Annotated in this window: 79 protein-coding genes and 2 pseudogenes (1 of these 81 cut by a window edge); 38 read left to right on the top strand and 43 right to left on the bottom strand. The window is 62.5% G+C overall.

Features of this window, described 5'->3' with window-relative positions; translation table 11 throughout:
• Together YUA_RS0123535 and YUA_RS0123530 are read right to left on the bottom strand one after the other, a co-directional pair.
• On the bottom strand, nt 1-424 hold a 424-nt coding region (locus YUA_RS0123535), incomplete at its 3' end, for a 2-dehydropantoate 2-reductase N-terminal domain-containing protein (RefSeq protein WP_027532913.1).
• A gap of 169 nt (nt 425-593) precedes the next feature.
• A complete protein-coding gene (locus tag YUA_RS0123530; RefSeq protein WP_027532912.1) occupies nt 594-1604 on the bottom strand; it encodes an NAD-dependent epimerase in 1011 nt (336 codons plus the stop codon).
• A gap of 306 nt (nt 1605-1910) precedes the next feature.
• Here YUA_RS0123530 and YUA_RS0123525 point away from each other — a divergent pair, with 306 nt between their 5' ends.
• The 8 genes from YUA_RS0123525 (at nt 1911) to YUA_RS0123490 (ending at nt 12519) form a co-directional block, all read left to right on the top strand.
• Nucleotides 1911-3026 (top strand): glycosyltransferase family 1 protein, encoded by a 1116-nt coding sequence (locus YUA_RS0123525; protein ID WP_035971695.1) that lies wholly within the window; start codon nt 1911-1913, stop codon nt 3024-3026.
• A gap of 67 nt (nt 3027-3093) precedes the next feature.
• Entirely contained in the window at nt 3094-4248 is a 1155-nt protein-coding gene (locus YUA_RS0123520; RefSeq protein ID WP_027532910.1) for a glycosyltransferase, read from the top strand.
• Between the two features lie 469 nt (nt 4249-4717).
• The gene (locus YUA_RS0123515; protein ID WP_035971693.1) at nt 4718-5947 is read left to right on the top strand and encodes a polysaccharide biosynthesis/export family protein; all 1230 of its coding nucleotides are present in this window, start codon (nt 4718-4720) and stop codon (nt 5945-5947) included.
• A gap of 238 nt (nt 5948-6185) precedes the next feature.
• Nucleotides 6186-7373 (top strand): glycosyltransferase family 4 protein, encoded by a 1188-nt coding sequence (locus tag YUA_RS0123510; protein WP_245285237.1) that lies wholly within the window; start codon nt 6186-6188, stop codon nt 7371-7373.
• A gap of 51 nt (nt 7374-7424) precedes the next feature.
• Entirely contained in the window at nt 7425-8624 is a 1200-nt protein-coding gene (locus YUA_RS0123505; RefSeq protein ID WP_027532907.1) for a glycosyltransferase family 4 protein, read from the top strand.
• Nucleotides 8625-8693: 69 nt separating this feature from the next.
• Nucleotides 8694-10103, top strand: a complete 1410-nt coding sequence (locus YUA_RS0123500; protein ID WP_027532906.1) for a hypothetical protein — start codon at nt 8694-8696, stop codon at nt 10101-10103.
• Between the two features lie 182 nt (nt 10104-10285).
• Nucleotides 10286-11728, top strand: a complete 1443-nt coding sequence (locus tag YUA_RS0123495) for an oligosaccharide flippase family protein (protein WP_035971691.1) — start codon at nt 10286-10288, stop codon at nt 11726-11728.
• A 44-nt stretch (nt 11729-11772) separates the two neighbouring features.
• On the top strand, nt 11773-12519 hold the full coding sequence (locus tag YUA_RS0123490) for a hypothetical protein (RefSeq protein ID WP_027532904.1): 747 nt from the start codon (nt 11773-11775) through the stop codon (nt 12517-12519).
• A gap of 35 nt (nt 12520-12554) precedes the next feature.
• On the opposite strand, the gene YUA_RS0123485 is transcribed toward YUA_RS0123490, so the two are convergent.
• Nucleotides 12555-13655, bottom strand: a complete 1101-nt coding sequence (locus YUA_RS0123485) for a glycosyl hydrolase 53 family protein (RefSeq protein ID WP_245285236.1) — start codon at nt 13653-13655, stop codon at nt 12555-12557.
• A 245-nt stretch (nt 13656-13900) separates the two neighbouring features.
• Here YUA_RS0123485 and YUA_RS0123480 point away from each other — a divergent pair, with 245 nt between their 5' ends.
• The 4 genes from YUA_RS0123480 (at nt 13901) to YUA_RS44785 (ending at nt 22656) form a co-directional block, all read left to right on the top strand.
• Entirely contained in the window at nt 13901-15013 is a 1113-nt protein-coding gene (locus YUA_RS0123480; protein ID WP_027532902.1) for a glycosyltransferase, read from the top strand.
• 271 nt (nt 15014-15284) lie between these two features.
• On the top strand, nt 15285-19895 hold the full coding sequence (locus tag YUA_RS0123475; RefSeq protein WP_027532901.1) for a hypothetical protein: 4611 nt from the start codon (nt 15285-15287) through the stop codon (nt 19893-19895).
• Between the two features lie 187 nt (nt 19896-20082).
• Nucleotides 20083-21183 (top strand): acyltransferase, encoded by a 1101-nt coding sequence (locus YUA_RS0123465; protein WP_027532900.1) that lies wholly within the window; start codon nt 20083-20085, stop codon nt 21181-21183.
• Between the two features lie 126 nt (nt 21184-21309).
• Nucleotides 21310-22656, top strand: a complete 1347-nt coding sequence (locus tag YUA_RS44785) for an acyltransferase (RefSeq protein WP_156947199.1) — start codon at nt 21310-21312, stop codon at nt 22654-22656.
• A gap of 5 nt (nt 22657-22661) precedes the next feature.
• Here YUA_RS44785 and YUA_RS0123455 read toward each other — a convergent pair whose 3' ends face one another.
• The 4 genes from YUA_RS0123455 to YUA_RS0123440 are packed head-to-tail and all read right to left on the bottom strand — an operon-like array spanning nt 22662 to nt 27437.
• A complete protein-coding gene (locus YUA_RS0123455) occupies nt 22662-23756 on the bottom strand; it encodes an acyltransferase (RefSeq protein ID WP_027532899.1) in 1095 nt (364 codons plus the stop codon).
• A complete protein-coding gene (locus YUA_RS0123450; RefSeq protein ID WP_245285235.1) occupies nt 23753-24865 on the bottom strand; it encodes an acyltransferase in 1113 nt (370 codons plus the stop codon). Before YUA_RS0123450 ends, YUA_RS0123455 begins: the two co-directional genes overlap by 4 nt.
• An 18-nt stretch (nt 24866-24883) precedes the next feature.
• Nucleotides 24884-26209 (bottom strand): hypothetical protein, encoded by a 1326-nt coding sequence (locus YUA_RS0123445; protein WP_051383341.1) that lies wholly within the window; start codon nt 26207-26209, stop codon nt 24884-24886.
• A 13-nt stretch (nt 26210-26222) separates the two neighbouring features.
• Nucleotides 26223-27437 (bottom strand): acyltransferase, encoded by a 1215-nt coding sequence (locus tag YUA_RS0123440; protein ID WP_245285234.1) that lies wholly within the window; start codon nt 27435-27437, stop codon nt 26223-26225.
• 401 nt (nt 27438-27838) lie between these two features.
• Between YUA_RS0123440 and YUA_RS51165 the strand changes: the two genes are divergently transcribed.
• The 4 genes from YUA_RS51165 to YUA_RS44780 all read left to right on the top strand — a co-directional run bounded on the left by YUA_RS51165 (nt 27839) and on the right by YUA_RS44780 (nt 31821).
• The gene (locus YUA_RS51165; RefSeq protein WP_027532895.1) at nt 27839-28204 is read left to right on the top strand and encodes a hypothetical protein; all 366 of its coding nucleotides are present in this window, start codon (nt 27839-27841) and stop codon (nt 28202-28204) included.
• Between the two features lie 316 nt (nt 28205-28520).
• Complete coding sequence (locus YUA_RS0123430; RefSeq protein WP_156947198.1) at nt 28521-29141, top strand: hypothetical protein; 621 nt, start codon at nt 28521-28523, stop codon at nt 29139-29141.
• Nucleotides 29142-29168: 27 nt separating this feature from the next.
• Entirely contained in the window at nt 29169-31415 is a 2247-nt protein-coding gene (locus YUA_RS0123425) for a polysaccharide biosynthesis tyrosine autokinase (RefSeq protein WP_027532893.1), read from the top strand.
• A gap of 46 nt (nt 31416-31461) precedes the next feature.
• A complete protein-coding gene (locus YUA_RS44780) occupies nt 31462-31821 on the top strand; it encodes a hypothetical protein (protein WP_027532892.1) in 360 nt (119 codons plus the stop codon).
• A 217-nt stretch (nt 31822-32038) separates the two neighbouring features.
• Here the strand turns inward: YUA_RS44780 and YUA_RS0123410 are convergent, their stop codons facing one another.
• Entirely contained in the window at nt 32039-33463 is a 1425-nt protein-coding gene (locus tag YUA_RS0123410) for an undecaprenyl-phosphate glucose phosphotransferase (RefSeq protein WP_027532891.1), read from the bottom strand.
• Nucleotides 33464-33802: 339 nt separating this feature from the next.
• Between YUA_RS0123410 and YUA_RS0123405 the strand changes: the two genes are divergently transcribed.
• Together YUA_RS0123405 and YUA_RS0123400 are read left to right on the top strand one after the other, a co-directional pair.
• A complete protein-coding gene (locus YUA_RS0123405) occupies nt 33803-34081 on the top strand; it encodes a hypothetical protein (protein ID WP_027532890.1) in 279 nt (92 codons plus the stop codon).
• Nucleotides 34082-34251: 170 nt separating this feature from the next.
• The gene (locus YUA_RS0123400; protein WP_027532889.1) at nt 34252-34986 is read left to right on the top strand and encodes a metallophosphoesterase family protein; all 735 of its coding nucleotides are present in this window, start codon (nt 34252-34254) and stop codon (nt 34984-34986) included.
• Nucleotides 34987-35013: 27 nt separating this feature from the next.
• On the opposite strand, the gene YUA_RS0123395 is transcribed toward YUA_RS0123400, so the two are convergent.
• The 3 genes from YUA_RS0123395 to rfbC all read right to left on the bottom strand — a co-directional run bounded on the left by YUA_RS0123395 (nt 35014) and on the right by rfbC (nt 36999).
• Nucleotides 35014-35436 carry a hypothetical protein gene (locus tag YUA_RS0123395; RefSeq protein ID WP_027532888.1) on the bottom strand — a complete coding sequence of 141 codons (423 nt, stop codon included), beginning with the start codon at nt 35434-35436 and terminating at the stop codon, nt 35014-35016.
• A gap of 110 nt (nt 35437-35546) precedes the next feature.
• Complete coding sequence (gene rfbD / locus YUA_RS0123390) at nt 35547-36443, bottom strand: dTDP-4-dehydrorhamnose reductase (RefSeq protein ID WP_027532887.1); 897 nt, start codon at nt 36441-36443, stop codon at nt 35547-35549.
• A gap of 1 nt (nt 36444) precedes the next feature.
• Nucleotides 36445-36999, bottom strand: a complete 555-nt coding sequence (rfbC, locus tag YUA_RS0123385; protein WP_027532886.1) for a dTDP-4-dehydrorhamnose 3,5-epimerase — start codon at nt 36997-36999, stop codon at nt 36445-36447.
• Nucleotides 37000-37083: 84 nt separating this feature from the next.
• Here rfbC and rfbA point away from each other — a divergent pair, with 84 nt between their 5' ends.
• The 3 genes from rfbA (at nt 37084) to YUA_RS0123370 (ending at nt 39338) form a co-directional block, all read left to right on the top strand.
• A complete protein-coding gene (rfbA, locus tag YUA_RS0123380) occupies nt 37084-37965 on the top strand; it encodes a glucose-1-phosphate thymidylyltransferase RfbA (RefSeq protein ID WP_027532885.1) in 882 nt (293 codons plus the stop codon).
• 12 nt (nt 37966-37977) lie between these two features.
• On the top strand, nt 37978-39042 hold the full coding sequence (gene rfbB, locus YUA_RS0123375; protein ID WP_027532884.1) for a dTDP-glucose 4,6-dehydratase: 1065 nt from the start codon (nt 37978-37980) through the stop codon (nt 39040-39042).
• Nucleotides 39043-39131: 89 nt separating this feature from the next.
• Nucleotides 39132-39338 (top strand): hypothetical protein, encoded by a 207-nt coding sequence (locus YUA_RS0123370; RefSeq protein ID WP_035971684.1) that lies wholly within the window; start codon nt 39132-39134, stop codon nt 39336-39338.
• Nucleotides 39339-39356: 18 nt separating this feature from the next.
• Here YUA_RS0123370 and YUA_RS0123365 read toward each other — a convergent pair whose 3' ends face one another.
• Nucleotides 39357-39626, bottom strand: a complete 270-nt coding sequence (locus YUA_RS0123365; RefSeq protein ID WP_027532882.1) for a hypothetical protein — start codon at nt 39624-39626, stop codon at nt 39357-39359.
• Between the two features lie 560 nt (nt 39627-40186).
• A complete protein-coding gene (locus YUA_RS51160) occupies nt 40187-40342 on the bottom strand; it encodes a hypothetical protein (RefSeq protein ID WP_198029493.1) in 156 nt (51 codons plus the stop codon).
• Nucleotides 40343-40928: 586 nt separating this feature from the next.
• Between YUA_RS51160 and YUA_RS51155 the strand changes: the two genes are divergently transcribed.
• From YUA_RS51155 to YUA_RS0123335, 4 genes are all read left to right on the top strand, one after another.
• Nucleotides 40929-41102, top strand: a complete 174-nt coding sequence (locus tag YUA_RS51155; protein ID WP_187437049.1) for a hypothetical protein — start codon at nt 40929-40931, stop codon at nt 41100-41102.
• A 216-nt stretch (nt 41103-41318) separates the two neighbouring features.
• Entirely contained in the window at nt 41319-41570 is a 252-nt protein-coding gene (locus YUA_RS0123350; protein WP_027532881.1) for a hypothetical protein, read from the top strand.
• Between the two features lie 16 nt (nt 41571-41586).
• The gene (locus YUA_RS0123345) at nt 41587-41817 is read left to right on the top strand and encodes a hypothetical protein (RefSeq protein ID WP_027532880.1); all 231 of its coding nucleotides are present in this window, start codon (nt 41587-41589) and stop codon (nt 41815-41817) included.
• A gap of 286 nt (nt 41818-42103) precedes the next feature.
• Nucleotides 42104-42469, top strand: coding sequence for a VanZ family protein (locus YUA_RS0123335; RefSeq protein WP_027532878.1), 366 nt, complete (start codon nt 42104-42106; stop codon nt 42467-42469).
• Nucleotides 42470-42523: 54 nt separating this feature from the next.
• Here YUA_RS0123335 and YUA_RS48560 read toward each other — a convergent pair.
• The 13 genes and pseudogenes from YUA_RS48560 to YUA_RS0123270 form a co-directional block, all read right to left on the bottom strand.
• Nucleotides 42524-42637, bottom strand: a pseudogene (locus tag YUA_RS48560) (CHRD domain-containing protein); the annotation flags it as partial.
• Between the two features lie 57 nt (nt 42638-42694).
• Nucleotides 42695-42979 carry a hypothetical protein gene (locus YUA_RS0123325; RefSeq protein ID WP_027532877.1) on the bottom strand — a complete coding sequence of 95 codons (285 nt, stop codon included), beginning with the start codon at nt 42977-42979 and terminating at the stop codon, nt 42695-42697.
• A 126-nt stretch (nt 42980-43105) separates the two neighbouring features.
• Nucleotides 43106-43552, bottom strand: coding sequence for a hypothetical protein (locus YUA_RS0123320; protein ID WP_027532876.1), 447 nt, complete (start codon nt 43550-43552; stop codon nt 43106-43108).
• Between the two features lie 150 nt (nt 43553-43702).
• Nucleotides 43703-45427 carry a hypothetical protein gene (locus tag YUA_RS0123315; RefSeq protein ID WP_027532875.1) on the bottom strand — a complete coding sequence of 575 codons (1725 nt, stop codon included), beginning with the start codon at nt 45425-45427 and terminating at the stop codon, nt 43703-43705.
• Between the two features lie 5 nt (nt 45428-45432).
• Nucleotides 45433-46524, bottom strand: a complete 1092-nt coding sequence (locus YUA_RS0123310; protein ID WP_027532874.1) for a chemotaxis response regulator protein-glutamate methylesterase — start codon at nt 46522-46524, stop codon at nt 45433-45435.
• A 17-nt stretch (nt 46525-46541) separates the two neighbouring features.
• Nucleotides 46542-47396, bottom strand: a complete 855-nt coding sequence (locus YUA_RS0123305) for a protein-glutamate O-methyltransferase CheR (protein ID WP_027532873.1) — start codon at nt 47394-47396, stop codon at nt 46542-46544.
• Nucleotides 47397-47528: 132 nt separating this feature from the next.
• Nucleotides 47529-49334 carry a methyl-accepting chemotaxis protein gene (locus tag YUA_RS0123300; protein ID WP_027532872.1) on the bottom strand — a complete coding sequence of 602 codons (1806 nt, stop codon included), beginning with the start codon at nt 49332-49334 and terminating at the stop codon, nt 47529-47531.
• Nucleotides 49335-49392: 58 nt separating this feature from the next.
• Entirely contained in the window at nt 49393-49863 is a 471-nt protein-coding gene (locus YUA_RS0123295; protein WP_027532871.1) for a chemotaxis protein CheW, read from the bottom strand.
• 31 nt (nt 49864-49894) lie between these two features.
• Entirely contained in the window at nt 49895-51592 is a 1698-nt protein-coding gene (locus tag YUA_RS0123290; protein WP_027532870.1) for a methyl-accepting chemotaxis protein, read from the bottom strand.
• Between the two features lie 37 nt (nt 51593-51629).
• A complete protein-coding gene (locus YUA_RS0123285) occupies nt 51630-52091 on the bottom strand; it encodes a chemotaxis protein CheW (RefSeq protein WP_198029492.1) in 462 nt (153 codons plus the stop codon).
• The gene (locus tag YUA_RS0123280) at nt 52091-54178 is read right to left on the bottom strand and encodes a chemotaxis protein CheA (protein ID WP_027532868.1); all 2088 of its coding nucleotides are present in this window, start codon (nt 54176-54178) and stop codon (nt 52091-52093) included. Before YUA_RS0123280 ends, YUA_RS0123285 begins: the two co-directional genes overlap by 1 nt.
• Nucleotides 54175-54540: a response regulator gene (locus YUA_RS0123275; protein ID WP_027532867.1), complete on the bottom strand. Its 366-nt coding sequence runs from the start codon at nt 54538-54540 to the stop codon at nt 54175-54177. Before YUA_RS0123275 ends, YUA_RS0123280 begins: the two co-directional genes overlap by 4 nt.
• Complete coding sequence (locus tag YUA_RS0123270) at nt 54540-54863, bottom strand: STAS domain-containing protein (protein ID WP_027532866.1); 324 nt, start codon at nt 54861-54863, stop codon at nt 54540-54542. The genes YUA_RS0123275 and YUA_RS0123270 overlap by 1 nt, the downstream gene beginning before the upstream one ends.
• Before the next feature lie 286 nt (nt 54864-55149).
• On the opposite strand from YUA_RS0123270, the gene YUA_RS0123265 reads away from it, so the two are divergent.
• From YUA_RS0123265 to YUA_RS0123255, 3 genes are all read left to right on the top strand, one after another.
• Nucleotides 55150-56289: an HD domain-containing phosphohydrolase gene (locus tag YUA_RS0123265; RefSeq protein ID WP_027532865.1), complete on the top strand. Its 1140-nt coding sequence runs from the start codon at nt 55150-55152 to the stop codon at nt 56287-56289.
• A gap of 183 nt (nt 56290-56472) precedes the next feature.
• Nucleotides 56473-57141, top strand: coding sequence for a hypothetical protein (locus YUA_RS0123260; protein ID WP_027532864.1), 669 nt, complete (start codon nt 56473-56475; stop codon nt 57139-57141).
• Between the two features lie 19 nt (nt 57142-57160).
• Complete coding sequence (locus YUA_RS0123255) at nt 57161-59311, top strand: adenylate/guanylate cyclase domain-containing protein (RefSeq protein WP_027532863.1); 2151 nt, start codon at nt 57161-57163, stop codon at nt 59309-59311.
• 6 nt (nt 59312-59317) lie between these two features.
• On the opposite strand, the gene pobA is transcribed toward YUA_RS0123255, so the two are convergent.
• A complete protein-coding gene (gene pobA / locus YUA_RS0123250) occupies nt 59318-60490 on the bottom strand; it encodes a 4-hydroxybenzoate 3-monooxygenase (RefSeq protein WP_027532862.1) in 1173 nt (390 codons plus the stop codon).
• Between the two features lie 50 nt (nt 60491-60540).
• On the opposite strand from pobA, the gene YUA_RS0123245 reads away from it, so the two are divergent.
• Complete coding sequence (locus tag YUA_RS0123245; protein WP_027532861.1) at nt 60541-61446, top strand: helix-turn-helix domain-containing protein; 906 nt, start codon at nt 60541-60543, stop codon at nt 61444-61446.
• Between the two features lie 20 nt (nt 61447-61466).
• On the opposite strand, the gene YUA_RS0123240 is transcribed toward YUA_RS0123245, so the two are convergent.
• On the bottom strand, nt 61467-61856 hold the full coding sequence (locus YUA_RS0123240; RefSeq protein ID WP_035971681.1) for an SPW repeat protein: 390 nt from the start codon (nt 61854-61856) through the stop codon (nt 61467-61469).
• Between the two features lie 473 nt (nt 61857-62329).
• Here YUA_RS0123240 and YUA_RS0123235 point away from each other — a divergent pair, with 473 nt between their 5' ends.
• The gene (locus tag YUA_RS0123235) at nt 62330-62941 is read left to right on the top strand and encodes an NYN domain-containing protein (RefSeq protein ID WP_027532859.1); all 612 of its coding nucleotides are present in this window, start codon (nt 62330-62332) and stop codon (nt 62939-62941) included.
• A 23-nt stretch (nt 62942-62964) separates the two neighbouring features.
• Here YUA_RS0123235 and pcaG read toward each other — a convergent pair whose 3' ends face one another.
• Nucleotides 62965-63591: a protocatechuate 3,4-dioxygenase subunit alpha gene (gene pcaG / locus YUA_RS0123230; protein ID WP_027532858.1), complete on the bottom strand. Its 627-nt coding sequence runs from the start codon at nt 63589-63591 to the stop codon at nt 62965-62967.
• A gap of 4 nt (nt 63592-63595) precedes the next feature.
• The gene (gene pcaH, locus YUA_RS0123225; RefSeq protein WP_027532857.1) at nt 63596-64378 is read right to left on the bottom strand and encodes a protocatechuate 3,4-dioxygenase subunit beta; all 783 of its coding nucleotides are present in this window, start codon (nt 64376-64378) and stop codon (nt 63596-63598) included.
• Between the two features lie 106 nt (nt 64379-64484).
• Here pcaH and YUA_RS0123220 point away from each other — a divergent pair, with 106 nt between their 5' ends.
• From YUA_RS0123220 to YUA_RS0123210, 3 genes are all read left to right on the top strand, one after another.
• Entirely contained in the window at nt 64485-65405 is a 921-nt protein-coding gene (locus tag YUA_RS0123220; protein WP_027532856.1) for a LysR family transcriptional regulator, read from the top strand.
• A 79-nt stretch (nt 65406-65484) separates the two neighbouring features.
• Nucleotides 65485-66789, top strand: coding sequence for a nicotinate phosphoribosyltransferase (gene pncB / locus YUA_RS0123215; RefSeq protein ID WP_027532855.1), 1305 nt, complete (start codon nt 65485-65487; stop codon nt 66787-66789).
• Nucleotides 66790-67032: 243 nt separating this feature from the next.
• Nucleotides 67033-68337, top strand: a complete 1305-nt coding sequence (locus tag YUA_RS0123210; protein ID WP_035971679.1) for a GGDEF domain-containing protein — start codon at nt 67033-67035, stop codon at nt 68335-68337.
• 15 nt (nt 68338-68352) lie between these two features.
• Here the strand turns inward: YUA_RS0123210 and YUA_RS0123205 are convergent, their stop codons facing one another.
• Nucleotides 68353-68973 (bottom strand): TetR/AcrR family transcriptional regulator, encoded by a 621-nt coding sequence (locus YUA_RS0123205; protein ID WP_027532853.1) that lies wholly within the window; start codon nt 68971-68973, stop codon nt 68353-68355.
• A gap of 677 nt (nt 68974-69650) precedes the next feature.
• On the opposite strand from YUA_RS0123205, the gene YUA_RS0123195 reads away from it, so the two are divergent.
• On the top strand, nt 69651-73055 hold the full coding sequence (locus YUA_RS0123195) for an acyl-[ACP]--phospholipid O-acyltransferase (protein WP_027532851.1): 3405 nt from the start codon (nt 69651-69653) through the stop codon (nt 73053-73055).
• A 10-nt stretch (nt 73056-73065) separates the two neighbouring features.
• Nucleotides 73066-73740 carry an alpha/beta fold hydrolase gene (locus YUA_RS0123190; protein WP_027532850.1) on the top strand — a complete coding sequence of 225 codons (675 nt, stop codon included), beginning with the start codon at nt 73066-73068 and terminating at the stop codon, nt 73738-73740.
• On the opposite strand, the gene YUA_RS0123185 is transcribed toward YUA_RS0123190, so the two are convergent.
• From YUA_RS0123185 to tcuA, 4 genes are all read right to left on the bottom strand, one after another.
• Nucleotides 73733-74299, bottom strand: coding sequence for a disulfide bond formation protein B (locus YUA_RS0123185; RefSeq protein WP_035971676.1), 567 nt, complete (start codon nt 74297-74299; stop codon nt 73733-73735). The genes YUA_RS0123190 and YUA_RS0123185 overlap by 8 nt on opposite strands.
• A gap of 10 nt (nt 74300-74309) precedes the next feature.
• On the bottom strand, nt 74310-74468 hold the full coding sequence (locus YUA_RS51150) for a DUF5993 family protein (RefSeq protein ID WP_027532848.1): 159 nt from the start codon (nt 74466-74468) through the stop codon (nt 74310-74312).
• Nucleotides 74469-74536: 68 nt separating this feature from the next.
• Nucleotides 74537-75643: a tricarballylate utilization 4Fe-4S protein TcuB gene (gene tcuB / locus YUA_RS0123175; protein ID WP_027532847.1), complete on the bottom strand. Its 1107-nt coding sequence runs from the start codon at nt 75641-75643 to the stop codon at nt 74537-74539.
• Nucleotides 75630-77021 carry an FAD-dependent tricarballylate dehydrogenase TcuA gene (gene tcuA, locus YUA_RS0123170; protein WP_027532846.1) on the bottom strand — a complete coding sequence of 464 codons (1392 nt, stop codon included), beginning with the start codon at nt 77019-77021 and terminating at the stop codon, nt 75630-75632. The genes tcuB and tcuA overlap by 14 nt, the downstream gene beginning before the upstream one ends.
• A gap of 155 nt (nt 77022-77176) precedes the next feature.
• Between tcuA and YUA_RS0123165 the strand changes: the two genes are divergently transcribed.
• The gene (locus tag YUA_RS0123165; protein WP_027532845.1) at nt 77177-77860 is read left to right on the top strand and encodes a GntR family transcriptional regulator; all 684 of its coding nucleotides are present in this window, start codon (nt 77177-77179) and stop codon (nt 77858-77860) included.
• 11 nt (nt 77861-77871) lie between these two features.
• On the opposite strand, the pseudogene ybaK reads toward YUA_RS0123165, so the two are convergent.
• From ybaK to mobB, 8 genes and pseudogenes are all read right to left on the bottom strand, one after another.
• Nucleotides 77872-78346: pseudogene (gene ybaK, locus YUA_RS44775) on the bottom strand (Cys-tRNA(Pro) deacylase).
• 220 nt (nt 78347-78566) lie between these two features.
• Nucleotides 78567-81332 carry a formate dehydrogenase subunit alpha gene (fdhF, locus tag YUA_RS0123155; protein ID WP_027532844.1) on the bottom strand — a complete coding sequence of 922 codons (2766 nt, stop codon included), beginning with the start codon at nt 81330-81332 and terminating at the stop codon, nt 78567-78569.
• Nucleotides 81329-83038, bottom strand: coding sequence for an NADH-ubiquinone oxidoreductase-F iron-sulfur binding region domain-containing protein (locus YUA_RS0123150; protein WP_027532843.1), 1710 nt, complete (start codon nt 83036-83038; stop codon nt 81329-81331). Before YUA_RS0123150 ends, fdhF begins: the two co-directional genes overlap by 4 nt.
• Before the next feature lie 166 nt (nt 83039-83204).
• A complete protein-coding gene (locus YUA_RS0123145) occupies nt 83205-83483 on the bottom strand; it encodes a hypothetical protein (protein ID WP_027532842.1) in 279 nt (92 codons plus the stop codon).
• 93 nt (nt 83484-83576) lie between these two features.
• Nucleotides 83577-85232, bottom strand: coding sequence for an OFA family MFS transporter (locus YUA_RS0123140; protein ID WP_027532841.1), 1656 nt, complete (start codon nt 85230-85232; stop codon nt 83577-83579).
• Between the two features lie 318 nt (nt 85233-85550).
• On the bottom strand, nt 85551-85814 hold the full coding sequence (locus YUA_RS0123135) for a sulfurtransferase TusA family protein (RefSeq protein ID WP_027532840.1): 264 nt from the start codon (nt 85812-85814) through the stop codon (nt 85551-85553).
• A gap of 45 nt (nt 85815-85859) precedes the next feature.
• Complete coding sequence (gene glp / locus YUA_RS0123130) at nt 85860-87116, bottom strand: gephyrin-like molybdotransferase Glp (RefSeq protein ID WP_027532839.1); 1257 nt, start codon at nt 87114-87116, stop codon at nt 85860-85862.
• 9 nt (nt 87117-87125) lie between these two features.
• The gene (gene mobB / locus YUA_RS0123125) at nt 87126-87653 is read right to left on the bottom strand and encodes a molybdopterin-guanine dinucleotide biosynthesis protein B (RefSeq protein ID WP_027532838.1); all 528 of its coding nucleotides are present in this window, start codon (nt 87651-87653) and stop codon (nt 87126-87128) included.
• Nucleotides 87654-87866: 213 nt separating this feature from the next.
• Between mobB and fdhD the strand changes: the two genes are divergently transcribed.
• Nucleotides 87867-88757, top strand: coding sequence for a formate dehydrogenase accessory sulfurtransferase FdhD (gene fdhD, locus YUA_RS0123120; RefSeq protein ID WP_027532837.1), 891 nt, complete (start codon nt 87867-87869; stop codon nt 88755-88757).
• A protein-coding gene (mobA, locus tag YUA_RS44770; RefSeq protein WP_051383339.1) for a molybdenum cofactor guanylyltransferase MobA crosses the window boundary here: on the top strand, nt 88744-89023 show its start. Its footprint extends 395 nt past the window's final position; the window shows 280 of its 675 coding nt (coding positions 1-280); its start codon is at nt 88744-88746; the stop codon falls past the right edge of the window. Before fdhD ends, mobA begins: the two co-directional genes overlap by 14 nt.

The raw sequence follows: 89023 nt of genomic DNA, 5'->3' as shown, positions 1-89023 counted from the left end.
CCTTGGGGTTGGCCTCGCGGATGATGCGCTCGACCTCGTCACCGGTGCCGACCGGCACGGTCGACTTGGTCACCACGACGGTGAAGCCGGACAGCGACTGCGCGATCTCTTTCGCGGCAGCGTAGACGTAGGAGAGATCGGCATGGCCGTCGCCGCGACGCGACGGCGTGCCGACCGCGATGAACACCGCGTCGGCATCCGCGACCGGCTTCGACAGGTCGGTGGTGAAGTCGAGCCGCTTGGCCTTCACATTGGTTGCGACCAGCTCGTCGAGGCCCGGCTCGTAGATCGGAATCTCGCCGCGATGAAGCGCCGCGATTTTCTTCTCGTCCTTGTCGACGCAGGTGACGTCGTGACCGAAATCCGCAAAGCAGGCTCCGGACACCAGTCCCACATAACCCGTGCCGATCATCGCGATGCGCATGAAAAACTCTTTCCGTTGATGACGGATGCTCCACTGAACACCCTAGACCATTTCTCTATCCGGCCGCACGCCCAACATTAGGGCAGGCCGGCTTCGCGAGCCGAACAAACCTTAACCGTCGCCACCCCGAGTAGTTTTCATATTTTTGTTTTGCCGTTCGCTTCGGCGATCACACGCCGTGGTACTTTCGATACCATTCGACGAAACGAGCGAGGCCTTCCGAGATTGGCGTCGACGGCGCGAAACCGACATCGCGCTGGAGCGCGGAAATGTCGGCGCGCGTCTCCAGGACGTCGCCGGCCTGCATCGGCAGCAGCTTGCGGATCGCAGGCTTGCCGATGATTTTCTCGAGCGTCTCGACGAACTCGAGCAGCTTGACCGACCTGTTGTTGCCGATGTTGTAGACGCGATACGGCGCATAGCTCGACGAATTTTCCGGCTGCTCGGCGTTCCACGCGGGATTCGGAGCTGCGGGTCGATCGAGGGTGCGGATCACGCCCTCGACGATGTCGTCGACATAAGTGAAGTCGCGCCACATGTCGCCATTGTTGAAAATCTTGATCGGCTCATTCGCGAAGATCGCGCGCGTGAACAGATAGGCGGCCATGTCGGGCCGGCCCCACGGACCGTAGACCGTAAAGAAGCGAAGGCCGGTCACCGGCAGCTTGTGAACATGCGCAAAGGTGTGTGCCATCAGTTCGTTGGCCTTCTTGCTCGCGGCATAAAGGCTGACCGGATGGTTCACCGATTGCTCGGTCGAATACGGCAAGGTGCGATTGGCGCCATAGACCGAGCTCGACGAGGCGTAGACGAGATGCGCCAGACCATGGCGCCGGCCGGCCTCGAGCACGGTGACAAAGCCGTCACAATTGGCACGGATGCTGGTGATGGGATCGTCGATCGAGGCGCGGACGCCGGGCTGCGCCGCGAGGTGAACGACCCGATCGGGCGAGACCTCGTCGAACACGCGCATCACCGCGGCGAAGTCTGCGAGATCAATCTCGTAGAATTTGAAACCTGGACTGCGCTCGAGCGTTGCAAGGCGCGCCCGCTTCAGAGCCGGATCGTAATACGGAGTGAACGAATCGATGCCAACGACCTGCTCGCCACGTGCCAACAGCCGCTGACAAACGTGCATTCCGATAAAGCCGGCAGCGCCGGTCACGATCACTGGGCGCATACTTGTCATCTCGTTCATTCCGCGAAGCAATGCCAGACCGGGACATCAGACGCAAGATTTGGACGATGACGACGATCATCAAACCAATCGGGTCCAACTACATCGACACAAAAGCACATCGAAATGTGTAGGAAACATGATGGCGTCATGCATCCTCGCATGCTATCCGCCCTGCAAGGATGCTCGGATAGCAGCGCGACATGTGCTACACGCGATAGACCGTGCACTGTGAATCATACATTCAGCGCGAATGCTCAGTCTTCAGGCATCGTTCGCGCAAGAGACGCGCAAAGAAAAAGATCGGCCTTGAAATTCTCCATCAACGGCAGGTTCCTGTCACAGTCGCTCACGGGCGTGCAACGCTATGCGGCCGAAATGGTCAAGGCGATGGATTGTTTGCTCGCGAGCAAATCGGCTCCTCCACAACTGTTGGACGCAGACTGGCAAATCCTGACGCCGCCGAATGCGCAAATGCTCGCCGGTCTCCGCCGCATTCAGGTCAAACAGGTCGGAACGTTGCAGGGGCACGCGTGGGACCAGATTGATTTGGCGAGAGCGGCCGCTGGCACGCGCCTCGTCAGCCTCGCCAATTCCGGCCCGGTGCTCCACCGCAACCATCTGGTCGTACTTCATGACGCACAGGTTTTCAGGCGGCCGGACTTCTTCAGCTGGCGCTACCTCGCCCTGCATCGAACGCTCGGCCATCTGCTGGCACGCAGAGCAACGATCGCAACAGTTTCTACGTTTTCTCGTAACGAACTTGCCGAGGTGCTGTCGCTGGACCCCGCCTCGATCCCTGTCGTTCCGAACAGCGCGGAGCATTTCGCCTCGGTCGACCCGGATTTCTCGATCATCGAGACGTTGCGCCTTGTGCCGTACCAGTTCTTTCTCTTCGTCGGTTCGATGACGAAGAACAAGAATGTCGAGACCGCCATCCGTGCGGCCGAGCAGCTCGGCCGCGCGGATTTTCCGCTGGTCGTGGTCGGGGGCGACAACAGCAAGGTCTTTGGAGGCGGCACGACCGAAACGAGAGCCGGGATCGTCATCGCTGGCCGCCTGAAGGACGAAGAGATCGCGGCGATGTTCGCCCGCGCTGCAGCGTTCGTTTTCCCAAGCCTCTACGAGGGCTTCGGCATCCCCCCTTTGGAAGCGATGTATTTCGCCTGTCCGGTCATTGCGAGTTCCGCTCCTGCGATTCGCGAGACCTGCGCTGACGCCGCCGCCTATTTCGATCCGCTCGATGCGGACGAGCTGTTGGCCCGGTTGCGCGAAAGAATCGATCTCGGCAGAATTTCGCCAGCGGAACAAGAACGGCAGCGACAACGACTGGCAACTTATTCGTGGGCCAGATCGGCCGCAATCATGCTCGAATTCCTTGGCACACTGGTTTCTCAAACCGCAGGCGGTGACCCGATACGATGATGCGGCCCAAATATTGCTGCCTGGAGGCGCGACAAATGGTTTCTGCAAGACGAGGAAGGATCGACCGTTGTCCAGCGGCCTGAAAGTTCTGCATATCGCCGAAACGGTCAGAGGCGGCATTGCGACCTATCTCAACGAGCTCCATCCTCATCAAAGTGCGAGCTTTGGGCCGGGAAACGTTCACTACGTCATTCCGTCCGACCATCGCAGCGACCTGGTGAACATCGCGGACGACGCCGTCACCACGTTTCCGCGCGAGGGCCGCAACGCGGCCGGCCTGTTTCATATGCTGTCTGCGACAATGCGTGCTGTCCGGCAGCTTCGGCCGGACATCATTCATCTTCACTCGTCGTTCGCCGGGCTCGTGGTGCGGCCGGTACTGTGGCTCGCCAACCGACGTTCGCGCATAGTCTATTGCCCGCACGGATGGGCGTTCGGCCGCGAAACGGGCCGCCTCAGCCGCGACGTCACCAAGTTCACCGAGCTCGTGCTGTCGAAACTCACCCATCGCATCGTGTGCATCTCGGAAAGCGAGCGGACGGATGCCATGCGGGTCGGAATCGCGGCTGAGCGCCTAGTCCTTGTGCATAACGGGATTTCCAAGCAACGTCCCGCGCTCGATACGTGCGCAGCGCCATGGCGGTCGGAGAAAATCAAAGTCCTCTTCATCGGACGCCTGGACCGTCAGAAGGGATATGATCTCCTCATCAAAGCTGCCCGCGCGCTCGGAGACACGCTTGATGTGCGCCTGATCGGTGCGTCAGTCATCAGCAAGTTCCACGGAAGCGACTTGCCGGCCAACGTCTCGATGCTCGGCTGGATGGACCGCAACCAGATCGAGGCAGAACTGGACCAGGCTGACATGGTCGCGATTCCGTCGCGCTGGGAGGCGTTTGGCCTGGTCGCGATCGAGGCGATGCGGGCAGCCAAGCCGATCATCGCATTCCGCATCGGCGCGTTGCCGGAAATCGTCGAAGATGGCGCGACAGGCGTCCTCTGCAACGAGGTCTCGCCCGAAAAGCTGGTCGAGGGATTTCAGCGCGCAAGCCAGCTCGATCTGCCTGCGGTCGGCCGCGCCGGATACGAGCGCTTCACCCGCCTCTACAACATCGAGCAGACCCACCGCAATCTGACTCAGGTGTATGCCGACGTCCTGCACACGCGCGCGAACGAAGCCGGGCAGCAGACCAAGCTACAGTCCGATTTCTCGAACAATCTGTGATCGCAAAGACCGGCCGATCAGGCGACGGCACCGGCAAAGATTCCGGGTCCCGACTCGGGGCGCCGACCGAAATGGAACTCCGCCGCCGACGTATCGATGCAGATCTCGCGGACCGCGCGAGAACACAACGCAGAGGCACTTCAGATCGAAGTCAAATCTCAAGCTTTGAGCAGCCGCAGCCTCGCAGCGAGGCGATCGATGTTCAGGCTCCGTCGTCGCTGTGCTCGCGAGGTCGCGCTTTGGCCTTAATCGTGACACCGATCCGACGCTCGCGTGTCAGCTTTGCGAGCTGCATAAAAAAGAGGATGTTCCGCGCAACATTTGGACAGCCATTCAGACGTTTCTGCGGATTCTCAAGTTGCAAGAAGGTCACAGCCCTGGGTGCTTTACTATAAACACGAAGACGCGGCAGTGACTCAGTCGCTGGACAGTTGCTACGGTAATTCAGACTTTAGGTGTGTGTGAGGGAATGACATTGGCCAAGACCGAACAAGCTCAATTGAATTTCGGGATTGGCCGGATTCTGACTGCCGCTGCGATCAGCATTTCCCTGGCGGGCTGCGCGGGCTTCATTCCGTTGGACGCTCCCGATGCCGTCTCCACGCAAACACATGCCGCGCTGATCACCGAACCGAGCGCGCCGCTGGCCTATGCCCTGATGCCAGTCAATCCGTCGGTGCTGCAGGCGACCAACGCGTTGACGGACAGCGCCGGACTGATCTTCTCCCACCTTCCCGGCGGGAACTTTCGCGACATCACGATCGGCGTCGGCGACATCGTCACCGTCACCGTCTACGAGGCCCAGGCCGGCGGCCTGTTCATTCCGCGCGAAGCGAGCGTGAGACCGGGCAACTTCGTCGAGATTCCGCGCCAGCAGGTCGACCAGTCCGGCAACATCAATATCCCCTACGCCGGATCGATCAAGGTCTCCGGGCTGACGCCGCGCGCCGTTTCGAACATCATCCGCGAACGCCTCAAGGACCGCGCCATCGATCCGCAGGCGGTCGTGAGCGTCGCAGAACAGCGCGGCAACCAGATCAGCGTGCTCGGCGAAGTCAATTCGCCGCTGCGCTTCCCGGTCGACCCGGGCGGCATCCGCCTGATGAGCGCGATCGCGCGCGCCGGTGGTCCCAAATACCCGTCCTACGAGAGCACGATCACGATCAAGCGCGACGGACGCACCTATAGCGAGTCGATGTCGTCGGTGGTGCATCATCCCAGTGAGGACGTGCTGCTCGCGCCGGGCGACGTCGTCTTCCTCACCCGCATTCCGCGCGTGTACATGGCGTTCGGCTCGACGCCGTCGCCGGGATCGATCGGCGGCACCAACAACCGCCGCTTCACCTTCGAGAACGACAACATGTCTTTGGCCGAGGCACTGGCCAAGGCCGGCGGCCTCGACGGAACGCGGGCGGATTCCAAGTCCATTTACGTCTATCGTTTCGAACCAAAGCCGCTGCTCGAGCAGGTCGGTGTCGACGTGTCGCAATTCCCGACCAAGGCCATCCCGGCCGTCTACAAGTTCGACATGAGCAAGCCGGACGGCTGGTTCCAGGCCGACACGTTCCGGATGCGCGATCACGACGTGATCTCGGTTGCGGAATCGCCGTCGACCGAATTCGTCAAGCTCATGAACCCGCTCGACGCAGCCTCGACGAACGCGTCGAACATCTCCACCGTCGTGGTCAACTCCAAGTAAGAGCCGCCGCGCTCGATACTCTCGCCTGCCCGGATGGATCTCGCTGTTGGCGAAGGTTCGGGCAGGATGTCATGGCCCACTTCTTGAATGTTGCATGACAATTTCGGCCTCGTTCCCGACGTGAATCGTTCACGCCGTTTTGGGCCCGAATGCGATTGCAGATCCCGCTATTGCGTGGCAAGCGAGGTGCACTCCCGTCATCGATCAACGTACGAGGCGATCGTTGAAGATACTTATCGTGAACACACTCTATCCACCCGACATCATGGGCGGAGCCGAGGTATCTGTATCGCTGCTCGCAGAAGCCTTCATGCGCAAGAGCCATCAGGTCGCCGTCGTCTGCCTGCAGAAGGCGGGCGACGTCTCGGTCGGAGATCGCAACGGCATCCGCACCTACCGGGTGCAGATCGACAACACATACTGGCCGTTTGGACAGACGCAGAAGCCGCCAAGGCTCGACCGCCTGCGATGGCACCTGCGGGATACCTGGAATAGGCGGGCCGCCAAGCGCTTTGGCGCGATTCTCGACACCGAGAAGCCGGACGTCGTCCACACCAACAATCTGACAGGATTCTCTGTGTCGCTGTGGGCGGAGGCCAAGCGCCGCAACATCCGCGTCGTCCATACGCTGCGCGACTATTCGCTCATCTGCAAGCGATCGACGCTTTTCAGCAATGGCGCCACCTGCGAACAGCGTTGCCTGGCATGCAAGACGATGACCATGCCGTATCTGTACGCCTCCCGCATGGTTGATGCAGTGGTCTCAAATAGCCAATACGTGCTGGACCGGCACCTGAAACTGGGCTTCTTCCCGGGCGCACCTCACAAGGTGGTCTACAACATCGCCGACGCCAGCGTCGGGCCTGCCCCGCCGTCTCCCGATGCCGACCTGACTTTCGGCTTCATCGGCCGGATTGAGCCCGAAAAGGGCATCGACGTCGTCCTCAAGGCGGTCTCTCTGCTCCCGGATTCGGGCTGGCAACTCAAAATCGCCGGAAAGGGCCTTGAAGCTTACGAGCGAGAGCTGAAGGGAGGGTATGATCATCCGAGGATCAAGTGGCTTGGCTTCGTAAAGTCCGCGGAATTTTACTCCGTCGTGGATGTTTGCCTCATTAGTTCGGTTTGGCCGGAGCCGTTGCCGCGTACACTGATAGAAAGCATCAACGCCGGACGCGCGACGATTTGCTCTACCGCCGGCGGAATACCAGAAATCTCTCATTTCTCGACGACGCTCGGCTCTTACGAGCCAAGTGACTTCCACAAACTGGCCCAACTGATGAAGCAGGCAATCAGCGAAGCGCCAAAATGGAAGCAGAGTTTTCCACCCCGGCCTGACTTTGCAGTCAGCTTCACACCTGAAGCTGTCACCCGACAATATCTCGACGCTTATTTAGAAGGCACCTCGAACGCCGATGGAGAAAGATGAGAACAACTCTCGGGGTTCGTTCACCGACGTTTATTGGATGAGATCTTTCCCATGAGGATATTGATCACATCGTCACTGTACCCGACACCGGGCGCACCGAAGGTGGTCGGCGGGGCCGAGATATTCGTGCGCCGCATTGCCGAAGGCCTTTTGAAAAACGGCGATGCCGTCGAAGTCGTTCGCGCCGCCTCGCTGCCTGAACAGGCGATGGAGACGAGCGACGGCATCGACGTGTATTCGGCGCCGGTCAAGAACATCTACCGGCCGTTCACCGGACAGCGAAGCGCGCCGGCGAGAGGATTGTGGCATGCGATGGAGGACTGGCGCGGTAGCGCCCAACTCGTTGCCGACAGAATCAAGGCCTTCAGGCCCGACGTGCTGCACTCGAACAACCTCTCGGGCCTCACCACCGCCGTATGGAAGGTCGCAGCCGAACTCAATGTGCCGGTCCTCCACACGTTGCACGACTATTACCTGACCTGCCCGCGCTGCTCGCGCTTCTCGAAGGGGAAAGCCTGCGAGCACACCTGCATGAGCTGCAGGCTGCTGACCATCAATCGTCGAAGCGCAACCAGAAATCTGCGCGGCGTCGTCGGCGTGAGCCAACGCATTCTCGACATCCATCTGGAGATGGGCCTGTTCGCCGATACAGAGCTGCGCAAGGTCATTTCCCATGCATCGACAATGCCGGTCTCCCCGCCTTCGAAGCATTCGGCGGGTCCTGTCCTGACCCTCGGATTCATCGGCCGCCTGACCGAAGAAAAAGGCATCTACAATCTCGTCAAGGCGCTCGCCCACCTTCCCCATGACCGGGTACGGCTTGTCATCGCTGGCGTCGCCGACGCGGAGATCCAGCACGAGCTCAGGGCCATGGCGCCAAAGGCGAGCATCGAATTTCTCGGCTTCGTCGAGCCCGAGAACTTCTACCGTCAGATCGACGTCGTCGTGATTCCGCCGATCTGGGAGGAGCCGGGTCCGCTCGTCGTCGCCGACGCCCAGGCGGTGCGCAAGCCTTTCCTGGGGACGCGATTTGGCGGGATCCCCGAAGCTGTGGAGCGCGGTGCTGTCGGCTGGTTGACCGCACCCGATCCGAAGTCGCTCGCGGACAGCATTCTGCGTATCATGTCGAAACCGGAGGAGTTGGCGGCGATGGTCGACAGGCTCGCCGAGAAAAACGACCATCGGACCTTCACGGACGTCATCGCCGAATATCGCGACGCCTTCGAGCTCCTGAGCCGGCACAAGCAATAGCCAGGGGATGACCGGTTTGCGCAAAGAGCCCGTTCTGTCCTGCGCCTCAGTCCGCAGCCTGAACCTCCTATGACGCGTCTGTTCGCGCTCGCCGGAGTCGTCTATCAGAGCGCGGCGGCGATCATCCTCATCTTTCTGCTCGGCCGTGTTCTCTCTCCTCTTGCTTACGCCAATTTCTCCCTCACGCTCGCCTCCAGTCAGCTGCTCAGCGTGCTGATGTTCGAGTGGCTGCAATTGGCCGGCGTGCGCTTTCTGGCGGCCGCCATGCACGACGACGCGGCGCGACTGAGAACGTCCCTGTTCGGCGCCGCGCTCGCCAGCGCGCTCGCGCTTCTGGTGATCGGGGGCCTCGCCGTTTCGATCGCAAGCCCGATCGCCACGAGCGTAGGCTTAGTCGGGCTTGCACTGGCCGTAGCTCAGGGCGCGACCGATCTCCACTTCATGGTTGTCCGCGTCTCGCACCGGCTAGGCGCAGCCGCGTTTCTCCTCATTCTGAGAGCCACGCTGATGGTGGGCGGCGCAACGGCCGGCGCGTGGCTCCACGGCACGGCGCACGCAGCGCTGCTCGGCATGCTGGGCGCCCAAATCGCCAGCCTGATCGCCGGGCAGTTGCTGCATCCCCACAAGCTTCAGAAGGTGACGCGTCCGGCCCTGCTGGAAGATTGGAGCGGCTTCGCGCGCTACGGCATGCTCGCTGCCGGCGCCTCGGTGCTGCACCTTTCGGTCCCGGTCTCGATACGCTTCGTCGTCGTTTCAGCGTTGGGTGCAAGCGCCCCCGCGGTCACCGCGGGCTTCTCGATGGCGATCGACCTGCTGCAGCGGCCGTTTGCGGTGCTGGTCGCGGCCATTCACACCGTCAACTACCCCGAAGTCGTCCATCAATACGAGCGCGGCAGTGCCGACGACTCCCGCGCGGCCGTCGCGCACCTGCTCGATTTCATCATGTGCGCCACTTTGGTGATGCTCGGAGGCCTGATCGGCTTCCTGCCGGACGCGGGACAATTGTTCGTTCCCGCGCCCATTCTGGCAAGCTTTCTCCAGACCTCGGCGGCGGCGGGCTTCTATTTCATGCACTGCCATCTGCAATCCACGCTCGCGATCGCCCCCCATTTGACGAAGTCCGCGACGCGTCTTGTCGTCGTCGCACTGTGCCAATTGCTGCTCGTCCTGGCCGTGGCGGTACCGACGCAGGCGATCACGGGATCGCCGACCTATGTCCTGATTGGGGCGATCGTCGCAACGGCGATCGTCATCGTGCTCGCAGCAGGGCCGATGATCCGGTTCGGCGCATCGCCGCGATGGGGGCTCGTCGCGGCATCTGTCGCGGGCGCTGCCTTCATCAGCGCATTTTCGGCCGTGCCCTCTGCGTCCGCGATTGCGCTGGTTGCGAAGATTGTGGCCGCAACCGCCATCGTCGCGCTCCTCGCGTGGAAGGGGCGCTTCCTCGAGGCTGCCGGCGCATCCCGATCGGATGTGTAACGACAGCGTGACGTCGCGATGCTTTCCAGAATGAAAAAAGGCCTGCCCAACAACTTGGCAATGCCTGCTGCCCGATTGCTTGTCTTGCCAGTTGTGCATGTGCGAGATAAACGCGCGGATGCAGGGCTGGGCCGTATGGAACCTGAGTGGGCGTCACCCCGTGGCGCCCGGAGATCGACGTAATGCTGAAAAATCTGCTGTCGATGTCCGGCATGAACGTTCTCAAATCCGGCCTGCAGTTCGCGATGACCGTCATGATGACGTATTTCGCGGCGCCGGCCGAATTCGGTCTCGTCACCTTTTCACTGCCGTTCGTCGGATTCATCGCGCTGTTGACCGACCTGGGCATGTCGAGCGCCATGGTGCAGCGGCCGACGCTCGATCGGGACGACGCGGGCGCCGCGATCACGCTGATCTGCGCCATCGGCTTGCTCTGCGCCGTAATCCTGGCGGCCATCTCCGCGCCTCTCGCCGCCGGCCTGGACATGGAGGGATTGGGAAGCGTGCTCGCCACGCTGTCGATTTCGGTCGTGCTCTCCATCGCCGCGCTCGGCCCGCGTGCCGTCCTTGAACGGCATCTGCGCTACCAGACCGTGGCAACCGTCGAGATCATCGCCGTCATCGTGTCGGTACTCACATGCGTTACGGGCGCCTTCCTGGGCTGGGGCGTCTGGGCGCTGGTTGCCTATTATGTGGTCGTCCAGATCGTTCGCGCCGCGGCCTTCGCCATCATCGCGCGAAAGGACGTGCAGCTGAACTTTCAATGGGGCCGCGTGCGTTCGATCCTGACGTTCGGCGGCTGGGTGTTGGCGAGCAATCTGCTCAACTTTGCCGGTCGCGCGGTTGGCAACGTCCTGATCGGCGGTGCCGTGGGCGCGGCCGCCGTCGGTCTGTACGGGCTGGCCTATCAGATGATGATCCTTCCGCTGATGGTGATCACCTGGCCCGGCAGCGGCGTGCTCATGGCAACGCTCAGCCGTCAGGCCGCGAAGGGATCGCTGCAGGAGCGCAACGAGATCATTTGCGGTGTACTGTCGCTGACGGCGGCCGTGGTCTTTCCCGGTATGCTCTACCTCACGTTCGGCGCCGACTATCTTTTCACCACGTTCTTTCCGGCCAAATGGACCGGCATCATTCCGTTGGTCGGGCTGATGTCGATCGCCGGCGCAGCGCAGTCGATCACCGCCTATAGCGGCGCCATGCTGCTGTCGCGCGGCAAGGCTCAGCTGCAGTTCTGGGTTTCGACTGCGAACAGCATCTCGACCATCGTGGCGTTCGTCATCGGGCTGAGATTTGGGCTGATCGGGATCATCAAGATCTATCTTGCGGTGACGCTGATCGTGTCAGTCGCCACGATGCTGATCACCTCCTGGGAGACCAGGCTGCCGGTTCTCGATCTGGTCAAGGCGCTTGCGCCCGCGACGGTCGCCACGGTGCTCGGCCTCGTTGCTGCAAATCGCGTCATGGAGATGGCCGCCACGCCGAGATCGGCCTGGCTGCTTGGCACGACCGCATACGTCCTGACGATCGCGATCAGTTACCTGCTATTTCATCGACAGCTGGCACGGAGCCTGCTCGGCCTGCGCGATCTCGAACTGAACAAGGAGCGCGTCGCTGCCACCTAGCCGTTCCGCCGCAAGGGATTGATGAGATGACATCGAAAGGACCCATGAATATTCTGATCATGACGGCGACCATCACGCCGAAAGCCGACGTGCGAAGCCTTGGCCGGAAGGATCCCGCCCTCCGCCGCAAGGACTATGAAGACGCGCTCTGGTTCTACGGCCGGCTGGTCGGCCAGTGCATCGACCAGATCGTCTTTGTCGAGAACTCGGAATCCGACCTGTCCAGCCTCAAGGCCATCGCCGAGCAGTTGAACATCGTCGACAAGATCGAGTTCATCTCCTTTCCAGGGCTCGACTATCCCCAGATGTACGGCCGCGGCTACGGCGAACTGTTCCTGCTCGACCACGCGATGGCGAATTCGCGCTTCATCAGGGAATGCGCTGCCGACACGCCGATCTGGAAGGTCACCGGCCGCTACATCGTCCTGAATCTTGCCAAGCTGATCCAGAAGCGCCCGAAAGCCTTCGACTTCTACGTCAACATGCGGAACTACCCCAAAAGGGTGGTCGACATGTACATGATGGCGTGGACCACTACCGGCTATCGTCAATATCTCCAGGGCAAGTGCAAGCTCTACGAGGAGACGTCCGCCGCCGCGTTCCCCGAAAAGGCGCTGCGTGACGATTTCGAGGCCGCGCCGAGAACGTCAAGATTCGTTTCACGGTTCCGGACGGTGCCGCTCGTCAGCGGAATCCGCGGCCTCGACAACAAGGGATATGCAACCGACAACATCTGGAAGTTCTACATCCGGGTCGGACTGGACACCGTCTGCCCGTGGCTCTGGATCTAGGCCGAATGTTGCCGTAGGCGCGGCACGTGCCGCGCCTACATTCCGCGCTTCTTCAGCTCCTCCGCCTCGTGCGGCGCGAGCTCCTTTCCTGCAAAACGTGACAGCATGTAGAGCGGGATCTTCGGCGTGTTGAGGTCGTACATCAGGCCGAAGCGGTTTTCCGGCGGGGCCTTCTTCGGCTCATCGAACAACTCGTAGATCAGCACGCTCTCGACGTTGGCATCGGCCTGATTGGCGATGAAGCTCAACGTGGCGTGCAGGCTCTTGTAGCACGCCTCGGTGAGGGGCTTGCCGGCTTCGTTCTCGTACGCCGGCTTGTAGATCTCCGCGCAATTGACCTCATTGAAGACGACCGGCTTGCCATACGTCGCAAGCTTCTTGAACAGGTTGTAGGGCTGCCTGCTGCCGCCCCAAGCGCGGTTTGGATTCTGATTCAGGGATTCATAATAGTGGTAGGAAATGACGTCGAATCCGACACCCTTCGACGCCATGAAATCGAGGAAGCCGAACATCGTCGACGTGGTGTTGAGCACGCGTCGCAAATGCGTCCCGTGCTCGCGATTGATCTTGTCGATCGCATCCGACATGCCTTTGAGGACCGCGACCCAGTCGTTCATGACCGGCATATCGAATTCCTCGGCGGTCCAGCCGCGGCCGTAGAGCTTCTTGCCGCTGGAATCCAGCGCCAGAAGGTTGATCTCGTTGCCCATCTCCCAATCGTTGATCTGATCCTTGAAATTGATCACGAAGGTGTAAGTTCTCGAATAGGCCTGCTGATACAGCGCATTCCAGTCGCCAGCCGGATACTTGCCGCCATCGGTGCGATCCCCCCAGGCAAACGGGGTCGCCAATATCGGCTTGAGCGTAATGCCGTAGGTCTTGGCCAGCGCCAGCATGTCCCGGTACATCTGGATCTCGTAGGGATCGGTGTCCCGCGCGAGATTTGCACCGACTCTGTACTGCGTGAGCCCACGGGCTCGCATGACCTCGAAGATCGCCTTCAGGTCTGCGCGCCGTCCGTCCGGGCCGTCGACCCCCCAAGCGAGCGGACCCGCGCTGGCATTCTCGACGGATGCCACCAGACCGAGTGCCAGCAACAGCGCGGCCAGAAACACTCTCTTCATTGCCAGGAACATTGCGCCTCCGTGCGCCTGAGAAACTGCATGCATCCGACCCTGATCCATCATCACCTGCATCTGCGCACTGACCTTCACAATATGATCACAATAGGCTCTCACCGGCAGAGCGCAGCCGCTGTCGGAGCGAACAACACGTTTGCACGCTTTTGTGGCGAAAATTGCCGGAGGAATTGCCGTTCCAATTCGACTGAGTATCTATAGTGTCGCCCGAATGGGACGACTTAACGCCAAGCGAGAGTAAATTGTCGAACGCTCCCCTCGAATCGAAGCCACCGATCGTCTTCAATCGCCCGACAGAAGCGGGGCGCTCGGTCGCATGTGTCATCGTGACTTACGGGCGACGCGAGCAGCTGGTGCGGCGGACCGTTGCCGCCGTTCAGGCCAGCCCCGCCGTCAAACGTGTGATCGTGGTCGACAATGGATGCAGCCGCCCGGTGACGGTTGACGATTTCGCAACCACACCTCCCGTCGATGTCATCAGGCTCGCTTCAAATCTGGGATCGGCCGGCGGCTTTCACGCCGGCATCACCGCTGCTCAGCGGCTCGAGGACGACGATTTGGGGTTCGTCCTCATTCTGGACGACGATAATGTCGGCGAGGACGGCTTCCTGGACCGCTTGCTCGCGCTGCATACAGCGCTCGGCGCGACAGACGATATCGGGCTGTGCGCATTGCGCAGGCATCGGGGCATCTATCCGACGCTGCTCGCCAATCAAAACGCCGTGGCCATCCGCGCCAACTCGTTCCTGAACTTTCATCTCGCCTCGCTTCCGTCGAAACTATGGCGACGGTTTGCGCGATCCGCGCGGCGAGATCCGGAGAATTACGGCGAGTTTCATCTCCGCCGGATCGAGACCGCGCCCTATGGCGGGCTCCTGCTGCCGATTGGCGCCGTCCGGAAGGTTTCGCCTCCGAACAAGGAGTTCGTCCTCTATAGTGACGACCACGACTACTCGCTGCGCCTGATGGACGCCGGCGTTGCCATCTATCTGACGGATGTCGGCTGCATCAACGACGCAGAAGAATCCTGGGACACGAAGCCGAGCACCAGCGCGCGCAGCGCGCTCGTCAGCCCCGACGCACCGGCGTGGCGTCTCTATTATGCCTGCCGGAACCGGATCTTGATTGAGAAGCGGTACAAAACCTCCCCGATTGTCTATCGCATCAACCGAATGAGCTACGTCGGCCTGCTCGCGATCGAGGCCATCCTGGCTTATCGCAGTCTCAATGGCGCCAGAAAGGCGCTTCGTCCGCTGCTCGAAGCCATCGCCGACGGCGACGCGCAGCGACTCGGTTGGCGAACCGAGTATCCATTGCCCGGCGCATCACCGTCGAGCACAGCGTCCGCGCATTAGCGCGCGACGAATCATTTTTCGTTTGCGCAAACGATTCACGTCGCTGTCATGGAACATTCCGTAGAACGACGGGCCGATAGTGAATCGTAATTAGGCAATCGCGGCGAGTTCCAGTGAGGAACAAGCAGTGTCGCGCAATGTGCTGAAAATACTTGCAGTTCGTTCCGCGAAAAGCCGCGGATACCTACATCTTTAGCCTTCTTTCTAACGTCACTGACAAACTCTACCGCTACGCATGGAGCAACTCCAGCGGGCATCACCAGAGTAAGTCATGGCGACCATCACCAGCAGCGACCAAACTGTTCTCTCCGCAAGCGCGTTCACAAGTTCAATCGGCGTCAACACGCACGTGTCATATGCGTGGGGCAGCTACAACAATCTCGCACTCGTCGAAGCCGACCTCAAATATCTCGGCGTCACCACGCTTCGTGACGGTTTGACGAACATCCCGGGAGCACAGCCCGTGCTCGACGGTCTGGCGAACGACGGATACAAGTTCGATCTCGGCGTTTCATCGTCGATCCCGGCGACGGGTGCCGCGGGCTTGCAGCAATACATCGCCGCACTCGACGCGTTCGAGGCGGCACATCCGGGCAGCATCATCGCGCTCGAAGGCCTGAACGAAGTCAATCTCCAGGCGTTCAGCTACAACGGCAGCTCGACGATCCAGGCGGCCGCGCAATTTCAGCAGGCGCTCTACAGCGCGATCAAGGCCGATGCGACGCTCTCGAAGCTTCCGGTCTACAATCTGACTCTCGGCTACGACGATCCCAACGATTTCTCGAAGCTCGGAAATCTCGGCTCATCCTCGGACTATGCCAACTCCCACGCCTATGTCAGCACCGGCACCACGCCGGCCGCCGCGCTGGCATCGGCGTTGAACCTCGCAACCTCGGTGTCTCCCGGCGATCCCACGGTGATCACCGAAACCGGCTACACCACGCTGAGCACCACGCCGTATCTCGGCGTGAACGAGTCGGTTCAGGCAAAATCAATCCTCAACACCTTGATGGACGCCTTCAAGGACGGTGTCGGCACGACTTATCTCTACGAACTGCTCGACCGCAATTCGTCGAGCAGCGATACCGATCCGCAGAGCCATTTCGGACTGTTCTACGACGACGGCACGCCCAAGCTGGCTGCCACCGCGGTCCATAACCTGACGACAATTCTTAACGACGACGGAAGCGGCAGCGGCCAGCCGACGAGCCCGCTGAGCTACACGCTCAGCAACATGCCGGATTCGGGCAACAGCATGGTGCTCGGCAAGAGCAACGGCGCCTACGATCTCGTCGTCTGGGCCGAGCCGAAGGTCTGGGACCAGAAGACCAAAACCGAGATCAGCAACCCGAGCCAGAGCGTCACGGTTCAGCTCGACGGCGTGCACCAATCCATCAAGGTCTACGATCCCACGGGCGGAACCGACCCGATCGCGACCTATACCAATGTCAGCTCGTTCACAATTCCCGTGAGCGACCACCCCATCATCATCGAGATCGACGGCGTGGCCCGGGCGCCCTCGAATCCGGCGCAGGCCACCGACGTCACCGGCACGGCCGCCCAGATTGTCGCGGAACTCGCCGATCTCTCGGCATCGACTACCCTGCAGTCGATCACGCTGACCGACACCCATGTGCTTGCCGTCGCGTCCGTGTCGACGATGAACTACATCATCTCGCACTACGGAAACGCGCTCGCGGCGATCCAGGGCGGCTACTCGTTCTCCGTCACAACCTCCACATCGAGCTGGAGCGAGACCAAGTTCTTCAGCGCGTCCGGCACACAGACGGGAACGCAGACGTCGAACTTCAGCAACGGCGTCATCACCAGCAAATCGCTCGTCAATGTCGACTCGAGCAGCGACACGATCCTGTACGCGGCCGGCGTGAAGACACAGGAAGTGATCGTCAGCGCAAACGGCGCGAAGCAGACCACCAACTACAATTCGGACGGCAGCATCTCGAGCGAGACCGTCAACGATGTGGACAAGACCGTCACGACCACGGTCTACACGAACGGCCTGAAGTCCAAGGTCTATGTGACCAATGCCGACGGAACGCACACCAACACGTTCTACGGCATCACCGGCCAGGCCTACGCCACCCAGATCCAGACCACCAAGGCCGATGGAACGATGAGCTCCATCACCAATCTGCACGCCGACGGCACGACGCAGTACACCAAGGTGCTCAACGCCGACGGCAGCACCACCACGGATCTCTACAACAGCGCCGGCCAGAAGACGTCGGAAGTGCGCAACTATGCCGACGGTTCGAGCCTGACCACGAATTACGACACCACCGGCGCGGTGACGCAGACCGTCGCGAAGGCTGCCAGCGGTGCAAGCACGACGACGAACTACAGTGCCGGCGTGCTGGCATCGGTCTACATCACCAGCGCCGACGGCACCAAGGAAGCCAAGCTGTACACGGCGGGGCAGATCGCCAGCGATTCCGTGCAGAACACCGACGGATCGTCGACGATGACGGTCTATGCCAACGGCGTCAAATCCAAGGTGTATGTCACCAACGCCGACGGCACCCACACCAACACCTTCTACAACATCACCGGTCAGGCCTACACGACGCAGATCCAGACCGCCAAGGCCGACGGAACGGTGACCGCCTTCACCAACCTGCATGCCGACGGCACGACGCAGTACACCAAGATCACGAACGCGGACGGGGGCACCACCACCGGCCTCTACAACACCGCCGGCCAGAGAATCACCGCTGTCCAGAACTACGCGGACGGTTCGAGCCTGACCACGACCTACAACACATCAGGGGTCGCGACGCAGACGGTTTCCAAGGCAGTCAACGGCACCACCACGACCACCAACCTCAGCGCCGACGTTCAGACCTCGATCTACATCACCAGCGCCGACGGCACCAAGGAAACCAAGCTGTTTACGGCCGGCGTGATCGCCAGCGACCTCGTCCAGAAGACCGATGGATCGTCGATGATGACGGTCTATGTGAGCGGCGTGAAATCGAAGGTGTATGTCACCAACGCCGACGGCACCCACACCAACACCTTCTACAACATCACCGGCCAGCCCTATACGACGCAGATCCAGACCGCCAAGGCGGACGGAACGGTGACCGCCTTCACCAACCTGCATGCCGACGGCACGACGCAGTACACCAAGATCACCAACGCGGACGGGGGCACCACCACCGGCCTCTACAACACAGCGGGCCAGAAGATCACGGAGGTGCACAACTACGCCGACGGATCGAGCCTCACGACGTCCTACAATACTTCAGGGGTCGCGACGCAGACGGTTTCCAAGGCAGCCAACGGCACCACCACGACCACCAACCTCAGCGCCGGCGTCCAGACCTCGATCTACATCACCAGCGCCGACGGCACCAAGGAAACCCAGCTGTACACGGACGGCGTGATCGCCAGCGACCTCGTCCAGAAGACCGACGGCTCGTCGACGATGACGGTCTTCGCCAGCGGCGTGAAATCCAAGGTGTACGTCACCAACGCCGACGGCACCCACACTAACACTTTCTACAACATCACCGGCCAAGCCTACACGACCGAGATCCAGAAGACCAAGGCCGACGGCACCTTCACGGCGATCACCGACCTCCACGCGGACGGTACCTTGCAGTACAGCAAGGTCGTCAACGCCGACGGCAGCATCACCACCGACCAGTATGACAGCACCGGCCACAAGACGACCGAGGTCGTCAACCACGCTGACGGCTCGACGCTGACGTCCATCTACAATACGGCAGGAGCAGTCACGCAGACGGTCGCGAAGGCCGACGGCAATTCCACGACGACCAACTTCAGCAGCGACGTCAAGACGTCGGTCTACATCACCAATGCCGACGGCTCGAAGGAGTCCGATCTCTACACATCCGGCCACCTGACCAGCACGCTGATCCAGAAAACCGACGGCTCGTCGTCGACGACGGTCTACAGCAACGACATCAAGACCGCGACCTACGATACGCATGCCGACGGCACGCACACCAACACGTTCTTCAACGTCACGGGCAAGGCCTACACGACCGAGATCCAGCAGAGCAAGGCGGACGGCACCATCACGTCGATCACCGATCTGCACGCCGACGGCAGCCTGCAATACACCAAGGTCGTCAACTCGGACGGCAGCGTCACGACGGACCTGTACGACAGCACGGGCCACAAGACGACCGAGGTGCAGAACTACACCGACGGCTCGACCCTGTCGTCCACCTACGATACGACTGGCAGCGTGACCCAGACGGTGGCGAAGGCCAGCGGCGACACCACGACGACCAATTTCAGCGGCGGCGTGAAGACCTCGGTCTACATCACGAATGCCGACGGCTCGAAGGATACCCAGACCTATTCGAGCGGCAAGATCGCCAGCGACTACGTTCAGAACACCGACGGCTCGAACGCCACGACCGTTTACACGGACGGCGTCAAGGCGAAGATGTACGTCAACAATGCCGACGGGTCGCACGACAATTTCTACTTCAACGCGACCAACACCGAGCACGACTCCTACAACACGGCCGGAAACCTGGCCTATGTCGACATCCTGAACTCGGACGGCACGCACAACGCGTCGGCCAAGGTCGCGGGCATCACACTTGCCGGCGGCACCGGGAACGACACGTTTGCGGTCGCCGGAGTCGGGTCGACCACCGTCTCCTTCAGCGGTGGCAGCGACACGGTCAACGGCTTCCACGCTGGATCAGCGACGGGCCATGACACGGTGGCGATCGCCAAGCTGATGGCCGCTGACTACAGCCATCTCCAGCTCAGCCAGTCCGGTGCCGACACTCTGATCCACGTCACGACGAACGACACCATCCTGCTGAAGAACGTCGTCACCGCGAACGTGACCAGCAGCGACTTCCTGTTCGTCTGATCGAGCCGGGATTGCGTGCGGCGGGCCCCGCCTCGCCGCATGCAACCCGGGATCGGCGGCGCCCATTTGCGGCCGCGTTATCGCTGCGGCATTGCCTCATTCATCATCATCGCGCCAAAAAAATCAGGTTTGACCGATCACTGATGCGATCGGTAAAATCGAGCACCAGCGCGGCATTGAGGCGACATTGACGGATATCGAGGGTGCACGCTCCCCCAAGGGCGGGATCGTACCGGGAATTCAATACCTGCGCGGTTTTGCAGCCATTCTGGTCGTGATCTGGCACGTCAACTGGCTGGTCAGCCTGCCGCCGTCCTACGGCGAGAGCCCGTTTGCGCTCGCTGAAACCGGCCTGTTCGGCGTCGCGATCTTCTTCGTCATCAGCGGCTTCATCATCACGATTGTTTCATTCGGCCCGACCCGCAGCACGCGCGCGGAATTCTTCGTTCGCCGCTCCGTGCGTATCATTCCCTTCATGTGGGTATGCGTGATCGGATACAACCTGCTGTCGATGGCCGGCACGGCGAAGATCGATCTTCTGCCCGGCCTGCGAGCCATGGCGCTCTGGCCGATCGGAGAGCTGCGGCCCCACGTGGTGTGGACGCTCAGGCACGAGTTCATTTTCTACATCCTGTTCGCAGTCACCATGCTGAGGCCGCGCCCTCTGTCATATCTGCTGGCCGCCTGGTTCCTTGCACCGCTGGCGTGGTACGCGGCGTCCCACCTGCTGGCGTGGCCGGAACTGCTACAGCCCGAAACCCAAGGTCTCGCCCTCGCGACCGTGGTCGGTTACGGCAACATCATGATGCCCAACCTTCAGTTCGGCATGGGTTTTGCGCTGGGCCTGCTCTGGCTGAGGGGGCATCCCCTCGTGCGAGGCCGATTCCCGGCGGCGTTCCCGCTCACGCTCGCGGCGACCATCCTGGCAACCGCCGTTGTCGGGGCGACGCTGTCGGAAGACAACGCCCTCCGCGCCCTGTGGTGGACACTGTTCGCGACGATCGTCGTGTGGCTGGGCATCGTCTCGACCGAAAGGCCGGGGCCGCTGCATTCCCTCGGCCTGCTGCTCGGCGACGCCTCCTATTCAATCTACCTTACCCACGCCGCGACCGCGGTCGTGCTGATTCAGATATCCGCCCGGCTGCACAATCCGCTGCCGTCCGCGCTCTTCGTCATCGCTGCGGTGGTCTTGTCGGTCGTCGCCGGGATCCTGATCCATTGGTATGTCGAGCAACCCCTCATTGCCTATTGCCGCAGGCTCGGGCGACGCCGCTCGATCGTCGCTTAGCGGCGATCGATTGGGTGAGTGGTGCGATCTGGTGCTATGGCAAGTCGGCCTGACGGCCATGAATTGGCTTCAACTCCGTGGCATCCATCGATGTCGCCAAAACAGGTGCATGAAAGGCTGACGAGAATGTCGCAACCGGACCGAGACGCAGAGCTCGCAACTGTTTCGTTGCCGGGCGCACTCGGCCGCGAGCGCCGCTCCGCTCCGACGCGCTTCTGGCGGCTGCCCGACACCATCCAGTCTGGCCTGGCGCGGCAGGAAACCGCCGAAACCATTTTGGCGAAGAACAAAGGTCTCGGACCTGGCTTCAACATGATGCGGCACCTGCTGTCGCTGGTCATCCTGTCGCATCATTGCCGGGTCGCGGTTGCCGGCCTGTTCGCCGGCGCCGCCTTCGTCAAGAAGCTCGATGAGCCGGGAATGGCCGTCTATGTCCTCAAGGACCCCGGCGCCGCCGCCTTCGACAAGATGGGCGGACTGACGGCGCTGTCCTTCAGCCACCTCCATGCGCCCGAAATCATCCAGGAACTGCTTCGGCCCGGGCTGATCGCGCTGGTCGGGATGTTCTTCGCACTCAGCGGCTTTCTGGTCACCGGCAGCGCCATCAAGAACCCGGATCTCAAGACGTTCTTCATCAACCGCGTGTTGCGGATCGTCCCGGCGCTCAGCGTCGAGGTGACGCTCTGCGCGCTCGTGGTCGGGCCGCTGCTAACGCAATTGCCGCTGTCGCAATATTTGGCCGAGTACCAGTTCTACCGCTATTTCGGCAACATCGTCGGTCACGTCACGTTCGAGCTGCCAGGCCTGTTCCTGCACAATCCCTGGCCGGAGATGGTCAACGCCAATCTCTGGACCCTGCCCTGGGAGCTCTGGTGCTACGTCTTCGCCTTCGCGCTCCTGCTTGCGCGCATGATCTCTGGTGAATCTCGAAAGATCCGCTGGATCACGCTCCTGGTGGGTGCAGCCCTCCTCGTCGAACTGGTCGCTTACGTCGTCGATCCCGCGACCTTCAACGTCCGGTCCGATTCGACGCGGCTCGCCGGCTGGTACCTCGTCTTCATGTTCTTCTTCGGCATGGTGTTCCGCCTGCACGCCAGATACGTGCCGATCCACTGGGCGATCTTTGCGGCGTCGGCGCTCTGCTACGCGGCGATCATGTGGCTCAACGTTCTGCTGCCGCTTGCCGGGATCTTCCTGACCTATTGCACGGTCTACATCGGCATGCAGAGTTTCAAGGCATTCGATCGACTGTTCACCCAGGATCTGTCCTACGGCATCTACCTCTACGGCTTCCCGATCACGCAGGCGACGATCGACATCTTCCAGCGCGTGCTGGGGCGGGATCACCACCTGTCGCTGGCGATGATCCTGCCGATCGTCATCTTGCTGACGCTCGGCTTTGCGGCCTTCTCCTGGAACGTCATTGAAAAACCGGCGCTGCGGCTGCGCCGGTTCTATCAGAGGCCCGCTTGACGCGATCAGGCCGCCCGGCTCTGCGCCATTTTCCGTACGAAGATGTGTCGGAGCGCCCCGTCGATGAACCGGCGCAGGCGTACCTCGACGATCTCGTAGCTGAGCGAGCTTGCGATCAAGGCGAGCGCCAGCCCAAAGATCACGAACCCGCTCCATAGCAGCCAGCGATCGACACCGCGATCGACCAGCTTCAGCCCGATGACCTGCAATGGAAACAGCACGAACGGGTGAACGAGATAGAGGCTGTAGCTTATCTTGCCGAGGTACTGCAGCGGCGCCAGGCTGAACAGACCGGACATTCCCGATCCTGTCGCCAACACCATTCCGAACAGCAGAAAGCCCGGAATCAGCGCAGCAAACGGATGCAGCACGTCGAGGGCGGCATACATGGCGGCAAAACAGGCGAGCCCGGCAACGACGCCTACGGCTCCGGGCGTCCGAAAGCGCAGATTGGTCGCGCTGAACAACATGCCGATCACGAAGAAGGCAGTGATCGGCCAATGCAGGATGCAAAGGAAGCCGAGAAGGATCAGTGGCGCCGCAAGCCACCAGCTCTTCAGCCGCACGACGGCGCCGAAGCACAATGCGAACAGGATATAGAACGCCCATTCGTAGGTCAGCGTCCACGCGTTTTGCTGGGCAATCGGAAGCCCGATCGCATCCTGGACGAAGAACAAATTGGCGAAGAACACCTGGAGATAGGTCGGCAGGTCGATGCCCCGGAAGAACTTGTATCCAACGATCGGGCCAGCCGCGAACAACGCGAGGTGCAGCACGACGAAGACCGGCATGATGCGCAGAACGCGATCATACGTGAACTTTCCGATTGATCCGTGCCGCACCAGGCTCGCGGGAATCAGAAAGCCGCTGATCATGAAAAACAGTTCTACGCCGTGCCCGCCCGAGTTGATGACCGATTGCAGCCAAGGCCAGATCGGCGGCAAGAATCCCGGATTGGGGATGTCGTAGACACCGCCTTTCGGCATGTCGCAGAAATGGTCGATCAGAACGCTAATCGCTGCGACGCCGCGAAGGCCCTGAATGGACGGCACAAAACCGCCGCCCGTCTCGGCATAAGACGCGGGCGTCGGTACTCTCATTCTGCCACCTGACTTCGCAGCGACGACTGGAGCGAAACCGAAGCAAGACCTCGCGGGGAACGGAAACGATGCCCGAAACTGATGCAGGGCTTTTCGACCGTCAGATAGGTCAACCAGCTGACAAGGATCGAAGCGGCGACGACTGCGGCAGCAAAGAGGAACCACTGCAAGGGGCCGTTGCCCGCGCCAAAAAAGTAGAAGATGACCATCATGGCAAACGACCCCATCAGGTAGACCGAATAACTGATCATCCCGACAAAGGACATGGAGCGCCAGGCGGCTTTCTCGCCGAGGGCCGCGAAGCCAATGAATACGCAGGCCGCCAGAATGTAGGCGGCGCCCATGCCGTAAGCGCAGAAAAAATTCTCCTGGTAGTCGATGCCGTAACGCCTGTACGCGACGCCCGCAGCAAAGATCACGTAGAGAACAGCGCAGATCCCGACGTGGCGCCAACTGAGCTTGCCTTCCATGACGGTATCGCGGATCACCTTGCCGAAGAACATCGCCGTCAAATCGAGCGCCAGCTCAAGCACGCCCCACACGGCATGAACCTTGATAACTGGAAACGCAACTATTCCGATGACGCAGGTTGCGATGACGATCTGGAACGCAGTCAGGCGGCGCGTAAGGAATCCGCTGGCAAAAAGGCAAATGCAGCTGACATAGAACATCAGCTCCACCGCGAGCGTCCAATAGGCGATCCTGATATTGGGAATGCCCATGAACATCTGAAACATGGTCGCATTCGCAGCGACGTGCGACAGGGGAAACGATTTCCCCTCGAGGATTGGGGAGAGAACCAGCAGGAGAACGATCGACAACCAGTACGCCGGGTAGAGGCGAAAAAAGCGACTGATAGCGAAGTCCCGAACCGGGGCGGCACTGTTTGGAAAGCTGTAGGGAATCACGAAGCCGCTGACAAAGAAGAACAGCACCACGCCAAACCGACCGAAATTGAAATATTCTCCGAGCGCATAATGAAACGCCCAATAGTAGCCTCCGGTTGACTGATTGAGCACGACCTGCTCGAGCGCGTGCTGCAGCACGACCGACAGCACTGCGATGCCGCGAAGCGTATCAACGAAAGCCAATCGTTTATGCATCTTCATTCCTTTTGCCGGTTAGGCTCACGATGCCGGCCGCGGCAGACTTGATCCAAGATTGGGCCCTTCGTTCAGCAACTCCGCACGCACCACGCCCGGGCGGCGCGAGGGCCCCTGAAGCGCCACGGATACACGTCGCGAGAAGACCTCGCTAAAGCTGAGCGCAATAAACAACAGTCCGGTTGCAGGACCATAGTTCAGCACGGTGATCGTGAAGAGATTAACGGTAAAGATCAGCGACAGCTTGTAAATGTCCGTAACGAAGAATGCAGAGCGAAACACCATCCACATAAAGATGACGAACGGAAATCCGAACATCAGGTAAGTGCCGACATAGAAATTATCGACTGGCACCCAATAAGATGCGAGATTTGAGAACAATTGCTGCGGATAATTGAAGCAACCGATGCCGCATCCAGTGATGTAGCCGATCGGCATAAGCTCGCTCATATAGACGAACGGCAACTGCCAGCTGTTATTGATTCGATCCATGATGCTGAACAGCAGACTCTTGTTGCCGACCGCAGTCCCCGAGGCAAGCAGGATGAGGGTCGCCGGCGCAAGGATCGCCGCAAAGGACGATATCGCGAGCGTCCGGACTGCGGAAAATTTCATTCGCTCAGGCAGCATCCGCACGATCAACAGCACGAAAAGGTAAAAAGCGAGCACCAGCATCGTCGTCTTGCTCGTCGTCAACTTGATCGCATAGATCGCGACCGACCCGCATACCACACACCAAAGAGTGCTTCGCCGAATGGACGTCGTAACAAAGCATGTCAGGATAAAGAAGCCCGCCATCGTGTTGTCCGACGCGAACCCGGACAGCCGCACCTCCGCAGCCGCCCACCAAAGGCGGCCCGCCTCGCGAACGGCGCCAAACGATTCGTATTTGAAGCCGGTCCAAGGCATCGTCCAGTACTTGGACAGGATCACCCCGATCACCGAGGCGTAGAATACGCCCGTGAAGATGGCGAGCAGTTTCTTGTACGATGACAGATCGGCATCGCAGAACGAGAAACCGACGAAGACTGGAAGTATCATCTTGAATGACGACGACAGGGCGTTCACGGTCCCGAGGAAGAAGTAGCCGATGCCGAGCGACAGAACGATCTGGAGCAGAACGAGAATCGCCAGAACACTTCTGTTTCTGATGATGCAACGATTGACGAACAGGAAGATGCAGAGCATCGCAATCACGTCCGGCAGGAACCATATCGCTCCGACGTGCAAGATCGTAGTGTAGTATCGCACGACGCCGCCGAACGCATCGCGGAAGATGTACGCGGTGAGCGCGATGGCTTCGAGATTGAAGCCGAAGTCCGGAAACACAACACGCCTGGGACCAACCATGCGGACCAAATCCCTAGTTGGATGGCCGCGCCGAAGGCGCGACCTGGGACGAAGAAAATCCAGGAGCCCTGCCGAGGGCGCGCCTGAGGACGCGGCCGCCCGGAAGTTCGACAAAACGGTAGGTGAAGTTTGAAAGCGCGAGAACGGCGGCAACCACGACGGCGAGGTTCAAAGTCGTGGCCAGGCCTGGATAGATGGAATCGAGTGCAGCGACCGGACGCGCGCCTAGAGCCTTCACCAGATATTCGGCAAGCAGAACGACGAAGGCATGAACCATATAGACTGAGTAGGAGCGCCGTCCGAGCCAGACGAGCGGCTTCGTGGAAAGCAGGGCCGGCACAAGGGCGGCGTTGGGGAAAGCCAGCAGCGAACCCAGGAAGATCGCAAACGTCAGCGGCGCCACGAAGGTCGTGGCGGGATAGGCTTCTGCGATCGAGACCTGGATGATGGTGAGAGCCAGTGCAATCATCTGGATGATACCTTGCGCGCGGACACTCACCGCGCGCGGCAGATGCGAGGTGGCCCTCGCCGTGAGAACTCCCAGGAAGAAACTGGCGATACAACGCAGCAGACCGAAATCCGTTTGCAGCGCCAGATCCGACTTGCCCAGCGTGAAGGTGATGACGATCCAGCAACCGGCACCAAGAGCAATCGCGCAGACATAGAAATATCTGATCGAGCCCAGACGCTCCGAGAGCAGCAGCAGCAGGCCAAAGACAACGTAAGTGTAGAACTCGACACTGATGCTCCAGCTAGGCCCGTTCCAGCTCAGGTAGTCCACGAACCCGAGCGAGTGCAGCAGGAGCACGTTCAACACGAAGGAATAAGCATTGTTAACTTCGAACGTCGCCGGGTCGCTGGCCATGACGCCCATCGCGACGAGGCTTATCCGCGCCAAACGAAACACCAGCAGCGCTACGAGCATGACCACGTGGAGTGGGTAGACGCGCGCGAGCCGCCTCACCATGAAATCCGACAACGAGAAGCGGCCGAAATCAGTCTCGGCGTAGCTCAACGCCATAACGATGCCACTAAGCACGAAGAACAGATCGACAAGCAGCCAGCCGCTTCGAAAGAAGGAGCAATCGATCCAGGCCTTGTATGGGAATGCCGCAAGAAACATCGGCATCAGGATCACATGGTGAACCACCACGGTGACCGCGGCAATTCCCCGAATGCTGTCCAGAGTGAGGACATGCGCTTTCTCGCGATGAGCGGGCACCGTCACGGCAATTTCCTAGTACCTTGCAGTGCAGCATTTCTACTGGGCATTCGACGTGAATACAATGTCCTGCCCGCACTCGTTGCATGCATATCGGTTGGAGGAGTCGCCCATGTCGAAAGCAGTGGCGCACCGGTGAATTTGCCGGAGGCAACGCACCCCGTAAGCCAATAGTGCAAGCCACTAGTGAAGGGGTTGCGTGCCCCCCGATGAGCAGCTTGCCATCTGCAGAACAAGAAGCTCACCGCGCAACATATCTTTTGCGTCAATGCTGCTCGCTCTGCGTGTTCGCGCACGATCCAACTAGCTTATTCATTCGGCACGAATGTGGCAGAAGGGCACTCCAGCTTCGGGAACCGGAATGCGGAGCCGCGCTGCGGTGGCCGAACCAACCGCCTTCGCGACAGATGACCGCGCTGATCGCATACTCCCTCTCCTCGCGCGCAGGGCTTCTGCTGCTGATCCTGACCGTCTTTCTGGCAACCGCGCTCTTCTTCGCGCCACTGCGCATCGACAAGCTTCGCCGTTGGGGCTTGCTTGCAGGAATAGCCGTCGCGGTACTGCTCCTGTTTCAGCTCGTCGGCGGCGCGATCGCCGGACGAATTCTGGTCTATGGCCTAGTGGATGAGCAGAGGCTCAACATGTATCGAACCGTATTGACCATGATTGAGGCATGTCTCGTTGCAGATTCCAGATCGGTGAGCGCGAACCGGACGGTCTCGCCGTCAACAGGAGACTGCAACGACTCGCGGTCACCAAGCGACACCGATTGATCGCGGTGGGATGGCCGCAGACCGCCCTGCGCCTTGCGGTTGTAAGGATCGATCTCATGTTCGCCGCTCTGATCGGTTGCGCGCCCAGATCCCGGGCTTCTTGATTAGATTGCGTGCATCGATGCCCCGTGGCTCTCCCAGTGGGCGCTGTCGTATGCCTATTCCCATTCACCGGAACTCATCCGCGCTTCATGAAATTTGCGGTGAATTTCCGAGGTTTCAGACAATATTTTGCACCGCACAAGAATTTGACATAGTTATTCGCGACACTCGGTTTGAGCAAAGTGTTGTTGAGCGAAGTCTTGCGGCGATCTGAATGAACGCGATGAGTGGTTTGGCCCTGCCTCAACGACGACTATTTGCTGATCGCGGCGCGGGCGGTTTCCGCTTGGTGATCGCATTCGCGCTGCTGATTGCTGTCTGCCTCGGTGGCCGGTGCGAAGCTCAATGCGTCGATCAGGCAAACCGCGTGCCTGCAGCCACCCTGCAAGGCTTTCAGATGGAGCCTGCATCGCTGTTGCGCGAGGTTCGCAATGATCGAACCAAGCTCGCCGGCCGCCTCGCTGCTTATATCGCCACCGACATCTCTGTCCTGCCCAAGGTGCGCGATCTTGTCAGCGAGACAGCTGGCGTCGACCGCAACGCGATCGGCGCAGCCTTGCGCCGAGCGCAGCTGATGTGTTTGGCTCGCAAGCCTGAAACCTCGCAGAAGATCAGTGAGTTTGTACGAAAGCTGGCAGACTCGGCCGTGAGCTCGGGCTACTCAGCGGAGCTGGAGGCCGTGGAATTCGACCCGAGTTCGGTCGCGTCCCACCCCATCGGAAATGCACCACCGCGGTCGCCCGATAAGTCAGCTGGGAGCGCCAGCTCTTTAATGACCGGAGAGTGGCAGACAAACATCGCCGATCCGTTTGCCGCTCCACCGCTTCCCCAATAACCTCATGTCAGCTTGATGAACATTCAGATGTACCAGCCCAGAGAGCAGTTTCAGCTGCACGAGAGATCCGCGCTCGAACTGGCGGGGACGACGCTAAGCGTCGAGCGCGTGCTGGGAATCCTGCGGCGGCAGTGGCCGCTGATCACAGCGATCATCGGCGGTGCTCTCGCACTCGCTCTCGTTTACCTGCTGACCGCGACGCCGATGTACACGGCGAACACGCGCATCCTGATGGACACCCGCCAGACACAGGTGCTCGACAAGGACACGGGCGTCTCCGCGCTGATCGACCCCGGCTTCGTCGACAGCCAGGTCGAAATCATCACCTCGGACGACCTGATCCGGTCCGTCGTCCGTCGCATGAAGCTGACGGAAGATCCGGAGTTCAACGGCTCGGATCCAGGCCTGCTGCCCGCCATTATCGGTAAGGTCATCGGACTGTTCGGATCGGACGGGCCTGCCTCGAAGGAACGCATCGAACGCGGGACGGTCGCCGCGGTTGAGAACAACCTCAAGGTCGAGCGCCTGCTGACGACCTACGTGTTGTCGGCCAGCTTCCGCTCGCGGGACCCCGACAAGGCGGCCCAGATCGCCAACGAGATCGCCGATGCCTATATCGTGGGCGCGCTCGACGCGAAGTATCAGTCCACCAAGCGCGCCAGCGAATGGCTGCAGCAGCGCAGCGCCGAGCTGCGTGAGCAGGCGACCGCCAGCGATCGTGCCGTGCAGACCTTCAAGAGCCAGAACAATATCGTCGGCACCAGCCGCGGCCTGATGAACGAGCAGCAGCTCACCGACGTGAACACGCAGCTGATCCAGGCGCGCGCGGCCACCTCCGAGGCCAAGGCGCGGCTCGACCGCATCGACGCGATCAGCGACAAGGATCTTGCCCAGCCGACGGTCACCGACGCGCTGAACAATCCCGTGATCACCCGCCTGCGCGCTCAATATCTCGATCTGTCGGCGCAGTATTCCGATTGGTCGGCCCGCTACGGCAAGACCCATCAGGCCTCGGTCAATCTCGCCAACCGAATGGAAGAGCTGCGCAAGTCGATCGCAGACGAAGTCAAGCGTATCGGCGATGCCTATCGCAGCGACTACGAAATCGCCAAGAGCCGCGAGACGTCGCTGGAGGAAAACCTCAAGAATCTGGTCAGCCAGGCCGGCAGCACCGGACAGGCGCAAGTGAAGCTGCGCGACCTCGAGAGCGCGGCCGACACCTACCGCAACCTGTACAACAGCTTCCTCGAGAAGCAGCAGCAGGCAATGCAGAACCAGAGCTTCCCGATCAGCGAATCCCGCATCATCAGCACCGCTGTGAAACCGGACCGCAAGAGCTCCCCCAAGACGGTGCTCTCGCTGATCGGCGCGCTGTTCGGTGGTCTTTGCTTCGGCCTGGGCGCCGCCTTTGCCCGGGAGATGCTGAGCGACGTGCTGCGCTCGCCGACCGAGGTCGAGGACGAGATCGGCGTCAAATGTCTTGGGGTGCTCCCGGCCATCGGCTCGAAGCAGATGGGCGCGTCGAGGAGCCGCGGATCGCGATCGACCGATGGCGCGCCGGTCGAGCGCAGCGGCCAGCTGTCCCGCTACGTCATCGATCACCCGTTCTCGCGCTATGCCGAGACCATGCGCAACATCAAGGTCTCGATTGATCTCGCCCGCCTGTCCCGGGAGGTGAAGGTCATCGGCATCGTGTCGTCGCTTCCGAAGGAAGGAAAAACCACGGTTTCGGCCAACTTCGCGCACCTCACCGCGTTCACCGGCAAGCGCGTGCTCCTGATCGACGGCGACCTTCATACGCGTTCGCTGACAAGAGAACTCGACCCGACCGCCAAGACCGGGCTGCTCGAATCTCTCAAGGATCCGCAATCGGTCGGACACCACATCCGGCGCAGCGCGGAGACCGGATTGGATTTCCTTCCCTCTTTTGTCGTTTCGCGGATGGTGAACTCCGCCGACATCATGGCCTCGAAGGCGATGGCCGATTTGTTGGCGCTGCTGCGGAACGAATACGACTACATCGTCATCGATCTGGCGCCGGTGATGCCTGTGACCGATGCCAAGGCCATCAGCCACCTCATGGACGCCTACGTCTATGTCATCGAATGGGGCCGCACGACGCGTACGGCTCTGCAGGAATCGATGTCGAGCTCCGAAGGCATTCAGAAGAAGGTGCTGGGCGCCGTTCTCAACGGTGCAGACCCGAAGATGCTGAAGCGCATCGAGGGCTACAAAGGCTCGCACTACAACGCGTACTATGTCGAGGGAGCCTAAGGCCGCCCCCGGCGCATCGCGCTGGATTGCGCGCGGCGCCAATTGTTTGCTGGCGGCATCCGCCCTGGTGTGGGCGCTGTCGATCGTCCCCAACCTGTCAGATCCGACCGTTTCGCGCGTTGCCAGGCAAATCGCCGCCGGCGAGAGCTACGACGCGCCGTTGCTGAGACGCATCGTGGCGACGAACCTGCCCGCCGCTCAGCACACGTGCGAGCCCAAGGCCCTTCGGGAGCTGCTCGTCCTGCAATTGTCGGCCGCCGACATGACCGTCCGCGGCACCGACCTGACACAGGCGGATGCGGATATTGATGCCGTCCAGCGGATGAGCAGGATCCTGCTGGGATGCGCTCCGACCGAGTCGCTCGGATGGCTGGGGGCGTTGGCTAGCTCCGCCTTCTCGATCTGACCTGCGACGTGTCCGAACGGGAAAAAATGGCTTTCTGGTATCTCGTCCGGGACGCGGGAGAAAAGATCCAGCATCGGTGCTATCCGGCAGACGACCGTCCGCGCTACCTGATCGAAAACTAGCTCGCGAATCCCGGCTGCGCAGATCAGACGCCGGCCTGAGCGCCGCGGCTCGTTAGCTCATATCGGTGCAGCCCGACGAACAGAGCCTGCGCTGCTCAGTAGGCTTCCTGATGGATCAGCGCCAGAGCGGTCTTCAGGATGATCCTGATGTCCAGCCAGATGCTCCAATTGCTGACGTACCAGACATCGTACTCGACCCGCTTCTCCATCAGGTCGATGGTCGGCGTCTCGCCGCGGAAACCGTTGACCTGGGCCCAACCGGTCAGGCCCGGCTTCATATGGTGCCGGTACACGTAGTTGCTGATGAGCTGGTCGTAATAATTGTCATGCGCGAGCGCATGCGGCCGCGGACCGACCAGCGACATCTCGCCGCGCAGGACGTTCCAGAGCTGCGGCAATTCGTCGATGCTGGTCCGTCGCAACACGCGACCAACGCGCGTGACCCTCGCGTCGCTCTTTGTCGCTTGCGTGACGACGTGGCCGTTCTCCGCAACCGACATCGAGCGGAACTTCCAGATTTCGAACTGCTTGCCATTGAAGCCGCGGCGGGACTGCTTGAAGATCACATTGCCCCGAGAATCGAGCTTGATCATGATCGCGGCAGTCGCAAGCAGCGGTGCCAGCAGCAGCAGGGCAAACGAGGCGAGGCCGATATCGAGACAGCGCTTCTGCGCCCGCTCGAAAACGGTGAGCGGCGCACGCTGGATCTCGATGGCAACCGTGCCGCTGACCGGCTGGAACGGCCGGGAGACGAGATCGGCGATCGGAAAGTCCGGCAAAAGGCGGATCGGCTGGGGAACCACGCGCAGGTGTTGGCTCAGCTTCTGCAGCAGAGGCATCTCGTCCCAATCGATGACCAGGAGATATTCTTCGACATCAGCCGAGCGTGCCTGACGCACGACGTCGCGAATCTCGTAGTCCCACCCCGCACCGTCTGCTGACGGATCGAGGACGAAATGGCGCACGACATTGAAGCCGTGCTTGCGCAGATCCTTGAAACGGCTCGACGTGAAATCGAGCGGCTTCAGGCTGAGCAGCAGGACCTTCCGATCGACCAGGCGGCCTCTGGCGTAGCTTGAGTTCAGCGCAATGCGCCACAGCCCCCGAAGCCCGCCCAGGGCAACGCCGCCGGTCGCAGCAAACAGCAACGTGGTTCCGCGCGACAGATCGGCCGACGATTTGAGCAGGAACGCCTCGACCGCGAGAATGGTCAGCGAGACCGCCCAGATCGTCAGCGACCTGCGGAGCTGCCAGACAGTGCTCAGGAGACGATGATGATCGTAGATGCCCTGGAAGTACGAGATCATGACGAACACCGCGGCGACGACGAGACCCGCACCGACCGACGAATCCTGCTCGGCCACGAGCAGGCGATAAAAACCGCTGGCTGCGAAATAGCTGAGCAGGAGTGCGAGGAAGTCGCCCGCGATCAGAGCGATCTGGAGGGGACGTTGGAGAGCACCGCGACGGTTCGAGACAACCGAATAAAAGTTTTCCGAACCATAAGTTGCTACAGCCATCCGAACCTCGCTGCCTCGTCACGCACCTGCAACCGGGAAGCTGCAAGCAGTCGATAAATTTCCGATGCGCCATCGGCAATGTCTTAACCAAACAAAGCAACATTGCGGCACTGCAGCGAAAAAATCAAAACGTTCTTCTGCAATGCGGTGCCCGCATGCACGCGTGCTCAAAGTGCCGTCAGCCTGACATTCAACTGAGCATCGGGCCGCGTTTCGCATCAAATCGCTCTAATTTTACACATCATTGCGCGCGCCTTTGAACGGTTGTTCAACCCTGTTGCTTAAGCCGACCTTAGGTTGGCGCCATTAACACTCGTGGCAGTTCGGGGGAGTTGTGCCGTGAGTACCGTCGCCGTTTTTAGTCTGCTGATCGGATCATTGCTTGGAGGCCGATTCCGGATTTTCATCCTGCCTCCCACCATCGTTCTCGGTGCGGCAACGATCGGCGCGGTCTCTGCCTGGCAGGGACAGGGGCCGGCCCACACGGTCGTCACGATCCTGGTCTTTGCAACGGTGCTACAGCTCGGCTATGTCTGCGGCGCGATTCTGCTCCGCGCACGTGCGAGGGCGTATCGCAACGAAGCCGCATCGTCGTTCGACAGCCGCAGCTTCGGCTGAGCGGACCAAGCGCGGCGAATCGACGCCTCATCAAACCGCACGGGGTGATACGACAGCCGCACAAACCGGCGTTCACATGGCGTGGACGAAAAAAAGCCGCTCGTGCTGACTCGAAGTGGTCGATAGCATATTGACATCTCGGGCCAAGCTCTCTCCAAGGGTTGAACCCCATGGTCACGACCCCGACTCAGAACTCGCCCCGGCCGAAACTGCCGAACGGCGTGCGGATCTACGCACTCAGCGACATCCACGGCTGCGCGCATCTGCTCGAACAGATGTTCGCCGTCATCGATGCGGACATGGCGAACAGCCGACCCTATCGCGCGATCGAGGTGTTTCTCGGCGACTACATCGATCGCGGACCGGACTCGCGTCACACACTCGATCTCCTGATCGACCGCAGCCGTCGCCGCAACACGGTTTTTCTCAAGGGCAACCACGAGGCCTATTTCACCTCGGTGCTGGATGATCCCTCGCGCACCGCCGACTGGTTTCGGTTCGGCGGCCTCCAGACCCTGATGTCCTATGGAATCTCGGCGACGCCCGATCTCAGCAAGGACGAACAGTCCGATCTCGTGCGCGAGCTCACCTCCATCATGCCGCCGCAACACATCGCGTTCCTGCGCCAGTTGCGGCCGACATTCACATGCGGCGACTTCTTCTTCGTGCATGCCGGCGTTCGCCCGGGAATTCCCCTGTCCGAACAGCGCGAGCAGGATCTGCTGTGGATCAGGGACGAATTTCTCCAGAGCAAGAAGCGTTTCGGCAAATACGTCGTGCACGGTCATACGCCGGTGCGCCAGGCCGAGCTGCTCGAGAACCGGGCCAATATCGACACCGGAGCGTATGCGACCGGCAACCTGACCCTGCTGTCGATTCAGGGCAACAGCATGCTCGCGATCTAGCTCCGCGCCTGCGCGCGGCGCGGAGCGTCAATTGGTCGGGGTTGCCGGCGTCCGGTATTCCGGGAACCGGCTGAGCATCGCGGCCTTCAGGAATTTGAAATGGGCGATCGAGGCGCTGAGCTCCTTGAGCCTGCGCTGGCCGTTCAGGATTTCCTTGTCGAACAGATCCTGATGGTGATTGTCGAGCGCCTCGCGCTCGAGATATTCGTCATCGCCATTGCCGATGGTCACCGCCGCGCGCGCCAGCACGTCCTCGACCCGGTGGTTCAGCCCCGATTGCTCGCGCTCTGCCGCGTGCAGCGCATCCTCGATTGCGACCATGATGGCTTCGACGCGCCTGCGATCAGTGTCGGCGTCGCGCTCGGGCGAGCGGGCACGGAACGTCTGCTCTCCGCCAAAGCGGTCTTTCAGGAAATTGTGAGTGCGGGCCCGCAAGAAGAGCTGAAACATGCGTGCACTTTCCGGTTCGAGGCGCCAAACCGGAAAATGGGCCCTGGATGGTTAACAAAGTTTAAAGGCCGCAGAACGTTGTGCTCCGCTGCGGCCCTGTGAACCGGCGGTCAGATCGTCGCCTTGAGGGCATCCAGTTCGCGATCGAGCGCCTGCTGCCAGTTCAGCGGCGTAATGCCGAACTGCTCGCGCAGCCGCGTGAGATCAAGGCGAGAATTGGAGGGCCGCTTCGCCTTGACCGGAAATTCGTCCGAGCGGATTGGAACGATTTCCTTCACGGCGAATTTAGCGCCCCTCGATTGCAGCCCGGCAACGATCGCGGTCGCAAAACCGTGCCAGCTGGTCTCGCCCGTGCAGACCAGATTGACGACGCCGCCTCGCTGCTCGAACGTCTTGCGAAGGTCGTCGTCGCTCCGCGGTAGCATTGCAACCACCGCCTGCGAAATCGTTTCGGCTGTCGTTGGCGCGCCGATCTGGTCACCGACGATCCGCAACTGCTCGCGCTCGCCGGCGAGCCGCACGATCGTTTTGAGAAAATTCGCACCGGTTGCAGCGTACACCCAGGACGTGCGCGCGATCACATGCAGGGCCCCCGCCTCGGCAATGGCCTGGTCGCCGGCGAGCTTGCTTTGGCCGTATACCGAGAGCGGCGCCGGCGTGCTGTCCTCGCGCCAGGCACGATCGCCGGAGCCGTCGAAGACATAGTCCGTCGAAAAGTGCACCAGCGGCACGCCGCGCGGCGCGGCCCATTGGGCGATTGCCTTGGGAGATTCCGCGTTGATGCGAAACGCGAGCTCTCGCTCGTCTTCCGCACGATCGACAGCGGTATAGGCCGCGGGATTGATGATCAGATCCGGCTTGATCGAATCCAGCTTGCCGGCAAGCTCGTCCGGCCGCGACAGGTCGAACTCTTCGAGCGCCGGCGCAACGATATCGGCCCGTCCCTGAAGCAGCGGAAGCAGCGCTCCGCCCACCTGCCCCGCAGTGCCTGTCAGAAGGATCTTCATGTCAGATCTCCCCGTAACGCGGGAGATTCTTCAGATCCGCGAGCAAGGGCGCATCGGCATCCTTGGGCGACAGCGAGGGATCTGCGAGGCCCCAGTCGATACCGATCGCCGGGTCGTTCCATCGAACCGAAATCTCGTCCTTCGGGCTGTACAGCGCGTCGCATTTGTAGAAGAAATCGGCCGTCTCAGACAGAACGGCGAAGCCATGCGCGAAGCCGCGGGGAACCCACAATTGCCGCCGGTTGTCCTCACTCAACTCGACAGCAACATGACGCCCAAAATTTGGGCTACCGACGCGGACATCGACGGCAACATCCAGCACCCGGCCGCGGAGCGCCGAGACAAGCTTGCCCTGCGGGCCCGGATTTTGTAGGTGCAGCCCACGCAAGACTCCATGACGCGAGCGTGACAGATTGTCTTGAACGAACGGCTGCGCAACCCCGCTCTGCACGTAGCGCTCGAATTGGTAAGTCTCCAAGAAAAAGCCGCGTTGATCGCCGAATAGCTTCGGCTCGATGATCAGAACCTCGGGCAGATCTGTCTTGATAACATTCATTCAGCGACTTCCGCTCCGCACATACAACAATCTTGTGCAGCGCACACTATCTGATATTTTCGAATTGGTAAACCAGAGGGACCTATGAAGGGAATTATACTCGCTGGCGGAACAGGCTCGCGCCTCTATCCCGTCACGACAGTGGTGTCGAAGCAGCTGCTTCCGGTTTTCGACAAACCGATGATCTACTATCCGCTATCGACATTGATGCTCGCTGGAATTCGCGACATTCTCATCATCTCGACGCCGCAGGACAAGCCGCTGTTCCAGCGCTTGCTCGGCGATGGATCGGAGATCGGCGTCAACTTCTCTTACGCGAGCCAGGAAACCCCGCGCGGACTCGCAGACGCGTTCATCGTCGGCCGCGAATTCGTGGGATCGGATTCCGTCGCCCTGGTTCTCGGTGACAATATCTTCTACGGCCACGGGCTTCCGGAAATGCTCGCCAGGGCCGGAACGCGCAAGAGCGGCGCCACGATCTTCGGATACGTCGTCAACTCGCCCGAGCAATACGGCGTGGTCGAGCTCGATAGTGACGGACGTGCGCGCTCGATCGAAGAGAAGCCCAAGCAGCCGAAGTCGAATGTGGCCGTGACCGGCCTCTATTTCTACGACAACAGCGTGGTCGACATCGCTGCGGGGATCAAGCCTTCGGCGCGGGGCGAGATCGAGATCACCGACGTGAACAACGCCTACCTCGCGCGTGGCGACCTGTTCGTCGAGGTGCTCGGGCGCGGGTTTGCCTGGCTCGACACCGGCACGCACGCCTCGCTGGTCGAAGCCAGCCATTTCGTTCAGATCCTGGAACAGCGCCAGGGCTTGCGCATCGCCTGCCCCGAGGAAATTGCGTTGCGGGGCGGTTACATTTCTCTCGAAGCCTTCAAGAAGGTCGCAGAGAGGACCGCCAAGAGCAGCTACGGCGAGTATCTGCAATCGGTGGCCCGTTCCTTCGCCGCTCAAGACTGAGGCAGATCACCCATGCGTTTCGACGGCTCCACGATTTTCGTCACGGGCGGTGCGGGTTTCATCGGCTCCGCAGTCGTCCGTCATCTTCTCCGCGACACGCACGCGCGCGTCGTCAACATCGACAAACTGACTTATGCGGCCAACCTCGAGTCGATCCCCGACGCCGAAGCAAACCCGCGTTATGCATTCGAGAAGCAGTGCATTTGCGAGGCCGCCTCGCTTCGCAAGCTGTTCGAGAAGTACGAGCCCGTCGCGGTGATGAATCTGGCGGCCGAGAGCCATGTCGATCGTTCGATCGACGGCCCCGGCGAATTCATCCAGACCAACATCGTCGGCACCTTCACGCTGCTGCAGGAGGCGCTGCGATACTGGAGAACCCTGAGCCCGGATCGCCGCTCACAATTCCGCTTCCTTCACATCTCCACCGACGAGGTGTTCGGGTCGCTCGGCAAGGACGGCTATTTCACGGAGACCACGTCCTATTCGCCCAACTCGCCCTACTCGGCGAGCAAGGCATCGTCCGACCATCTGGTCCGCGCCTGGCGCGAGACCTACGACCTTCCGACGATGGTGACGAACTGCTCGAACAATTACGGGCCTTATCACTTTCCCGAGAAGCTCATCCCCCACATCATTATCAAGGGGCTCGCCGGCGAGCCGCTTCCGGTCTACGGCGACGGACAGAATATCCGCGACTGGCTCTACGTCGAGGATCACGCCAAGGCGCTCACGCTCGTGCTCGAGCGCGGTGCGGTCGGCGAGACGTACAATGTCGGCGGCCGAAACGAGCGTACCAATTTGCACGTCGTGGAAGGCATTTGCGACCTGCTCGACGAAATGTCGCCGCGCACGGCGAGCTCCCGGCGCGGCCTTATTTCGTTCGTCGCCGACCGTCCCGGTCACGATCGTCGCTACGCGATCGATGCTTCGAAGCTCGAGCGCGAGCTCGGATGGCGCGCTGACGAGAATTTCGAGAGCGGCCTGACCAAGACAGTTCGTTGGTTCTTCGACAACCGCAACTGGTGGCAGACCATTCTCGATCGCGGCTATCAGCAGAAGCGCATCGGCCTCGGCTAGCGGATCGACTACCCCTTCGTGGCAGCTGCCGTCCCACAAGATGTGACGGCAGGCTGACCGCGTCGATCTGCGAGAGGGACTCACAGAGGATGAACGAATCCTACTTCGTCTGGATTCGCGGCCTGGATGGTCGTCCGAAGCCACAGATCTGGGACGCGGACCAGTTTTCCGGCCCTGAGTGGAAGTTCAGGCACGTCATGGCACGACATGCTCTGGACCCAAGAGTGCGCGGGATGGGGCTGGACCGCCTCGCTAAGCTTTTCCCCGCGCCGCCTTTCCCGGACGAGTTGGCCTGAGATTCTGCCCTGTAGGATCTAGAGGTAAGGCCGATCGACGCGGCTCTGCGCCATCCAGACCTTCCATGCATCTTCATGCTTGGCATATAGCTCCAGCCAGCGCTGCTCGCCGGGCGCGGGCCGAGAACTCCGCTCGATCCGGATTGCTTCGGTTCGACCGCCGTTCGGCTCGCTGTCGAGCCGCTCGAACTCAAAGGTCTCCTCGGGCGTAAGACCGATCAGAACGCGCCTGCCGACCGCATCGACAAAATATCGCCGCGGCGCATTGTTGTTCCTGAAGCTTGTCATGGCGCACCTCTTTCGCGATCCACGGGTCGTTCAGACCAACAGGACAACGCCTGCAAGTCCGAACGACCAAGGCCAAATTGCCGGACCATCCGTGTCGGCTTCCCAAATTCAATCACGCACGCAAGGACCATCAGGTCCTCCAAGAAACGTGCGCACCTTAATAAGGGCATGCGTGGGGAACAATATCGGGCACGGCCTAACCTGCCTCGTATGGTTACCTTCGCGCGGTGTGGTTTCGGCTGAATCCACTCAGAACGCACGGCGCGCCCTGGCAAACGACACGTGCTGGCGCCCCCAGGCAGCATGGACCCGTCGCTGTTCCCTGTGCGCCCGCCACGCGCGCATCGCGTAACCGATGCAGAAGCCGACGAAGATCGAAATCAAAATCGAAACCCAACTCATCCGAAGGTCTCTCTGTTTGGCCGCCGTCCGTCGGCTTCATTCGGGATTCGGAGATTCTCATCTTCGAGTTGTGTCGAGATCGTGATGGCGGGCGCTGATTTTATCGTCACTGGCGGGAATTTTTGGGCAGCAGCGTGCTTGCTTCCTGGCCGTCCGCATCAACCAGCCAGCCAGAAGAAGAATTTCACTGACAGCAGAATGATGAAATAGGCCCACCCCGCCATTGCGATCAGCGCAATGCCGAGGAACGCGCCCTCGAATGCCCGCTCTCTCATCTTCGCTAGAGGCTTGGCAGATAGCGTTTTTTGAAGCATCTCGATCTTCTTCTTATTCGTATCGCTCGCACGATCATAGCCGAACGAATTCGACGATCTCGTGACAGATGCAGACGAGAGTCGGCTGATGCGCGCGCGGACTCATTCACGACATCGATCTTCAACGAATCTTGAATCGATTCAGCGTCCAGCATCGAGTGAGGAACATTTTTTTCGATGGCGCGCCAGGGTGGGGTTTGATCTCTTCGAGAGTTTGCAACTTTCACGCGAGAACGTCCGACCGCATGCGAAAATTTCGCAAACGGTCTTGCGGGGGAGCGAACCGGCGCGGAGGCAACCGGACGTGGTGGCGGGGCGTCAGGCCGGATGGCTGAGACCATCGCTGATCGGCGCGAGACAAGGAAAACCCCGGAGTTGTACGGAGCGTCAGGCGCCGATTTCCTCGCGGTAAGGTTGAGGGGTTAGCTTAATCCCCGTTGTTTGTTGCGAAGTCTCACCGATCGCATATCCATCTTCGCACCGGGCTTTCCCCAAGAGCCCGGCCCCACCCAAGCAAAGCCGTCGAGCGACATGGGTCCGCTTGGCGGCTTTGTTGTTGTGTCGATGCAAGAGGATCATTTCGGTTATGGCGAGGAAGCCCTGGTCGTTCAAGGAAGACCGCCGGCTCATGGAGCTGGCCAAGTCTTCGACGTCGCTGGAGGAGGCGGCGAAGCAGCTCGGACGATCGCCCGACGCGATCAAGCGCATGGCCTTGCGTCTCGGCCTGGCGCTCAAGTCAAAGGCCGCAAAGAAGAGCTAGCCGGCGTACGCGACAATTCGTGGACGTGGACGTCTTTCAGCACCTGGTGACGGACGCCGCAAAACGCCGCATTCCAGACGCTTCGGCGCTCTCGATCTCTCCACGCGCGGATGTTAGACTAGGGAACAATGACGACTGAAGACCGTCTTTTTCTCACGGAGAACGGCCGCTCGACGACCTCGGTATCCGCTCGATAGTCTGTTGGAGGATCGCACCATGTTGTCCCGTGCATTCGCCGTCACTTTGCTTCTGGCTCTGCCGTCCGTGGCATCGGCGCAGGTTCCGGTGGCCTTCGGATTTCCGAAGGGAGCACCTTGGTGTGCGTTTGGCTTCGATTGCCGATTCCTGAACTTCCATGAATGCGCGGACCGGATCTATGACCCCGCGCGCAACTGCGTCAAGAATCCCTACTTCGCGGCCCGCTACCCGACCAATGTCGACCAGGGCTGGTCCTACAATCGGCGTTGAACGCCGCGCCGCTCGAATGGCAACGTCCTGCCCTCGGGCGGCTGGCCTCCGTGTCGAGCAGTTCGGCGGCGGTGCGCTCGGCGTGCTCAGGGACATCGGCAACAACAAGGCACTGGTCGCCATTCTCGGCATCAATTCCAGCCTGTTCGACATCATGCCAGCCGAGCTGCGCGCCCATGGCGAAGTGCTGCTTGCGCTCAAGAACGGCGCGCAGATCGTGGAGATGCTGGTGGCGCTCGCGCACTGATCTCGTGCGGCGTCGAGGAAGGTCAGGGCTATCTCGTCGCCGCGCCCCTGCCCATTGCAAAATTCAGCGAATTGATGGCGTCGCGGCGTGCGGCGACCGCAGCTCCGGCCCGCGACGCTGCACTGGTGGCCTGACCGCGCGCGGCTGGCCCGAATTCGAACAGTTGCCAGCTGAACATGTCCCGGTGCGAACCACCAGTCATGAGCATGCCATCAACGATGCGCTCCCCTTAACGATGTTCTCCGCTTTTGAGAGCCGCACGCCGGTCGACCGGCTATGATGCTGCATGCGCCGAAATCATCTCATCGCAGCTGCGGCCATCTGCCTTGCGCTGATCGTCTATGCCACGCTGGCTACGCTTGCGGGCAGGCCGGTGCTGATGGGCCATGCGGAGGCCTATTGGGTCGTCGTCATCGAGCGCTTCAGCGCCTATTGCCTGCTGGGCTTCCTGCTGTCCTTCCTGCTGCCGGGACGCTTCAGGCTGGCTTGCGCATTCGTGATCGCCGTCGCCGTCGGGCTCGAGATGTTGCAGGCGATGGTGCCCGACCGCGATCCGCAGTTCATCGACGTGCTGCAAAAGGCCGCCGGCGGCACCGTCGGCGTCATCCTCGCCCAGACCATTCTGGCTTTCCTGCCGAGACCGCCGTCCTGACGCGAGCGGCGTCGGATCACATCGCGGGCACGATGTGCAGCGCGGTCCAACAGACTATTTTGCCATCTGCCCGCGCAACTCGCCGCCTGGATTGGCCGCGGTATGGATGTTCGCATACCATTTGCCGGCCAAGAGGTCGGCGGCCTGCGTCGCGGTGAGGGTCGCGGTCCGGCTGGATGATTATGCCTGATTCGAACGGAGCCGATTGCTGCCGGAGCGGCGGACTTACGCCACCCCGCGCCTGACGCTGTCGCGATCAGAGCTGACGCCGCCGGACATCAGCCGGTGGGTTTCGCGCAGTGCCGTGATCGCGTCATCGAGGCCGAATTCGCCTTCGCGAATGATCTCGAAGAACCGGGCCATGAGAGCGACGTCCAGCTTGACGCGGGTGTTTCCATCGCGGCTCTTGCGGCGATCGAGCGACAGGTGCAGCGCCTGCACCCTGGCCTCGGCGGCAGTACAGCCGCTGAGTGTCGCGAGTTCGTCATAAGTCATCCAGATCTGAGGCATATCCCTGTCCGCCTTTTGTTATGGGCCTCAACCTAGATCTCAGATCTAAAAGCACTCTTGCCGCGGTGCCGTCTTCACGTGCTTTCGCGACAACAGCGTCAACGCAAAGCTAAGGCGCGGAATGCATCAGGATGCGGGAGGCCTGGAGGGTGTGAACGGAGACCGTGGCCGCGACCGGCTGTGGAGCCCCTTGGGCAGTTTGTCGGGATTGAGCTTGAGGACTGCGCATTTGGCGTCGGCTGGCAGCGCTTCTTCCTGGCTGTAGATCGGCGTGCACTCGAACCTGACCTCGGGCGCCTCTCGCGCGGTGCCCGAGCACGTCGCCATGGCGCCGCTGCATAGGCCGGTCAGATTGACCTCGACCTCATCAGGACCAAACACGCTCGGATTTCCCTCAGTATGGCGCTTCACGGTCAGGAGGGCCGTAAAACGTTGCTGATCGACCTGGTAGGAGCCGCCATAGGTGAAGAAGCTGTCGCGGCCCGAGATCCGCCCCTCGACCAATTCGACAAGGCCTGTGCCCTGGCCACGCGGGGTTCTGAACCAGGCAGCGTATTTGCCGTCTCTGAGCATGAAAATCATCCGTCGTAATATTCAAACGTATTTGCTACCAACTGTGGGGCGCGACAATGACCGATACGGCGCGTATTCCGCCACGGTTAACGCCCTGCAAAACCAATTCGTCAAATTGCCGGCGCCGCATGCGCGACGCCGGCCGCAAACTCAAAACAATTCGATGCCGTCATCAGCAGCCTCGACCGTCTCAATCCGGCGGGCGGCGGCGGCGCTCGACGACAGCCCGAGGGCTTGCAAAAATTCCCGGTGGACGTCGCGCTCGCGCTCCATCGTGTAGCGCGCGAAGAGATCGTCGAGCATCGCCTCGTCGTGCGGCTGCGGCCGCTGCGTGCCTGCGCTTGCGGTCTCCAGGCGCGCAGCGACAGTCGGCAACGTCGCGGAGCTCTCGCCGAGCGAGCTCATCAGGCCTTGCGCCGAATTCATCAGGCCTTCGAACTCGGCACCTTCGTCGACGAGCCGGCGCATCAGCTTGCCGAGCCGTTCGTTGCCGGCTTCGACCTCGCGCAGCGCCTGGAGGATCTGCGGCTCTAGATTGGCGAGCTGGGTCGGATCGCCCTGGACGCGGAGCTCCCTCAATTCGTTGGCGGAGCGCTCGATGCCGTCGAGGACGGGCCGCAAGCGACCGGCGCCGGCCGAGACCAGGTCGGCGGTCGCCTTGAGCTCGTTGGCGATCACGACGAAGGCGCTGCCGCGGCTGCCGAGATGGCTCGCCTTGAGACCCGCGTTCATGCCGATCAGCGTGATATCGACCGTGGCCTCGGCAAGGCCCGCAATGGCCTGGCGGAATTTAGATAGCGTATCCTCGACAACCGCCAGCGCCTCGTCGACCGAGCGACCGGCGCTCTCGCAAGTGCCGATCAGGGTCGAAGCCTGTGCCAGCGTCTGCTTGATACGGGTCAGGAACGACGAGGAAGAGCCGCTCTCGCCACCGAACAGCGAGCCGCCATGACCGACGACGCCGCTTGCGTCATTCAGGATCGCCGACAGCGCGCCGATGATCTGGCCGATGTCGCCGCCGAACTCGCGCTGGGCGTCCCTGAGCTGGGCCGCCTGCAACTTTCTGATCGCATGCGCGCCGTCATCGCTTGCGACCGGCTGCGGGACGAGGCTCGGCGCGGAGTCGGACGAGAGGCGCAAGCCGTGGCAGATATGTTCGAGGCGCTGCCGCGTGCTGTCGCCGGCCTGCAGGGAAATGATCGCGCCACCGACCGCCTCGGCGATCTTCCGCGTGCTGCCGCTGGCGAGATCGGCGAGATGGCTGCTCTTGCTGCGCTGATCGCGCAGGCCGGAATAGGCTGCACCGAGTTCGGCGCTTTCCGCGACCAGCTGATCGCCGTAGCTTCTCTCGAACTCCTTCTGCCGGCCGGATGCGGTGGCGACCGCCTCCGACAGACGCTGCTGGTCCCGCGCGCAGCCCTCGATCGAGCCCTGCACGGCCCTGCCGAGATCGTAGGCCTCCTGCGTGAAGGCAAGAAAGCCCTCACGGTCGCCATCGAGCGACGCCGCCTCGATCCGCGCGCTACGCGCGATGATGGTGATCATCTGGATATGCTTGAACAGCGGCTTCAGCAGCGCGGACGCCTCGGTCGTGCTCTTGCCGATCATCGCCAGCAAGGCGCTCTCGGCCGGCAAAGCCCGTGCCAGCTCGCTCAGCCGCGCCGCGATCTCCTGCAGCGCAGTCGCGGCGCCCTCGATCTCGGCGCCGGAGAGCTCTCCGGAGAGGGACGCAAGACCCTGATTCAGCTCCTTGAAGACGATGTGGCCACGACCGAGCTCGTGGCCGACGCGCGCGAACACGTCCTCGATGCGCGACGAGACGTCCTCGACGGCGGCGATTGCATCAGTCAGCGTGCTGGCCGGAAGTACAGACATCGCGATCAACCCGCCGCCGCCGTGTGTCCGGCCTGATACCAATGCATGATCTCCCGCGGGATGTGGTTCAGCGAGACCACTTTCTCGACCCCGCCATGGGCGATGGCTTCCTTGGGCATGCCGAACACCACGGAGCTCTCTTCGTCCTGCGCGCGGGTCGATGCGCCAAGCTTGCGCATCTCCAGCATGCCGCGCGCGCCGTCATCCCCCATGCCGGTCATGATGACGCCGAGCGCATTGGCGCCGGCATGCTGGGCCGCGGAACGAAACAGCACGTCGACCGAGGGGCGATGCCGCGACACCGGCGGCCCGTCCTTGATCGCGACCTGATAGCGCAGACCGATGCGCTGGAGCAGCATGTGGCGGGCGCCGGGCGCGATATAGGCCCAGCCCGGCAGCACCGGCTCGCCGTCCTCCGCCTCCTTGACGCGGATCTGGCAGACGCCGTCGAGCCGCTTGGCGAAGGCGGCCGTGAAACCCGCCGGCATATGCTGGACGATCAGGATGGGAGGGCAGGTTGCCGGCAGCATCTCGAGCACGTCGTTGAGCGCTTCCGTTCCCCCCGTCGATGCACCGATGCACACGATGCGCTCGGTCGTCGGCCGAACCTTGCCCTGCACCGGCGGCGGGATGATGGCGTCGGCTGTGAGCTTCTTCTCGATCACCCGCCGTTCCGTGCGTGGCCGGACGCGCGCGCGCGCCGCCGACTTCACGGACTCACGCAGCCGCGTGGAGCACTCCAGCAACGCCTGCCTGGTATCGATCTTCGGCTTGGGCACGATGTCGACCGCGCCGGCCTCGAACGCCTCGAACATCACATTCGAGCCTTCCTCGGTCAACGACGAGCAGATGATCACGGGGATCGGACGTTGCGCCATGATCTTGCGCAGAAACGTCATGCCGTCCATGCGCGGCATCTCGAGGTCGAGGATCATGACATCAGGGATTTCGTCCTGGAGACGCCGCGCCGCGACGAACGGATCGGACGCCGTCGCCATCACCTCGATATCGGGATCGTCGTTGAGGATCGTCTGAAGAATTTGGCGCACCGACGCCGAATCGTCCACGATCAGTACGCGAACTTTCTCCCTCGGCATGTTGAATGCGCCCCCGATCAGACCTGGAAAATGGTCGGCTGAACTTGCTTCAGGCCCGGAACAGAACTGTGGATCATCGACTCGGAATGTCCGACCAGCAGATACCCTCCCGGCCGCAGATGACTGCAAAGCTTCTCCACGACCTTGCGCTGCGTCGGCTTGTCGAAATAGATCAGCACGTTGCGGCAGAAAATCATATCGACGTCCCGGTCGACGGGATAGGACGGATCCATCAGGTTCATCCGCATGAAATGCGTCATGCGTCGCAATTCCGGCACCACGCGCACCTCACCGCGCAACTTGTCGCGCGAAGACAGGAAATATCTCTTCAGGAACGGCTCCGGCACCGGCGCCAGCACGTCGCGGGTGTAGATCGCGATCTTGGCGAGGCGCAACACGGCAGTCGAGATGTCGGTTCCAAGGATACGATACTGAAACCGCGATCCGCTCCGCGTCATGTCGTCCAGCACCATCGCGGTGGTGTAGGCTTCCATGCCGGTGGAGCTCGCCGAGCTCCAGAATTTCAGATTGGCGTTCCTGCGGCCGTGCGACTTGAGAAGCGCCGGGATGGCAATGTCCCGCATGAAGGTGAAATGCTGCGGCTCGCGGAAGAAGTCGGTCTTGTTGGTCGTCACCACGTCGATGAGATGGGTGAGCTCGGTATTGAAATGATCGGCCTCGAACAGGTTGTCGACATATTCGTTCAGGTCGGAGAAGTTCAGGGCGCGCACACGCTTGTGCAGGCGTCCCTCCAGCATCAGCCGCTTGCCTTGCGGCAGCTTGATGCCGACCTGGCCTTCGATCAGTTCGGCAATGGTCCGGAAATGACGATCCGACAGATGCACGGCCGTATTCAGCGCGGCCGGCATCATGGCCGCCTGCCCCGGCCCTGAAGGCCCGCATGCAATGAATGTCGGGCCAACCGGGCCATTTTGAATCCTGCGCCTTTACACAACAGCAGGAGGACAGGCCCGCCCCGGGGCGCGAACCTATCCCCGGAAATCTCAGCGCTGAAAATCGGCGTCCCGATCATCCTCACCGTCGTTCATGTCGAAAGCAAAGCCGCCACCGCCCGCGGCCTTCATGGCGCGCGCCGGCTTGGCCTGCGGCTTCTTGGCGGGACGCTCGGCCGCCGCCATGGTCGCAGCCTTGGTACGGAGCTGACTGACGGCCCGGTCGATCGGTGCCGGGGCATGGCTCTTGCCGCCGTGCTCGATGCGGAAATAGGCGATCGTCGACTGAAGCTGCTCGGCCTGCGAGGCGAGTTCTTCCGAGGTCGAGGACACCTGCTCCGAGGCGCTGGCGTTCTGCTGGCCGACCTTGTCGAGCTGCTGGATCGCCTGGTTGATCTGGGCCGAGCCGACGTCCTGCTCGCGGCAGGCGGCGGTGATCTCCTCAACGAGCTCTGCCGTCTTCTTGATGTCCGGAACGAGCTTGGACAGCATGGAACCTGCTTCCTGCGCGACCTTGACGGTGTCGGCCGAGAGCGTGCCGATCTCGGCGGCGGCGGCCTGGCTGCGCTCGGCGAGCTTGCGCACTTCGGAGGCGACCACGGCAAAGCCCTTGCCGTGCTCGCCGGCGCGCGCGGCCTCGACCGCCGCGTTGAGCGCGAGGAGGTCGGTCTGACGCGCGATCTCCTGCACGATGGTGATCTTCTCGGCGATGGTCTGCATCGCGTTGACGGCGCGGCCGACCGCAGCACCGCTGGCTTCGGCGTCCTTGGCCGACTGCGCAGCGATCTTCTCGGTCTGGTTGGCGTTGTCGGCGTTCTGCTTCACGTTCGAGGCCATCTCTTCCATCGAGGACGACGCTTCCTCGGCGGACGAGGCCTGCTCGGTCGCGCCCTGCGAGAGCTGCTCGGCGCTCGCCGAGAGCTCCTGGCTGCCGGCGGAGACGTTCTGCGCCGCGGTCAGGGCTTCCGAGACGATCTGACGCAGCTTTTCCACCATGCGTTCGAGCGCGAGGCCGAGTGTATCCTTGTCCGACAGCGCCTTGGCTTCGACGGTCAGGTCGCCTTGCGCGATCTGGTTGGCAAGGGCCGCGGTGGCATTCAGGTTGACGGTCATCGCGTTCAACGACTTGATGAGATCGCCGATCTCGTCGTTGCTGGAGGACTCGATCTTCTGGCTGAGATCGCCGATCGCAACAGCGTCGGCAAGGCCGACGGCCTGCGCGAGTGCGCGGCTGATGTTGAGTGCGATCCAGGTGGCCGCGACGGCGGCGATCAGCAGTGAAGCAATCACCAGGCTCATCAGCAGCATTTCGGCACGGGCACCGTCCTGCTTCGACTGCTCGGCCTGCTCCGCCATGTTTTTCTTGACGTTCTTGATGTAGCCGTCAGCCGCCTCCAGCGCATCCGCGACGACCTTGCGGCCGTCATGCATGGAGCGGTCCAGCGCCTTCGGCTTATCGGTCTTCGCAAGCCTGACCGTCTCGTCCTGATAGGCGTTCAGCTTGGCGAATGCGACGGAGAAATTCTCCATCAGCTTCTTGCCGCTTTCGCTGGCTGCCGCAGCGATTTCGTCCTTGGATTTCGCGAGCGCTTCGCGATTCTTGGCGAGGTCGGCGACGAACTGGTCGTATTCGGCATCGCTTGCCGCGAGGATCGAGTTCTTCTCTGAGCGCACCAGGAACAACACGCCTTCCTTGAGCTCGGCAGCCTTTTCCATCCGGCCGGCCCGACCGACCAGTATCTCGGTGGTGCTGACCATATCCGACAGCTTCAAATAGCCGACGGCGCCAGCAATCATGGACAGCAGGATGACGACGCCGAAGGCGCTGGCAAGCTTGGCTTTGACGGTGAATCTCATGTCGGTCTCGTTGGTTCGAATTGGGGTGGTAGGCTTAACCACGCATACTTTCGCAAACTCAGGCGGCGCGAGGCGCCTCGCCCGGTAACTCATCGTTCGCCATCAGCTTGGCGAGGTCGAAGATGACGACGAACTTTTCGCCCTTGCGGCCGATGCCGGCGGCATAGTCGGACTGCCACTTACCGCCCACCTCGGGGATCGGCTCGATCGCCTGCTCGTCGATGTCGGTGACCTCGAACACGCAGTCGGCGACGAAGCCGACGCCGACCAGGCGCTCTTTCATCGGCACATCGAGGATGATGATGCGGGTCGCCTCGGTGGCTGTCACGGCCGGGAGGCCGAGCTTGGTCCGGAGATCCACGATCGGGTAGCCGGCGCCGCGCACGTCGATCATACCGAGCAGGAAATTCGGCGCATGTGGCAGGCGCGAAATCGGCCGGATGTCGAGAATTTCGCGCACGTTGCGAATGCTGATGCCGAACGTCTCGCCGGCGAGCCCGAGCGTCAGATATTGCGAGGTTGCGGCCATTGCTCAGTCCAGGGTCAGATGGTTCTTGTTGTCAGCGCTGAAACTCGGCGTCGCGGTCGTCTTCGCCGTCATGCATGTCGAAGGCGAAGCCGCCGCCATTGGCGACCTTCATTGCGCCCGCCGGCTTGCGAGCGGGTACGGGCTTCTTCGCGCCACGATCCGCGGCCTGCATCTGCCCCGCCTTGCTGCGGAGCTGGGTGACGGCGCGGTCGATCGGCATGGACACGGCGCTCTCGCCGCGCCCGCCCTGCTCGATGCGGAAGAACGAGATGGTCGACTGCAGCTGCTCGGCCTGCGAGGCGAGCTCTTCCGAGGTCGAGGACACCTGCTCGGAGGCGCTGGCGTTCTGCTGGCCGACCTTGTCGAGCTGCTGGATCGCCTGGTTGATCTGCGAAGAGCCGACATCCTGCTCGCGGCAGGCGGCGGTGATTTCCTGCACCAGCTCGGCGGTCTTCTTGATGTCGGGCACGAGCTTCGACAGCATGTCGCCGGCTTCCTGCGCGACCTTCACGGTCTCGCTCGACAGTGTGCCGATGTCGGCTGCGGCAGCCTGGCTGCGCTCGGCGAGCTTGCGGACCTCGGAGGCAACCACGGCAAAGCCCTTGCCGTGCTCGCCGGCGCGGGCGGCTTCGACCGCGGCGTTCAGCGCGAGCAGGTCGGTCTGGCGCGCGATCTCCTGCACGATGGTGATCTTCTCGGCGATGGTCTGCATCGCCTGGACGGCACGGCCGACTGCGACACCGCTGGCTTCCGCGTCCTTGGCCGACTGCGCCGCGATCTTCTCGGTCTGGTTGGCGTTGTCGGCGTTCTGCTTCACATTCGAGGCCATCTCTTCCATCGAGGACGACGCTTCCTCGGCGGACGAGGCCTGCTCGGTCGCGCCCTGCGAGAGCTGCTCGGCGCTGGCCGAGAGCTCCTGGCTGCCGGCGGAGACGTTCTGGGCGGCGGTGAGCGCTTCGGCGACGATCTGCCGGAGCTTCTCGACCATCACGTTCAGCGATTTGATGAGATCGCCGACCTCGTCATTGCTGGCAGAGGGAATGGTCTGGTTGAGATCGCCAGCGGCGACTGCGCCCGCGAGACCGACCGCACGCCCCAGCGAACGGCTGATGCTGATCGAAATCCAGAGCGCCGCGGCAACAGCCACGGCAAGCGAGACCCCGATCACGCTCATCAGCATGAATTGCGCCTGTTGGCCTTCCGCCTTGGACTGGACCGCCTGCTCCGCCATCTGCCGCTTCGTGTTGATGACATAGGCGCCCATCGCTTCCATCGCGTCGGCGACGACCTTGCGGCCGTCACCCATCGAGCGCTCTGTCGCCTTGGCCTTGTCGATCTTGCCCAGCCTGATCGTCTCTTCCTGGTAGGCATTCATCTTGGCGTAGGCCACAACGAAGCTGTCGAGGAGCTTCTTGCCGCCTTCGCTCGCCAGCGCATAAACCTCGTCCTTGGTCTTTGTCGCATTTTCGCGAAGCTTGACTGCATCGGCGGCGAACTGTTCGGCCTGGGCTTCCGTGCCGAGAATGGAGTTTTTCTCCGCACGAAGCTGGAGCAGAATGTCTTTCTCGATCTGCGTCGCCTTCTCCATACGCGTGGCGCGCAGGACCATGCTGTCGGCGGTCGCCATCATGTCGCCGAGCTTCATGTAGGCCACGCCTCCTGCCACCATGGACAGGACAATGATGGCGCCAAAAGCGCTGGCAAGCTTTGCCTTGACCGTAAATCTCATCTTAAGCCCCTACCCGATCTCGCCCCGAGACCTCGTTTCAATTCAGAATGCGTTCCATGTTAGGAACGATGACGAACTCTTCACGCCATTTCGCGATGAAGCGAATGAACTCCGGCTTCCAGTGCATGCCGACGCGCGGCGTCTGCTGCACGTCGGTTTGCGAGATTTCCGTGACCTCGTAGACCTTGTCGGCGGTAACCCCGACCAGCACAGGCTCGTTGTCGAGCTCGATCTCGATGACGACGATGCGCGTGTCGGCTGAATCTTCGGGCTGCGGCATACCGAAACGAATGCGCAGATCCGCGAGCGGAATGACATTGCCGCGCACGTTGATCACGCTCGGAACAAAAGCTCGCGCGCCGGCCACCTTGGTCACGGGTACGGGATCGATGATCTCGCGCACGAGGCCGGCATCGAGCGCGAATTTCTCCTCGCCGAGACCGATCATGACGACCTGCATCGCGTCGGCCTGGTGTTCGGCTGCCAAACCGTCGGTCATCACGCCGCCTCGCTGATATGCTGTTTCTCGATTTTCGACTGCGCCATCGTGACGAGCTGGGCGACGTCGAGGATCAGCGCCGCCGTGCCGTCACCCAGGATGGTCGCGCCGGAGAAGATCGTGACGTCCGAATGCAGCTTGGAGAGCGACTTGATCACGGTCTGGTGGTTTCCGATGATCTGGTCGGCGACGAGGCCGACGTGAGTCTCGCCGGTCGAAATGATGATCGTCTTCTGGTGCCGATCGGGCGTCCCCGACGACGACATGATCTCGCGCAGCCGGAGGAAGGGCACGAGGTTGCCGCGCACGTTGAGGAAGTTGCGGCCGCGGGAGCGTTCGTCCTCGGCGGTCAGCTCGATGCATTCCTCCACCGCCGACAGCGGGATGATGTAGCGGCCTTCGCCGACGCGGATCAGAAGGCCTTCAATGATCGCGAGCGTCAGCGGCAGACGCAGCGTCACCGTGGTGCCCTGGCCCGGCCTGGTCGACAGGTCGATTGACCCGCGCATATTCTCGATGGTGCGCTTGACCACGTCCATGCCAACACCGCGGCCGGACAGCGCAGAAATGGTCTGCGCGGTCGAGAAGCCCGGGTGGAACAGGAACTGATGGATCTCGTGATCGGAGAGCACGGCACCGGCCGCGATCAGGCCCTGCTCCTCGGCCTTGGCACGGATACGCGCAGTGTTGAGGCCGCCGCCATTGTCCTTCACGGTGACAAGCACTTGCGCGCCGGAATGAACTGCGGCGAGCTCGATGCGGCCCTGCTCGGTCTTGCCGCTGGCGGAGCGGGTCGCGGTGTCCTCGATGCCGTGGTCGATGGCGTTGCGGATCAGATGCACCAGCGGATCGGCCAGGCACTCGATCATGGTCTTGTCGAGCTCGGTATCCTCGCCCGTGGTGACGAACTCGACAGGCTTCGACAGGTCGCGCGACAGGTCGTGGATCAGCCGGCGGAAGCGTCCGAACAGCGAGCCGATCGGCACCATGCGCGCGCCCATCGTGGTATCGCGCAAGGAGGAAGCGAGACGCTCGATCTCCTCGGCGATCATCTTGATCGAGAGATCGGAACCGGAGGCGGCGAGCTGGGTCAGCCGCGCCTGGGCGATGACGAGCTCACCGACGCGGTCCATCAGCTCGTCGAGGCGCTCGGCCTGAACGCGAACCGTTGCGATGCCGCGATCATCGCGCTTGGCTTCGGCCTTCGGTTCCGGCTTGGCTTCCGGCTTGGCTTCCAACTTGGGCTCCGCCCTTGCGACGGGCTGCGCGGCGACCGGCGCGGCAACAGCCTCAACGACCGGTGCAGACATCTCGACCACCGGAGCCGGCTCCTCGTCGAGGAGCTGGAACAGCGGCATTGGTGCGGGCGCTTCGACTTGCTCCAGCGGCGAGAGCGTCAACTTCATCTCGTCCGAGACGAACATGAAGACATCGTCGATCGCGTCCTTGTCGCAGGCCGCGTGCAGCTTGACGTCCCACTTCAGATAGCAGTCTTCCGGCTCCATCTCGTCGAGGAACGGGATGCCGTCGGTGACAGGCACGACGAAGCAGGGACCGAGCTTGCAGAGATCTTCCAAGAGATCGAGCGGGTTCGAGCCGTTGCGAAGAATGTGGGATTCGAATTCCAGGTAAAGGTGCCAGCCGGCCTGCTTGCTCTCGACGGGGGCCAGCGGCGGCGCTTCGGCGATCTCGACGACCGGCGCGGCAGGCTGGTCCGACGACACGAAGCGCTTGAGGTCGTCGAGGATGGCTTCACCGATGATGTCGTCGGTCGACTGCGGATCCTCGATCAGCGTCCGGATATAGTCTTTGGCGGCGAGCGCGACCGAGATCAGCTCCTGGGTCGGCTTGATCTCGCCCTTGCGGACGCGGTCGAACGCAGTCTCGAATTCGTGGGTGAAGGAGGCGACCTTGTCGAAGCCGAACATCGCGCCTGAGCCCTTGATCGTATGCAGCGCGCGGAAGGCGGAATCGACCAGCTCGCGGTCGTCGGGACGCTGGCCGAGGTCGAGCAGGGCCCCTTCCAGGACCTCGAACAGCTCGCTGGCTTCCTGACGAAAGACCTCGGTCGGGTCCATCGCGCTCATGCGCGCACCAGTTTTGCGACCACGGCGAGCAGTTGCTCGGGCTTGAACGGTTTTGTGATCCAGCCGGTCGCGCCGGCGCTCTTGGCTTCCTGTTTCACCGCGTCATTGGATTCGGTGGTCAGGAACACGATGGGCATGCCGACCGCGGTCGGCAGCTTGCGCAGCGCCCTGATCAGCTCCAGCCCGTTCATGACAGGCATGTTAAGGTCGGTGATGACGAGGTCGAGCTTGCCGGCTTGCGCCTTGGCGAGGCCTTGCGCGCCGTCACCGGCCTCGATCACGCTGTGACCGGCTGGCTCGAGCACGACCTTGATCATCTGCCGGATGCTGGGGGAATCATCGACCGTGAGAATCGTGGCCATTAGACGCCATCTTTCTTTTGCGGGAAGTGCTGATCGATCATCGCCTCGCTGGCGAAACCGGCGCGGCGAAGGGTGTTGCGCAGAGACTGGGAGAAGGAAGTCAGGACCACCGGACGGCCTTGGGCATCGCCGGTCTTGGCGGCTGACAGCAGAAGCTGGATCGAGGTCACGTCGGCCTTGTCGACGCTGGAGCAATCGATCTCGAGCCGGTCCTGCCGGCCGAACGCTTCGCGGATAAGGTCGTAGACACTGCGGATCGCAGCGATGCTGCAATCTGCAGGCAGCCGTAGGGACCACTTCGGCTCAGTGACATCAGACGACATTCGTCCCCCAAATTTCCTGGGATTCACTGCACGCATCACGCGAATCCCGCACGACAACTATTCGCTTAGGAGAGTGAGCAAACCCCTAACGGAGTCCCCCGTACAACTACTGGTCACAACCCCTGGAACTTCGCGTATGCATGCAGGCGTGCATGGCCCGCTCAAATCTCATGCGCTACGCGCAACGTTGAGGCAGTCTGACGCGGCACATATATTTGCTTCGCGTTAAATCGCGCGGGCTATTCGTTGAGGTCACGCCTCGCCATCCGAACGAGTCCGGCCGCCGATGCTGACCCAAGCGCTTCTGGTTGATGACAGCCGCTCTGTCCTCAATTTCCTGAAACGTCATATCGAAGCGGAAGGCCTTGTCGAGGCCACCACCTTCCTCGATCCCGTCGAGGCGCTGGCCTGTGCGCGCGAGCGCGTGTTCGATCTCGTGCTGGTCGACTATGAAATGCCGCACATGGACGGCATCAGCTTCATCCGCGCGCTTCGTACGATGCCGGGATGCGCCGACATTCCGATCGCGATGATCACGTCGCGGCAGACTGACGACATCAAAATGGAAGCGCTGCAGGCAGGTGCAACCGATTTCCTGCCGAAGGCACCGCAGAGCGTCGAGATGACGGTGCGGCTTCGGAATTTAATTCAGCTTGGTGCAGCCGTACGCAAGCTCAACGATCGCGCCGCACATTTGGCGAGCGAAGTCGCTGCCGCGACGCACAAGCTGGGCGAGCGCGAGGAGGAGATCATCCTGCGGCTCGCGCTCGCGGTCGAATACCGCGATAACGATACCGGCGAGCACACGTTGCGGGTCGCCCGCTACAGCCGGATCATCGCCGAGCAACTCGGCCTCCCCGCCCGGCTCTGCCGCGACATCTATCTCGCCGCGCCCCTGCACGACGTCGGCAAGGTCGCCATTCCCGACAACATCCTGCTCAAGCCGAGCAAGCTGACCGACGACGAGATGGCGGTGATCCGTACTCATGCGACGATCGGCGAGAAGATTTTGGCGGATTCCAGTTGCGAGCTGATCCAGCTCGGTGCGCAAATTGCCGCAGGCCATCACGAGCGCTGGGATGGCGCCGGCTATCCGAACGGCCTGAAGGCAGACGAGATCCCGGTCGCCGCGCGGGTGGTCGCAGTCGCCGACGTCTTCGACGCCCTGACGACGCGGCGCCCATATAAAGAGCCGATGCCGCTGGAATTGGCTCGTGACTACCTGGTCGAGAACCAGGGACGGCAGTTTGACCCGGCCTGCGTCGAGGCCTTTCTCTCGCGCTGGGATGAGGTCGTGGCGATCGCCCCCGGGCAGACTGCGACGCAGTTGCCGAAATCCGAGGCTGCCCTCGCACCCTTTACATTGGGAGCGACCGGAAGCCGTCCGGACCAGGATCGCGGCGGCGAATCCGCAACGGCGGTCTGACATTGCGTCTAACGTAATGGTTTGCCGCGCCGCCATTTTCTGCCATCACCGGTTTGAACCTGGTCCTGCTAGGGCGCACCAATACCAAGAGTGATTCTGATCACACTTGCCCGGGCCGTCCCCTGCTAGGCTCGCGCCGGCACGTGCATCAGTCGGGTATCGTTCGAACTGGATGAAAAAGTCATGAGAAGCCTGATCGGCGCCATCGCCGGCGTGTTTTGCCTCGCGGCTCCCGCCATTGCTGAGACGCCCGCCGCCATCGTCGAGGACGTGCAGGGCAAGGTCGACGGCATCGAGTTCATGGATTATGTGGCGCCCGGCAAGATCATCAAGCTCGGCCCCAAGGCCGGCATCACGCTCAGCTATCTGAAATCCTGCCTGCGCGAGACCATCACCGAAGGCGTCGTGCTGGTCGGTGCAGAACAAAGCACCGTGCAGCTCGGCAACGTCCAGCGCGTCAAGGTGCCTTGCGACGCCAACGCCGCGCAGCTCTCCGAGCGCGAGGCGAACCAGAGTGCGGCGACGACCTTCCGCACCATGCGATCCGATACCAACAGCGCGCCGGCCAAGCTGCCGACGATCTACGGTACCGCGCCGCTGATTCAGGCCAAGAGCGGTAGCACGCTGGTGATCGAACGCACCGACGGCAAGGAGCCCATGATCAGCCTGCCACTCAAGAGCGACATCCAGGTCGCCGGGAAATTCTATGACCTCTCGAAAGCCGGGAAGTCGCTGACGCCAGGCGGCAGCTATCTCGCGAAGCTTGGCACCAAGCGTTACACCTTCCTGGTCGACGCCAGCGCGACCTCGTCGCCGATGCCGATCGTCGGCCGTCTGCTGCGGCTCGAATAGACGGCCCGCGACAGCAACGATGCGGCGGATCGGCAGGCGGGACATCGTTGCGGCGATCCTGATTGCGCTCGTTACGGGCGCGGCTTTCACGTCTCCGCCGTTGCAGAACCTGCAAGGTCTCTCGCTCGACATCCTCACGGCCTTGCGCTGGAAGCTGATCGGCGACCGCCGCGATCCCGCGACATCGCCGGTCGCCGTCGTGGCGATTGACGGCGAGACCTACGACACGCCACCGTTCAAGGGATCGCCGACGCAGACCTGGACGCGCGAGATCGGCCGGGTGCTCGGCAGCATCACTGAGAGCGGCGCCAAGGTCATTGGATTCGACGTCATCTTCCCGAGCTCGATCGAGCAGTCGGAAATTCCCTTTGGCGACGCGTCGTTCGGCAGCCGTGTGAGGGGATTTGATCGGGACTATCTCATCGCCCTGCGGAAGCTCTCCGACAGCGGCAAGCTCGTGCTCGGCGAAATTCTCAGCAACGACCATCCGGACAGGCCGGATCGCGCGCAGCAACTAGCCGTGAAAAACAACATCCGCGCCCTCAACGTCCATACCGACGCCGACGACGTCATCCGGCGAATGCCGCTGAGCTTTTCCATCGCGGGTCAGCCGGTGCCCACAATGGCCGTCGAACTCGCCGCGCGCGCGCTTGGCGCAAGGCCCGAGACCGGGCCGACCGGCGTGACGAATTTGTCCGGCTACGCGATCCCGAGCACGGTGCCCAACACGCTCACGCTCAATTTCCGCGGCATGGGCCGCGACATCCCCGCCTATTCCTTCGCCGATTTGCGCGCCTGCGTCGAAAAAGGAGACACCGAGTTCTTCCGCCGCGCCTTCGACGGCAAGATCGTGCTCCTCGGCAGCATCCTGACCTCCGATGACCGCAAGCTCACCTCAATGCATCTGGGCCGCGGATATGACGGCACACCGGCGCCGCGATGCCTCCCGCCCGCGCCTGCGAGCACCGCGCAACAAGCCCGCAGCGCGGTCGCCGGCGTGTTCGTCCACGCCACGGCCGTGCGAAATCTGCTCGAGCATGATGCCATCACCGAGGTCGGCTTCCCGCTGCGGGCGATCCTGACAATTGTGTTCGCGGCGATCATTGCCGCTGCCGCCTGCCTGCTCGCTCCGACCGGCGCGGCGATCACCTGGCTTGGGCTCACCGTCGCCTACGCTGTTGTCGCCATCAGTACATTCGCGCATGCCATCGCGCTGCCCCTGACCGAGCCCGTGCTCGCCGGTCTCACGGCGCTCGCGCTGATGATCGGCTACCGCTTCGTGATCGCCGACCGTGAGGAGCGCTTCCTGCGCAAGAGCTTTGCGTTCTATCTCGCGCCCGACGTGATCGACGGCATGGTCGCCTCCGGCAAAATGCCGGTGCTCGGCGGCGAGATGCGTGACATCACCATGTTCTTTTCGGACCTCAGCGGCTTCTCCTCGATCGCCGAGAAGATGACGCCAGGCGATCTGGTCGCGTTGATGAACGACTACCTCTCCGCCATGACCGACATCATCGAAAGCCACGGCGGCTATGTCGACAAATATATCGGCGATTCCATCGTCGCGATGTTCGGCGCCCCGGCCGACGATCCCGATCATGCGCGCAACGCGGTCGCCGCCGCGCTGCAATGCCGCGACCGGCTCGAGGAGCTCAACGAAAGCCATCCCGCGTTCCGGGGCCGCGGCCTCGCCCACCGCATCGGGCTGAACAGCGGCGAAGCCGTGGTCGGCAATATCGGCTCGCGCCGGCGCTTCAACTACACCGTCATGAGCGATACCGTGAACCTCGCCTCGCGGCTCGAAGGGGCCAACAAATATTTTGGCACCGTGATCATGGCGTCCGAGATGACCGTGAACCAGAGCCGCAGCGCCTATACCTGGCGCGAGCTCGACATGGTCAGGGTGCAGGGACGCGACAAGCCGATCAGAGTGTACGAACCGCTCGCCGACATGAACAAGGAAACGCGGGAGAAAGGCATCCGCGCGGCGGCCTACGCCAAGGGACTTGCGTGCTGGCGCGCGCGCGACTTCGCCAAGGCGGCCGAGCTGTTCGAAAGCGCCGCCAGCGACGATCCGCCGTCCCGATATTTTGCCAAGCGTGCACGGATACTGGCGGCGAATCCACCGCCGGCGGACTGGACACCGGTGAATACGCTGGAAGGGAAGTAGCGGCTCCTAGAACGGCAGCCCCACATAATTCTCCGCGAGCAATCGCTGCGCCGTCTCGGACGACAGCAGATACTCCAGCTCCGTCTGCTGAAGCCGGTCTTCATACCCGGAACGATCGGGGAAACGGTGCAGCATCATCGTCATCCACCACGAGAAGCGTTGCGCCTTCCAGATCCGCGCCAATGCCTTGGCAGAATAGCCCTTCAGCCCGGAATCGTCGCCATCTTGATAATGCGCGAGCATGGCGTGGTAGAGATAGTAGATGTCGGAAGCCGCGCTGTTCAGCCCGCGCGCGCCGGTCGGCGGCACGATGTGGGCGGCATCGCCGGCGAGGAACAGGCGGCCATAGCTCATCGGTTCGGTGACGAAACTTCGCAAGGGCGCGATGCTCTTCTCGATCGAGGGGCCGGTGATCAAACGGCCGGCGACCTCATCGGGCAGGCGACGCTTCAGCTCCGCCCAGAACGCATCGTCCGGCCAGTCCTCGACCTTGTCAGTCAGCGGCACCTGGACGTAATAGCGGCTGAGCACCTGTGAGCGCAGCGAGCAGAGCGCAAAACCGCGCGCATGCTTCACGTAGATGAGCTCCTGCGACACCGGCTTGGTGCGCGACAACACGCCGAGCCAGCCGAACGGATAGACCTTTTCATATTCGCGCAACACGTCTTTCGGGATCGATTTGCGGCTGACGCCGTGAAAGCCGTCGGCGCCGACGATATAGTCGCAATCGACGCGGACAGTCTCGCCGTTCGATCGATACGTCACAAAGGGCCGATCCGAGGTCAGATCGTGCGGCGTCACGTCCTCGGCGTTGTGCACGACCTTGCCGCCGAGACGATCGCGTGCCTCATAGAGATCGCGCGTCAATTCGGTCTGGCCGTAGACCAGCACCGAATTGCCGCCGGAATGCTTGTGCAGATCGATATGGGAGAGCATGCCGTCATGGGCGATCTCGAAGCCGTTGTGGATCTCGCCTTCGCGGTCCATCCGCTCGCCGCATTGCGCCTCGCGCATCAGCCGGGCAAAGCCGTGCTCGAGCACGCCGGCGCGGATGCGTGCCAGGACGTGGTCGCGGCTGTATTTCTCCAGCACGATGGCGTCGATGCCCTTCAAATGCAGGAGTTGGGACAGCAGCAGCCCGGACGGCCCACCGCCGATGATGCAGACCTGAACTTTCATTTTTCTGTCCTCCCGTCGGCACTTTCTTGCAGATTCCGCAGTCCGGACCGATGGAGGGTTTCGCCATTGTCTTGTACTATTCGAACATGAGAACCGCAGCCCCTGCCCCGGCCATCCGGGTCTACAATCTGTTCGGCGAAGCCGGCGACCTGCCGGACGTCGTCCATTGCGAGACGATTGCGTCGCGCTCGGTGCTGCATGACTGGACTCTCGCCGTGCACCGCCATGCCCGGCTGCACCAGGTGCTGCTGATCGAGCGCGGCGGCGGTGAAGCGACGCTCGACGGACGCGTGGTGCCGCTCAAGCCGATGCAGATTATCAATGTGCCGGTCGGCCACGTCCACGGCTTCCGCTTCGTGCCGGGGACCCAGGGCTGGGTGCTGACCATCGCTGCGGAAATCATGGACGAGGCACTGCTCGCCGCCGAGGGCCTGCGCGGCGTGCTGTCACGATCCGACGTCGTTCGCGGCACGCCGCAGATCCGCGCAACGATGAAGCAGGTCTTTGCCGAGCACGCCGCGCGCGATTTCGGCCGCGCGCATGTGCTGCGTTCACTGTCGGCGGCCATGATCGGCCTCGTGGCGCGTGCGCTCACGGGCGAGAGTGGCACCAGCAGCAGCTCTGAATCAAATCTGTTCCGCCGCTTCGAGGCCCTGCTCGAACAACATCACCTGGAGCGCTGGACCGTTGCGGACTACGCGAACGCGCTGGCGATCACGCCGACCCACCTCAATCGCGTCACGCGCGCGGCGACCGGCGACACCGCCTCGCACCTGATCCTGAACCGGCTCGTCCGCGAGGCGCGCCGTAACCTCGTCTACACCAACCTGCCGGTCTCGACGATCGCCTATGCGCTCGGCTTCGAGGACCCCGCCTATTTCAGCCGGGTCTACGCCGCAGCCACGGGGCTGTCACCGCGCGCCTTTCGGGCGCAGCTCCATGGCGATGAAGGCTGACGTCTTGAACGATCCGCGCCTTACCGGTGCGCGCTCTCCCGCGCGGAGTCCGCCGGTGCTTCGTCAGGATGACGCTTCTCGTAGTGCAGGAAAAGATCAAGCAGCGCCAGGAGCACGATGACGACGCCGAAGCCGATGCTCAGATGCATCGCCCGCGTATGCGGAAATCCAAGCAGCCAGGGCGAAGCGATGAGCCAGACGCCCATCAGGACGTTGATCCATTCCTCCCAGTCCCGGTAGGCGATGATGGCCGCCAGCGAAAGCACGACGATGATCGCGCTCGTGACCCAGAGGTCGATCTTGCCCTGACTATTGGTCAGCTTGAAAAGCCATGGCGATATGAAGAGGACGGCCGCGAGAAACAGATTGTAGACGTCGGGGGCGGTTTCGCGCTCTTGCAGCCTGCTCATGACAAAACCTCCGAGAGGGACATGTCGAAGCAAAGGTTGGGAGAAGATTTGGTTCCCAACCGGCAGAGATCTTCTGCCTAGACTTTGGTCTCAGTCACGAACCGAAGCCACAACGCTGGGACATCTGCTTCACCGCCAGCCGCGTCTCGGACAGCATCCGCCGCGCACCGCGATTGCGTCCGTTGCCGCGCGACCACTTACCTTCGTATATGGAGTCCTATCCTTTGGATAGAGGCTCTTTACCTCGGTACAATTGAGTAGGGAATGTGCGCGCCTTAGCGTGGCTGCATTCGGCGCCTTGGCGCCGGTGGCATGGAACCTCCCTAAACCTTGGCGCAAGGCGGCCATCCCTGTCCGGTCGTCTGCGCCGTTTTTTTCGCAAGCCATCGGCGCCTTCAGAGTTTTTCGGGTCACGCACCGCGCTATTTCGGCTGGACCGTCCGGGTTTTCTGCGGAGCTGGGGATTGGGCGTAATGTCTTCAATTGAGAAGATCGCACTCTTTATCGATGGCGCCAGTCTCTATGCCACCTCCAAGGCGCTCGGCTTCGACATCGACTACAGGCTTCTGCTCAGCGAATTCCAGAGCCGAGGTAAGCTGTTGCGCGCCTTCTACTACACGACCGTCATCGAGGATCAGGAGTATTCGTCAATCCGTCCCTTGATCGATTGGCTCGACTATAACGGCTACACCGTCGTCACCAAGCTCACCAAGGAGTTCGTCGACGCCACAACCGGCCGCCGCAAGGTGAAGGGCAGCATGGATGTCGACCTCGCCGTAAGTGCGATGGACCTCGCCGAGCACGTCCATCAGATCGTGCTATTCTCGGGCGATGGAAATTTCCGTTCGCTGGTGGAAGCCCTGCAACGCCGCGGTGTCCGCGTGACGGTCGTCTCCACGCTCTCCACTCAGCCCCCCATGGTCGCCGACGAACTGCGCCGCCAGACGGACGTCTTCATTGATTTGGCCGAGCTGAAACCAAAAGTGGGTCGCGATCCGGCCGACCGGCCGGGATCGCGCGAGATGCGCCAGCCACCGCAATTCCTCCCGCGCGGAACGATCAAACGCGACGACTGGATAGAGTGATCCGCTGGACGGCCGCCGGATCTTCACACGTCGAAGAACACCGTCTCGTCCGGTCCCTGCAGATTGATCGCGAAGGAATATACGGCCTTGCCGGCACGCTCGCTGCGGGTGGCGATCAGCGTCTTGCGACGCACCGGAGGCTCGACGAGATTGAGCACCGGATCGGCGGCATTGGCGCCTTCTTCATCGGAGAAATACAGCCGCGTGTTGAGCCCGATATTGATGCCGCGCGCGACGATCCAGATGTTGACATGCGGCGCGCATTTGCGCCCTGTCCTATCGACGATCACACCCGGCTTGATGGTCTCAAAGGTGATGAGCCCACTCTCGAAATCCGAGCCGCCGCGGCCCCACCCACGGAAATCCTCGTCCAAAGCGCCGGCCGAGCGGTCGGCCGGATGATTGTAGCGGCCGGCCGCGTTGGCTTGCCAGATCTCGAGCAGCACGTCGCGCAACGGCGTGCCGCTGCCGTCGATCACCTTGCCTTCCAGCGTGATGCGTTCGCCTTGCGTATTCGGCGTCACCAGCATGTTGGAAAAGTTCTTCTCGAAAATGTCGAAGCCGGCCATGGCCGGGATCAGGCCGATATGGACGTAGGGCCCGGCGGTCTGCGAGGCGGTTTCCTTGAGATAGTTGAGCGGCTGCGGCATTGCCTCAGTTCCCTTCGGGACGATTTTCAAAATAGGTGGAGCGCTGGCCGCGCAGCACGATGTCGAAGCGGTAGGCGAGCGAGTCGAACGGCGTCGAGGCGTTGAGGTCGAGCGGCGCCACCAGGCGATCCAGCGCGTCCTTGTCCGGGATCGTCGTCAGGATCGGACAGACCGGGATCAGGGGATCGCCCTCGAAATACATCTGCGTGATCAGCCGCTGCGCGAGGCCCGAGCCGAACACCGAGAAGTGGATGTGGGCGGGACGCCAGCTGTTGACAAAGTTGCGCCAGGGATAAGGGCCCGGCTTCACGGTGCGGAAGTAGTAGTAGCCGGTATCGTCGGTCAGTGCGCGGCCGCAACCTCCGAAATTCGGATCTATTGGCGCGAGGTACGTGTCCTTCTTGTGCCGATAGCGGCCACCGGCATTGGCCTGCCAGAACTCGACCAGCGTATTCGGCACGCCGCGGCCGGTTTCGTCCAACACGCGGCCGTGAACGATGATGCGCTCGCCGACGGGATCGCCGTCCTTGGCGTAGTTGCGGATCAGATCGTTGTCGAGCGGGCCGAGATCGTTCTGACCGAACACCGGCCCTGTAATCTCCGAGACCGAACTCTCCAGCGACAGCAACGCCTGGCGCGGCGAACGCAGCACCGAGGATTTGTAGCCGGGCGCGTATGCCGGCGGATGGATGGTGCGGTCGCGCTGGAAGAAGCCGCCGTCACGCGGCGTGAATGGCTCGGGGCGGTTGAGGCGGGGATCCCCTAGGGCTGGCGCCTGGGCATTCATCGGCGTTGTCTCTCCCTCTGGCCGCGACCTGTCCGGGGCGGCGTGTGTTGGTGAGATCATGGGCCGGGCTATTCCACAGATAAATAGATCGATTATAATATATTGCATGAAAGAAATCGATCATTTGGCGCTCGACGGCCACGCCCTCGAACTGTTCCTCGCCGTGCTGGAGGAAGGTTCGGTGACGGCCGCCGCAACAAGGCTCGGCCTGACGCAGTCGGCCGTCAGTCACGCCCTGAACAAGCTGCGGCGGATCGCCGGCGATCCGCTGTTCGCCAAGTCGGGCCGCGGCATTGTCGCGACCGCGCATGCCCAGGCACTCGCCACGAAGGCGCGCGCGCTGATCGACGAGATGCGCAGCTTTGCCGGCGGCGTCACGTTCGAACCTGCGAGCGCGCAGCTTTCGCTGACAGTCGCCGCTAACGACTTTCAGCGCGACCTGCTGCTGCCGCGCTTCTTCGGACATGTCGCCGCGCAGGTGAAGAACCTGAACCTGCGCGTGATCCCATCGCAGTCGCCTTCGCCTGGGATGCTGCGCGAGAACCGTTGCGACCTCCTGATCACGCCGCTGCCGCCATCCGGCATCGACATCGTGCAGAAGCGATTGCTGAGCGACCACTACGTCTGTTACTACGATCCCAAGGCGCGCGCCGCTCCAGCCAGCCGCAGCACCTATCTCGCGGCGCGTCATATCACCGTGGTCTACACCGACAACGAACGGCTCGACTTCGACCGTCGGCTCGCAGCGAACGGATTCCACCGCGACATCGCCATTTCCGTGCCGAGCTTTTCTGGTGTGCCGTCGTTCCTGCGCGGGACGCAGATGCTGGCGAGCATGCCGAGCCTGCTTGCCGCCGGCGTGATGCGCGGCTTCGCGCATGCGCGGATTCCGCTGGCCTCACGCACGCGCACGCTGGCCGAGCTGCCGATGTTCATGGTCTGGCACCAGCGCTATCAGAAGGACCCGGCGCACCGCTGGATCAGGAGTCAGCTCGAGACCGTGGCCGCCACAGCCGCGGAAGCCTGAGATCAGGCCCCGTCTTTCGGAAGACCGCCCCTCGCCAAACCCACTGGTTGCGCGCGGGCGGCCACGCTAGAATTCGGCCATGACAGTGACCGATATTGCGAGCCGAACCTACAATCACAGCTGGCGGCTGGATCCCATCATCCGCAGCCTGCTCGACACCGACTTCTATAAGCTGTTGATGTTACAGATGATTCGGGAGTCGTACCTGGATCAGCAGGTAACGTTCTCGGTCATCAATCGCTCGCGCCATGTGCGGCTTGCCGAGATCATCGACGAGGGTGAGCTGCGCGCCCAGCTCGATCATGCCCGCACCATCCGCTTCAGCAAGAAGGAGCTGATCTGGCTCGCCGGTAACACCTTCTACGGCAAGACCCACATGTTCTCGGCGGACTTCATCCGCTGGCTCGCCGAATTCCGCCTTCCCGAATACGAGCTGCGCAAGGTCGAGGGCCAGTACGAGCTGCATTTCCACGGGCCCTGGACCCACACCACGATGTGGGAGATTCCGGCGCTCGCCATCCTCAACGAATTGCGCTCGCGGGCAGCGATGAAGGGCCGTGCCCGCTTCGAGCTCGACGTGCTCTATGCCCGCGCCAAGGCCAAGCTGTGGACCAAGGTCGAGCGGCTGCGCGAGCTCGACGGCCTGCGCCTGTCGGATTTCGGCACTCGCCGCCGGCACGGCTTCCTCTGGCAGCGCTGGTGCGTGGAAGCGGTGAAGGAAGGCCTGGGGCCTTCCTTCATCGGCACCTCCAATGTGCTGCTGGCGATGGACAACGATCTCGAAGCCATCGGCACCAATGCACACGAGCTGCCGATGGTCGCGGCCGCACTCGCCAAGGACGACGAGGAATTGCGCTGGGCGCCCTATCGCATTCTCGACCAGTGGCGCCAGACCTATGGCGGCAATCTGCTAATCGCGCTGCCGGACGCTTTCGGCACCAAGGCCTTCCTGCGCGATGCGCCTGAATGGGTGGCCGACTGGACCGGCTTCCGCCCCGACAGCGCGCCGCCGATCCAGGCCGGCGAGGAGATCGTCGCCTGGTGGGAGAAGAAGGGCCGCAATCCCAAAGACAAGCTGCTCGTGTTCTCCGACGCGATGGATGTCGGCTCGATCGAGGAGACCTATCGCCACTTCTCCGGCCGCGTGCGGCTCTCGTTCGGCTGGGGCACCAACCTCACCAACGACTTCGTCGGCTGCGCGCCGGACGGTTCGTTCAATCTCGATCCCATCTCGCTGGTCTGCAAGGTGACGTCGGTCGACGGACATCCGGCCGTCAAGCTCTCCGACAATCCGGAGAAGGCGACCGGCATGCCCTCGGAGATCGAGCGTTATCTGCGCGTGTTCGGCGATGCCGGCCGCGTGCGCAAGCCGGTGCTGGTCTAGTTCCGATCCAATTCCTCTCAATCGAGTAAATCGCAAAGACCGGATTCGCGGCATCGGCGCGCCGATGACGCGCTGGTTCCGGCTCTGTGGCATTTGCGGCGATCTGCGCGCATCCACTTCACAACGCTTTCACTCTACGGCACAGCCTCCGCGTCTTTCAGGTCGAGTTAAGCAACCTTCTGCTCTACTTTGCGTTGCAGGCGCAACGCTCCGCTGGGGTCGTTGAGTGACTTGGGGAACGCAGTGCTTTGCAGAACAGCAACGTCGGTGAAGGGACGCAGCTTCCTTCACGTCATCAAGCTCGTCTCGCCTTTCGTCACGGTCGTCGTGCTTCAGGCGGCGATCGCGGGATTCAGCTTGGAGGTGATGTCGTCGGTTCGCGCCTATGTCGCGGGCGAGGCGATGTGGTCGCGCTCGCAGAAGAACGCCGTCTATTTCCTCAACCTCTATCTGCATTCGGGCCAAGCCAGCCAGTTCGCGCAATACCAGACCTCGCTCGCCGTCCCGATCGGCGACGAATATGCAAGATGGGCGCTCGAGCGCGATCCGATCGATGTCGAGATCGCCCGCATCGGCTTCCTGCAAGGCGGCAACCATCCCGATGACGTTCCCGGCCTGATCTGGCTGTTCCGCTATTTCAAGCAGGTCAGCTTCCTCCGCGAAGCGATCCGGGAATGGGCTGCCACCGATCCGATGCTGCTGGAGCTCAGCGTCTTCGGTGAAGTCATCAAGGGTGAGCTGAAAAATGGCCCCATTCGGGACAGCGACCGTGTGCAATTCCTGTCGTCGCGGCTATCCGAGTTGAACAGGCAGTTCACGGGGCATGCCGAGCGGTTCTCGACCGTGCTCGGCGAAGGTTCCCGCGCCATCAAGTTCACGCTGACGTCCTTGAACATCGCCACCGCCGCGAGCCTGATCCTGCTCCTGATCTGGCATACGCGGCGACTGGTGCTGCAGCGGCAGGCGTTCGAGGATGCGCTGCATGCCGAGAAGGAGCGCCTCGCCTTTCAGGCCTCGCATGACTGGCTGACCGGTCTTGCCAATCGGCGGGCCTTCGAGGCGCGCCTGCAGAGCGAGCTCGATGGTCGCGGTGAAAATTCGCTCAGCTTGATCCTGCTCGACCTCGACCAGTTCAAGTGCGTCAACGACAACTGCGGCCATCTCGCCGGCGATCGGCTGCTGTGTCAGGTCGCGCGCCTGCTGCAGCAGGACCGGCAGCCACACGATCTGGTCGTCCGGCTCGGCGGTGACGAGTTCGGCCTGATCCTGCCGCAATGCGCGCCCTACGACGCCGTCGATATCGCCGAGCGGCTGCGGCGCTCGCTCGAGCTGTTCAACTTCGCCTGGGACGATCGCTGCTTTGAAGTGACCGCCAGCATCGGCGTTGCCTGCATTGCAGACGCCAACACCACGCTCGAAGAGGCGATGCGCCGGGCGGATGCCGCCTGTTATCGCGCCAAGGAAAAGGGACGCAACCGGGTTCAGGTCGATAACGGAAGACCGGACGTCGTCCTCGTCGCCGCGAGGCGTGAAGCCGCCCGCGCGTAAGGGCGACCGCCGCCGTTATCGCGCCGGCAAGATCCCGAGCCCCAGAAGATGCGCGTCCAGGAATTGCGTGACCTGCTGGCGCAGCATCTGCGGCGGCACGGCGACCATGCGTTCTTCGAGGCCGAGTGAGATGATCCCGTGCACCGCGGAAAACAGCGTGCGCGACAGCAGTGCGATCTTCACGTCATCCGCATCCGGTAGCACACGCACCAAAGGCGGATGCATCAACGCGAAGGCGTCCATCACCATCTGAAGAATATCGTCGGGATAGGGACGGTCGTCCTCCATCCGATGCTCGAACAGCGAGCGCAACAGATTGGCGTTCTCGGCGAAGAATTCGAGGTAGGTCTCGGCAAGTCCATAGAGCTGCGCAACCGTATCCTCCCCGGGAATGCCGGCAAGCCGCGCCGTCAGGGCCCGAACCGTCTCTCGATTGACGGTCAGGATCACCCCGTCGAAGTCGCCGAACTCGTTATATACGCTGCCGACCGAGCAGCCGGCGGCGTCCGCCACGTCGCGAACCTTCAACGATCTCAATCCTTTAGTCGCGATAATGCTGCGGGCGATCTCCAGGATCTGGAGCCGCCGCCGATTTTTTTTCTGGTCGCGCAGCGATTCTTGTTGAACATTGTTCATTTTCAAGGTACTCACATGAACATTGTTCAAATTACCCCGGAGACCCGCAAAATGCAAACCCTCGCTGTTGATATCGCCTCCACCTTCGTCGATGACGCCGCAGCCCTCTTGAGCGGCTTCGGCCGCGCCCTGTTGCGGGTCGTCATGGCCCCAATCGATCGCATCGCAAATGCCTGCGACATTGCCGGCGTACTTGCTGAGCGCCGCGCGACCTTCCGGATGTGGCGGACCAGCCGCGCCCGTGCCCGCCACGAGCGCCGCCGCTTCAGCCTGCTCGGCCGCTTAAACCCCCTTCGCCATCTCGCTCACCTCACCTGAGGAGAAGCCGGTACGCATGCGAGTCCACTCGAATGCGAGGACCGGTCGCACCAAACGACTTACTATGTCCGGACATTGGTGGCCGATTCCGCTGATGTCAGAGATGGCGTTCAGCTTTTGCTGATCGGCCAGGGCGATATCCCCGCAAGCGCGGCATTTCCGCACAAAACGCGGCCGCGACCGGATATTGGGCGAACCTAACGAGACCACTTGGAGACCAACAGGATCGGAGGGACCGAGGGGACACAGCAGGCCGGCGACCGTCGTCATCTGCAATCGCTCCTTCCACACCCTTCCGGCTGTGACGTTTCATCGACAACGTAACAACCTCAGGCTGCCTTTCCAAAACAGGACTCGTCATGATCAGGGATCTGCTGTCGTCACGCCGTTTCGCGCCGCTGTTCTGGGCGCAATTCTTCTCGGCGCTCAATGACAACGTGCTCAAGAACGCACTCGTCATCATACTGCTTTACAGCGCCGCGACTGGCCACGGTGATGCGCTGGTGACGGTGGCAGGCGCCGTCTTCATCTTCCCCTATTTCATCCTGTCCGGGCTCGGTGGCCAGCTCGCCGACAAGTACGTCAAATCGGTCGTCGCAAGGCGGCTGAAGTTCGCGGAGATCTTCGCCGCGGCCTTCGCTGCTGCCGGCTTCTTCCTGCACTCGGTGCCGCTGCTGTTCGCAGCGCTCGCATTGTTCGGCATCATCGCCGCCCTGTTCGGCCCCGTAAAATACTCCATGCTGCCGGACCAGCTCGAGCTCGGTGAGCTCGCGACCGGCAATGCGCTGGTCGAAGGCGCGACCTTCATGGCCATCCTGCTCGGCACCGTCGCGGGCGGCCAGTTTGTGGCCGGTTCCGCTCATATGGGCTGGGTCGCATCGGCCGTGGTCGTGCTGGCCCTGTTGTCCTGGGCCTTTGCTTCGCGCATTCCGCAAACAACGCCCTCCGCGCCTGATCTGCCCGTCGATGCCAATCCCTGGACCTCGACGCTCAGCCTGTTGAAGACGCTCCATGCGGACCACCGGCTGTGGGACGGCACGATAATCGTCTCCTGGTTCTGGCTGGTCGGCGCGATCGTGCTGTCGCTGCTGCCGGCGCTGGTCAAGGAGGTCGTCGGTGGCAGCGAGGGCGTGGTGACGCTGTGCCTCGCGACCTTCGCGATCGGCATTGCCATCGGCTCGTTGTTTGCAGCCAGCCTGAGCCACGTTCGCCCGAACCTCGCGCTGGTGCCGATCGGCGCCATCATGATGGGATTTGCCGGCATCGACCTTGCCTGGGCCATCGGCGTCACCGTGAAGGGGAACGACATCGCCGCGGTCGACTTCGCAACCTCGTTCGCAGGCCTGCGCATGCTGATCGACTTTGTCGCCTTCGCGTTCGGCGGCGGCTTGTTCGTCGTTCCGTCCTTCGCGGCGGTGCAGGCCTGGTCGGCTCCGGACGAGCGCGCCCGCATCATCGCCGCCGGCAACGTGCTGCAGGCCGCCTTCATGGTGGTGGGCTCGCTGTTCGTCGCACTGTTGCAGGAGGGCGGATTGCATGTCGGCTGGATCTTCCTCGGCCTGGGTGTCGCAAGCTTCGGCGCGGTGTGGTTCGTGCTGACGAAATGGGGCAAGGAAGGCGTGCGCGATTTCGGCGGGCTCTTGTTCCGCGCCCTGTTCCGTACCGAAGTGCGCGGGCTCGAGAACTTGCCGCCCGCCGGCACGCGCATGTTGATCGCGCCCAATCATGTGAGCCTGATCGACGGCCCGCTGCTGCACGCCGTGCTGCCCATCGACGCGAGCTTCGCGGTCGACACCGGCATCTCCAAGGCCTGGTGGGCCAAGCCGTTCCTGCGCGTCGTCAAGCACTACACCATGGACCCGAGCAAGCCGCTGGCTGCCCGCGACCTGATCAAGCTCGTCGCCGCCGGCGAACCGGTCGTGATCTTCCCGGAAGGACGCATCACCGTCTCCGGCTCGCTGATGAAGGTCTATGACGGCACCGCGATGATCGCGGACAAGGCCGACGCAGTCGTCGTCCCGGTTCGTATCGAGGGTGCGCAGCGCTCACATCTCAGCTACCTCAACAGCAGCCAGATCAAGCGCTCGTGGTTTCCGCGGGTGACGGTGACAATCCTGCCCCCGGTCAAGCTTCCGGTCGATCCCGCGCTGAAGGGCAAGGCGCGCCGAAATGCGGCGGGCGCAGCGCTCCAGGACGTCATGATCGATGCGATGGTCAAGAATGCTATGCTCGACCACACGCTGTTCGAAGCGCTCGGCCACGCCTATCGCGACCGCGACACCGGCAAGGTCATCGTCGAGGACGCGCTCGGTACCAAGCTGACCTATCGCAAGCTGATCCTCGGCGCGCAGGTCTTGAGCCGCAAGCTCGAAGCCGGCACCTCGGCCGGCGAAAATGTCGGCGTGCTGCTGCCGAACTCCGCGGCCGTCGCCGTCGTCTTCATGGCGCTGCAGAGCATCGGCCGGGTTCCGGCGATGCTCAACTTCTCCGCCGGCCCGGTCAATGTCCTCGCCGCCATGAAGGCTGCGCAGGTCAAGACCGTGCTGACCTCAAAAGCCTTCATCGAGAAGGGCAAGCTCGACAAGCTGATCGCTGCGATCTCCGCAGAGGCGCGCGTCGTCTATCTCGAGGACGTCCGCGCCTCGATCGGCACGGCCGACAAGATCAAGGGCCTGCTCGCGGGCACTGCGCCGCGCGTCGCCCGCCAGGCCAACGATCCAGCCGTCGTGCTGTTCACGTCGGGCTCGGAAGGTACGCCCAAGGGCGTGGTGCTGTCCCACCGCAACATTCTTGCCAACGCGGCGCAGGCGCTAGCGCGGGTCGACGCCAACGCCAATGACAAGGTGTTCAACGTACTGCCGGTGTTCCACTCCTTCGGGCTAACAGGCGGCATGATGATGCCGATGCTCGCGGGCATCCCGATCTACATGTACCCCTCGCCGCTGCACTACCGCATCGTGCCCGAGCTGATCTACCAGACCGGCGCCACGATCCTGTTCGGCACCGACACGTTCCTCACCGGCTATGCACGCTCGGCGCACGCCTACGACTTCCGCACCCTGCGCCTGGTGATCGCCGGCGCCGAGGCGGTCAAGGACCGTACGCGGCAGGTGTTCATGGAGCGCTACGGCATCCGCATCCTCGAAGGCTATGGCGTCACCGAGACGGCGCCGGTGCTGGCGATGAACACGCCGATGGCCAACCGCCCCGGCACTGTCGGCCGCCTGTCGCCGCTGATGGAAAGCCGCCTCGATCCGGTCCCCGGCATCGAGGAAGGCGGACGCCTCTCGGTACGCGGACCCAACGTGATGCTCGGCTACCTCCGGGCCGAAAATCCCGGCGTGCTCGAGCCGCTGGCCGGGGGCTGGCACGACACCGGCGACATCGTGGCGATCGACCCGGCCGGCTTCATCACCATCAAGGGCCGCGCCAAGCGCTTTGCCAAGATCGCCGGCGAAATGGTCTCGCTGTCGGCGGTCGAGAGCATCGCGACGACCCTGTGGCCGCAGGCCGCCTCGGTCGCCGTATCGATCCCCGACCAGCGCAAGGGCGAGCGCATCGTACTGCTGACGACGGAGAAGACCGCCGAGCGCAGCGCGATGCAGGCGCAGGCCAAGACGATCGGCGCGTCCGAGCTGACCGTTCCCGCAGCGATCATGGTGGTCGACAAGGTGCCACTGCTCGGCACCGGCAAGACCGACTATGTCACGGCAACCACGATGGCCCGGGAGCAGGCGACGGCATCGGAGCGGGAAGTTGCGTAGCGCGCAGCCCATGGCCGTCGTACCGGCGCATGCGCGGTGCGACGGCGTGGTGCTGCTGCATGGCATCGGCGTCGGCTCCTGGACGCTGAAGAAACTGGATCGAGCGCTACAGCGTTGCGGCTTCGCGACGTTCAATCTCGATTATTCCAGCCGCAAGAAGCCGCTTGAGGCACTCGCGGAGGAGATCCACGCGCCGATCGCCGCATTCGCCGAACAATGCGACGGCGCGATCCACTTCGTCGCCCATTCCATGGGCGGGCTGCTTACGCGGATTTACATCGCGCGATACCGGCCGGCGCGGCTTGGCCGCGTCGTGATGCTGGGGCCGCCCAATGGCGGCAGCGAGGTCGCCGATCTTTTGAAAGACCTGTCGCTCTACCGCGCCGCTTTCGGCCCGGCCGGCTTGCAGCTTACCACCGCCCAAGACCCGGTGCTCGCCGATCTGCCGTCGCCCGATTATGCGATCGGCATCATCGCCGGATGTCGCACCATCGCGCCGATCGCCTCGACCTTTGTTCTGCCGTGGCCCAATGACGGCAGGGTTTCAGTCGAGAGCGCGAAGCTGGCCGGGATGCCCGACCACATCATCGTTAGGGCGCCGCATGCCGGGCTGCCGCGCCACGCCGTCGCGGTCGAGCAGACGATCGCGTTTCTGCACGACGGACAGTTCAACCGGGTCACTTGAGCAGGAGATAGCGGACCGGATTGTCGTCGCACTGACCGGCTCCGCACTCCAGCACAGTGGACAGCAGATTTGCAGCAACCAGCAACGCGAAGATTGCGAAGACCGCGTTCGATGCCGGGCCATTCACCAGCGTAGCGCCATCTCGCTCGCCGACCACATCCTTCAGAACGAGGACGAGCGCGACATAGCAGACGACGCCGACGGCCGCGATCAGCGCCCAGGTGTAGAAATGCAGCCCGAACAGCGCCGAGCCGTAGCCGGGATCTCCGGGCCCCAGATGCAGCGACACCTGCCGGAGCGAAATGAAGCCGGTGACGAGACTGGCTATGAGGATCATCGCGTAGTGCGATCCGCGCTCGCCAAGGCGCATGTTGAACAGGAACCCCATGCCGATCGCGATGAAGCCGGCCCGCTGCAGCAGGCACAGCGGGCAAGGGAGTTCGCCGAGCGCAAGCTGATAGACAAATGCGACGGTCAGGACCAGTGAGATCCCGAGCAGTCCCAACAGGTTCAGGATTGCGCCGACCGATCGTTGCCCTCTGATGGCTGCAGTGCTCATCTCGACACCATCAGAACGAGAGTTTCAGCGGATCGGTCGCGTGGTGGAAGAACCATGCGACCGTGATGACGATCGTTGCACTCCAAAGCGCGTAGCTCAGCCCCGCGCGCGCAGACCAGACGCAGGCACTCCCTGCGAGTGCCAGTAGAAACGGCAGAAACATGTACATGAGCGCGGGCTCCCCAGGCGATTCGCTCTCCGCGAACGGCCCAGAGATACGTCAGCCCCGCCCGCCCCTCAAGAGCCGGCTTCGCTGCGCCGCTCCTGCGCGTAACGCACCAGCGCCGCAAAGCGGTAGATGCCGTGCACGAACTTGCCATAGGGCATGGTGATGAACAGCGCGAACACCGCGCCGAGATGTAGCGCCAGCAGTGGCCCCATGGCAGCAGTCTCGCGCAGGAGCAGAAGCAGCATTCCCGTAAACCCGGTCAGGAACAGCATCGCGATGAAGCCGACATCCATTCCGTAGCGATTTTCGTCGAGCAGCTCAGGCGCCCGGCGCGATTTGGCGGCGAACAGCCCGATGGGACCGACGACGAGGCCGATGCCGCCGAGCGTGCCGAGCACGACCGGCGGGTCCCACCACGGATACGGCGCCTCCCGGCCGAGCAGATAGTGGTAAAGCGTGGCCACCGAGGTCGCGGCAAAGCAAAGCAAGAAGCCGTAGAACGTCAGGTGATGGAAAAGCTTGCGACGGTCGGTCGGCTTGTCGTCTTCGTTATAGCAACCGACACCGCCGCCATGGAGATAGCGCAGCTCGCCGGCATCGCGGATCGCCTGGAAAATCGAGCCGCCGTCGGCGCGGCCGCCGATCGGCGTGCCGATGTCACGCCAGAACGCTCGCACGCTCATGACCAGCGCCAGGATGGCAAAGAGGAACGCGGCGCTGAACAGCGCGGCCATCGCGTTGTGCGGCATCAGCTTGTAGAAGGCACCCGGCCCGGTATGGACACCGAACAGCACGCTGCGGTCGTTCAGCGCCGCGAAGGCGAAAATGAAGACGGCCATGCTCAGCGCGGCGATGATGCTGATGACGAGCCCGTTGCGCGCGAAGGCGCCGGACAACGCCTGCGGCCAGGCATAGGCCGCATAGGACTCGGCACGCGCCACCGCAAGCGTCTTCGGAACATTGACATTGAACTCGTGTGGCGGCGAGAACTGGCAGTCGACATAGCAGGCACCGCAGGAATGGCAGAGGTTGGCGAGATAGTTGAGATCGCCGTCGGAGAAGGCGCGGCGCATCTCCATCGCGGGAAATACCGCGCAAAGACCCTCGCAGTAGCGGCAGGAATTGCAGACCGTCATCAGACGGTCGGCTTCGTCCAGGATCCTAGTTCCGTGCATGTTTCGCTGCTTCCCGTCCTGCGATCCGCCCGAACACGCTGCCGATGGTCATGCCCATGCCGGCGGCATAACCCTTGCCGAGCACGTTGCCGGCCATGATCTCGCCGGCCGCGAACATGTTGGCCGACGGTTTTCCATCAGCCATCTGCATCCGCGCTTCCTTGTTCACGCGCGTGCCGAGATAGGTGAACGTGATGCCGGGCCGCACCGGATAGGCGAGATAAGGCGGCGTCTCGATCCGGCGCGCCCAGTGCGTCTTGGGCGGCGCGATGCCCTCGGTCAAGCAATCGTCCAGGATCGTATGATCGAACGTACCGGGGCGCACCGCGGCGTTGAATTCGGCGATGGTCTTTTCCAGCGCGGCCGGGTCGAGCCCGAGCTTGCCGGCAAGCTCGGCGATGGTCTGCCCGGCGATCGGTGGAAACAGCGTCGGCATGAAGCTGGTGACGACCGTGGAGTCGAAGATGATGTAGGCGATCTGGTCGGGCTGCGCCGCGACCAGGCGGCCCCAGATCGCATAACGCTTCGGCCAGATATCCTCGCCCTCGTCATAGAAGCGCTGCGAATGCCTGTTGACGACGATACCGAATACGACGGAATCGTGGCGTGTGATGATGCCGCCGTCGAATTTCGGTGCGCGGGCGTCGATCGCGACCGCGTGGCATTGGGTGGGATCGCCGACCTCCTGCACGCCCTTGTCGAGCAGCATCTTCAGGATCGAGCCGCGATTATAGGGTGTGCCGCGGATCAGGAAGTTGTCGGCGGCCTCGCCCCAATATTGCTTCAGCCATTCGATGTTGGCCTCAAACCCGCCGGCGGCAGCGACCAGCGACGTCGCGCGTATCTCGGTCTCGCCGTTGATCGGCCGCTTCAGGCGCGCGGCGAGGAACATGCCGTCCTCGATCACGAGGTCGGTGACCTCGGCGTCGTATTCGACGTCGACGCCGAGCCGCTCGGCGGTGAGATAGAGCGCGTTCAGCATGGCGCGGCCGCCGCCGAGGAAGAAGGAGTTGGTTCGGCCCAGGCTCAGCGTGCCGCCGAGGGAGGGCTGCCAGCGCACACCCTGCTGCACGATCCAGTTCAGGATATCCTTGGACTCCCGGATCATGTGGCGGGCGAGCACTTCGTCGGTCTGGCCGCCGGTGACGCGCAGCAGGTCCTCCCAGAACTCCTCTTCGGTGTAAGGACCCGTCAGGATTTCGGTGGCGGCGTCATGGGCGCAACGCATGTTGCGGGTGTGACGGGTGTTGCCGCCACGATAGAACTTTGGCGCACCTTCGAGCACCAGCACCGAGGCACCGCCGCGGCGGGCGCTGATCGCTGCGCACAGCGCCGCGTTGCCGCCGCCGATCACCAGCACATCGTATTTGCTGCCCATGCCGTCTGTCCGGTGCGACGAAGTTGGAGACATTCTGCCCGCCAAGGGCCCCGGTCAAGCCAGGCGCTATTGCGTACTTTTGTATACAAAGATATACAGAAGGGGCAAGCGGCATCTCTGCATGGGCAGGATGCGCACTGCGAGCCCGAGGATTCATGGCCAGACGCCCAGCAAAGGCAGGCGGATCGATCGCACGTGGCGGTGGCGTGGCGCTGGGCGAAGCTGTGTTCCGTTCGCTCTGCGAGGCGCTCCAGGCCGGCAGCTACCGCGCCGGCGATCGCCTGCGTGAGGAAGAGGTCGCCCAGCGGCTGAAGGTCAGCCGTACGCCGGTGCGGGAGGCGCTTGGCCGTCTCGCGGCACGCGGCTTCGTCGAGCCCGCCGGCGGCCGCGGCCTGATCGTGCGAAATCTCGACATCTCGGAGGTGCTCGAACTCTACGCCATGCGCGAAATCATGGAGGGCGCCGCCGCCCGTCTCGCCGCCGAGCACGCATCTGCGCCGGAGATCGACGCACTCAGGGACATCGAACAGGCCTTTGTCGAGGCGTCAGAGGTCGACGCCGCCGAGATGGCAAGGCTCAACCGCGCCTTTCACGAGGCCATCTGCCGCGCCGCGCGCAATCGCTATCTCGACAACGCCTCGCGCGAATTGCAGGACTGGATCGCCCTGCTCGGCCCGACCACCTTCACCGTGACGGGTCGTCCCTCGACCAGCCACGGCGAGCATCGGGCGATCATCGAGGCCGTCGCCGCACGCGACAGCGACAAGGCCGAGCAGCTTGCGCGCGCGCATATCCGCGAGGCGTTGCGTTGCCGGCTCAGGCTGCTGCAGAAGCAATAGCTGCGAGACGCTTAGGCGACCACATCGGCGACGGCCGCCTTCAAGACATCCCGCACATCGGTTGGCTTCATCCGCACCTGCAGGCCGCGCTGACCGCCATTGAGATAGACCAGGTCATGGGCGAGCGCGCTCTGCTCGATCACGGTGCGGACCGGTTTGCGCTGCCCGAACGGGCTGATGCCGCCGACCTTGTAGCCAGTGACTCGCTCGGCCTCCGGCGGCTTCATCATCTGCGCCGACTTTGCCGCTCACGGCCGCGGCGAGCTTCTTCATCGAGACTTCCTGGTCGGACGGAACGATGACGCAGACCGGCTTGCCGTCCACCAGCGCCATCAACGTCTTCAACACGCGCGCCGGGTCCTCGCCGAGCGCAGCGGCCGCCTGGAGGCCTATGCTCTCTGCATCGGGATCATAGTCGTAAGAACGAACGGTGAAGGTAACGCGGGCGGCTTCAAGCGTACGGGTGGCGGGAGTGACTTTGGACATGCGTCACATGTAGCACCGTCATTGCGGGGAGCGAAGCGACGCGCCCAGCCGTCGTCCTGGCAAAAGCCAGGACCCATTACCCCAGGGCGTGGTTTGGCGAAGGCTCGTCGTTCGGGATGACAACCGTCCGCGACCGAGAGATCACGCGGTATGGCTCCTGGCTTTCGCCAGGACGACACCGGGATTGGGGCCAGCGTGTACCCCAGACAACGGCCGAGCCCTACTCTGCCGCGTCCCGCATCTCAGCGCGCTCGGCGCGCACCGCGCAGAACTTGAACTCCGGGATCTTGCCGAACGGATCGAGCGCCGGATTGGTCAACAGGTTCGCTGCCGCCTCCGCGTAGCAGAACGGCATGAACACCATGTTCTCCGGCACGTCGCGGTCGGAGCGAACCTTGACCTCGACCGCGCCGCGGCGGGTCTCGAGTCGAATGAAATCGCCGGGCACAAGTTTCATCTTGCGCATGTCCTTGGGCGACATGAACGCAACCGCTTCCGGCTCGATCTGGTCCAGCACCTGGGCGCGGCGCGTCATCGAGCCGGTGTGCCAGTGCTCGAGCACGCGGCCGGTCGAGAGCACCATTGGATATTCGTCGTCGGGCAACTCGTCCGGCGGAATGACATGGGCCGGAACGATCTTGCCGCGGCCGCTCGCGGTCGGGAAGCCTGTGGTGAAGATGATCTCGTTGCCGGGCTTGTTCGGATCGTCGGCCGGATAGGTAACGGCGCCCTCACGCACCAGCCGCTCCCAGCTGATGTTCTTGAGCGACGGCATCAGTTCCGCCATTTCGGTGTAGACCTCGCCGGGGCCGGAGTAATTCCAGGGCAGCCCCATGCGCTTGCCGATCTCCTGGATGATCCAGAGATCCTGCCGCGCATCGCCGGGCGGCTTGATCACTTGGCGCGCGAGCTGCACGCGACGGTCGGTGTTGGTGAAGGAGCCGTCCTTCTCCGCGAACGCCGAGGCCGGCAGAATGACGTCGGCGTGGAACGCAGTCTCGGTAACGAAGAGATCCTGCACCACGAGATGATCGAGCATCGCGAGCGCCTGGCGCGCGTGCTGCAGATCAGGGTCGGACATCGCAGGGTTCTCGCCCTCGATATACATGCCCTTGATCTCACCGGCGTGGATCGCGTTCATGATCTCGACCACGGTCAGGCCGCGCACGGGATCGAGATCCTGCTGCCAGAGCTTCTCGAAACTGCCGCGCAGATCGTCGCGGCCGACCGGCTGATAGTCCGGCAAGAACATCGGGATCAGGCCGGCGTCGGAGGCGCCCTGCACGTTGTTCTGGCCGCGCAGCGGATGCAGGCCGGTGCCGGGGCGGCCGACCTGGCCGGTGATGAGCGCCAGCGCGATCAGGCAGCGCGCATTGTCGGTGCCGTGAACATGCTGGCTGATACCCATGCCCCAGAAGATGATCGACGATTTTGCGCGCGCGTAGGTCCGCGCGACCTCGCGCAACGTCTGCGCCGGGATGCCGCAGATCGCCTCCATCTTCTCCGGCGTGAATTCCTTGATCTTCTCCTTGAGATCCTCAAAGCCCTCGGTATAGCCGGCGATATACTGGTCGTCGGTCAGGCCTTCGGTGATGATCGTGTTGATCATCGCGTTCAGCATGGCGACGTCGGAGCCGGGCTTGAACTGCAAATGCCTGGTCGCATGACGCGACAGCGACTGCCGGCGGGGATCCATGACGAAGAGCTTTGCACCGTTCTTGGCGGCGTTCTTGATGTAGGTCGCAGCGACCGGATGGTTCACCGTCGGATTGGCGCCGATCACCCAGATCACCTCGGCGTCCATCGCGGCGGCGAACGGCGCCGACACCGCGCCCGAGCTCAGGCCCTCGAACAGCGCCGCCACCGACGAGGCGTGGCACAGACGGGTGCAATGGTCGACATTGTTCGAACCAAAACCGGTGCGCACCAGCTTCTGGAACAGATAGGCCTCTTCGTTCGAGCCCTTGGCCGAACCGAAGCCGGCCAGCGCCTTCACGCCCTTCTCGTCGCGGATCTTGACGAGGCCCTTGGCGGCGATGTCGAGCGCTTCGTCCCAGCTTGCTTCGCGGAAATGCGTGAACGGATTGGCGGGATCGACCTGATCGTTGGCATCCTTCTTCGCATTCGGCAGCCGCACCAGCGGCTTTGTCAGGCGATGCGGATGGTGGATGTAGTCGAAGCCGAAGCGGCCCTTGACGCAGAGACGGTTGTGATTGGCGGGGCCGTCACGGCCCTCGGCATAGATCACCTTCTCGTCCTTGACCTCGTAGGTCACCTGGCAGCCGACGCCACAGAACGGGCAAAGCGAATCCACCTTCCTGTCGGCATAGGTGACGCGGGTCTGCCTGTCGTCAAGCATCACCGCCGGCATCAGCGCGCCGGTCGGACAGGCCTGCACGCACTCGCCGCAAGCGACGCAAGTGGACTCGCCCATGGGATCGTCGAAGTCGAACACGATTTTCGAGCTGTGACTACGATAAGCCATGCCGATGACGTCGTTGACCTGGACCTCGCGACAGGCGCGCACGCACAGGCCGCACTGGATACAGGCATCGAGATTGACGCGCATCGCCGGATGGCTGGCATCGGTCTCCCAGCGCTCGGCGGCGGGGAATCGGCTCTCGGTCACGCCCGTGGTTTCGGCCCAGTGCCAGAATTTTGAATCCGGATCGTGGCTGGTCTCGCGCGCGGGCTGATCGGCGACCAGCAGCTCCATCACCATCTTCTGCGCCGACACCGCACGCGCGGACTCGGTCTTCACCTTCATACCGACCGACGGCGTGCGCTTGCAGGACGCAGCCAGCACGCGCTCGCCTTCGATCTCGACCATGCAGGCGCGGCAATTGCCGTCGGGGCGATAATCGGGCGCCGGCGAATAGCACAGATGCGGAATCTCGCGGCCCTGCCGCTTGGCGACCTGCCAGATCGTCTCGCCGGGCTTGGCCTCGACCTGCTTGCCGTCGAGCTCAAACGTAATCCTGGTCATTCGGCCGCTTCCTTGAACTCGTCAGGGAAATATTTGATCACGGAGGACAGCGGATTCGATGCCGCCTGTCCGAGCCCGCAGATCGAGGCATCGCGCATCGCCTGACTCAATTCTTCCAGCAATGCGCGGTTCCAGACCGGCTTCTGCATCAGCTGCGCCGCCTTCTGGGTTCCGACGCGGCACGGCGTGCACTGGCCGCAGCTCTCGTCCTCGAAGAACTTCATCAGGTTCAGCGCGGCCGCGCGCACGCTGTCCTTCTGCGACAGGACCACGATCGCGGCTGAGCCGATGAAGCAGCCGTATTTCTCCAGCGTGCCGAAATCGAGCGGGATGTCGTCCATCGACGCCGGCAGAATGCCGCCGGACGCGCCGCCCGGAAGATAAGCGTAGAACCGATGGCCATCGGCCATGCCGCCGCAATATTCGTCGATCAGCTCGCGCACGGTGATGCCGGCGGGCGCGAGCTTCATGCCGGGAGTCTTGACGCGACCGGAGACCGAGAAGCTGCGCAGGCCGTGACGCTCGTGGCGGCCGTGGCCCTTCCACCAGTCGGCGCCCTTCTCGACGATGTCACGCACCCACCACAGCGTTTCGATGTTGTTGATCAGCGTCGGCAGGCCGAACAGGCCGACCTGGAACGGATAAGGCGGCTTGTGCCGGGGCAGACCGCGCTTGCCCTCGATGCTTTCGAGCAGCGAGGACTCCTCGCCGCAGATATAGGCGCCGGCACCGCGGCGCATGTGCAGCGTCGGGCCGCCCGCAGGCAGCTTCGCGATCTCGCGTTCGAGGATCTCGCGAGCCGCCGGATATTCGTCGCGGATGTAGATGTAGATTTCGGACGCCTGCACCACATGGGCGCCGATCAGCATGCCCTCGATGAAACGGTGCGGATCGGTTTCGAGATAGACGCGGTCCTTGAACGTGCCGGGCTCGCCCTCGTCGCCGTTGATCGCCATCAGCCGCGGACCGGGCTCGCCAAGCACCGCGCGCCATTTGCGTCCCGTGGGGAAGCCAGCGCCACCGAGTCCGCGCAACGAGGCGTCGTCGAGCTCTTTGAGCAGATCGTCCTTCGACAATTCGCCGGAGCGCAGGCGATGGAGCAGCTTGTAGCCGCCGCCGGCAAGATAGGCGTCATAGTCGATATATTTGGGCAGACGCGCATGGGTGTCGCCGGCCTTCGCCACCGCCATCACATTGGCGACAGTGGCATGGTCGACGAAGTTGTGGCCGACTTCCGCGGCAGGCGCCGTATCGCAGCGACCGACGCAGGGCGCGCGCACCACGCGGATGCCGGGACCCGACGCACTCTGCAAATCCTCGAGCAGTTTTTCGCCGCCGAGCATCGCGCAGGTCAGCGAATCGCAGACTCGGATCGTCAGTGGCGCAATGTCGGGCTCGCCTTCCTTCACCACGTCGAAATGCGCGTAGAACGTCGCAGTCTCGAACACTTCGGCGAAGGCGAGCTTCATCTCGTCGGCGAGCGCAGCAAGATGCGCAGCCGAGATCTGGTGATATTTGTCCTCGATCAGGTGCAGATATTCGATCAGCAGATCGCGCCGCCGCGGCTTGTCGCCGAGCAACTGCTCGATCTCGTGCAAGGCGGTTGGATCGACCTGCCGCCCCTTGGGCGTGGATTTGGCACGCCGGCGCCCCTCGCCCGGATGCTCGAATTCCCTGACCTTGTGAACGTCGTCGTTGCTGCTCATGGAAACGCCGCGTTCTCCTCAAAAGCGCGATGATCTGGCTCTCGCCGGACGCAACTGTAGTCTCTGGCATGCCAGATGCAAGGGAATTTAGAACGGCTCTATAACGATTTAGGGAGCGGGCCGCGAACGACCATGCCTCCACGAAAACGCTGATCGCGGAATGGTCTCAGGTCTTGCCCATGCACTCTTCGATGTAGAACCAGCGATCGTCGCCGGCGAAGCCCTTGGACTTCACCTCGGCGCGACAGGCCTTGAGCTTCGGCTTGTTGGCGGACCACTTCGCCTTCATGTCCTTCAGCTTCTGCATCGTGAGCTTCATCTTGCCCGGCGGCTTGGCCTCGGTCGTCGCGGCCGGAGCCGCGGGCGTGGTTGCGGTCTGCGCGGATGCGGTGTGGAGGCCTGCGGCCAGCAGCATGGCGGCGAGGCAGATACGGGCGCGAAGCATAAGTGTCCCCCTAAGTCCCATTCTCGATCATTTTAGCAGGCAAACGCCGCGGGAAGCTGAACGACAGCATCCCGCGGCGATGTGAGTTTACGATCAGAAGATCTTCACCGCGCTTTCAAGCGTCTTCCATACGCCCCAAGCAAGCGGAACGCCGACAAAGGCCCAGAACAGCGCCGCCCATACGTCAAGCCCGCCCTTGCCGATGCCGAAGGAGCCGTGCTGGATGCCCGCCTCGGTCTTGGCGCTCGCGGCCTGGAGCCTGGCGACCTCCTCCTCGCTCATGTTCCACTTCGGATCGACCGGCTTGATCAGATAGTTGCAGATGATGCCCGCGATCAGCATCGCGCAGAGAATGTACATGGTGGTGTTGTAGAGCTGGTCACGCGGCACGCCGGCCGCGAGCTGGAACTCGCGGATGTAGTTCACCACCACTGGACCGATGATGCCGGCCGTCGACCATGCCGTCAGCAACCGGCCGTGGATGGCGCCGACGAACTGCGTGCCGAACATATCGGCGAGATAGGCCGGCACGGTCGCGAAGCCGCCGCCATACATCGACAGGATGATTCCGAAGCCGAGTACGAACAGCAGCTTCGAGCCCATCGCCGCGAAGGTCGGTGCCAGCGCGTAGAGCGCGATGCCCAGAAGGAAGAACGTATAATAAGTGTTCTTGCGGCCCATGAGGTCCGACATCGACGCCCAGAAGAACCTGCCGCCGATGTTGAACAATGACAGCAGGCCGGCGAATCCCGCAGCGATCGCTGCGATCGCTGCTTTCTGTTCAACCGAAAGCTGACCAAAGGTCAACTCCGGATGCCCGATCAGCTTGCCGGCGAAGATTTCCTGGAGCATGGGCGAGGCCATGCCGATCACGCCGATGCCCGCCGAGACGTTCAAGCAGAGCACCCACCAGATGAACCAGAATTGCGGCGTCTTGTGCGCATTGTCGAGATGGACATGGTGCTCGGTGATCATCGACTTCTTCTCGCTCGGCGGGGTCCAGCCTTCGGGCTGCCAGCCGGCCGGAGTCACGCGATAAGCGAAGGCGCCGATCATCATGAAGACGAAATAGATCACTCCCATCGTGACGAAGGTCTCCCAGACGCCGACCGAATTGGGCGTCTTGAAGTAGTTGATCAGGAGATTGGCCAGAGGCGCTCCAATCATGGCACCGCCGCCAAATCCCATAATAGCCATGCCAGTCGCCATGCCGCGGCGATCTGGAAACCATTTGATCAAAGTCGACACCGGCGAGATGTAGCCGAGCCCAAGTCCCACGCCACCGATCACGCCGGCGCCGAGCCACATGATCCAGAGCTGGTGAACGTAGACGCCGAAAGCACCGATCAGAAGACCACCGCCCCAACAGCAGGCGGCGACGGCGCCCGCCTTGCGCGGACCGGCGCGCTCCAGCCAGCCGCCCCAGATCGCGGCGGAAACGCCGAGCAAGACAAAGAACAGCGTGTACATCCATCCCAGACTCGCAACCTTCCAGTCGCAGGTCGTGGTGAACAGCTCCTGCCACAGCGACATGTCCGGACACGCTTTGCTCTGCGTGATGCCGATCGCACGCGACAACGGCAGCCAGAACACCGAGAAACCGTAGGCCATACCGATGCACAGATGGATGCAGAGTGCCGCCGGCGGCACCAGCCAGCGGTTGAAGCCAGCCTTGGCGACCGTGTGTTCGCGATCAAAAATCCCCGCGCCTGCGCTCGAAAGTTTCCCGGCGCTTTCAACTGTCGTCATGCATTCCTCCCCTGCGGGCTGCCCTTCTGAGCGAGCCTGCCGCTACCATCCTGGTCCTCAGCCCATTGCGTTGCAGTTGTTGTCCCTGCTGCCCCGCCCAATCACCCGACGCGCGCCAGGATCGTCACGCGCGCCTGAAAAGTTAACCCCTCGATCGGGGCTCTATGCCCGATACGTTTGCAGGCTTCGTAAGTGGCCCGTTGATCCGCGTATCGCAGACAAAACTCAACCTCCGCGCCTGCACGGACAAAGTCAATTGGGGCAGAAGCCGTGATCGATGTCGATAGATAAATGGTCGGTATCAGCGCGGTCACGCGCTCAAGAACGCAGCGCAGCATTGGCGCTGTCTATCGAGCCATTTGCTTTTTCTATCAAGAACACGATGCGCGCATCGTTGCGCTCGGTGATTTCCACCGTGTCGCCCGTCTCGCGGATCAGGTTCGGAATGTCGATCACCGACAACGGATCGGTGCAGTGCACTTCGAGCTGATCGCCCGGCTGCAATGGTTTCAACGCCTTGCGCGTTTTCAAGGCTGGCAGCGGGCATTTCAGCCCGGTGAGATCGAGCGTCGTTCGGGTCATGAACGCAACATGGCGGGAGGGATCGAGGACGTCAACGCAAGGGCTTCAGAGTAGATCCGCATAGGACAGGAAACCTACGCCCTCCCCCGGCTCGACGCCCGTGATGTCCTCGCCCAGTTCAATCAATCCGTCGGTCTCCACCAACGACGACAGCAACCCGGCGCCTTCGCGAGGAAACTTGACCGCTTCCAGCGTGCCGTCCTGGGCGCGCCGCAAGCAGGCGCGCACATATTCGCGACGACCCAGCTTCTTCTTGTAGGTGAACGCCGCGCGCAGCGGGATCGGCAACAGCGGCTCCGGCAGACTGCCGGCGAGCGCCAGCACCGTTGGCCGCACCACATGGACGAATGTAACAAAACTCGCGACGGGATTGCCGGGCAGCCCGATCAGCGGCGTGCCGCCGATGATGCCCATCGCCACGGGGCGGCCCGGCTTGATCGCCATCCGCCACAGCACGAGTGAGCCGATGCTCTCGACCGCCGCCTTGACGTGGTCCTCCTCGCCGGTCGACACGCCGCCGGTGGTGAGGATCAGATCGTGATGGCCTGCAACCTGTCTCAATCCGTTCGCGAGCGAGGTGGGTTCGTCGCGCAGAATTCCGAGATCGGAGACCTCGCAGCCGAGACGGCGCAGCATCGCCATCAGCATGAAGCGGTTGGAATCGAACAGCTGCGAGGCCGTGCGCGGCTCGCCGGGCGAGGCCAGCTCGTCGCCCGTGGAGAACACCGCGACGCGAATGCGCCTGACCACATCGAGCCGCGTCAGGCCAAACGCGGCTGCAAGTGCGACATGTTGCGGTCGCAGCCGCTGGCCGGCACGCAGCGCGACATGGCCAACGGGAATGTCCTCGCCGGCGGGGCGGACATTGGCGCCCGGCTTCAGCCCGGGTGGCAGCACGATCTTGCCGGCGTCATCGATGCGAACATCTTCCTGCATGAAGACGGTCTCGGCCCCCGGCGGCATCGGCGCGCCCGTGAAGATACGCGCGGTGCGACCGGGCTTGATCGGTGCTTGTGCAAGGCCGCCGGCCTGGATGCGGCCATCGAGCGGGAAAGCCTGTTCCACTTTGACCGGAAGGTCGGCATTGCCCACGGCGTAACCGTCGACGGCCGAATTCGTGAACGGCGGCAGCGGCAGCGGTGCCGCGATATCGCGCGCCAGCACACGCCCGTCGGCATCGACCAGCGTCACCGTCTCGAGATCGGCAATCGCGCTGACGCGTGCCGTGATCAGGCCAACGGCCTCGTCGACCGACATTATCGGTCCGCCGAAGGCAAAACAATCATCCGACAGTTGCGCCATGGTGCCTCGTCAGCGCATCGCCGCGCTTCTTGCAACCACTTCCTCGACCGGCATCGCCACTCGCAGCAGCAATGCCGCCGCAGCCTCGATATCATCGAGATGGACGGTCGGCAGCCGGGTTTCAACCGCAGCGTCGGTCGCAATTCCGACAATGCCGGGATCTTCGGGGAACAGCAGCGGCTTGGCGTTGCCGGCGCGATGCACCTCGATTTTGCGATGCGGCTCGCGCTTGAAACCCTCGACCACCACAAGATCGACCGTGGACAGCTTGCTCAACAGTTCCGGCAGCCGCGGCTCGGCCGCCCCGCGCAATTCATGCATCAGGGCCCAGCGGTTCGACGACGCCACCAGCACCTCAGCCGCACCGGCCTCGCGATGACGCCAGGAATCCTTGCCCGGCACGTCGACGTCGAATTGATGATGCGCATGCTTGATGACGGAGACGCGCAGCCCCTGCGCGTTGAAATGCGGGATCAGCCGCGTCAACAGCGTGGTCTTGCCCGCACCGCTCCAGCCTGCAAGGCCGACAACTTTCATTCCTGGTCTCTCTTCCGCAACCAACGCTCGCCGATGGAACCTCTGTCCCCTCCCCGGCATTGCGAGGAGCGCAGCGATGAAGCAATCCAGACTGCCACCGCGGAAGAATTCTGGATTGCTTCGCTGCGCTCGCAATGACGAGCGAAGGCATTTTGCCCGTTCCCCAGCATGCTTATATCGGCTTGACCCGAATGTCATGCTAACGTCGTGACCATGATGAAGATCGACAAAGCCCCGGTACCCCTGATCGTCCCCAATCCGGACGACCCGCGCCTGACCGAGAGCGTGACCGGGACCGACCAGACCGGCGCCAAGGTCGAGATCAAGGTGCCGGTGGAGCGGCCGCTGACGCTCTATTTGAATTCGCAGGAGATCGTCACCATGATGACGATCGGTGACTATCCGGAATATCTGGCACTAGGCTACCTGCTGAACCAGAACATGCTGAAATACAATGATGCGGTCACGGAGGTCGAATACGACGACGACCTTCAGGTCGTGGTGGTGCGCACCGAGCACCACACCAATTTCGAGGCCAAGCTGAAGAAGCGGACGCAGACCTCGGGCTGCGCGCAGGGCACCGCCTTCGGTGACCTGCTGGAGGCGGTCGAGAGTGTCGCGCTGCCGAAGGCTGAGCTGCGCACGTCCTGGCTCTACCAGATGACGCAGACCATCAACACCATGCCCTCGCTCTATCTCGAGGCCGGCGCGATCCATGGCTGCGTGTTGTGCAAGGAGGGCGAGCCGCTCTGCTACACCGAGGACGTCGGCCGCCACAACGCCGTCGACAAGATCGCGGGCTGGATGTACCGCCATGGCGTCGATGCCTCCGACAAGATCCTCTACACCACCGGACGTCTCACCTCGGAAATGGTGATCAAGACGGTGCGGATGGGCATTCCGATCCTGGTGTCGCGCTCCGGCTTCACCGCCTGGGGTGTCGACCTCGCGAGGCAGGTGGGGCTGACGCTGGTCGGACGCACCCGCGGCAAGCGCTTCATCGCGCTCGCCGGCGAGGAACGGATCGTCTACGACCAGAACCTCGATTACGTCGAGGAAGAGTCGGCGAAACACAAGCGCAAGGGCGAACGTGGTGACGACTGAAATTCCGCCCACACAGGGCGTGCTGCTCGCCGGCGGTCTGGCGCGCCGCATGGGCGGCGGCGACAAGCCGATGCGGACCATCGGTGGCCGCACCATCTTGGAGCGCGTGATCGCGCGCCTCTCGCTTCAGTGCGACGGATTGATCCTCAATGCGAATGGCGATCCAGCGCGCTTCGCCGCGTTCGGCCTGCAGGTGATCGCCGATGACGTGCCCGGCTTCCCCGGCCCGCTCGCCGGCGTTCTCGCTGCGCTCGACTGGACCGCCG

It is taken from the genome of Bradyrhizobium sp. WSM3983 (assembly GCF_000473045.1).
Classification (GTDB): Bacteria; Pseudomonadota; Alphaproteobacteria; order Rhizobiales; family Xanthobacteraceae; genus Bradyrhizobium.
Note: the sequence above shows the minus strand (reverse complement) of the source record. Positions and strands in the feature narration are given on the sequence as shown.

Coding starts and splice junctions, on each gene's coding strand:
- YUA_RS0123220 (WP_027532856.1), top strand. CDS start 64,485: ATGAAAGAAATCGATCATTTGGCGCTCGACGGCCACGCCCTCGAACTG.
- YUA_RS0123285 (WP_198029492.1), bottom strand. CDS start 52,091: ATGACCGACGGTTTGGCAGCCGAACACCAGGCCGACGCGATGCAGGTC.
- rfbA (WP_027532885.1), top strand. CDS start 37,084: ATGAAGGGAATTATACTCGCTGGCGGAACAGGCTCGCGCCTCTATCCC.
- YUA_RS0123325 (WP_027532877.1), bottom strand. CDS start 42,979: ATGCCTCAGATCTGGATGACTTATGACGAACTCGCGACACTCAGCGGC.
- YUA_RS0123485 (WP_245285236.1), bottom strand. CDS start 13,655: ATGTTCCTGGCAATGAAGAGAGTGTTTCTGGCCGCGCTGTTGCTGGCA.
- YUA_RS51150 (WP_027532848.1), bottom strand. CDS start 74,468: ATGTACATGTTTCTGCCGTTTCTACTGGCACTCGCAGGGAGTGCCTGC.
- rfbB (WP_027532884.1), top strand. CDS start 37,978: ATGCGTTTCGACGGCTCCACGATTTTCGTCACGGGCGGTGCGGGTTTC.
- YUA_RS0123140 (WP_027532841.1), bottom strand. CDS start 85,232: ATGACGACAGTTGAAAGCGCCGGGAAACTTTCGAGCGCAGGCGCGGGG.
- YUA_RS0123255 (WP_027532863.1), top strand. CDS start 57,161: ATGCGGCGGATCGGCAGGCGGGACATCGTTGCGGCGATCCTGATTGCG.
- YUA_RS0123305 (WP_027532873.1), bottom strand. CDS start 47,396: ATGATGCCGGCCGCGCTGAATACGGCCGTGCATCTGTCGGATCGTCAT.
- YUA_RS0123240 (WP_035971681.1), bottom strand. CDS start 61,856: ATGAGCAGGCTGCAAGAGCGCGAAACCGCCCCCGACGTCTACAATCTG.
- YUA_RS0123235 (WP_027532859.1), top strand. CDS start 62,330: ATGTCTTCAATTGAGAAGATCGCACTCTTTATCGATGGCGCCAGTCTC.
- YUA_RS0123195 (WP_027532851.1), top strand. CDS start 69,651: ATGATCAGGGATCTGCTGTCGTCACGCCGTTTCGCGCCGCTGTTCTGG.
- YUA_RS0123370 (WP_035971684.1), top strand. CDS start 39,132: ATGAACGAATCCTACTTCGTCTGGATTCGCGGCCTGGATGGTCGTCCG.
- YUA_RS0123495 (WP_035971691.1), top strand. CDS start 10,286: ATGCTGAAAAATCTGCTGTCGATGTCCGGCATGAACGTTCTCAAATCC.
- YUA_RS0123270 (WP_027532866.1), bottom strand. CDS start 54,863: ATGTCGTCTGATGTCACTGAGCCGAAGTGGTCCCTACGGCTGCCTGCA.
- YUA_RS0123280 (WP_027532868.1), bottom strand. CDS start 54,178: ATGAGCGCGATGGACCCGACCGAGGTCTTTCGTCAGGAAGCCAGCGAG.
- YUA_RS0123205 (WP_027532853.1), bottom strand. CDS start 68,973: ATGAACAATGTTCAACAAGAATCGCTGCGCGACCAGAAAAAAAATCGG.
- rfbD (WP_027532887.1), bottom strand. CDS start 36,443: ATGAAGATCCTTCTGACAGGCACTGCGGGGCAGGTGGGCGGAGCGCTG.
- YUA_RS0123395 (WP_027532888.1), bottom strand. CDS start 35,436: ATGTTTCAGCTCTTCTTGCGGGCCCGCACTCACAATTTCCTGAAAGAC.
- pcaG (WP_027532858.1), bottom strand. CDS start 63,591: ATGCCGCAGCCGCTCAACTATCTCAAGGAAACCGCCTCGCAGACCGCC.
- YUA_RS0123505 (WP_027532907.1), top strand. CDS start 7,425: ATGAGGATATTGATCACATCGTCACTGTACCCGACACCGGGCGCACCG.
- fdhF (WP_027532844.1), bottom strand. CDS start 81,332: ATGACCAGGATTACGTTTGAGCTCGACGGCAAGCAGGTCGAGGCCAAG.
- YUA_RS0123430 (WP_156947198.1), top strand. CDS start 28,521: ATGAACGCGATGAGTGGTTTGGCCCTGCCTCAACGACGACTATTTGCT.
- YUA_RS0123265 (WP_027532865.1), top strand. CDS start 55,150: ATGCTGACCCAAGCGCTTCTGGTTGATGACAGCCGCTCTGTCCTCAAT.
- pcaH (WP_027532857.1), bottom strand. CDS start 64,378: ATGAATGCCCAGGCGCCAGCCCTAGGGGATCCCCGCCTCAACCGCCCC.
- YUA_RS0123300 (WP_027532872.1), bottom strand. CDS start 49,334: ATGAGATTCACCGTCAAAGCCAAGCTTGCCAGCGCCTTCGGCGTCGTC.
- tcuA (WP_027532846.1), bottom strand. CDS start 77,021: ATGGGCAGCAAATACGATGTGCTGGTGATCGGCGGCGGCAACGCGGCG.
- YUA_RS0123335 (WP_027532878.1), top strand. CDS start 42,104: ATGCGCCGAAATCATCTCATCGCAGCTGCGGCCATCTGCCTTGCGCTG.
- YUA_RS51165 (WP_027532895.1), top strand. CDS start 27,839: ATGACCGCGCTGATCGCATACTCCCTCTCCTCGCGCGCAGGGCTTCTG.
- mobB (WP_027532838.1), bottom strand. CDS start 87,653: ATGAAAGTTGTCGGCCTTGCAGGCTGGAGCGGTGCGGGCAAGACCACG.
- tcuB (WP_027532847.1), bottom strand. CDS start 75,643: ATGCACGGAACTAGGATCCTGGACGAAGCCGACCGTCTGATGACGGTC.
- YUA_RS51160 (WP_198029493.1), bottom strand. CDS start 40,342: ATGCTTCAAAAAACGCTATCTGCCAAGCCTCTAGCGAAGATGAGAGAG.
- YUA_RS0123400 (WP_027532889.1), top strand. CDS start 34,252: ATGGTCACGACCCCGACTCAGAACTCGCCCCGGCCGAAACTGCCGAAC.
- YUA_RS0123410 (WP_027532891.1), bottom strand. CDS start 33,463: ATGGCTGTAGCAACTTATGGTTCGGAAAACTTTTATTCGGTTGTCTCG.
- YUA_RS0123260 (WP_027532864.1), top strand. CDS start 56,473: ATGAGAAGCCTGATCGGCGCCATCGCCGGCGTGTTTTGCCTCGCGGCT.
- YUA_RS0123425 (WP_027532893.1), top strand. CDS start 29,169: ATGTACCAGCCCAGAGAGCAGTTTCAGCTGCACGAGAGATCCGCGCTC.
- pncB (WP_027532855.1), top strand. CDS start 65,485: ATGACAGTGACCGATATTGCGAGCCGAACCTACAATCACAGCTGGCGG.
- YUA_RS0123165 (WP_027532845.1), top strand. CDS start 77,177: ATGGCCAGACGCCCAGCAAAGGCAGGCGGATCGATCGCACGTGGCGGT.
- YUA_RS0123365 (WP_027532882.1), bottom strand. CDS start 39,626: ATGACAAGCTTCAGGAACAACAATGCGCCGCGGCGATATTTTGTCGAT.
- pobA (WP_027532862.1), bottom strand. CDS start 60,490: ATGAAAGTTCAGGTCTGCATCATCGGCGGTGGGCCGTCCGGGCTGCTG.
- YUA_RS0123475 (WP_027532901.1), top strand. CDS start 15,285: ATGGCGACCATCACCAGCAGCGACCAAACTGTTCTCTCCGCAAGCGCG.
- YUA_RS0123275 (WP_027532867.1), bottom strand. CDS start 54,540: ATGGCCACGATTCTCACGGTCGATGATTCCCCCAGCATCCGGCAGATG.
- YUA_RS0123455 (WP_027532899.1), bottom strand. CDS start 23,756: ATGAGAGTACCGACGCCCGCGTCTTATGCCGAGACGGGCGGCGGTTTT.
- YUA_RS0123185 (WP_035971676.1), bottom strand. CDS start 74,299: ATGAGCACTGCAGCCATCAGAGGGCAACGATCGGTCGGCGCAATCCTG.
- YUA_RS0123295 (WP_027532871.1), bottom strand. CDS start 49,863: ATGGCCGCAACCTCGCAATATCTGACGCTCGGGCTCGCCGGCGAGACG.
- glp (WP_027532839.1), bottom strand. CDS start 87,116: ATGGCGCAACTGTCGGATGATTGTTTTGCCTTCGGCGGACCGATAATG.
- YUA_RS0123190 (WP_027532850.1), top strand. CDS start 73,066: ATGGCCGTCGTACCGGCGCATGCGCGGTGCGACGGCGTGGTGCTGCTG.
- YUA_RS0123490 (WP_027532904.1), top strand. CDS start 11,773: ATGAATATTCTGATCATGACGGCGACCATCACGCCGAAAGCCGACGTG.
- YUA_RS0123530 (WP_027532912.1), bottom strand. CDS start 1,604: ATGCGCCCAGTGATCGTGACCGGCGCTGCCGGCTTTATCGGAATGCAC.
- YUA_RS0123515 (WP_035971693.1), top strand. CDS start 4,718: ATGACATTGGCCAAGACCGAACAAGCTCAATTGAATTTCGGGATTGGC.
- fdhD (WP_027532837.1), top strand. CDS start 87,867: ATGATGAAGATCGACAAAGCCCCGGTACCCCTGATCGTCCCCAATCCG.
- YUA_RS0123145 (WP_027532842.1), bottom strand. CDS start 83,483: ATGCTTCGCGCCCGTATCTGCCTCGCCGCCATGCTGCTGGCCGCAGGC.
- YUA_RS0123135 (WP_027532840.1), bottom strand. CDS start 85,814: ATGACCCGAACGACGCTCGATCTCACCGGGCTGAAATGCCCGCTGCCA.
- YUA_RS0123290 (WP_027532870.1), bottom strand. CDS start 51,592: ATGAGATTTACGGTCAAGGCAAAGCTTGCCAGCGCTTTTGGCGCCATC.
- YUA_RS0123310 (WP_027532874.1), bottom strand. CDS start 46,524: ATGCCGAGGGAGAAAGTTCGCGTACTGATCGTGGACGATTCGGCGTCG.
- YUA_RS0123450 (WP_245285235.1), bottom strand. CDS start 24,865: ATGAAGATGCATAAACGATTGGCTTTCGTTGATACGCTTCGCGGCATC.
- YUA_RS0123350 (WP_027532881.1), top strand. CDS start 41,319: ATGTTGTCCCGTGCATTCGCCGTCACTTTGCTTCTGGCTCTGCCGTCC.
- YUA_RS0123320 (WP_027532876.1), bottom strand. CDS start 43,552: ATGCTCAGAGACGGCAAATACGCTGCCTGGTTCAGAACCCCGCGTGGC.
- YUA_RS0123500 (WP_027532906.1), top strand. CDS start 8,694: ATGACGCGTCTGTTCGCGCTCGCCGGAGTCGTCTATCAGAGCGCGGCG.
- YUA_RS0123315 (WP_027532875.1), bottom strand. CDS start 45,427: ATGTCTGTACTTCCGGCCAGCACGCTGACTGATGCAATCGCCGCCGTC.
- YUA_RS0123245 (WP_027532861.1), top strand. CDS start 60,541: ATGGAGGGTTTCGCCATTGTCTTGTACTATTCGAACATGAGAACCGCA.
- YUA_RS0123445 (WP_051383341.1), bottom strand. CDS start 26,209: ATGGTTGGTCCCAGGCGTGTTGTGTTTCCGGACTTCGGCTTCAATCTC.
- YUA_RS44785 (WP_156947199.1), top strand. CDS start 21,310: ATGTCGCAACCGGACCGAGACGCAGAGCTCGCAACTGTTTCGTTGCCG.
- YUA_RS0123345 (WP_027532880.1), top strand. CDS start 41,587: ATGGCAACGTCCTGCCCTCGGGCGGCTGGCCTCCGTGTCGAGCAGTTC.
- YUA_RS0123150 (WP_027532843.1), bottom strand. CDS start 83,038: ATGAGCAGCAACGACGACGTTCACAAGGTCAGGGAATTCGAGCATCCG.
- rfbC (WP_027532886.1), bottom strand. CDS start 36,999: ATGAATGTTATCAAGACAGATCTGCCCGAGGTTCTGATCATCGAGCCG.
- YUA_RS51155 (WP_187437049.1), top strand. CDS start 40,929: ATGGCGAGGAAGCCCTGGTCGTTCAAGGAAGACCGCCGGCTCATGGAG.